We start from the raw sequence: 91,149 nt of genomic DNA, 5'->3' as shown, positions 1-91,149 counted from the left end.
GCGTTATCAATCGTGTCAAACGAACGGAACGCGTTCTTCGGATTGTGCTTCGACAGGACCTTCGTGATCGCTGCCGTCAGCGTCGTCTTACCGTGATCGATATGTCCAATCGTTCCCACGTTTACGTGCGGCTTCGACCGGTCAAATTTYTCCTTCGCCATCTTCTTCTCCGTCCTTAGCTTCTAAGAATCCTTGAATCTGTCTTTGACTTCAGGCTTACTGCTTGCCCTGTACCTTGGCGATAATCTCTTCCGATACCGAGCGCGGAGCCTCTTCATAGTGTGCAAACTGCATCGAGAAGTTGCCGCGTCCCTGTGTCGATCCACGCAGGTTGTTCGAGTAAGCGAACATGGTCGACAGCGGAACCGTCGCCTTGATCACCTGCTGGCCGCCCTGCATCTCCATGCCCTCGATACGTCCGCGGCGGGAGTTCAGGTCGCCGATCACGGTACCCATGTAGTCCTCGGGCACGGTTACTTCGACAGCCATCATCGGCTCCAGAAGTACCGGCTTGGCCTTCTTGGCGGCTTCCTTGAACGCCATGGAACCGGCGATCTTGAAGGCCATTTCGTTCGAGTCGACGTCGTGGTAGCTGCCGTCGTAGAGCGAGACCTTGATATCGACCATCTCGAAGCCGGCAAGCACACCGCCCTGCAGCGCTTCCTGGATTCCCTGGTCGATCGGCTTGATGTACTCCCTCGGAATCACGCCGCCCTTGATATCGTTGCTGAACTCGTAGCCCTTACCAGGCTCGTTCGGCTCGATACGGATCTTGGCGTGGCCGTAGTTACCCGAACCACCGGTCTGACGGATGTACTTACCTTCCGCCTCAGCCTGCTGACGGATCGTTTCACGATACGCAACCTGTGGCTTACCGACGTTCGCTTCGACCTTGTACTCACGCATCATGCGATCGACGATGATCTCGAGGTGAAGCTCGCCCATACCCGAGATGATGGTCTGACCCGAATCAGGATCCGTGTGCACCTTGAAGGTGGGATCTTCCTGCGCCAGCTTCGCCAGCGCCATACCCATCTTCTCCTGGTCGCTCTTGGTCTTCGGTTCTACCGCAACCGAGATAACCGGATCCGGGAAGTCGATGGACTCGAGAACGATCGGGCTCTTCTCTGTGCAGATAGTGTCGCCGGTGACGAGATTCTTCAGACCCACGGCGGCGCAGATATCGCCGGCCAGGATCTCCGTAATCTCTTCACGCTTGTTGGCGTGCATCTTCAGCAGGCGGCCGATACGCTCGGTCTTGCCGGTACGTGGATTCAGCACGGTATCGCCGGCCTTCAGAGCGCCCGAGTACACACGGACGAAGATCAACTGGCCGACAAACGGGTCGGTCATAATCTTGAAGCCCAGAGCAGCCAGCGGCTCGTTGTCATCCGACTTGCGGATCAGCTTCTTCTCTGGATTGTCGGGATCAATACCCTCAATCGGAGGAACGTCCAGCGGGCTCGGCAGGTAGTCCACCACAGCATCGAGCAGCGTCTGCACACCCTTGTTCTTGAAGGACGAACCCATCAGAACCGGGAAGATATGCATACCGATCGTTGCCTTACGGATGGCAGACTTCAGCTCGTCGACCGTCGGCTCCTGACCTTCCAGGAACTTCTCCAGAAGAACGTCATCACTCTCGGCAACTGTCTCGATGAGCTGATTGCGGAAGGCAGTCGCCTTCTCCTTCAGATTCTCGGGAATCTCTTCGACCGAGTACTTGGCGCCCATGGTCTCGTCGTGCCACAGAATGGCGCGCATCTCAACCAGGTCAACCACACCCTTGAAGTTCGCCTCGGCGCCGACGGCAATCTGCAGCATCACGGCCTTGGCTCCCAGACGGTCCTTGATGGTCTGGGTTGCGTGCTCGGCGTCGCCGCCGTTCTTGTCCATCTTATTGATGAAGCAAATACGCGGAACGCGGTACTTGGTAGCCTGACGCCACACCGTCTCCGACTGAGGCTGTACGCCGGCAACAGCATCGAAGCAGGCGACCGCGCCGTCCAGCACGCGCAGCGAACGCTCCACCTCAGCCGTAAAGTCCACGTGGCCCGGGGTATCGATGATATTGACGCGGTACTTATTCCAGAAGCAGGTCGTCGCGGCCGAGGTAATCGTGATGCCGCGCTCCTGCTCCTGCTCCATCCAGTCCATGGTCGCAGTGCCTTCGTGCACCTCACCGATGCGATGGTTCACACCCGTATAGAACAGGATGCGCTCCGTCGTTGTCGTTTTACCGGCGTCGATGTGGGCCATGATGCCGATGTTGCGGCATTTGTCCAGCGAGATCGTGCGTGCCACTTTAGTTCTTCTCTTCTGCGAGCTTTCGCCCGCGGTTGCTTCCTACTTGACTCCGGCACATTGCTGCACCGGTACGACTCTTATTTCTTGCCTGCGGCGGGTATTACCCGCCGCAGACGGAACTACCAGCGATAGTGAGCGAAGGCCTTGTTCGCCTCAGCCATGCGATGAACGTCTTCCTTCTTCTTCATCGCGGCGCCGCGACCGTTAGCCGCATCCAGCAGCTCGGCGGTCAGCTTATCGACCATGCCCTTTTCACCACGCGAACGGCTAAAGGTCACCAGCCAGCGGATTGCGAGCGAAGTACGACGCTCCGGGTTCACTTCGATCGGCACCTGATAGTTGGCGCCGCCCACGCGGCGGCTCTTCACTTCCAGCAGGGGCTTCACGTTCTCCACGGCCTTCTTGAACAGCTTGATTGCCTCATCGCCACCCTTGGCCTCGAGGTTCTTCATGCTCTCGTAGAAGATGTTCTGGGCAGTCGACTTCTTGCCGCCCCACATCATGCTGTTCACAAACTTCGTTACCAGGGTGGAGCTATACACCGGATCCGGAGCAACTTCCCGCTTCGAGATATGACCTTTACGTGGCATTCCTTCTCTTCCTCTTCTTCCCCTGGAGCCGTCAACTTCTCAAGCAACCAGGCTTTTTGCCTCAGGCCACATCCGTGACCCTCAGCAGCTAACACTCAACGACTACTTCGCAGCGGCCTTCGGGCGCTTGGCGCCGTACTTCGAACGGCTCTGCTTACGATTGGCGACGCCAACCGAATCCAGCGTGCCGCGTACGACGTGATAACGAACACCCGGCAGATCCTTCACACGGCCACCGCGGATCAGCACAATCGAGTGCTCCTGCAGGTTGTGGCCAATGCCCGGGATATACGTCGTCACTTCGATTCCGTTCGTCAGGCGGACACGAGCCACCTTACGCAGAGCCGAGTTCGGCTTCTTCGGGGTCTGGGTGTACACACGGGTGCAGACTCCACGACGCTGGGGCGAACCCTGCAGCGCAGGGCTGGCCGTCTTGTAGCGGGGCGCCGTGCGGCCCTTCTTTACGAGCTGATGAAACGTAGGCACTCTAAAACTCCTTGCAAATCGCTTCCAAACTACTTAACCGGCAAGTCCGGAGCCCGCAATAAGCCCCAGAACCGCCGTCCAACCAAACCTTGCGCGCTCGCGCAAAATCTCCAGACACCATTTCCAGGCACCTGGACGAAGCCACAGCTTCGCATTCCTTTTACCCACGGCCCAATACCGCAGCCACAGGGCACAACCAACCAACCAAGCGAATAACAGTCGACGGTGGCCAGGTCTCTCCGCCCGCAAACACACCCTGAGCTTTCACTCAAAGCAGCCTGCAGACCAGCCCGACTCCGTTTCGCTGTTCCGGCCCACATAGCCCATCCCGGGAGGAGGGTGTCGCAGGCTCGATCGAGGGGTTCGCATCCGCCAAGACCATTGGCCTCAACATTGCGATATCTCTATTCTATCCGGAATTTCGCACAGGGTTTTCCACCGGTTATTCCCAGTGATCCCTCCCGCACAGAGCTTTTCCTGCCCTACCCGCCGCCCGGAGCTCACTTCTGCCCACACGCGGACGAGTTCCGGAAATACGCGGAACCTCCAAACAATACCAAGAAGTGTAAAAAGAGTCAATTTTGTTGGCGCCGGACAGCCGACCGCCATCGCACCGTTTTTCAGTGGGAGTGAAAGAGCTTGTGGTTAACGTCCGGCCAGAACTCCTTAATCAGGTCACTCACTCCATCCAGCGCGACTGCAGTCACCCAGCGCTGGCCAGTTTTGGTCCAGGTCCGTTCCCGGCCGGGGTAATACAGATCGGCGATTCCCGCCGCGGCGCCATTGCCGACCACCTCCCCGAAGTTGAAGGTGCGGTGGTTATTATCGGTACGCGCCACAACCAGCCGTGAAAGCGAATAGCCTGTGCGCTTTACCAGCCCACCATGACCCAGTGTGTAGTAACGCGGGTCCTGCCGTGCAAGCGTCGGGACCACCGCCTCTGACATCAGGTTGCCGCCTACATTGTCGGCAAAGCTATGCCAGTAGTAGCGTCCGTATCCTGCAGCGCCCTGGTGAAGCTCCGGATAGGAGTTTTGCGCGAACCCAACCCCAGCCACAATGCCGACATAGGCGAATGCCGAGTAGTCGAAGCTGTCCTGCGCCGTCAGCTTGAACTTCTCTTTCGGCGAGAGCGGAGGCAGGACCTGATCCGCCGATACCGAGCGGAAGTTGGGCAGGATACCGAGAATCCGCTTGGTCTGCTGCCCATCGTCCGAATGCACCTTTGCCGGCTGTTGCGGTTGGGGGGAGTCCGGAAGAGACGAAGAAGAAGAAGGCACTTCTTCTGCATGTACCGCCGGTGAAAGGGTTAGACCGCCCGCAAGCACAATGGAACCGACGAATCGCGTACAACGTGCCAGAGTTGTTTTCAAAAAGGAGTTCCTCTTTCTCAAGAGACGCTCGGAGCGTCTAACTGATTCTCTTCCATAAACGGAATATGAACCATTCCCACTTCCGGTTCCCAACCACTATTCTGAGACGTATGCGTACGATCGCCGCCGCCATTCTGTTCTCTGCCGGATTTCTACCAGCGCAGCAGAGCTCCCGTATCCCGGAACTGCTTGCAGACCTCGCCCGGGTCCGGACGCCTTCAGCTTCCATCCTGTCCCCCGATGGCACCTATGTCGCCTGGGTGGCGCCTGGCACGGCCGGTGATCAGTTGCATCTCTCCACCTCCAATGGCGGAGCAGAAGACCGTATTCTCTCGCCCGGCGGCAATGAACTGAAGCCCGCCTGCGCCAGCAAGAGCCCAACCTGGGGTCCGGACTCAAAGACGCTCGCCTTTCTCTCAAATTGTTCGCCAGACGGAAAACGCCAGAAGCAGTGGGAGCTCTACCTCTGGACAGCGGCCGACAACCGCTTCCAGCAGCTCACCACACTAAAGGGAGCACTTACCAAACCGGCTTTCTCTCCCGACGGACACTCTGTCGCCTTTCTTTTTGTCGAAAACGCCACCCGTACTGCGGGAGCCACCTCGGCGATGAAGCCGCCAGCCGGTGTGATCGGCGAAGATGGCATCGAGATCCAGCGGGTCGAGAAGGTCGATCTTGTCGACCACAGGCTGCAGTACGCCGTCACACCTGCCAATCTGCATGTCTATGAGTTCTCCTGGTCTGCCGATTCGCAGAACATCGCCTTTATCGCGGCAAATCCTCCAGGAGAAAACAACTGGTGGGTCGCCAAACTCTATAACCTGTCTCTCAAAAAAACAGGAGAAGCCTGCGATGGGCAGGGATGCACCGCCTACTACGCTCCTCCTTCGGTCGTTGTCGACTCTCAAAAGGCTCCAGGGCCGCTCCATGGACTCCAGATCGCAGTTCCCCGCTTCTCGCCCGACGGTAAGACGATCGCCTTTATCGGCGGCCTCATGTCCGACGAGGGCTCGAACGGCGGCGATGTCTACCTCGTTCCCTCGACGGGTGGAGATGCCCGGAACATCACGGAAGGGCGCAAATCGACTCCTTCCTGGATCGACTGGGCTGACAACACCCACCTTGTGGTGAGCGAACACCAGCGCGGACAGGCTCACCTGGGGATCCTCTCCACCTCGGGCTCGGACATGCCGATCTATCACCTCACGCTGCCAGAGTCGATCGGCTCCGGCCAATCGGCCATGTCGGTCTCTGTTTCCATCCCGAGCAAAAAGATGGCGCTCATTCGCCAGTCTTTGAATATGGCGCCCGAGGTCTGGGCGGGCGAGATGAAGAACCTGAAGCAAATCTCGCACCTTAACGACACGTTGAAGCCCTTGAACGGTAAGGCTGAGTCCATCGAGTGGAAGAACGAGAGCTTCGATGTACAGGGCTGGCTGACCCTGCCTGCCAACTACGATGCGGGTAAGAAGTACCCCCTTATTGTCTCGGTCCACGGCGGCCCCTCCTCTGAGATCACTTCCCGATACGGGGGAGAGCCGGCGCTCTTCTCAGCCCTGGGCTACTTTGTCTTCCAACCCAATCCGCGCGGTTCCTATGGTCAGGGCGAGTCATTCACCCAGGCCAACCGCAAGGACTTCGGATATGGCGATCTGCGCGACATCCTCGCAGGCCTTGATGCCGTCGAGAAGCGATTTCCCGTCGACACGGATCGCGTCGGCGTAATGGGCTGGAGCTACGGCGGATTTATGACCATGTTCTCCATCACCCAGACCAATCGTTTCAAGGCGGCGGTCTCCGGGGCCGGCATCTCCAACTGGCAGAGCTACTATGGTGAAAATTCCATCGACCAGTGGATGATTCCCTTCTTTGGATCGTCGGTTTATGACAATCCGGCGGTGTATGCCAAGTCTTCGGCGATCAACTACATCAAGAATGTAAAGACCCCGACCCTGATCATCGTGGGAGATTCCGACGGGGAGTGCCCCATGCCGCAGTCGTTTGAGATGTGGCATGCGCTGCGCGACCTGGGAGTGACCACGCAGCTCATCGTCTACCCCGGCGAAGGTCATCATTTCGCCGATGCAGGACACAATACTGACCGGCTGGAGCGGACTCTGCGCTGGTTTGAAGAAAAGATGCCCGCAAAAACCGATTCAAGCAGCGCAATGCAATAGAGATCAGAGCGTTTTCCCTGTTGCTGGGTATTCGGGAAGAAACATTCAGCGGCGTTTTCACTGCGGAAAACGCCCATAGATCGGAAGCCCTGCATCACACCCACAGGAAAAATGCTCCAGGCGCAACACCAACACGGGTGCGAAGGATTTGGCGAAAGACTCATGGTGGCAATGTTTTCAAGAAGAAGACATGCTGCTTACTATTTGCCGCTCTACCCGTCACCTTTTACACTGAAGTTTAGGAATTCCAAGCAATGGCGGTATGGACCGTTCGGCGCAGATTCCTGCCGAACGGGGAGGTTGAATGCGGCGGTTTGTTCTTCTTGCTTTTCTGGTGATGTTCTTTATTCCTGTCAGTGTCTCGATCACGGGATGCTCGCGCAATAAGAGCAGTGCCGTCTACTGCAACGGCGGCGATTCCGGTATATTGACCGGCCAGATCACCACCATTAACCTTGAACCCCGCCTGACCGGCGTCTCTCTATCCAGTGGACAGATGGGCAGCGTTGGCACCGCCAGCGCCACTGATTGCAAAGGCAACAGTGTCAGCGTCAGCAACTTCACCTATGCGAGCTCGGATACGACGCACACGCTGGTCGACGTGAATCCGTCCACCGGACGCCTCTGTGCCGGAAGCTGGAATCGCAACAGCGCCGGCGGCATTGCAGACTACACCTACTGCAACAGCACCACCCTTACCGGAACCGCGACCGTTACGGCCAGCGCGGGTGGGGCTACCAGTAATACGGTTACTGTTTATGTGCATCCCATCATCGGCAGTGTGGCCCTGACGGGGGTATCGCAGACGGATTGCGTATCGCAAGGGAAAGCAATCACTCTCGCGGCTGATGCAAAAGATACGTCCGGCAATACCATTGACCCCAAGATTGTCGGCAAATTTACCTTTGCGGCACAGACTTCCGGCATCGTCACCATCGATGAAAATGGCGTAGCTACCGCCGCTCAGCCTGGATCGACCCTCATTACGGCCAGCATCTCGAATGCGACCTCGACGGCGGGCTACTTCTCCACCTGCCCGCCGACCAGCATCGCCCTGAACATCCCGGGCAGCAGCTCTACGAGCGTCAATGTCAACCCGAACACCACTCAGCCAATTACGGCAACGGTGCTCGACAAGAACAACACGACACTCACCAACCTGACGCTGACCTACGTCTCCACGACACCCCGTACGATTCCGGCGGCCACCGGTTCCGTGACCCCGACCTTCCCGGGCGCCGCGGCGATTACAGCATTCTGCTTGCCGCCGACGTGTAATCCCTCCCCGACGGACCGCGTGGGCCTCTTCGGCAATGGAAAGCCCGTCGCGTCGAATAACATCAATGTCACCACGACCGGCCTGAGCAGCAACTATCTCTACCTGGCCAGCACGCAGTCGCAATACGTCACCCAGATCGACATGACGACGGGCAACCTGGGCGCGACGCTTCGTCTGCCTTACGTGCCGAACTCGATGCAGCTCTCTACCGATGGCGCTGCTCTCTATCTGGGCACCAGCAACGAGATCATTACGCTGAATGCGACCTCGAACGCCATCACTAAGGAAGACACTTCCATCTCAGGCCGGGTGATCTCGGTCTCGCCGGACTCAGGTACGGTCGTCATCACGGATCCAAGCCGTAAGCTCATCTATCTGTACACTTCAGCGGGTGTGGTCGCCTCTAGCTACGGCGGCGTGGCAACTCGTGCTGCCTGGTCAACTGACAGCACAACCGTGTACATCACGACGGCGGATAACCAGCTCATCACGTATTCCACGCCTGCTGGCTGGCACGTTATCGACAACTCCGGTCTGACGGCCGTAAACGATGTCGCTGTTACCGTACCGTCGGTCGGCGCTTATTTCGCCGGCTCGACAGCCACTGTCGGCCACACGTACTGCCACAAGACCACTTACTCCGGCACCTCCGTCAGCTCCATCGAGTACTTCCCCATCGCAGGAGGCACTGCAAGCACGGTCGCAGCTCCTCTGGATCGCGTCGCCGCGACGAACGATGGCGCCCATATCCTTGGCGCACGGATGCTCTCTGGTGTTCCTCAGATCACCGACATCGGCGTCTCCATGCCGATCGGAGGCTCGACGCAAGGAGGAGCCTGCCCCACGACCAGTGGTGCTGTTCCCAACTTCACACAGAAAACCCTGAACACCTATGCCACAACCGCCAGCGGAACGGCAGTTACCAGCATCGTGCCAGCCTCGAACTCGTCGGTGGCCTTTGTAACCTACTCGGCCGGCGCCACTGGGTCGCCTGTCATTCCGGCCTACTTCCCTTCCACCAACACGGTCTCGAACATTGCACTGGCCACTACCTCCGGCAAGTCCGCGCCGACCGCCCCGGTAAGTGGTGTGTTCAGTGCGGATGACGCAACCTTCTTCGTCAGCACGGCAGGCGACAACCAGGTGCACCTCATCACCAAGGGAACGACGGCTTACAGCGATACCCGCCAGCTCGATCCCAAGCTTCCGGCCTTCAGCGGCAGCGGGTACTCTGTGCCTGACCTGATCGCTGCCAAGCCGCGTACCTTCCAATAACCAGGAGCATGCTCCCAAAGAGAAACGCCCGGAAGGTTCCGGGCGTTTCTTATTTGCGGTCGACTTTTCCACTCCTGTAGGACTACGTCTTTCTACTGCAACCGCTTCTCCAGAACCTCTTTTGCGATCGCGTCCAGCACACCGTTCAGGAAGTTAATACTCTCTGGAGCCGAGTACTTGCGTCCGATCTCGAGTGCCTCGTTGATGATGATCGCTGCAGGCGTTGCGCGAAAAGCCAGCAACTCGCCGGTAGCCATCCGCAGGAGATTACGATCGACAACGGCCATGCGTTCCAGCTTCCAGCGGGCTGAATGCCCCTCAATCAGCTTGTCGATCTCGTCCTGCCGTTCCGTGGCAACGCGAAAGAGATCTTCGGCGAATCCACGGGCCTCCTCATCGACTTCCTTTTCTTCCCGCGAGCTCCAGAAGACCTTGCGGACCTGTTCCGGAGTCTGCTTGCCCAGATCGCTCTGGTAGAGCATCTGCATCGCCATCTCGCGGCCCTTACGACGTGTTCCTGCTGCCATCAGGCACCCACTTTCTTGCGGATCGACGCCATCTCGATGGCAGCAATCGCTGCTTCAAATCCTTTATTGCCTGCCTTGACGCCGGCACGGTCCAGCGCCTGCTCAAGGGTCTCGCAGGTCAGCACACCAAAGGCGTGCGGAATCCCTGTCTCCTGCTGGCTCTGGCCGATTCCCCGCGCCACCTCGTTATAGATAGCCTCGTAGTGCGCGGTCTCGCCGCGCAACAGCAGCCCCAGCGTAATGATGCCGTCAAAACGCTTCTGTTCCGCGAGCGTACGTGATGCCGAAGGAATCTCCCAGCAGCCCGGAACGCGAACGATCTCAATATCCCCGCGGTTGACGCCGCTGCGCAATAGCCCATCGAGGGAGCCCTGCAGCAGGCGATCGGTAATTACGGCATTCCAGCGAGCCACCACAATGGCGAACTTCATCCCGGTAGCAATCAGGTCGCCTTCGATAGCAACCGGCTTGCCCTTCACCGGATCGTCCCACTCCCAAAAGCCGATTGTCATGCCACTGACGGGTTCTGCGGTAAACAGGCGCGACTTCCAGGGCTGTAGAGCGATCTCAGTCGGGGCGGGCGCTTCATTTGCCGCGGACCATGCCTTTACGGCCTCGTAGACACCATCAAGCTGGGTTACTTCAACCAGCAGCGGCGGCGCCTTCGGCTCTCTGCCAGTCACAAACTCGATATTTCCCAGCGGCGCCCGGAACGGAGCACCCTTGCCTCGGTCCAGCTCCCAGCCTTTTCCGGGCTCGAATCCAAGCCCCTCAAACAGGCTCGTCAACCGCTCAAAATCCTTGGCGGAAGGCACGCTCCGCACCAGCGTCAAACCCTTGATCATAAGGCTCTATTGTACGGCCTTGCTATGCTAGATACTGTGTTGAAGCCCTTCGTCGCCCTTCTTGCCGTTTCCCTCTCCCTGCCTCTTCTTAACGGCTGCCGCAGCAGTGCCTCGGCCGCCAGTCTTGGCATGGGCAGCACCCTCAACCGTCAGCAGATGGAAGAGATCCGTGTTGAGCTCGACCGCGAGATCCCACCTCCTTCGAAGAACCGCTACCTCACCATCCAGGACCTCTCCAACTGGGAGAACCCGGCGATCACCGTGCAGGAGAACATGGTCTCGCTTCACGTGCTGATGGCAGACGCAAACCCCTCTGAGTACGCTAAGGGCACGATGATCCGGCCCGTAGCCGCACGCAAGCAGGAGCTGACCATCCGCGTTGCCGATCTTCCCGCGGCGCTCAATGCCATCCCTCGCGATGCCTGGCCTTATGGCCGCGTCATCGCCATCGAAGAGGCACATGACGCCCCGCTCGCCGTGCGGCCGACCATTCGCCGCAATATGGAAAAGGCAATGCAAACGCTCAACGATCTTGGTATCGTGATCAACGAATGGAACACCCCGGGCGCCTCAACCCTGCGCTGACAACCATGACCAATCGATCTGCTCCTCCCTCTTCGGTGATTCCAGTACTTCGCTATTCGGACATCGTGGCAGTAGCATCGTGGCTGAAAACGGCATTTGGATTTCGCGAACGCCTGCGCGTCGGCGGGAACCATCGCATCCAGATGCATGCTTCGGACGGTCATATCATCTTGCATCAAGCTGAAGTCGAACCTGCGCGGAGCGTCTCGATCATGGTGCGTACTGACCGGATCGATGAACTCTTTGCAAACGCCGTCGCGCATGGAGCGGTTGCGCTAAGAGATCCTCAGACCCACATGTATGGCGAACGCCAATGTACATTGCAGGATCCCTTCGGCCAGGTCTGGGACTTCACCCAAACCATTGAGGATATCGATCCATCAAGCTGGGGTGGTGAAGCAATCGAGCTCGAGCGCATACCCTAAGCTTGCACCGCCGGGCATGCACCCTGTACCCTCACCCTGAACCCTGTACCCATGCCTGCGACTATCCATACGACCGCCCTGGCCGTCTTCTGCGCCTTCTTCGTCCTTGTCACGCTCGCTGGATTCTGGGCTGCCCGTTGGCGGCGTCCGGATGGCGGCATTCATTCGCTTGAAGAATGGGGCCTGGCCGGCCGCAGCTTCGGCACATGGATCACCTGGTTCCTCATCGGTGGCGACCTCTACACCGCCTACACCGTCATCGCCGTTCCTTCGGCGCTTTACGGTGGCGGCGCCATGGCCTTCTTCGCCGTGCCATACGCGATCATCGCTTATCCCTACATGATGATGGTCCTGCCCAGGCTGTGGGCTGTGAGCCATCGCCACGGCTATATCACCTTCGCCGACTTCGTCCGCGGACGCTTTGGGAACCGTGCGCTGACCATCGCCATCGGCGTCACCGGCATCCTGGCGCTGATGCCATATATCGCGCTGCAGCTGGTCGGTATGCAGGCGGTGATCGCCGCCATGGGCGTACATGGCGAATGGCCGCTGGTCGCGGCATTCATCATCCTTGCCGCCTATACCTACTCTTCGGGTCTGCGTGCGCCGGCTGTCATCGCCATCGTGAAAGACATCATGCTGTACGTGATGGTCTTTACTGCCATCATTGTTCTTCCGCTCAAGCTCGGCGGTTATGGACACATCTTTTCTACGGCCGCAGCAGCGCTTGCAACCCATAAGCCCGCAGGCTCTCTGCTGCTGAAGCCGCCGCAATACCTGGCGTACTCTTCGCTGGCCATCGGATCGGCCATTGCGCTGATGCTTTACCCGCACACTGCCACTGGTGTGCTTTCCGCGAAGAGCGCTAACGTCGTTCGCCGCAATGCCGCTCTGCTGCCTGCATACAGCTTCCTTCTCGGGCTGATCGCGCTGCTTGGCTATGTCGCACTGACCGCGGGCATTGCACCAAAGACCGCTGCCGGCACGCTGGATAGCAGCGCCGTTGTCCCGACGCTCTTTATTTCGATGTTTCCTGGCTGGTTCTCAGGTTTCTGCCTCGCTGCCATCGGCATCGGCGCCCTTGTACCTGCAGCCATCATGTCGATCGCTGCCGCCAATCTCTTTACCCGTAATCTGCTGGCGGAGGTCATTGGCCGTCATCTGACTCCTGCCCAGGAGTCCAATACGGCCAAGATCGTCTCTCTGGTCATCAAGTTCGGAGCGCTGATCTTCGTGCTTCTGGCCTCCTCTTCTTACGCGATCGAGATGCAGTTGCTTGGCGGTATCTGGATCGGACAGATCTTCCCTGCAGTGGTGCTCGGCTGCTTCACCCGCAAGCTGCATCCATGGGCCCTCTTCTCCGGGTGGGGAGCAGGCATGATCACGGGCACATGGATGGCATGGTCGCTGCAGCTGAAGAGCTCGGCGTATCCGCTACATCTCTTTGGACAGACGTATACGATCTATGCTGCGATTCCGGCGCTGCTGGTGAATCTTGCCCTCGCCCTGGCTCTTACACCCCTGTTCAATGCGTTGGGGCTGTGCAAGGGAACCGATCAGACGCAGCCGGAAGACTATATCGCGTAAAGTTTGCGTCGAGAAATAGCAAAAAGCGGCTCGCTTCGCTTGTTGCCCCATTCTTTCGCTAATGGCGAAAGAATGGGGCAACGGGTCCATACGCTTGTCTAGTATCCGGCGTCCCCCACAACGTTTTCCAGCGGCTCGCCCTTCAAATACCGTTCCATCTGCTTCCCGATAAAGCCGAATGCGCGTTCCATGAAGTTCGGTGTCAAGCCGGCGATATGTGGGGTAATCAGGCAGTTGGGAGCGCTCCATAGAGGGTGCCCGTCGGGCAGAGGCTCCGGATCGGTTACGTCCAGCGCGGCGCGGATCTTCCCTTCCGCCAGCACCGCCGTCAGGTCTTCAGTCACCACAATCGGTCCGCGGGCGGCGTTTACCAGCAGTGCCCCTTCCTGTAACCGTTCCAGGCGTTTCCGTCCGAACATCCCCTGAGTCTCCGCCGTGAGCGGCAACAACAGCACCACGACATCCGCCTGCGGCAGCAGAGCATCCAGCTCACTGATCGCGTGGACTTCGACCGGCTCCGTGCGTGCGGAACGAGCGACACGGATCACCTTCTTCACACCAAAGACCTTCAACTTTTCTTCGGTTGCCGCTCCGATCGATCCATAGCCGACGATCAATACCGTCCGGCCCCAAAGTTCTTCGCTGAGCACGCGATAGCGTCCACGCGTGTGGGTTCTCTCAGTAACGAAGGGGTTGCGCAACTTCCAATCGCCGACCCACTTCTTCTCCTCCTGAGCCTTGGCGTACACCGGGAGCCACTTCAGTGAGGCCAGAATGGCCGTCATCACCCACTCGCTGGTCGAGACATCATGGATGCCGCGTCCGTCGCACAGGATCATGCCATCGCGCCTCCAGGGAAGGACCCAATCGACGCCGGCCATGGCAGATTGCATCACCTTCACACCCTGCACAAACGGCATCTGGCCCTCGGCTTCGAAGCGATTGAAGGGGAGTACCCAGAATTCGACCTCAACCGTCTCCCGCAGGTCCTTCGGAAGCCTTACCAGCTCAATGCCATTCTTCGGAAAGAGCTTCAGCAACTCCTCCGGAAGATCCGCCTGCACCCCGACACGCACCATTTGCGATTCCCTCTCCCTCTAGGCGCCCGATAACACACCCTAATCCTTGCACCTTATATCAAATTCCCGTATTCTTAAACCTCGTAGGGAATGTGGCGCGTGAGTAGCCGCAGCCTCTCCCCAAATCCCCGACAACCGGGTTGAAAGAAAAGGTTTATCGATGGCGAATCACGTCTCCTCTCTCAAGCGCGCACGTCAGACGGAGCGCAAGACTGCGGTCAACCGCGCTAACAAATCCAAGCTGCGTGGTTCACTCCGCGAGCTTCGCGAGTCCCTCGCCACCGGCGATGCGACAGTGGCCGCTGAGCAATTCAAGGCCACCGTTTCGGTGCTCGACAAGTCTGTCCAGAAGGGCGTGCTGCACAAGAACACCGCTTCCCGTTACAAGAGCCGTCTGGCTGCCCGCCTGAAGACCGCGGCCACCACCACTCCCGGGGCTGCTACCGCCACCAAGGCCAAGCCGGCGAAGAAGGTTGTCAAGAAGGCCTAAGCCGTTTCGATCTCTCTGCAAGCCCGCTCTCCGGAGCGGGCTTTTGCGTTTCCCTATCTATCTCCATCACCACCGGTAAGGTGGATTCTCGCCTCTCCCGGGCGGGGCGCCACAGTCAGGGAGTGCTGAAGCTCCTTCTTCTCCTGTGCCGTCGGCTGCGGCAGGTTGAAGATCTCAATTGTCCGTCCCTCTGCGACGGCCAGGCGCGAGCCATCGGGCGACAGGTCAAAGTTGAGGCCCGCTTGCTGCGGAGGAACGGCAAGAATCTTCGCCAGAGGACGTCCGCTGCTGGTCTGGTAGACCTGAATCTCCTGCCCCTGCACCGTTTCGGGCGTGTTGGAGCTGGGACCGCTTCCCATAATGGTCAAAAGGCGGCTATAGGCAAAGCGGCCCGCCTGAGCTGCGGTTTTCATGGCCGGCGAATTGGATTCCCCAGCCAGCACCATTAACCACAAAGCCTTTCCTTCCAGATCAAAGGCCCCGATTTCGGAGTGCGCCACATCGCCGCGGCACCCTAACCCAATAAACTCGAAGCCGCTGACAAACGCCGCCACAGGAGGGCAACTGGTCTCCAGCCCCGCCAGGTCCACCACCTGCCCGCTACCATACGGCTTCCACTCAAATCCCCAGTGCTGACTGTCCTCTCGCACCAGATCCAAAAGCCCGGCAGAGAGCATGGGAACCGAAGCGGCGCCGGCGAAGTCTGCGTCTCCGCGAACCCGATAGACGATCGATCCATTTTTCTCTACCTGCTCCGCAAAGATGGCCTTCGTCTTCAGACGCTGTTTCAACTTGCCGGGATCGCCCTTCAGGGGATCAGCCTGCTCCTGCATCTCGATCTGGAGAAAGGTCCCATCCGGACTGATACCAATCCCTTTAAACGCCCCTTCTGCAATCAGGAGCTCGTTGTCCACGAACGGTCTGTCCACCTTCAGCGCTTCGAGAGGAGAGAAGGTTGAAAGCCGTCCACGGATTCGCAACAGAAACTGTCCCCGGCCCAGCCGCCAGAGATAGCGCCATCCGTCGTGCAGGCGCCACTTCGTCTCACCAACAACGGTTCCCGAGGGGAGCTCGATGAGCTGTGCCTTCACCACCCGGTCTTCATCGGTCTCCGGATCATCGACGATGCGCGGCAGCAGCTCCTTGACCGGAGAGGTTACCAACAGATGCCGCTCATCGACAAAGTCGATGGTCTGGTAGACGGTGCGATCCAGAAGGAATCTGGCCTGTGGCAGCATCACACCCGGCAAGTCGAAGCGGAGGTCTGCTTTTTGCGTCTTTGGGACCTGTAGCTGGTTTGGTGATGTCTTCTGCGGCCTTGGCGGCTGCAATGGAATCTGAACCTGCGCAAACAGAGCTGTATGCACACAGAGCACGGCTAGAACATTTTTCCTGTTGATGGGTATCCCGGAAGGGGCGTGCAGCGGCGTCTTCCTTGCGGAAAACGCCCATAGATGCCGAATCCCTACACTACACCTACGGGAAAAATGCTCTATTCCCGAGATCGCATTGGCCCATCGTATCTGCATCGTTGCGTGTGACTCCCACTCTTTCATAACGACGCTCTTACCCGCCACTCCCCTCCCGTGTGCGACATTGAAGAGATGGCCCCTTCACACAGCCGAGCCTCAGGATTCCTAGCCTGCGCCAGCGCAGGCACCTTCTGGGGCATGGGTTTTTACTTTGGCAAAATCGCCCTGGCCGAGATGGCCGTCGGGCACATGGTCTTTTATCGCTTCCTCTTCGCCACCCTGGCCATGGTTCCCGTCCTGCTGACACGGCGGCCAGGGCTCTCGCGCTCCGAATGGGGAACGCTGCTGCTCGGTACTTTTCTCGGGATTCCGCTGCAATTCCTCCTGCAGTTCAAGGGACTCTCGCTCACGACCGTCTCCCATGCCGCCCTGATGGTGGGCATGATGCCGGTCATCCTGGCCGTTGGGGCTACTCTCTTTGCACACGAGCGTCTTGACTGGATCGGATGGACCTCTCTGGCCGTCTCTACCACCGGTGCGGCACTGATCGCCACGGGAGGACGCCACAGTCATGCCGCAGGCGATCCGACGCTTGCCGGCGACCTGCTGGTGGTTCTTTCGCTGTTGATCGCTCTTTTCTGGGTTCTGTGTAACAAACGGCTCATGGGAAGCCATTCCGCACTAGTGGTCACCGCCTACGGCCTGATGAGCGGCATGCTGATGCTCTGCGTGATTGTTCCTGCCATGTATGGGTTGCCTCCGGTGCATGGCATCTCTCTGAAAGCCTGGCTCGCTCTCGCCGCCAGCGGTCTCTTATGCACGGCTGCCTCCACCTTCCTGTGGAACTACGGCATCGCCCATATTCCCGCATCGCAAGCCGGCGTCTTTCTCAACATGGAGCCGCTCATGGGCTCTATCCTCGGAGTTACTCTTTTGAGAGAGAGATTAGGGCCTACCGGCATTACAGGCGGCATGCTGATCCTCATGGCCGCCATCACCCTTACCACCAAGTCCAGGGCTCGCGTCAAAGAGCCGGACTGCATCCCTACCTAGAGAGTTCGCTTGCAGCAATCACCACTCCTCATCGCGATCGATATTGACGGCACCCTGCTTCCGCCGGAAGGCAAAGTCACGCAGCGCGCCATCGATGCGTTGCTTCGTGCCCAGGAAGCCGGCATTCACATCGCTATTGCTACCGGCCGGCGGCACTGCTACGCGCTGCGTGTGCTGCGTGAGATCGGCCTGGCGCCGCACAATACCCTTATCTCTTCCAACGGAGCCGTGCTGCGCAATTTCAACCACGAGTTGCTGCATCGCTCCACGCTTGCCCGCGATACGTCACTCTGGCTCGCACAGCATCTCGCCGATTTCCGCAACACGCTGGTTCTCACCTTCGACCTTGTCGGCCCCGATGGCGAAGATGCCCGCGGCGCCCTCGTGGTTGAACACCTCGATCATCTGCACCAGTCCATCAGTCGCTGGATGGTCGCCAACGAGCCTTATATCTCCCACGTCAACCCGATCGAAGATGCCCTTACCGGAGATTCGCCAATCCAGGCGATGCTCTGCGGCACCATCGAACACATGCAGCAGGCCGAAGCTCACCTGCTCGCACATGAGCATGTTTACTCCGCCAATCACGACGTTCACGAACGGCTGCACACAGCTCGCGTCGCCATCCATCGCACGGAGTATCCGGAGCGCGATCTCTGCATCGTCGACATTCTTCCCGCAGGATGCTCCAAAGGCATTGCCCTGGAGCGGCTCGCCCGCAGCCTGAATCTTCCCATGGGGCAGACGCTCGCGGTCGGAGATAACTGGAACGATCTTTCGATGCTGCAGACCGCGGGGAGCGCAGCTCTAATGTCCAACGCTCCACCGGATTTACTTGCTCTCGCGCGCCGGCACGGATGGCGCGTTCTGCCATCTCATGCGGAGGATGGCGTCGCGCAGTTGCTGGAAGATTTGCTCGGGACGGCAAAATAGAGTATGGACACGAATTCTCTCGACCTCCCAGCCGGAAACTTCAAAGCCTACCTTTTTGACATGGACGGCACCATCGCCGATACCATGCCGCTGCATTTCGTCTCCTGGACGCAGGCCGTGGAAGAGGCCGGCGGTACCTTTCCGGAAGATCTCTTCTATGCCTGGGGCGGCGTTCCCCTTATCGGGGTGGTGGAGAATCTGAATCGGCATTTCGGCTATAAGCTCGATCCGGCCGCGGTTGCCCATCGCAAGGAAGACCTGTATCTCAGCATGCTGGACCAGGTCACACCCGTAGCCTCGGTGCTCGAGCATGTCCATGCGCAGTTCGGCAAAATCCCGTTCGCCATCGTCTCCGGATCTCCGCGCGATTCCATTCGCCGTACACTCACCACGCTTAACCTGCTGAGTTACTTCCCTGTCATCGTCGGCGCTGAGGACTACAAGCAGGGCAAACCCAATCCCGAACCATTCCTGACCGCCGCTGCGAGGCTGAACGTCGCGCCAGTAGATTGTCTCGTGTTCGAGGATGCCGACGCCGGCATCCGGGCCGCCGAGGCTGCCGGAATGCAGTGGGTTCACGTCCCCAGCTAGAGCATTTTCCCTGTTGCTGGGTATCCCGGAAGAGGCGTGCCGCGGCGTTTTCATTGCGGAAAACGCCCATAGATGCCGAAGCCGACACTGCACCTACAGGGAAACGCTCTACCGTCCCACCCTGCAATCCTGAACCTGTTCAAAATTTTGCGACCCTAGCATTCCCTGGCCGCATCTATTAAACTGAACGCGTTCAGTAAGGCGCGCCGAAAGGAGAACCAAACCCATGTATCTCGTCGGTTGCTATATCGCCTATCTGCTGCTCAGCCTTGTCACTGTCGTCTGGGTCGCACGGACCCTTCATAAGAATGGCCGCGTCTTTCTACTCGACGCCTTTCACGGTAATACCGGGTTGGCCGATTCCGTAAATCATCTCCTCGTCGTCGGCTTCTATCTCATCAACATCGGCTATGTGACGCTGGCTCTTCGCGAAGGCAATCCGGTCACAAATGTGCAGCAGGCCATTGAGTTGATCAGCACCAAGATCGGAACCGTTCTGCTGATTCTGGGCCTGATGCACTTCTTCAACATCTTTCTCTTCAACCGCGCGCGGAAAGCCGCGCGTCACCCCAGGACACCCGCGGAGCAGGCATACTACACTCAACGCTTTGCGCCGCAGCAGGCAGAACCGCAGACTGACACACAATGATCACCAAGACGCAAAAATCCGAAGAGACGCGGGCGCTGATCCTCTCCACGGCGCTCGCCCTCTTTCGCGAACAGGGCTTTGAGAAAACCACCATGCGCGAGATCGCCGCTGGAGCTGGCGTCGCCCTGGGAGCAACGTATTACTACTTCGCTTCAAAGGACGCGCTTGTTCTTGCCTTCTATGCTCAATCACAGGCGGAGCTCGAGCCTCTGCTGACCGAGGTACTTGCTCGCAAACATAAAAATCTTCAAGCCCGCCTGCATGCCCTCATCACAACCAAGCTCGAGCACTTCCGGCCGAACCGTTCGCTGCTCTCAGCCCTGGCAGCCCATACCAACCCCGGCCATTCGCTCTCACCTTTCAGCGACGACTCTCGCGCTATCCGGGAGCGCGATATTCAAAGCTTCCAGCAGGCACTCGATGCCGATAAAGTGAAATACCCAGCCGACCTGGCGCACCACCTCCCGGCTGTGCTCTGGGTCTACCAGATGGGCATCATCCTTTACTGGGTCTACGATCAAAGCCCTTCGCAGCGGCGCACGTTCAAGCTCCTGGAAAAGTCGTTGCCTATTGTCACCAGACTCATTCAGGTCTCTACACTTCCGCTGATGAAACCACTCCGCAAACTCACGGTAGAGCTGCTTGAGACCATCTATGGCGCTGACTAGAGCATTTTCCCTGTAGGTGTAGAGGAGGGGCTTCCGCATCTATGGGCGTTTTTCGCAATGAAAACGCCGCTGCACACGCCTTCCGGGATATCCGGCAACAGGGAAAATCCTCTAGAGCGTGCCCTTAGCAACCCGGGACACGATTCTGTCCTCTCATCTCCCGCAGGAGATGGAATATGTCGAATCGACCTAATCTTGGCCGAGGGCTTCTGATTGGCGCCACTGCCGGTGTTGCCGCAACCCTTGTCATGGATCAGTTTCAGAAATTTGCGGCAGCCGGACAGAGAGCCATCGAGAAGCAAAAGAAACTTGCCGAAGGCGAGTCAGAGTGGGCAATCGCGCATGAGCGGGTAGCGCAGGAACAACAGGAACAGCAGCAGGAAGACTCCACGGAAAAAGTAGCCCGCCATATCTCCCGGGCCATAGGAACCCGGCTTCCGAACGATCAGAAAAGGCATGCTGGACAGGCGGTGCACTACGCCTTCGGCACGCTTATGGGAGCGGTATACGGTGTCGCAGCAGAGCTTGCTCCGGAGGTCACCACGGGCGGTGGAACGGCCTTTGGCACCCTGCTCTTTCTCGGTGCAGATGAGGTTGCCGTACCTGCCTTCAGGCTGTCTCCTCCTCCGAACATGACTCCAGCAGGAGCGCACCTGCAACACTGGGCTGCTCACGTTGTTTATGGAGGCACCCTGGAACTGACACGCAATCTGCTCCGCCGTCTTGCATGAAGCAAAATGGAAGGTATGGCACAGGACCTCGCTGGAACCTTCCTCTCCTTTTCAGAACGCCGCATAGGCCTTGCGGTGAAGAACATTCACGATTGCATTGCCCGGCTCACCGACGATCAGCTTTGGCAACGAGGCGGCGACTATGAGAACTCAGTTGCTAATCTCCTGCTGCATCTGGCCGGGAACATCCGCCAGTGGATCATGCATGGCGTCGCCGGAGACCCCGATATCCGTCAGCGTGACGAAGAGTTTTCGCTCGCCATTCGTCTGCCGCGCGAAACCGTGCTGCGCATCTTCGACACGACTCTGGAAGAAGCACGCAGTGTCATCGCCGGCCTGCCTCACGACGACCTGATGACGATGACCGACCCGCAACCAGGAGGCAGTTGGGGAGCCGTCTCCAAGTTAGAAGCCATCTACCTGGTCGTAGGTCATCTGCAGCAACACACCGGTCAGATCATTCTGCTCACCAAGCAGATGACCGCGACGGATCTGGATCTCACGATGCCGAGGAAGCGCTAAAAGGCGGTTGGATTGTTGAATAGTTGAATGCTTGAATAGTTATTCGCGTGCTGCACAATCGACTGTGGCAACTCGGTTTTTACTATTCAACTATTCAACTATTCAACTTCTCTCCGTGCCGTATAACCATCACGTGCAATGATGGAGTACTTGAGCTGCTTGCCCTTTTCGTCGACCATCTTCAGCGGCTGGCCCTCGTTATCGACCAGCGTCACCTTGATCTTGCGATAGCTGCCGTCCTGGTTGGGATTGGAGGGCTTATAGCTCAGCACGTACTGGTTGCGGATGGAATCGTTGATCGACGCGAAGATGTCCGGCAATGCTCCCTGGAACTGCGGGAAGAACGACAGGCCGCCCGTCATCGAGGCAAAGGTCTTCATCTGGTTGTCGGCCTGCAGATAGTCCAGCCTCTGAATACCACCCATACCGGGCTCTGCCATGGTACGCACTAACTGGCCAGTGCCGATGGCAAAGATGGTGACATTCGACGTTGCCTTGATCTTCTTCAGAATGGTGTCGAGGTTAATCTTGGAGAAGGTATCGCGTCCGCTGCCCACCAGGATGATGTACTTGCGGCCCTCGATACGGCTTACGCGGTCCAGCGTCTCGTACAGCGCGTCAAAGAGGTTGGTGTCGCTGAACCCTGGAATCGTCAGGGTTTGCAGCGCCTGTAGCGTCATCATCTTGTCTTTGGTGAAGTCAGTCAGGATGCGGGTACGGAGGTCGTAGGTGATGACGGCAATGTAGTCATCTTCTTTCAAGGAACGGAAGAAGGCCGCAGCCGTATTTTGCATGTCCTGGATGAAGTACCAGTTGTTCGAGGCAAACTCCAGCAGCATCACCGCCGTGATGGGAGCCTTCATCGTCCGTAGATCGTTGACCGGCTGCGGAACGCCGTCTTCGGTTATGCGGAAGTTCCCTGCCTTAAGCCCAGGAACAAACTGCCGGTTCTTGTCGAGCAGTACGCTTACATCCACGGTCACCACTGGCACATTGACGCGGATGACCGGAAGATCCAACCCTTTTGGATTCTTGATCTTCTCCTCTGCGGGAGCAGGGGGAGGAGGCGCCGAGTCATCTTTCGGCTGCTTCTTTTTCAGCACAATGCCGTCGTTCTGCTGTACCGGGCCGCTGTCATCTCCTGTGGGCGCCGGCGTTGTCGGCTGCTGTTGCGCCACGACTGTACCTGCAGACAAAACAATTCCCAAAACTGCAGCAACTGCCAAACGGATGAGATCTCGCATGTTCATCGATATCGACTTTACTCCACTCGCCACTCAAAGGTGTACCGCGGGCAGACGGAGTATTCCATCCATGTAGACGAGCTTTAAACAGAAATGTTCCGCGAGCGACAGGTGCAGTCGATGCAGCCATGCTCGGAGCAGGCGCCACAGGTCCTGGTCAACTGCTTCCGCAGCGACGCCCTTGCCCGATGAGCCCTAACCGCGGCATTGCCAGCCGAGATTCCCTGTTCTGCCGCAAACTGCTGCAAGGGCTGCTCCCCAAGATCGACCGATTTCAGTAGATCCGCGTAATTTGCTGGAAGCTGATCCAACACTTTGCTAAGGCACGCACAGATTTCATTTCGAAGCTCGGGAGCTGGAACCACCTCGGCTTCCATCTCTTTCCCCCATGCCGAAAGCGCCTTGCTCTCCGTCGTCTTACGACGGTACTGGTCAATGACAGCATTGCGTAGAATCCGATAAAACCATGCCACCACGGACTCCTCATCCTGCGGTGTTCCCTCGGACTTCAGGGCACGGAGGTAGGCGCCCTGCAGCAGGTCCTCGGCAAGCGCCTGGTCCTGGACGCGACGGCGCACAAACCCCAGGAATTGCTGTCTATGCGACAAAAGCGTATTCAGATTTGTATCAGTCATCACAAATATTGGATTAGAGCCTTTTTCCTGTTGCGAGGGTGTGTCATCAAACTCCTGCCGCCAGCGCCGGGACCGCGGAGGAACGAATCACGCCCCTCCGCGGACGGTTCCAGGTCTAACGGCGGCTGACACAGTTGCAAATCGGGCAGGTGCAGGTGCTGCCGCAGGGGCAATTGTCACATTTCAAACGCATTGGGCTCTCCTTTTCGCCAGGTCCATCCCGGTTTTCTGCCTGTACAGACGCACGGGAGCATTACCTATTACACTTCGTCGTCAAGTTACCTATGACACTTCTTCGCTAACTGGCTGAAAAACCATCCGTCGAATCTCGTACACTGCTCTTTAAGTTAAGCCGATGTTTCGTGCCGCTCTAGCTTTCGTCCTGGTCACCCTCCCGCTGACCGCAATTGGCCAATCAGCGGCCAGGGTCCCTCCTACGTCCGCGAGTTTCTATCCGCTCAAAGAGGTCCATCGGGGGCAGCATGCCACTGCATGGACGGTCTTCGAGGGGATCACGCCTGAGCCAATGGATGTTGAGATCCTCGGCCTGCTCCGCAACGCCATCGGCCCAGGACAGGACATGATCCTCGCGCGGCTGCATGGTGCAAAACCGGAGTACACCGGCGTAGTTGCCGGTATGTCCGGGTCGCCGGTATATATCGATGGCAAACTCCTGGGTGCGCTCAGCTACCGCATCGGTCAGTTCAGTAAGGAACCCATCGCCGGCATCACGCCCATTGAGCAGATGCTGCAGGTGCGCAACTCTGCTCTCCCCGTGATTCCTGCGACCCCGGCCACCACCTCAGGAGCCTCTGATCTTACGCCTCGGCCAACATCCACCTCAGGTGAGATTGTCCCGATGGAGACCTCACTCGTCTTCACTGGCTTCTCACAGGACACGGTGGCCCTGTTCCGGGATCGCTTTACCTCGCTGGGTCTGAACCCTGTGGCCGGCATCGGTTCGGCGTCGCCGGGAGAGAAACAGCCGGAGCCGATCGTGCCCGGTTCGGCCGTCTCCGCGATTCTGGTCGACGGAGATCTCTCGATCGCCGGCACATGCACGGTCACGTATGTCGACCCGAAGCAACTGCTCGCCTGTGGTCACCCGATCACCCAGTACGGCAACATCTCCATGCCGATGACCAAGGCCCAGGTGCTGGCCACTCTCTCGTCGCCTTTGAATTCCTTCAAGATCGTGAATACGACGGAGACCGTTGGCGCCTTCACCCAGGATCGTGCATCGGCCATCCTCGGTCAGTTCGGCCAGACCGCGGAGATGATTCCCGTCACGGTTGCACTCAATGGTGGCAAGGCAATGCACTTCCGGGTCCTCAATAACCGGGAGCTCACTCCGCAGGCTCTTCTGGCCTCGGTTTATCAGGCCATCCATGGAACCAATACCTACGCGTCGGAGCTCTCCTACCGGGTGAGTGGAACGATGAGCCTCGCAGGTTATCCTCCGGTAAGCTTCTCCACTGTTGCCGCGCAGACTGAGCTCGCTCCCGCTGCGATTGTTGCCGCTCTCGCCGTCAATGACCGCTTCCAACCCATCTACAACTCTCCGGCCGAACAGCCAACGATCACCGGTCTGAACCTGAAGGTCGAGACGCTTCCCGGTCGCCGCACGGCCCAGTTGGAAGCAGCCCGCCTCAGCGTCGTCGAAGCCTCCCCTGGCGATGAGATTACTGTCGAGACGACAGTCACCCCCTACCAGAGCGCCGCAAGAATCATTCGTATCCCGGTAAAGCTGCCATCGACGCTCGACCCCGGCCCGGTACGCATTCTGATCTCAGATGGAGCGACGCTCGATCGTCTGCTCGCCCAGCAACTCCCCTCATCGCTCTCGCTACGCGACACCATCACGCAGCTCAATGAGCGGCATCCGAACGACCGGGTTTACGTGACTGTGCTGGACCACGCAGCTCAAGCAGTCGTCAACGCGCAGGCGCTACCCCAGGTCCCACTCTCCATCGCCAACATCTACCAGCCGCTTCAGGACTCGCGGCGTATGAACCTCAACGGAGAAAGCCTGCGCGAAGCCGGCTCAGCCCCCACCGATAACGCCCTGACCGGTTCCCAGGTTCTGACCCTGAACATCCGCTAAATGAAGCTAAAGATTCTATCTCTCCTGCAAATTGCTGCTGTAACCACACTTAGCGCTCAAGGAACACGTCAGTGGACACAGTCCCGCTATGACGAATTCGAACGCGGCAAACCGAGCGGAGTCGCCATACGCTCTGACGGCAGCCTGTTGCCTGCGCCGTCTACTCGCCTCGTCTTTACCAGCGATGGCAACTACCTCTGGACCACAGCGGTAGATACCGCCGGTAATACCTATCTCGGAAGCGGGGCTCTCTCTGGCGGAACTGCGGCCGTCCTGAAAGTAGACGGTCAAGGAAACTCCGAAAAAATCTTCGAAACAAAAGAAATGGCTATCCAGGCGGTGCGCGTCGCCGCAAATGGAAAGCTCTATGCCGCGACCTCTCCGGATGGCAAAATCTATCGGATTGATGGCCCCGGCCAGTCGTCGGTGGTCCTCGATACGGCCGCTCTTCCCGAGAAACCTAAGTATCTGTGGGATATCGCGTTGTCCCCAAAGGGCGACATTTATGTCGCTACTGGGGCGCCGGCAACCATCTATAAGCTGACTCCCGGCGGGAAACCCGAGCTCCTGCTCAGGTCCGGCGACCAGCATATTCGTTGCCTGCTGCTGGGTCCTGACGGAACACTCTATGCGGGCTCCGATGGCGCGGGTGTGATCTACCGCATCAAGCCGGGTGAGAAGCCATTTGCAATTTATGACGCACCGCGGCACGAGATTACAGCCCTGGCTCTGGGGGCTGATGGCATGCTCTATGCCGCCGGTGTCGGCGACAAACGCAGCCCCAATCTTCCTCCCCTTCCCGTACAGGGGAATCAGGCCGTCTCGGTCACCATTCTTCCCGGCTCAGCCAACGCCGCCTCCTCCAACACTCTGATCCCCGAGGGATCAGAGATTTACCAGATCGCTCCGGATGGAACGCCGCGCCGGCTGCTCACGCTACGCGAAGATGTGATCTATGCCCTCACGGTGCGCAGCGGCCAGCTACTCATTGCCACCGGCAATCGTGGACGCATCTATGCCACGAATCCTGCAGTTCCAGGCGTCTTCACGGATATCGCCCACCTCGACGCCTCTCAGGCCATGTCGTTCGCTCCGACCGCGACAGGGGTCTACATCGCGACCAGTAACTCGGGTCGGCTGTTCCGCCTGGAAGACAAGCCGGCAGCGAGTAATACGTACCTATCCGATGTTTTTGACGCCGGCATCTTTGCGCAGTGGGGCCGGATCGAGCTGCGAGGCTCCCAGGCAGCGGAGCTCTACCTCCGCTCCGGGAATGTCGAGAACCCTGAAATCAACTGGACCGACTGGACAAAGATCACTCCAAATACCAAACCCTCCACTTCAACGAACGCTCGCTATGCCCAATGGAAGGCGGTACTTAGTCCTGATTCCAGAATCGACTCAGTGACATTGAACTACCTTCCCAAAAACCTGGCTCCAATGGTCGATGACCTGGTCGTGCAGACCGGAGCCCGGATGAACCCGCAGCCTGCGGGACAAGGGCAGACGGTGCAGATCACCTTCCCGCGCGCGAGTGCGAATCCCGGCTTCGTCATTCCTCAGGACCCGAACCCTCCTTTGATCGCACAGAAGGACAAGAACTCGATCACCGCCCGGTGGGTGTCCCATGACGATAACGGCGACGACCTGATGTATTCGATCTATTACCGGGGGGACAACGAGACTACCTGGAGATTGCTGAAAGACCGGGTCAACGAGAAGTATTACTCATGGGACGCGGCGCAGCTTCCGGATGGAGGCTATACGCTGCGGGTGGTCGCGTCCGACGCGCCTAGCCACAATCCCGGTGAGACGCTCATGGGAGAACGGGTCAGCGAGCGCTTCGAAGTCGACACCACGCCTCCGGTTCCCGGCCAGTTGACGGCAACGATGGCGAATAACCAGATTCACGCTTTACTGGAAGCAACCGACGCCACTTCAGCCATTGATCACGCCGAGTATTCCCTCGATGCGGGACCGTGGCAATATCTGGAACCTGCGGGCAAACTGTCGGACTCACCCACGGAGCACTACGACTTTACCTTGCCGGTAACCGGATCCGCGGCTGAACACACCCTTGCGGTGAGGGTGTATGACCGGTTTGAAAACGTAGCGACCGCGAAGACGGTTATTCAGTCCGCCGGTCGATAAGGTGAGCGCCTCGGCGCTCGCCTACGGCGATTGCACTGGCCGTCCAAACTCGTTCGCCAGAGATGACAAAGAGGAAGTCTGTGCCTTCATTGATGCCGGTGCGCACGATGGCGCCCGGCTCCAGGCCGACGATCTCCTGGGCGGTGACCTTGAAGGGGAGGGTTTCGAGCGCGCCCTCAATATTCATGTTGGAAAGGCGCGAACGCAGAATCTGTCGTGTCGCCGGATTTTGTACCCTCTTACTGTCCTGCCGCACCAGTTCGCGCAGCACTGTCTCGCTGACCGCAGTCGCCAGAGCGATCTGCATCACACCGCTCATGTTGCCGATGTGCATCCGGTAGGTGACGCAGAGCATATCTTCAGTACGGGGAAAAAGTCTGCCAAGGGTAGCGGGAAGAATGCGCTGACCATACTCGCTGCGCAAACCGCACTGGGCCCAGAGCTGATTCAACTCTCCACAGAGACGGGTCATCAGAATGTCCATGATGGCGACATCAATATCGGTCAGCTCGCGGGGCTCCTCAATCTCGTCCATGTCCACTCCTCCCAGTCCGAGATGAATCACGGGAGCAATCAACTTCAACTCCATTGAAATGATGGCTGCGCCTTCCACGGGGGAGAAATGGCAGAAGGAAAAGTAGGTATGGTCGACATCAATATTTTCGAGCAGCGTCGTAAAGACCTGGCGCTCGGCACCCATCATGCTGATCTGGACGTTGGCCCCCAGCCAGGCGGAGAGACTCAGGCTGAACGTTCGTGAAAACGCCTGGTTCAGCTCCTGAAGGGCCTGCATCTGCGCTTTCGTGATCGTCTTCCGGGTTGCCAGGTTAAGTGTTGTGGGGGAGTTTGTCGTGCCCATGCCCATACCGATACACATGAAGGGCCATGTCTGGACCGGGAAGTTGAGAGATCTCTTATTAAGGACACCTAAGACCTGAATCGGCGGAATGGCACCGCACATGCTCCGCTACCGGTATGGAAAGCGTAATCGAGACCGAACACCCCGGCTCCCCCGAACTTGGAGCAAGCGAGCAGAACCCGGCTCCGGAAGAGTGGACTTCCCTGGCGCACCTGTCAGTGCCACTCTCGGTCTCGATCCCTCTCCCTCATATCTCCCTTGGGGGGTTGATGGCACTGGCTCCAGGTCAGATCCTTGTGAGCCACTGGCCCACCAACCACGATGTTCCCCTGAGTGCCGGCGAGGTATTTGTGGCGATGGTCGACTTTGAACGGGTGGGAGACCAGCTTGGTGTTCGTCTGTCCGGTTTCCAGATGAAAGCGCAGACGACATGAGCGAAAAATTCCATGACCTGCGCCTGCCGTTGACCCTATGCTTCGGCACGCGAAACATGCCGTTGGGAGAGGTGCTGGAACTCACCCAGGGCGATGTATTTTCTCTGGAAAGGACGCTCGACGAACCTGTCCGCATCCTTGCCGGAGGAAAAGAGATCGCAAAAGCAGAAGTCGTGGCGGTGGACGGCAATTACGCCGTCCGCATCCTGTCCACTACTACTGCATCAGAGACTCTTCAGACGAGCGCGAACGAATAACCTGGTCCACGGCATACGGCGCGCGATGCTGCGTCGAATGGAAGTGGCGCACCTGCAGTTCGCCCAGCAGACCGATACCGATCATCTGAATACCGGCCAGGACGAGCACACCGGCGAATCCCATCGCCGGTCCATGTGCGGCCATGATGTGCTGGTGCAGAAAAAGCTTAAGCACGGCGAGCCAGAGCGCAATGGCTCCCCCGGTGACAAACCCCGCCAGACCGATGCGGCCAAAGAAGTGCAGTGGCCGGGTCATGTACTTCAACAGGAAACGGATCGTCAGCAGATCGAAGAAGACGCGGATCGTGCGTGAGATGCCGTAGTGACTCTTGCCATGCTCGCGATTGCTGATCTTAATCGGCAACTCACAGATGCTGGCGCCATACCAGCTTGCGAGTGCGGGGATAAAGCGGTGCATCTCGCCATAGAGCGGGATGGACTGAATCAACTCGCGGCGGTACGCCTTGAAGGTCGTGCCGAAATCGTGGATCTCTACACCGCTGAGGCGCGCCATCGCCCAGTTAGCGATACGTGACGGAATCTGGCGCATGACAACATTGTCGAGGCGGCGTGCGCGCCATCCGCTGACCACGTCGTATCCCTCTTCCAGCTTGGCGAGGAAGAGCGGAATCTCCGCGGGATCATGCTGCAGATCGCCGTCCATGGAGAGGATGAAGTCTCCCTGGGAATGATCAAACCCGGCAGCCAGCGCCGAGGTTTGGCCGAAGTTGCGTCGCAACTTGACCACAACGACCCGGCTGTCGACCGCAGCCACCTCGCGCAGCAGACGGTAAGTGCGGTCGCGCGAACCATCGTCCACGAAGACAAGCTCAAAGCTGTCACCGACCTGCTCCATCACCGCTTTCAGACGGTCATACAGCGCGGTGACGCTCTCTTCTTCATTGTGAAACGGCACGACGACGGAGTATTTAGGCACGTCGCTAGTTTACGCCTTTGGGGCCGCCTTTGCTGGAACCAGGCGTTTCATCAAGCACAGATTTTCCCGCGCCCTTTGTCTTTCGTCATTCCAGCAGCCGGCTACGATTCTCTCCTCGTTCCACTCTCCCCCAGCCTGAAGAAAAATCCGTTCCACGGTGCTGATTGGCGCTCACTTGATGACACACCCTGGCATAAGTGACAGAAAAGAGGTCCTCAAGTAGGTTCCACCCCGTGGACAAAGGCCACCTGCCCTCTGGCATGATGGAGACAGATATCCTATGGCTCGCAAATTTATCGCCGCCGCGGTCGCAATTCTTCTTCTGTGGTTTGGCTACGTCAGCTATACCAACTGGCGCAAATCCCATTCCATGGCGAACGGCGAAATTACTTCTGTCAACGACGGAAATACCCAGACAGCGACTCCTGCCGCAACTGAGCCTGAAAAACCGAAGACACCGACGACAACCTTTGCCGCGCCTTCCTCCTCAACGCAGCCAATCGCCATTCAGCCCTCTGCACCTCTGACGGACTCTCAGCAGCCCAATGCCGTAAACGGCTCACGATTTGCCGGCTCGGGCAAATACCAGGTTTATCGCCAGGGCAATATCACTTACCGCATCGACACGGAAACAGGCCAGGAGTGCATCCTGCTTGCCACCAACGAAGAGTGGAAGAAACCGCAGGTCTACCAGCGCGGCTGCAAGACAAGATAAGAAGCTACTCTTGTGCATTTTTCCTGTTACTGGGTATTCCGGGAGGGGCATGCAGCGGCGTTTTCATTGCGGAAAACGCCCATAGATGCGAACCCCTACATCACACCCACGGGAAAATGCTCTAGCCGGCCTACAGCCTTGAGCTCAGTGGAAACGGATTATCAGGCCACGTAATCGCCTGCCAACCGCTGGAAGCGGTGACCGAGGCGTGCAGCAGCGCACTTCCGATCCCTGCAGCACCAAACGAATATCCAGTCTCCCACGTATCGAACGGAGCAGGAACGTGGCTGTAGCTGTCATACCAACGGCTGCGGTGACCGTAGAAGTCCATCATCTGAACGGTCTCCTGCCCGATACGATCCACCGCTTCTCCGTATCGTGCATCCCGTGTCACCTTCCCCATCCCCAGCAGGAACTCCATTACGCCGGCCTTGCCCGAGTGCTGGCAGAGCGCATTCTCTTCCGGCGCCATCGTCGTCAACGGGCGCTGTAATGCGCTCAGGATGCCGTCGGCCAGCTTCTCCGACATCTGAAAGAAAGCGTTGTCGGCGGTAACTTTGTGCAGCTGATAAAACAGGCGCGCGGTTCCGGCCGCTCCCTGGCTGAAGCCGATTTGAAAAGTGCTCGACTGCGCAGGAAGACAATACGGAATCAGAACGCCTTCCTTCTGCCGGCAGGCGACGCGTTCAATACGAAGCGCACTTTCGCGAGCCGCCTGCAGATAGTCACCCTCTTCGGTATCCTCATACGCTCGAGCGAGCGTGTAGGCGATGCCTGCGGCGCCATACTCAAAATTGGGAACATACGTTCCGTCCGTTTGCTGGATTGGGCGGGACGGAAGTTCACTCAGATGGACGCCTTTACCCGAATCCTGCAAGGCGACTAATCTGTCGGCCCCCTGCGCTGCTACATGACGGTAGCCGGAGTCATCCAGCGTCTGCGCGGCATACAGCAGATAGAGGATCACACTGCTGTCGCCCGCGATGCTCGATGTCTCTGACCAGCTAACCCCATCACTGTCGCGGACGGCTGACTCACTCAGATGACCGGTGACGGCCTCTGCCGCATGTTTAATCGATGTCTCCTGACTGATCCGCCAGGTTTCCGTCAGCGCAAACCCCACGCCTGCCAGGCCATCGTAGAACGAGTGCCGCGTCCCAGGGGTCACCTCCGGAGCTCGCAGCATCTGTGGCCAGGTAGCGGAGAGAAAGCGAGCGCCACTTACCGCGTCATCGAGGTAAGTGGCGTCTCCGGTGGCTGTATACATTTCAAGAAGGAAGAGAAGAATGCCCGCGCTTCCCCGACGGATGTTTCTGCTCTGCGCCGCCGAGAGCTCGCGGCTGGGGTGAATCGGCTCGGGCAGCCAATACTTTCCCTGCGATGACTTCATCTCTCCGGCGCGGATCCATCGTGCAGCTTCCATGGCGCCGTGCAACAAATCGTTGCGCGCATGTGCGGACGACATCTTTGCCGGAACCGCCAGCGCCGGCAGCGAGCAGCCGGCAACCGCGGAAGCAAACGCGCCCTTGAGAAACGAACGCCTCGATCGATCCTGCTGCAGCAGATGTAACCGTGACACGGTTCTCTCCTTGCCTGCTACTTCCTTACTCGGCTTGTGCGCTTATTCCTTTACGACCTGACCGCGAATTTCGCCACTCGGATTCGCAGCGGTATGGAGGTTAAAGTACCACTTACCATCCAGCAGATCTTTCGTTTGTTCCTGCGATAAGGTTGCTGTACCTTCCAATGGACTCTCAATCGGGTTTGCCTTGACTGGAACCTGTGGCTTTGCATTGACGCCCTCGGCTGCCGGTCCATGGAAGTGTGCTGCGGTGACTGGTCCGGTCAGGTCCTTGAAGGTCACACGGTATTTCAGCTCGCCTGTGTCCGTATCGAGGGTTGCGGTGAGCGTGCCGGTACCGGCGACATCGTTTGCCGGCACTTCATGCGAACCTGCCAGATCTGCTTTCAGTGAGATCTGCGCTGCAAAAGCGCTCAACGAGCCAAGGGACAAAACGGCGGCTGCGACGATGAAACGCATCTGGGTACGAATCTGCGGAAAAGACATATGATTTTCCTCTCAAACAGCAATCAAGTTAGAGGGCCTGAACGGCCGGAATGATGCTTCCAGGCAGCGTGCGCACACGGCGTCGCCCCAGAGAAACAATTGATTCAGATGTCAGGAAGAAAGTGCCGCTCAAAAAACAACGTGCGTGCTCAACCTGCCGGAAGCCAAAAAGGGCTTAGCGGGAGCAACAACAACGTCGATCGGTGCGACGCATCATGATCGTGATAGTAGAGTCCAAACTGCTCGACGTCAAGCGAATGGATCTCTCTCGATAAAAAGGGCGGAGTTCGAACGAAGTAGGCTACTTTTCTTCTGGTCTCGAACTTTTGGTTAGACCTTAGATCGTCACCCGACACAACGCTGGTCATGCCTTTTCAAGTCTGAGAATAGTTGTCGCACATCCAGCATTTCTCTTCGCTGGGGACTGCTCGACCTCGATAAATTCAAGTATTTCGAAAAGCTTTCTTTTCTACGCGTTCCATCAAAGGAAAAAATCCAATAGAGGGACAAAATTTTCATTGACCCTCGTCCATTCAGCCCCCTATAGTTCCCTCCGAATTTTGGCAGCGATCAATCATGTTCCCTCCAATTGGTCTGACCAAAATATCGTCAAGGAGCTTTGTATGACTTTTGGCCAACGACGTAAGATAACGTGTATTTTTGCGTTCCTTCTTCTCTTCGTGACTACACTCACGCTCCCCGCACAGACCGGCGGTACCGCCAGTCTTCAGGGGGCCATTACCGATCCCACGGGCGCCGCCATCGCCGGTGCGAACGTAACAATTACCAACACCGATACCAAGGTCGCGCGTAACACCGTCACCGATACCGAAGGCCGCTATTCCCTTCCCAATATTCCTCCCGGCCCTTATAGCCTGACCGTCTCTGCGACGTCGTTCAAGGGCTACTCCCAGACAGGCCTCGTTCTTGAAGTTGGCAGCAGCATCACCATCAACCCGTCACTCAGTGTCGGTACCTCCACCGAAACGGTGGAAGTCGCAGCATCCGGCGTTGCTATCGAAACAGAATCGGCAACATACAAACAGGTCATCGACCAGAAGCGCATCACAGAGCTTCCGTTGAACGGCCGCCAGGCCACGCAGTTGGTTCTGCTCACAGGCGGATCCGTGGTTGCACCCAGCAGCGACATGGTCGGTTCGAAAAACTACATCACTTCGGTCGTGATCTCAGTCGCTGGATCGCAGGGTAACTACAACAACTACCTGCTCGATGGTGGTGGCTATACCGACAACTTCACCAATGTGAATCTGCCGTTCCCCTTCCCGGATGCGTTGCAGGAGTTCTCGGTCGAGTCGAACTCACTGCCGGCGCGTAACGGACTTCACCCAGGCGCCCTTATAAACGCCGTCACTCGCTCCGGCACCAATCAGTGGCACGGCTCGGCCTTTGAGTTCATTCGCAATAACATTGTGAATGCGACGAACTTCTTCTCCGGTATCAAAGACACAGTAAAACGCAATCAGTTTGGCGGTACCATCGGCGGCAAGGTCGTCACCGATAAGGCATTCTTCTTCTTCGGCTACCAAGGCACTCGCAATCGTCAGGTAAGCGCAGCCACGAACTCCTGCATCCCCACTGCGGCAGAGTTGGCGGGCGACTTCAGTCAGATGCCCGCCGTCGGCGCACAATGCGGTCGCGCCATCGCGGATAACGGCAATCTGTACGACCCAGCCACAAACTCGAAAATCAACACCAATCCCAATCTGGCGAACTACAGGAAGATCCCGACCAGCAGCCTGTCACAGACAGCGTTGAACCTGATTAAGTATCTTCCCACTTCACTGGCCAATCCGACCACTGGCGTCATCAGCGTCGCTATTCCGGCAAACTTCACCGAAGACCAGTACATCGGAAGATTCGATTACAACATCGGCAGCAACCACAATCTCTTCTTCCGCACGTTTGTCACCAATTACAACGCCCCGGCCTACTACTCGCCCACGAACCTGCTCATCACCACAACAGCAGGTAATAATCAGCGGGTAATGGCCTATACGCTGGGCGATACACTGACCCTCACGCCGCACCTGGTTAACAGCCTTCACGCCAGCTATACCCGCCGCCGTAATAACCGTGGACCGACAGCGGGAGGCATCAATGCGCGCACGATTGGCGTGAACATGTATGCCTACGTGCCCGCTGACCTGCGTCTATCGGTCACGAACCAGTTCTCTGTCGGCTGCGGCACCTGCTCGCCCGGATTCTTCAATGTCAACACCGAGACCTTCTCCGATGACATGGACTGGATCAAGGGCAAGCATCAGATCGCGTTGGGCGGTGAGTACATCCGGACCGGCGATAACACTAACGCCGGCTATCTGCAGAACGGAAACTTCTCGTTCAGCGGCGCGGCCAGCGGCGGACAGTATGTTCCCGGCATTACAGCAGCAAGCACCAGTGCCGGCGAACCGATGATGGACTTCCTGACAGGAAAGCAGAACAGCTTCGGTCAAAGCCGTCAGCAACAGACCACCTATCGTCAGAACATCTTTTCTCTATACGCACAGGATACCTTCCACTTCAATTCCCATCTGACACTCAGCCTCGGCGTGCGATACGAACCCATGCTCTACCAAACCGATAAGTTCGGGCGCGGTTCGACCTTCGATCAGGCAGCCTTCAATGCGAATACGCACAGCACCGTCTTTCCTAACGCGCCGGCCGGAATCTTCTTTTACGGCGATAACGGCGTTCCGAAGAGCTTCACGAACAACCGCTGGAACAACTTTTCGCCACGCTTCTCTATCAGCTACGACCCCATCGGCAACGGCAAGACGGTCTTTCGCGCGGGCTCAGCCATCATGTATGACTCCCCCAACCTGTTTACCTCGCAGCGCCTGACCTCCAGCCCGCCGTTCGTCAACGAAATTGCTGTCACCGGGCCGGTGGACTTCACTAACCCGTATGCGAACTACAAGGGCGGCAATCCATTCCCCGGAACCTTCCCGCCGGATGCCTCTGCAATCTTCCCGACCAACGCCTACTACGTTCTGCTTCCGAGGAACATCAGAACCCCAACCATCTACCAGTGGACTGCATCGGTCCAACAGGACCTTGGCCGCGGCTGGATGATGTCTCTCAGCTATCTCGGCAACCACAACGCACACCTCTGGCTGGGTCGAGCAATCAATCCTGCTGCCTACATTCCCGGGACCTGGACGGGGGCTGGCTCATGCGGAGCTCTGACAGTATCGCCCGGTACCGGCACCGCCTGCTCCACGACTGGCAACGCCGCTCAGCGTACCGTTCTGGCGCTCTCCAACCCGGCGCAGGGGGCGTACTTCAGTCCAACCATGACATTCATCAGTGATGGCTACGACTCTAACTACAACGGCGTCATTGCAGCCATTCAGCACCGTATGTCGAACAGCTTCAGTCTGTTGACCAACTACACCTGGTCGCACTGCATCTCGGTGGGAGACGCACCCGGTGACGTCGCAGGCATCGTCAATCAGAACCCCTACAATCCTCGTGGCGACCGTGCCAACTGCGGTTTCGATGTACGGCATATCTTCAACACGTCCATCGTCGCCTCCAGCAATTTCAAATCACTCAACCCAATTGCTCGCGCCGTTGTGAACGATTGGCAACTGTCTCCGATTATCCGCATTTTGAGTGGCGTTCCAATGGACATCATGAGCGGCATCGACAATTCACGAAATGGCCAATCGCGTGACCGCCCAAATTATGTCCCAGGCGTAGATGTCTATACCCACAACCACATTCAGCGCCAAGCAAACCTGGCTTATCTCAACAAGGCGGCGTTTACGCAGAATGCCGTCGGTACCTTCGGCAACGTTGGCCGCAACGCGTTCCGAGGGCCTAAGTATTACAACCTGGATCTTTCACTGAGCCGCAACTTCCAGCTATACGAACGTTTGAAGCTGCAGATGCGCCTCGAAGGCTTCAACGTTTTCAACCATCCATTCTTTGGGACGTCGGGCGGAAGTGGCTTCACCACTACTTTGAGCTCGGGTACATTCGGTAACGCCACCGCCGCTTACGATCCACGTATCTTCCAGGCGGCGGCGAAGTTCAACTTCTAACCGTACTGCTAAGCGAAAGGGCCCCCGCGATGCGGTGGCCCTTTCGCTTGTTACCTGTCATGAGAATGTTCGCCCCGCCCTCGACAACAAAATAATGCAGTCTGCCTACCAGGTATGAAAAGCCTCTACCGAGGGCGCTCCGGTCTTTCCGTCGATCACGCTGGTCTTCAGCACGACCTCGATATTCTTCTGGCCAAGTCCATCACCGATCCGCTCCTTGAGCCATTCCAGATAATCGGGATTGCTTACGAACTCGGTCGCGGCCTCCGTACCGTTTCGTCCCAGACCTGCGAGCACCACAACAATATTTCCGGTAGTCGGATTACGGAAGCGGGCGACCAAGGCATAGTCATCGGCGCTCGAATAGGAACGGGTACGGTCACGCTCCCAATGCTTTGAGGGATCCTGTGCGTCCAGAATCGTTCCCTCTGGTTCGGTGCTGAAGTGATAACGCAGATCGGACAGCAGCCGGATGCTCCAGTCGTTGTTGTATCCACCAAGCAGAACTACCGGACGGTCTCGCAGCTCGGTCAACGGCAGCGCGACTGACGACTGCACCTCGTACCGGACGCCCTCACGCTGCAGTAGACCGCCGAGCTGCCCTATCGACGTCGCGATCTGCATCGAGACGAACGGATACTGGATATCCTTGCCTGCGGTAGCCACTCCCGATGCTCGCTCGGGAGCGAAGACCACGCCTCCGGGACAGAGCAGGGTGCTGCGTCCTTCACTTGCCACCGGCCGCCAGAACTGATCGACCACATCTGCACGGTGCGGCCGGAAACGCCATATGCTGACCGCAGATGTTGCCAGCAGTAGCAGACTGACGCCTGCAATCCAGTTGCGACCGCGCCAACTGGACGACGACGGCGCAGACTCCTTAGTGATTACCGCGTCCGGTCCCGGAAGCAGGTCCACTGAAAGAGCTGTAGCTGGTCTCTCCTTTAATACAGGAGTGCCGGCCGGATCCTCTTCCAAAAGAAGAAACTCGGGTGTGTACGATCCCGTCGGCAGGACGATTTGCATACGGTCGTTTGGATGGTCGCGGTAGTAGAGCGACAGCCGCTTCCGAACCTCACCGGCCGTAAAGCGGACGATCGTATCGGCATTGGTATCGTAGTCCGCCGGACGTTGAAAAACCTCAATGCCCAGCGTCCGCTCTTTGAGGTCTCCCCTTCCGTTCAGCGAACTCTCCACCACATACCGCAGCAATGCCGGATACCGCTTGCTGTTGCAGAAGTGAGGGCTGGCGAGGATCGACTCCATCTCCCGCAGAACGGTCTCTCGATCCTGCGCGGTGACCGGCTGCCAAGCCGCCCAATCTGTCTTCATAGTGCTCATATTCCGGGGCAGAGTTCATCATACGGCAATCGCAGAGGGCGCGTCCCGACGTTTGAAACAAGCTGCAACAATATATCCATCCCGTTCCATACAAACCACTTACAAGCCAACACCTGGATACAAACCGTGAGTCACTTGCAAGTCGTTCTCATGGGAACCGAAGGTGGGCGCTGCTTTGCCCATACACCCTGACAAGAGGTGAGAAGGCGGGTTCCGCTGCGTGGCGGAGGGCTCTGGCACATGCACAGGTTCAAACGCCAGGCCGCTTTAGGAGGTACATATGAAGATGTTCGGCAGACTGCTGCTGCTTTTCCTGCTTGTCGCAGGGATCGCTCAGGCACAGCTCACCACGGCGACGATCGTCGGCAATATCCAGGACACATCCGGTGCGGTCATCCCGGGCGCCCAGGTCACAGCAATCAACCAGGAAACCAAATTCACCCGTCAGGTCACATCCGGCTCGGACGGAGCCTACCGTCTGGACTTCCTTCCAGTCGGCACCTATTCCCTCAAGGTTGAGGCAGCCGGCTTCCAGAGCAAGCAGCAGCAAGGGGTCGTACTGACGCTGAATGCCGAAGTACATTTCGACGCCAGCCTGAATATCGGCGAAGCGACACAGACCGTCGACGTCTCGTCCAACGAGCTTCCTCTGGTTGAGACCTCGAACGCGACCCTGGGCCGCACGGTCACCAACCAGGAAGTCGACAACCTGCCGATCGTCAACCGTAACGTCTATGACCTGCTCACCCTCACTCCGGGTGTCCAGTCGAGCTCCAACGTCAATACGCTGGGGTATCCCCAGCAGGTGGTTTACATGAACGGCGGAACCGATAACTTCGTCGGCTCTGTCAGCTACTACCTCGATGGCGGACTGAACATGACCTTCATCCGCAATACCGGTAACGTGCTGCCCAACCCGGATGCGTTGCGCGAGTTCAACGTCCAGACCAACAACTACAACGCCCTGTACGGCCGTATGTCCTCCGGTCTGGTCAATGTTGTCACCAAGAGCGGCACCAACAAGATCCACGGATCCATCTTCGAGTTCCACCGTGAGACCAACTTCGCCGCCGCTCCGGCCTTCAGCGCTCCTGGTCCGAAGGCTCCTCTACACCGCAACCAGTTCGGAGCAACGCTCGGCGGTCCTATCTGGAAGGACAAGACCTTCTTCTTCGGCTCCTACGCCGGTCTGCGCCAGATCACATCGAGCACCTACAACGGCGCCCTTGTCCCCACTGCTGCCCAGCGTGCCGGTGACTTCAGCGCTAACCTGCCAGCGAGCGGCACTCCGTCCAGCTGCCCCAGCAATAGCTCCAGTGTCGTCTTTGTTGTCTGCGATCCTGTCACGCGTACGCCCCGTCCGGGTAACAAGCTGGCATCCAGCCAACTTGATCCAACGGTACAGCGCCTTCTCGCCCGCATTCCTCTTCCCAACGCGACCGGCATCGACACTGCCTCGGGCCGTACGACCTATCGCTGGCAGGGCATCATTCCGAGCACGTTGAATACGGACGAGTTCCTGATCAAAGTCGACCATCAGATCGGCACTCATCGTTTGCAGGGGATGTATTTCAATACGGCGGGCAATCAGCAGCAGAGCCCCGGCGGCAATATCGACTGGTCACGCCAGAACTTTGTCTATCGCCAGCAGAACGGCAACCTCTCCGATACCTGGACGCCGTCGGCGAATGTCGTCAACCAGATATGGCTGAACTACACCCGCATGATCGGTGGCCGTATCAACACGCCGCAACTGTCGCTTACCGACTTCGGCTCCAGCTTCGGCATCCAGGGCGCGTCCATGCTGCCACAGCTTACTGTCAGCGGATACTTCACCGCCGCCCAGGCCATCAGCGGTCCGGTCACCGGTACCAACTTCTACTCGCTGCGTGATGTTGTCAGCATCACCCGCGGCAAACACACCTTCTCGTTCGGTGCTGAAACCTCGCTGAATAAGGATCTGCAGTACACCTACCTGAACAACTACGGCGTCTTCGCCTTCCAGCGCGCCACCGCACGCACCAATGCGGAGATCTCCGACTTCATCGCCGGTCTTCCGGCAACGATGAACCAGGACTCCCCTGTCCAGGCTGCCGATAGCTCCTGGTTCAGCGGCATCTTCGCCCAGGACGACTATCGCATCTTCCGCAACCTGACCGTCAACCTGGGTCTTCGTTGGGATGTACAGACCTCGCCGACCGATCCGAAGGACCGTCAGTCAACCTTCGTCGCCGGGCAGAAGTCCACGATCTATCCCACTGCTCCGACCGGTCTGCTGGTCGTCGGCGACAAGGGCGTCGATCGCGGCATCGTCGCGACACGCTGGCATCACGTCTCGCCTCGCGTGGGCTTTGCCTGGGATCCCTTCGGCAACAGCCGCACCGCTGTTCGTGGAGCCTTCGGCCTCTTCTTCGGCTCTGTCTCCGGCAACGAGTGGAACGGCGTCTCGAACTTCCAGCCCTTTGCTGTCCGCAATCGTTATAGCTTCATCAAGTCGATGACGGATATCTACGGCGATGCACGCTCCTTCCCCAATGGCAATCCGTATCCCTATGTCTATGACCCGAAGAATCCGCGTCCGTTCATCGCTCCGGCACAGGTTCAGGGCATCGATCTGGATTATCAGTGGCCGTACGTCTATCAGACCAACTTCTCCGTCCAGCAGCAGGTAACGAACTCGATCGCTGTCTCTGTCAGCTATGTCGGTTCGTTCAGCCATGATGTTCCCTTTGCTCCGGATATCAACTACCCGATCTACGCCACTGCCGCCAATCCAGTGAATGGCGTGACGACGAGCACTACAAGCAACTATGATTCCCGGCGTCCCATCCAGGGAGGTCTCGGCATCATCAATCTCATCCAGTCTAGACAGCGGGCCAACTATCACGGTTTGCAGATCACGGGCGAGAAACGTCTGAGCCATCAGTTCTCGGTCAAGGCCTTCTACACCTGGTCGAAGACGCTGTCGAGCGCCTCGGTGAACAATAGCGGCGCTGTCATCGGCACCGCGCAGGACTTCAACCGCATTCAGGACGAGTACGGCAGCAGCGATACCGATCTGCGTCATCAGGCCAATATCTCCGCAATCTGGAAGCCCGCCTTCTTCACCAGCTCGCCACGCTATGTGCGTGAAGTGGTGAACGGCTGGACGATCTCCGGCATTGCACAACTCAACGCCGGAACACCGTTCAGCGTGACCACTGGAGTGGATAACAACTTCGATGGCTACACCTCTGACCGTGCCAATCTCTCCGGCAATGCCGATGTAGGGATCACCCGCGGACGCTCGCGGGCCGACAAGATCAGTGCCTACTTCAACCCTGCTGCATTCTGCTCGTATACCGGCAGCACGGCTACGTGCCCCGCGGGTGTCGGTCCAGGCGGACTGGATGGCACAACCCGCCGCAACAACTTCTTCGGCCCTGGAAACCGTGTCATCAACGCCGCGCTCTTCCGCGACTTCGGCGTCTATGAAGCGGTGAAGTTCCAGCTCCGTGCCGAGGTCAACAACGTCTTCAACCTCGTCAATCTTAACAATCCGACCACCTCGCTCAACTCCGGTAACTTCGGCAAGATCACCGGCGCCTACGGCGTGCCCCGTCAGATTCAGATTGGCGGACGAATCCTCTTCTAACCACAGGAGCAATTACGTGCGAGACGCAATCATGGAAGTGTCACGCCGTGCCTTCTGCACCGGCGCTACGGCGGCAGCTCTACTTGAGCTGCCGCCGGCCCGGCTTTGGGCACAGCATCACGCTGCCGGTTACGACCTGGTGGCCAGCACCGACCGTCAGCGCATCATGACGGCCGCCCGCAACTACCTTGCTCTAAAACCTGCAACCATCACGTCCTTTCCTTCAGATAGAACTCCGGGTGGACTGCACGACTTCTTCTCGGAAGCGGACTACTTCTGGCCCAACCCGGCTAACCCGAACGGGCCGTACATCAACCGTGACGGCCAGAGTAATCCGAATAACTTCAACGACCACCGCAAGGCGATGATCGCGCTCTCCCTGCAGGTGCCGGCGCTCACAGCAGCATGGCTGCTCACACGCGAGCGCCGCTATGCCGATCATGCTGCAGCTCACCTGCGCGCCTGGTTCATCACGCCTGAGACGCGCATGAATACCAACCTCGAGTATTCGCAGGGTGTTCACGGCGTAACCACCGGCCGCAACTTCGGCATTATCGACACGCTGCACCTGGTCGAGGTCGCGCGGGCTGCATCGCATATTGCTCCCGCAGTCATGAGCTCTGCCGATCAGCAGGCACTACATACGTGGTTCCGCGATTACCTGCGCTGGCTGAAGACGAGTGAAAAAGGAATCGCCGAAAAGAAGACGTTGAACAATCACGCCGTCTGCTGGGCGCTGCAGGCTGCGGAGTTCGCTCGCCTGATCGACGATCAACAGACTCGTCAGGAAGTCGCCGAACAGTACAAGACGGTCTTTATGCTCGATCAGCTCGGCACCGATGGCAGCTTCCCGAAGGAGCTGGCGCGGACCAAGCCGTACAGCTACTCCATCTTCAACTTCGATGTGGCTGCGATGCTATGCCAGTCGCTGCGCGACAGCAGCGAAAACCTCTACGAGTTCAAGCTGGCCGACGGCCGCGGGATCTGCAAGGCTGCGGAGTTCCTTTATCCGTATCTCAAAGACAAGTCTTCCTGGCCATACAAGAAGGATGTCGAGCACTTCGATTCTCTGCCTGTGCGCTCTCCAGGACTTCTCTTCGCTGGGATCGAATGCAATCAGTCCCAATACCTTGCTCTCTGGAAGACCCTGAATCCAGACCCGTCTGACGCTGAGATCATCCGCAACTATCCCGTACGGCAACCGCTGCTCTGGTTTCCGTCGCAACAGCGTAAAAAAGCCTGATACGGCAAAAAGAACGAATGACGATTACGCGACGCTCCTTTCTCGCAGGCGCTGCCTGCCTCGGAGTCATAAAGACTCCTCTTCTGGCTTCGGCTCTGCAGGACAGTCACTCACAACAAGCAACGGCTCAGCGTCTGACCGACGGCTGGGAGTTTTATCGCGGCCCGCTCGATCCAAAATTTCAGGTATGGCATAGCGAAGAGCTGGTCACCTGGCAAAAGGTTACGCTTCCTCATTGCTTCAATGCCTATGATGGCTGCGACCCTGATACCCCCGCCTATCGTGGGCAAGGCTGGTATCGTAGAAAACTTGCCATCGATAACCCTTATCCCCAAGGGCGGACGCTGCTGCATATTGAAGGGGCCGGTCAAAGCTCCGCAGTCTATATAGGCATGGAGCGCGTTGGCGAACACGTCGGCGGCTATGACGAGTTCATGGTCGATATCACCGACGCCTGTGGACGCCAGAAAGACAGCAAGGCGGTCCAGCTCGCGATTCTTTGTGATAACGGACGCGATCTCGATCGCATGCCTTCTGACCTGAGCGACTTCACGCTCTATGGCGGTCTCTACCGCAATGTCTCGCTCCTCTACGTGCCGGCGGTCTCACTCGAGGCTGTCCATACCGCCGTGGCATTCGAGCCCGGCAAAGCAGCGCATGTCGCGGTGACGGCCCGCTTGTATGCACCGCAGCCGATCTCCGGCACGGTGGATATCAAACTCGCCATCGTCGATCCGGCCGGTAAGACAGTGCATCAGCAATCGCTGCAACGCACTCCTTGGAATGGCGAGACCGAGCTGGCTTCGTTTGAGCTGTCGTCACCACAGCCCTGGTCGCCGTCAACACCTCGCCTTTACCGCTGTGACGTCACACTGCAGTCTGCTTCGGGAACGACATCTGCCGGGCATCGCTTCGGAGTTCGTCATACACGCTTCGAGGAACATGGCCCCTTCTATCTGAATGGCGAGCGTCTGCTGCTGCGTGGAACGCAACGGCACGAGGACCACGCCGGCTATGCCGCGGCGACTCCGGAACCAGCGCTTCGTAAAGAGTTCGAGTTGATCAAGGGAATGGGAGCGAACTTCATCCGGCTGGCGCATTACCAACAGTCACGCCTTGTTCTCGATCTCTGCGACGAGCTAGGCATTTTGGTGTGGGAAGAGGTTCCCTGGTGCCGCAGTGGCATCACCAGTCCTCTGTTCCGCCAGCGTGGCCTTGATCTGATGCGAATCATGATCGACCAGCATCGGAACCATCCCTCTGTATTGCTCTGGGGATTGGGGAATGAAGATGACTGGCCAAGCGAACCCGGCGGAGAAGACCACGCTCAGATTCGCGCGTACATGACCGAGCTTCGTGACCTCGCGCATAAGCAGGATCCCTCACGTCTTACATCCTTCCGGCGCTGTGATTTCGCGAAGGACATTCCCGATGTCTACTCACCCTCGATCTGGGCAGGATGGTACAGCGGGAGCTACGTTGAGTATCGCGAAGCGCTGGAGAAGGCGCGGACTGCGACTCCGTTCTTCTTCCACGCCGAATGGGGCGCAGACAGCCATGCAGGACGCCATGCGGAAGATCCTGATCCCATGCTGGCGCACATCCTTACCGGCCGCGGCACCGCCGAAAAGGGATTCGACTACAAACTCACCGGCGGTGCTCCACGTATGTCGCGCGACGGCGAGTGGAGCGAGACTTACGCCTGCGACCTCTTCGACTGGTATCTGCAGACGCAGGAGTCTCTCCCTTGGCTCACTGGCACCGCGCAGTGGGTGTTCAAGGATTTCACGACGCCTCTGCGTGTCGATAATCCCGTGCCTCGTGTTAACCAGAAGGGCGTCATCACTCGCGACCTCACGCCCAAGGAAGGCTATTACGTCTTCCAGTCCTACTGGACGAAAGAGCCGATGGTCCGCATCTACGGACACAACTGGCCCGTACGCTGGGGTAAGGCGGGGCAGCAGCGCATGGTCCGCATCTACTCCAACTGCACCGAGGTGGAGCTGTGGCTCAACGGTAAGTCGGTCGGCGTCAAGAAGCGGGCACCGGAAGATTTTCCGTGCAGCGGACTGCGCTGGGATCTGGCCTTCCGCGAGGGAGAGAACGAACTTCGCGCCGTCGCGAAGAGCAACTCCTCCACGGTGAGCGACACCGTCCACTTCCAGTATCAGATCGCAGCATGGTCAAAGCCCGCGAAGCTGGCGCTGCGCACCGTACAAAGTGGGCCCGACCGCGTGACCATCGAGGCCCGTATGCTGGATGCCACCGGAGTTTCCTGCCTCGACTCTCGTGCTGTCGTTCGTTTTTCCCTTGCCGGTAATGGTGCCCTGATTGATAACCTTGGAACGCCCAACGGATCGCGTGTCGTGCAGCTTTATAACGGCCGCGCAGAGATCAGCCTGCGGCGTACCGGTCCGGTCGTCGCATCAGTTCACGCTGAAGGTATTGAACCCGCATTTCTCACACTGGAGAACACACATTGATGCATCTCAATAAAGCCGCTGCGGCTCTGCTCGCAGCCACATTGTGCACCTCGCTGACAGCGCAGGAGAAGCCCATGACCGGCCCTGCGATCTCTGCCGCTGCAGGCGATACGATTCCCGATGCCGGGCCTCTGGCAACGGATCTTTCCGGTGCGGTGACGCGGCCCGCAATTCAGAAGGCGATGCGCAAGGTTGCTGATTGGCAACTCTCGTACTCGGAGACAAAGTACAACCAGGACTGGACCTATGGGCCGCTCTACCTTGGCCTGCTCGCGACTACCGACATCATCGGCGATGCCAAATACCATGACCGCCTGGTAACGCTCTTCAACCAGTTTCAGTGGAAGCTCTGGGCCAACCGCCAGTTCCATGCTGACGACGAAGTCATCGCGCAATCGTATGAGCTGCTCTACCAGGAGCACGCGGATCCGAAGCGCATCGCCGATGCCCGCGCCACCTTCGATCGCCTGCTGCAGCGTCCTGCCGACCCGGCAAAGGATCTCTGGTGGTGGTGCGACGCTCTCTTCATGGCTCCGCCTGCCCTGGCCCGCATGTCTGCCATCACCGGAGACCATCGCTACATCGACAAGATGAACCAGGAGTGGAAGCTTACCGAAGAGCACCTCTACGATCGCGAAGAACGCCTCTTCTTCCGCGACGGCACCTTCCTGAACAAGAAGGAAGCCAATGGCAAGAAGCTCTTCTGGAGCCGCGGCAATGGCTGGGTGCTCGCAGGCACCGCCAATGTGCTGAAGGCGCTGCCGAAGAACGACCCTTCCCGGGCGCAGTACGTGAAGCTCTTCCAGGAGATGGCGGAGCGCATCGCCGGCCTGCAGCAGCCCAGCGGCCTGTGGCGCACGGGTTTGCTGGACCAGACAGCCTATGAGCAGGACGAGATCTCCGGCTCCGGCTTCTTCACCTACGCCATGACCTGGGGCATCAATGAAGGCATTCTTCCCCGCGCCAAGTACGCTCCTATCGTCGAGCGCGCCTGGGCCGCGATGGTGAAGCATGTCTTCGAGAGCGGCCGCCTGGGCGCGATTCAGCCCATCGGAGCAGCTCCCGGACAGTTCACTGCCACCTCCAGCTACGTCTACGGCGTAGGCGCCTTCCTCCTCGCCGGCTCTGAACTGGTGCGGTATGCACCGGCTGCCAAGACGCATGCTGTGCTCCAGATCAACAACCCCACCAGCGACGCTCGTCGTGATGAAGTTCTCGACCTACCGCTCACGGAGGTCAAGCGCCATATCGCGATCGATCCCGCGAAGCTCGTCGCACGCGACCGTCTCACCGGCAAGCGCCTTCTCACCCAGGTCTATGCTTCCCTTCCTGGCGGAGCACCCGATCGCTTTCTGATCCTTGACGACGTTGCTCCCGGAACCGCCACAGGCATCGATCTTGCTGTAGAAGAGGACGCCCCGGCAATGGCCTCCAGAGTGACGGCGCGTGATGTTCCCGAGCGTATGGATGACTTCGTGTGGGAGAACAACCTGGTCGCTCACCGCGTTTACGGCCCTGCGCTGCAGGCGACCGGAGAGATCACGTCAGGCATCGACGTCTGGTCCAAGCGCGTGCCGAACTTCGTCAGCACCGCCTGGTATGCCCGCGACAAGGAAGCCCAGCGCACGCACAACCCTGCCCTGTCCTATCACCACGATAACGGGGATGGTCTTGACTCCTATGAGGTTGGCCCCGCCCGCGGTTGCGGCGGCACTGGCATCTGGGTTGATGGCAAGCTGGAGAATTCGAAGAACTTCACCCATTCGAAGATTCTGGCCACCGGCCCCATCCGTGTCGACTTCATCCTGGAGTACGCTCCCTGGCCTGCGGGGACAAAGACCGTCAGCGAGAGTAAGCGGGTTACGCTCGACGCCGGCACGCGCCTGAACCATATGCGCTCGACCTTTACCTTCGACGGAGGTGGAACCATCACCGCAGCCGCAGGCCTGGGTACGCATAAGGACACCGAGATCAAGCAGCTGCCTGAAAGCGCCGCACTCTCTGTGTGGGATACACCTCAAACAGCATCAGCCGGACGTTTTGCTACAGGTATTATTCTTTCCGGCAAGCAGCCTTATCGCTACGAAAATGTACCCATGCAGGGCAAGACACCCGGCGATGCTCTTCTGCTCTTTACGGCCCGTTCCGGCGTTGCTATCGACTACTACGCAGGCTCCGGCTGGTCACAGGATGACATGCCTGACTTCGCTACCTGGAACAGCTATCTCGCAACCCAGTCCAAGCGGCTGCAGGCCCCTGTGAAGGTAAGCTGGCTCGCGCGCTAAAGCTTCCGCAACCAATAGAAAACGGCCCGCGAGATACTCGCGGGCCGTTTTCTATTGGCGCTGCACGAAGAAGCCACACTGTTTAGATGTGCGGCTCCCATCCCTTCTCGTACTCGCGCTTGCGCATCTTCGTCGCTTCTGCATCATCGACGAAGGCGCCGGTCTTGGTGTCGAGCTTCAGTTCGCGGTTGAGCTCCCACGCGATGTTCGACATCAGCAGAATCGCGACCGAGGTGCTGGCGTCCCAGATCGGCGAATTCAGTTTGGCTCCGGTACGGATACCGTCGATGAGGTTGGCAAAGTGCAGGTCCGTCATCGAGTCGCGTCCGACCAGGTCGGCGCTCGATGTCTTCTTGTCCTTGGGGATCTTGTACTCGTTCACAAGCTTGCCCTTCAGGTCATGCACCTCATAACCATCGCGGTCCAGGATGACGGTCCCTTCCGTGCCGTGAATGGCCGAGCCACGATCACGGTTATAGAGAGGCATCCCGTTCGTGCTCATGTTCTCCCAGGAGATCATCTTGTCGTCGTACTCGAAGCTGGTCACCAGGGTGTCGTAGAACTGCCAGTCGTCCTTGAAGTGATAGCGTCCACCGGATGCGGTGATGCGTTGCGGCCAGACGGTCTGCAGCGCCCAGCGGCAAACATCCACTTCGTGCGTACCGTTATTCAGGGTTTCGCCCGTGCCATAGATACGCAGCCAGTGCCAGTTGTAAGGATGAACGTTGTCCTTATACTGCTGGCGCGGAGCCGGYCCCTGCCACAGATCCCAATCCAGGGTCGCCGGCACCGGGGCCACCTTACCCGTCCCCATCGTCTTACGTGTATTGCAGTACCAGGCCTTGGCGTAATACGCGCGTCCAATGAGGCCGTTGTGAATCTTGTCGATGATCTCGATCGAGTGCGGCGATGAACGCTGCTGGTTGCCCATCTGCACCTGCTTGCCCATCTTCTTCTGCGCGGCAACCAGGAGCTCGACCTCGTGCGGATTGTGGCTGCAGGGCTTTTCAACGTAGACGTGCTTGTCGGCCTGCATGCCCAAAATAGCAATCGGTGTGTGCCAGTGGTCTGGGGTCGCAATAGTGATCGCGTCTACGTCTTTCGATTCCAGCAGCTTGCGGAAGTCCTTATCCGCCTTAGGAGCCGCTCCCATCGACTTCTCTGTCTCTCCGGCGTATTTCTGCAGGATCACCGAGTCCACGTCGGCCACGTGGGTAATGGCCGCGTTTGCCTTGTTGGTGGTCAGCGCCGACAGGTGGGCATAGGCACGGCTGTTCAGACCGATCACACCAAAGTTCACCCGCTCGTTCGCGCCGATCACGCGAGCATAGCTTTTTGCTGTGGAGCTCACCGCAACGCCCGCGGCGGCTGTAGTCACTAATTTTGAAAATTCACGACGTGTAAGCATAACTTCTCTCCTGCGCTGGAGCAGTTCTCCTGAAGGTGTAGAGCGGAGTGTTTGCAGTTTGCGCCGTTTTCCTTCGAAGAAAACGGCATTCACTGATTTATCCAACACTACAGTATTAGGAGAATTGCGCTAGGCGCTGTATCCCATCTCGTTCAAGGTCTTGCGCATAAACGCAAAGCTCTTCAGCACACCCGGGAGCGGATTATCGCCGTTGATCTCATACTCCAGATCCACATCACCCTGGTACTTCATCGCGATCAGGGTCTCGAAGATCTTACGCACCGGCATCACACCGTCGCCCACATCGCACTGGCTCTCCTTCTTCTTCCCATCGGCCAGATCCTTCATATGCATGTCGAGCAGTCTCGGGCCAACCTCACGCAAGGTTGCAGGAATATCGTCGCCAGCGCGCATGGCATGGCCCACGTCAACGCAGCAACCGACGCGCTTGTCCATCTTTCCAATCAGCTTCAGGATGTCGTGCGGCGACGGCCACTCCTTATCCTCAGGGCCATGATTGTGAATGGCGAGGCTGATGTCGTACTTCTTCACGAAGCTCTCGACACGTTCCAGAGCAGCGTGCGATGGCGAGCCAATAATCAGCTTGATACCGGCGGCCTTTACGTACTCGAACTTCTGCCGGATATCTTCATCCTCGTCCTTCGGGAAGTAGATCGTACCCGCGCCCGTAAGCTTGAGGCCTGCAGCACGATATGCTTCCGCCTGTTTGGCAGCGGCGCCTTCCGGCGTCATGGGAAGGTGGACGTCCTTCAGGTTCAGATACGGCGTCTTGATCTGCTTCATAAAGCCGATCAACTCTTCCGGCTTGAACTTACGGAAGGTATAGCTTGCAATTCCCAATTTCAGGGGGGCGGGGCCTGCTGCCATTGCCATTCCCGGAGCCATGAGACCCGCGGCCGCCAGACTGCCCATCTTCAAAACATCGCGACGTGTCGACTTCATTCTTATCCTTATCTCCTTAGGTCAGCTTGACCCATTTGGCCTGCATCTGCGCCTTGATCACGAGTTCAGCCGCCAGCAGCGCCTGTTCCTGGTCCTGCGCGATATGCGTCCGATTGACGATGTCTTCCACAAATTGGGGACCGAACGGCAGCGATACCTGGTTGCAATCGATATAGCGCTGCTGTTGTCCATCCACCAGGAATAGGTTGTTGCCGGTCTTGTTCACGCCGACATTGGTGTATTTACGCACCTCAATGTAGCCCTTGGTTCCCAGAAGGAACAAGCGGCCATCGCCCCAGGTGCCGAGGCCATCGGGGGTGAACCAATCCAAGCGAACATAGCCAAAACCCTTATTGCCGCGAAGCACCATGTCGCCGAAGTCCTGGAACTTCGGGTGCTCCGGATGAGCGATGTTGGAGATCTGAGACTCTACAATCTCCGCGCTGGTGCTGCCGGTGTAGTACAGGAACTGGTCAACCTGGTGCGAGCCAATGTCGCACAGAATGCCGCCGTACTGCTCCGGAACCCAGAACCAGTCAGGACGCGGATCAGCGCCACCATTGGCGCCGCCACCGCCCTGCACGATCTGATGGGGAGCGATATTGATCGTCTGGATCACCTGGCCGATGGCGCCTTGCCGCACCAGCTCTCCAGCCTTGATCGCTGACTTCACTTCCAGCAGTTCGCTGTACATGATGGCGTAGATCCGCTTGGTTTCCTTTACGGTCTTGCGAACAGCCGCAAGCTGCTCCAGGGTCGTAATGCCGGGCTTATCGGAAAGGAAATCCTTGCCTGCCTTCATCGCACGAACGCCCAGCGGAGCACGCTCGCTCGCAATGGCGGAGCTCATCACCAGCTGGATGGAAGGGTCGTGCAGGATTGCATCTTCCGATTCCACCTGCTTTGCATCCGGATACTGCTTCTTGAAGCGCGCTACCTTATTGGGCTCGGAGCCATAGAACGCTACCAGTTTGCCGCCGCCACGGGTAATGGCGTTCACCATGCCATAGATGTGGTCGTGGCTCATACCGCATACAGCGAAGTTGATGGAGTGCTTGGGTGCGTCGTTTTCCCAGGCAGCCGGAGCCGCTGTCTCGTGCACCATCGGTCTGGCACCGAGGGGCTCGGCCAGCCCCATCTCCGCGAGGCCGCCCATCATACCCATGGCGCCAGCGGTGCGAAAGAAATCCCTACGATTGAATCCGTTCATCGGAAAAACATCTCCATTGATTGCATTTCAGTATTGGGTCTTGATTGCTCTTTGGAAGAAGAAATCGGGTCGGCGGAATTGTAGCAAGTCACAACAATCTCTGGCCCGTATAAAGATTCCCGCCTGCCGTTGGACCTCACAGACAAAGACGCGCCAGCCCACACCTTGGTTGAATTGATTTTTATATAAATCAATAGCCGAAAAATAAAAGGGGTTACGCGCCGCCGAACCGTTTCAATAAAAAATCTACTTGCAAAGTATCTCGTATAGATGTTTCTATTCTCTCCGCAAAAAAAACTAACCCACTTGGGGGCACTTGCAGATGAACCTGTACCTCTTTCGGCCAGTTGATATATCAAGAAAATCTCTCCTCTTTCGCGGTAAACCAAACTCCCTATGGATCGCCCTGCTTTTGGCAGTGATCGTGGTCTTCTCCGGGACGACGGCTACCGCACAGGACACAACAGCTACGATCGTGGGCTCCGTCTCTGACCCTTCCGGAGCCGCCGTTGGAAATGCGGACGTCACCGTAACCAACACGCAGACCAACATCGCTGTCGACACCAAAACAACGGAGTCTGGCGCCTATACCGTTCCGAACCTCATCCCCGGCACCTACAACATCAGCATCAAGGTGCAAGGCTTCCAAACCATCAGCATCCAGAACGTCACAGTAGCCGCAGGTGATCGCCGGCGCGCTGACGCGGCGCTGGTTGTCGGCGCCGTCAATGAAACCGTGGAAATCACTACCGCCGCACCGATCCTGCAGACGGATGCGTCCTCTGTCGGAGGCAACGTGACAGAGCGCGCCGTACAGGATCTGCCTCTGAACGGCCGCAACTTCATCAACCTCGTACAAGTCATGCCAGGAGCGACCGAGGGCGCACCGAACAGCATCAACAGCGGCAATCGTCCGGATGACCGCCGCCCTTCGTCTTCGATCTCCATCAATGGTCAGTCTGAGGTTCTGAACGACCAGCTCGTCGACGGCCTCGACAACAACGAACGTGTCATCGGCACGATTGGCGTACGTCCGTCGATCGATTCCATTCAGGAAGTACGCATTCTGACCAACAGCTTTTCGTCTGACGGCGGCAGAGCAGGCGGCGGTTTGATCAACGTCATCACCAAGAGCGGCACCAACAACTTTCATGGCTCGCTGTATGAGTTCTTCCGCAATGACAAGCTGAACGCCTACGCTTATCAGTTCGGAGCTCAGGCTGCGAAGCCACGACTGCGGCAGAACCAGTTCGGCGGCAGCCTTGGTGGGCCGATCTTCAAAGACAAGGCCTTCTTCCATGGCGATGCGGAGTTCTTCCGTCTGATCAAGGGAGGCCTGCCGAGTAACCTGACGGTTCCTACCGCCTACGAACTCGCGCACCCTGGAGATTTCTCCGATGCAATCCCGGCGTCGGGATGCGCCACCATCGCGGCCACCGTGGTCGATCCGACGCAGTCGCACACCACTGGCTGCGTCTACGATCCAAACCCGGCGTCACCTGGTTATCTTCGCAGTCCTATCGCGGGCAACATTGTTCCGAGCAGCTACATTGACCCGGTTGGACTCGCTTATTTCAAACTTTATCCCTCACCGAACACGGGTAAAAACGGATACGTCGGAACGCGAAACCAGCAACAGTACTCTACGGTGTACGACGTTCGTGTCGACTATCACTTCGACACCAACAACCAGATCTTCGCTAAGTACATCGTCAACGACATCTTCACATTTTCACCTGGATCACTTCCCATCTCCAGCGTGAATGGATTCGCCATCGATCCACAGACCGGCAATGGATTCGGATCTGCTCCACAGATCGCACGCAACACCGCGGTGATCTACACGCATACCTTTACCTCAAACATGCTGATGAATGTCGGCGCGGCGTGGACCCATATCAACAACGCATCGTATCCGCTGAACTATGGCGTCAACCCGAACACCAAGCTCGGCCAGCCGAATGTCAATATCAGTCAACTGACCTCAGGCCTTGCGGTCGCGTTGCCTACGGGGCTAACAGGCCTTGGAGGCGGCAGCAACTTCGTGCCGCTGCAGAACAAGGACAACAGCTATCAGCTCAATGGAAATATCTTCTATAACCGCGGGAACCACAGCTTCCGTTTTGGCGCCGCGGGCATCCGCCGTATCGCGCTAAACCTGCAGGACAACCAGGGCGAAGGCAGTTGGACCTTCCGTATGGGCGCTCCTGGCTTGCTGATGGGTATCTTCTCGGCGGCTACACGCAACAACAACCTGTATCCGCCTACGTACCTGACCTGGGAGCCAAGCGTATATGTCCAGGATGACTGGCACGTACGTCAAAACCTTACCCTCAATCTCGGTGTTCGTTACGACATCTATACGCCCTTCACCGAAAAGAAAAATCACATCTCCAACTTCGATGAGACGACGGCAACCATCGTGCAGGCCGGCGTCAATGGTGTCAGCAACACGGCGAATGTCAAAACAGACTATTCCAACTTTGCGCCGCGCGTAGGCTTTGCATTGACGGCGGCTCCAAGCCTTGTCATCCGTGGCGGCTTTGGCCTCGCGTTCTTCCCCAGCAACTACATGTCTCCGGTAAACCTGAAAAACCCACCGAACATCGCGATCTATGGCAACTGCTCCTCCGTTCAGGCAGCGAACGGAACCAGCGGTTGCGGTACAGCCTTTACTCGGTTCAATCAAGGCATGCCATCGCCAAACCAGAACCCGAGCACCGCCCAATCGGCACTCGTCGGCTCTATCCCTGCAACTGTTGACTACAACTTCCGCTCCGGATACCTGGAACAGTTCAACCTCACGGCGCAGAAAGACTTCAAGGGCAATACCTTGACCGTCTCCTACGTCGGGCAGTTGGGCCGCCATCTTTCCACCGGATTCGACATCAACCGTGCACCGCTGGGAAACAAGAACGGCTCACAAACGTTGCGCCGTTACTACTCGGTATTGCCGGGAGTCACGACGATTACCCGTAGCTATGCCACGGGCGCTTCGTCCTACCACTCTCTGCAGGCTGTCATCGAGCGCCGCTTCCACAATGGCCTCGGCTTCAACGTCAACACGACCTGGGCTCATCTGCTCGATAACGCTCCAAACATCAATGGACAGAGCGGAAACGGCGTCGGCCAGGTGTTGGCGACACAGAAGTTCGATGACTATGGCAATGGCGATCTCGATGTGCGCAACCGCATTGTCGTTACGGGTAACTATGCATTGCCCTTCGGCAAAGGAGCGCACGGACTTCGTGGCGCGCTTCTCGGCGGATGGCGTACAAACGTCCTCTATCTCTGGTCAACTGGTATGACGTTCACCGTTCTTAACTCGACCAATGTCAGCGGCACCAGCCCCGGTGGTTCGGCTGACCGGCCGAATGTCAATGGAGACCCCTTCCAGAACATCACCCCCATCTTCTCGGGAGCCATGCAGTTCTTCCGGGCTTCCGCTTTCTCTGCCCAGAGCGCGGGCGACGTAGGCAATGAACGCCGTAACCCATATCACGGACCGCACTTCCGGCACTGGGATATGTCGCTGTTCAAAGAGTTCGCGGTCTATCGTGAAACTCACCTGCAGTTCCGTGCCGAGGCATTCAACATCGCCAACCAGGCCAACTTCAGCAACCCTGTTACCGGGCTCGGTTCCACAACGACCCTGGGAGCTCTCACCTCGACACTTCCCTCGTATCAGCCACGTCTGATTCAGTTCGCGGTCAAGTACGAGTTCTAAATACAAACACCACGCCATGACGGCCTGCGTCTCATCCGCGCAGGCCGTTCTTTTTAACCTCGCCGTATTGCCCAAATTGAGCGGCAGCGCGTCTGATGGAAGAGTGCGTATTTCGGGTCCATCTGCCGCGGTCTTCTTGATCTTTGGGACATTGCTCTCGTTCGCTCAAGCAGCGCCCGTACACCGGCACAAGGTCACACGGCAGAGGCCCCTCGTCGTCGGCTACTTTCCTCAGTGGCAGCTTTATGCCGATACACCTTATTCCGTAAAAGCCCTTGATCAGAGTGGCAGCGCCAGGCTGCTGGATCAGATCAATTATGCACAGGGCTTCGTCAAAGAGGGTCACTGCTCCGTCGCTGATCCCAATGCCGACCTGAATACGGTTTTCAACGCCGCAAACAGCGTCGATGGCATCGCTGATGATCCTGCATCGCATTTCCATGGCTACTTCCACCAGATACAGGAGTTGAAGCGGAAGTATCCGCACCTGAAGCTGCTCATCTCTCTGGAAGGCCGAGCTGCTGACTTCGCCGCGGATGCTCAACCCGCGGTCCGCAAACAATTTGTCCACTCCTGTATCGATACCTTCATCCGCGGCCATTTCGCGGAAGGCATCAATGTATCGGACCTCTTCGACGGCTTCGACATCGACTGGGAGTCACCTCACCAGGAAGACGCGGAAAACTTCCACGAGCTCCTACGAGAATTCCGGGAACAGATGAACGCCGTACGACCGGGATTGAGGCTTTCTATCGCGGTCGGTCCGTCGCCGCGCATGCTCGGCGGGGTCGATTTCCGATCCATCATTCCCTACCTCGACCAGGTGGGCGTCATGTACTATGACTATGCCGGTCCCTGGATGCAGCGCTCCGGCTTTATCGCACCGCTCTTCCGCGATCCGGCACATCCGGGCGGAAGCATCGACCGCGGCATGAACGACTACATCGCCGCCGGTGTCCCGGCACACATGTTGCTGATGGGCATGCCCTTCTACGGATACGGCTGGAAGGTTCCGGAGGGCGACAATCACGGTCTCTTTCAGGATGGACCAGGTATCCGCAGCGAAGACTATCCTTATCACCGCATCCGGAGCATGAAGGGCAAATACGTCCTCTACCGTGATCGCCTCTCGCACGCTCCCTGGCTGTACGACGGGGATACGTTTTTCACCTTTGAAGACACCGCCTCGCTCAGCTACAAGGCGGCGTACGCTGCGAAACATGGACTTGGCGGAGTGATGATCTGGGAGTTGAGCGGAGACACCTCCGATGGGGAGCTGTTGCATACCGTCCATCGCTCCCTGAACCGTCCTCCTGCCTGGTACACCTTTCCGCCAGATGGCTCTCCTGCAGGCGGTCCACAACAGACAGTACAAACTCGGTCAGCCGAAGCCCCCTAAGCTTTGCTACACTGGCGGCTCAAGCACAATGACCATGGCCGAGAGCACCTTTGTTCCCATGAAGATGCTGCTGGAAGATCGCAGCAACCGTGTTCCCCGCACATTGGACCATGTGCCCTTCACGATCGGGCGTCTCACCGACCGCTCGCTGGTGCTGGACCACCCGTTCATCTCGCGCTCGCACGCACAGATCAACTTCATTGACGGGCAGTACTTCCTCGAGGATCTGCGGAGCACCCACGGCACCTATCTGAACGGCCGCCGTCTGGATCCGATGGCCGGTCCACAGCAGCTCAACGCCGGAGACAAGCTTCGTTTTGGCTCCTCCGACGGCCCCCTGCTCCGCTTCGGCAAACCGGACCGCGATGTGGCCAGCCTGAAAGACCTGATGGGCCAGATGCAGTCCATCGCGATGCCGAGCGAAGGCTCAGACCTGGAGAAGCTGCGCTGGTTCCTGGAGGCTGCCCGGAAGCTGAACGCCGTCGGCGCCGTACAGGAGGTGCTGCAGTCGCTCGTCGAGATTACGCTCGACCTGACGCAGATGGAGCGCGGGTATGTCTACCTGCGCGACACGGGGACAGGCGAGATGTCGATGGCCGTCGGACTCACACTCGCCGGGGAGAAGCTTGCCGATGACCGCGGTGTGGCTCAGTCGGCCATCCAGCAGGCGACACGCACCGCCGCCGAATTCATCGTCACCGATACGCTCTCACTCGATGGCGGGATGTCTGACTCCATGGTTGCCGGCAGCATCCGCACCGTAATCTGCATTCCCCTTCGGAGCCGTCACGGTGATTTTGGCAGCGACGAAGACAGCAAGGCGGAGCTCGGCGGAGAGGTCCGCGGCATCCTCTATCTCGACAGTCGCCTGAAGGCGGGTGCTCTCAACGAGGTCGATAGCGGCCTGCTGGAGACGATCGCCGGCGAAGCAGCGTCCCTGATTGAAAACGCATCGCTCGCCCGCGCGGAAGAAGCTGCCCGCCGCTATCGTGAGGAGCTGAACATCGCGGCGCAGATCCAGCAGGGCCTGATGACCGTGCAGATTCCGGACATCCCGTACGCTCGCATCAATGCCCGCAACGTACCGTGCAAAGACGTGGGCGGAGACTTCTTCGATGTCGTGGTCGATGAAGACGGCGTCTCGCTCGTGATCACGGACGTCTCCGGGAAAGGCGTCTCCGCAGCGCTTCTCGCCTCTACCCTTCAGGGACTGGTGTACTCCCAGTTGGCTGCACGCCAGCCGCTGGAGCAGGTCGCACGCATGTGCAACCGCTTCATCTGCGCCAAGGACATCGGCAAATACGCTACCATGATCGTGCTGAAGCTCACCAGGAGCGGCAACCTGCAGTACATCAACTGCGGCCACGTCATGCCCCTCCTGGTGGGAGACGGAGTGGTTGAGAAGCTCACCGCGACCAATCTTCCCGTCGGCCTGCTTCCCGATGCCGAGTATGAGACCGCCTATCTGAAGATGCCGCAGAACAGCCGCCTGATCCTGGTGACGGACGGAGTGACTGAAGCCGAAAATCCCGAAGGTGAGTTCTTCGGTGATGACCGGCTTGAGGGCGCCGCATCTCAGTTTGAGTCCATGACAGAGATGTTCGACTCCGTGCAGCGCTTTATGAACGGAGCTCCACCGACGGACGACTGCACGATGATCGAGTTGCGGTACCACGATCGCCGCGCAGAAACTCGCGCTTAGGCGTCTAGAGCAATCGTTGAAGCGCCGAGTTCGGAACTGCGTCTGCGGGTTTGGCAACTCCCATCCGCAAGGATGGAGAGCGAGGCCGCGGAACAGGTGTCAGCACCGGCTGAATCGAGTAACACCTAGCGTGCATCGGGCATACATCAAGTCCATTTTCGAGTGCGGATGGAAGGGCGGCGACAGAGACTAGGGGACAAGAGCAAAAGGTCTAAGTAACTGTACCGTTTGCCAACTGCCCTTTCAGCCATACGCTATTGTCAATCATGGGAGACCCCTTGAAAAGAAACAATACGCTTGTTCAGTGGTAGTTCGTGTATGCGATACCGCGCGCTTGAAGTACCCTCTGCGGGCATGAGGGTGTAGCGCTCAATGACATACGGAATGCCCTCACCGGTGAGTGGTTTGGGAGATGTAGTGACCTCGAAGTGCAAATGAGGCTCGCGGGCATCTCCGGAGGCACCAATATGCGCGAGGACTTGCCCACGACGGACATGCTCCCCCACCTTTACTCGGATACTTCCTGGTTGGAGGTGGAAGTAATAAGCGTATTGTCCATGACCAAGATCCAAGGTGATGAAGTTGCCCGGGATCGTATCGAGTGTGATTGGTATGGCGGGATGGAATGCGTTTCCGTGCCCCGGGATGTTCTCCGGTAGACCATCTCTCGTGGCAATGACGCGGGCATCCGCAACCGCGAGTACAGGTTTCCCATAAGAAAAGTAAGAGTTTTTGTTCGTCGGATCTCCGGAAGATGTAGCCCCGTTCTGCACTCTTTGCCAATCGATCGCGTAGCGTTCGTCGATGACCGGCTGACCATTGAGGACGTGTACCCCACGACGATGGTGATTGTCGGGGTCGCTATCTGGAGCGTCATCCGCTATCCAGCTTGGCCCTTCCACAGGTGGCCCGAGTACTTGTAAAGGCGTGTGATGTGTCTCAACGATAGCGCCCTCTGCTGCTAACCCCGAAGCTACGACTCGATGAGCGAGCCGTTCCGGTACTTTTGCAGTTCCATCAAACTCAATAGACATGAAGACTATGACGGTCTGACCTCCCGCCACTTGCAGTGGTACAGCCGGCTTTCCAGAGGTCAGAAGCACCGTCATGGACTGAAGACGTTGACCTTCAAAGACCGCGATTGGTTGGGCTGGTAGGTCAGGATTGATAACCTCAATGCGGTCCAGGGACACAGAAGAAGGCATGAAGTTTGTGAGGTGCATCTCATAGAAAAGGTAGGTATGACCTTCACTGGGAAACGCAGTTGGAGCGAACGGAATGCGCGTTTCCATCTGAAGTGGAAAGGGAGCGGGCTTAGGTAACTGCTGGCATGGTGCCGCAATGCAAATGAGGGCAATCACCATGTGAAGAGGGAAACGGAATCGCATGCCCATGTGTTACGAAGCCGACATCAAAAAGTTCCAGGCTTCTTCACCTGATACTTGACGATGTACAGCCTTCTCATGGAAGGCGTGCAGCGGCGTTTTCATCAACGGAAAACGCCCATAGATACGGAAGCCCTACACTACGCCTACAGGGAAAATGCTCTACCGTCCTTTAGCCTTCGCTTCCATCAGCAGGGGTGAGCCCGCATCGGCGTCGTTCCAGAGCGTCGCAAACGCTTTATAGGCCGGCGCGGCGTTGTTGTGATCTCCCATGGCATCGTACGCATGGGCCAGGCCGATCTGTGCCGCTGGATAGACCGTACCGCCCGTGAGCAGCGACTGACCGCGATGTTGCAACTGAACCTGATGATCGATAAGCGCGACCTGAGGCTTACCGGTCGCAACCTGTGCCAGGCCACGCAGGTAGGCTCCGATGGTTATCGTGTCATAGGCCTTAGCCTTCGATAACAGATCAAGTGCAGCCGCGGGCTGGCCCGTCTTCAACTGAATCGCCGCGGTGACCACAGGCGCGAAGTACTCCTTTGCTGCCGTCCCCTGCTGGCTGTTCAATGCGCTGAGATGCTGTTGCGCTGCTGTCTCATCACCGCACATCGCAGCTGCCAGACCTGCATAGTACGCCGCTCTGGGAGCGGTCGACGTTGCGGAAGGAAGAAAGGCTTTTGCGCCGCCGCAGTCGGAGAGCAAGGCTCGATCCAACGCTGCCTGGCCTGCAAAGGTCGCCGCTACGGCAGCCAACTTCGGATTCTGGGATACGGAAGAAATCGCCTGCCGCCATACGGCTGCTCCGGCCTGCAATTTTCCAGTGTTATCCAGATAGGTTGCATAGGCTGGAGCCACAGTCAACGCATCGGGGTGCTGCCTGGCCAGTTCAATCTGTGCAGCAAGAAGATCATCCTTCCCTTGAAGATAGGCCGCCAGCAATTCCTGATCGCTGTGCTTCGAGCCCGCTTTCACGGCTTGGCGTTCCAGTTCCAGAGCCGCCTCATAGCGGTTCTGTGCCGTCATCGCGACTTCCGCCTCACGATACAGGCTGCCATCGCTCGGATTCAGTTTCAGACCCTCCTGAGCCGCTTGCCCGGCTTCTGCCCAGCGTCCCATCTTTCGATCCAAGACAGCTTGCAGCCGGAAGCCATCAGGGTCGCTCGCAAAGGCCGTCAGATACGTCTTTGCGAGTTCGGATGCCTTCGGCAGGTTGCCGGAGACGAACAGCTCCTGGGCCAGCGCTGACAGTGCAGCCAGGCGCTGCCCGCTCTTGGCCGCGTTAGCGCCGGCAGAACGTGCTGCCGCGGCGGCTGCGTCATGCGCACCGACAGCCTCATACAACAGCGCCAGCTTCAGCGCAGGCTGTACAAATGCCGGGTCGGCGGCGACAGCACGCTCATAGGCCTGCATGGCCAGCGCCGGCTGCCACAGGCTGAGGGCGATCTCGCCCTGAGCGTATTCCCGCAAGGCCTCCTGCGAGGAGCTGGACAGGCTATTGAACGAAACACTCGTCTTCTGGATGTCAGCGTTCGATTCTCCCAGGGCGGCGCGTAGCGGTTGGGCCAGGCGATCCAGGCTGACACCGATCTGCTCCTTGCTGACAGCCCTGTCGGTAAACGTTGCCAGCGTACGATTCGAAGCCGTTTCATGCAGCGTCAGCTCAATGTCATAGCCGGCTCCGCTGCTGGCGACCCTGCCAAACAGGAAGACCGGAACACCGGAGTCAGTCGCGACCTGCCGCGCTTTTGCCTCGTCCACGGGCTGACTCGCGGCGCCGTCTCCGCTCAGCTGAGCGCGAAAGGATTCAGGACCGCGATACGCGATCGACGGAGACTGCGACAGCTCCATCGCGACAGCCGATGCAACCCAGTCATCCAGAGTGCTATCACCGGTGTCGTTTTGAATGGCGGTCACCATCACCGCCTGTCCCGGCGTCATGACATCGGAGACCACGCTCTTATTGCGGAATCTGAAGAATGCAAACGCTCCGGCAGCGATCACCAGAACCGCGACAGCCACGAACAGCAGCGTCTTACTGCTCTTCTTCTCCGGCTCGGCCTCAACATCGCTCTCGTAAGAGGCACGCGGCCTTGCGGCTACAACCCCTGAGCCCGACGCTGCCCGCCGTTGTGCTGACCTCTGCCCCGAGGCCACAGCGACGGCTGCCGTCTTGTCTTCTGCATGATGGGCGGAGGTTTGTGACGAATGGGGAGCTGGAGGACGCCAGCCTGCCGCCGGAATATTGATCTCCGTTGCGTCGGTTGGACCAGAGGTACGTGCCTGCTCCGGCGACGCGGCCGGAACGCCTATCGTTGACGGAGGGATAAACGGCTGGGAAATGCGCTCCGGCAGATCGTTCTCCCGCCGGCCGCCTGGTACGGGTGGGCTCGATGTCCGGCGAATCCGCCGGTCGACCGACCGGGGATCGCCAGGATCGTTCACCGGTGGCTTGGATCGCTGCATCCACGGGGCTTTCTTGCCTCCGTCGCGAATCTCCTCAAGTGCCGCAGCGACATCCCCTGCACTCTGGTACCGGTTCTTACGGTCTTTCGCCAGCAGCTTCAGGATGACCTTTTCCAGGTCCTTGGGAACATTCGCTCCGAAGCTCTTCATCGCCGGCGGATCGTGGCTCAGGATGTTGACGAAGATCACGGCGCTGGTCGCCCCATCAAAGGGCACACATCCTGTCGCCATCTCATACAGGACCACGCCTAGCGAAAAGAGATCGGATCGCGTATCGAGCTGTTCCCCGCGCGCCTGTTCGGGTGACATATAGGCCACCGTGCCGACCGTTGATCCCGTGACCGTCAGATCCTGCGTGTGTTGTGAATGCCCTGTCATGCGCTCAATCTTTGCCAGGCCGAAGTCCAGAACTTTCGCCTGCCAGGCGCCGCTGGGACGAGGGACCAGGAAAACATTTGCCGGCTTAATATCGCGGTGGACGATATTTTTGGCATGCGCCGCAGCCAGAGCCTCGGCGACCTCAATCCCGTAGGCCAGCACCTCTGCCACCGGCATAGGGCCTCGATCGATGGAGTCGCGCAGCGTCTCGCCATCGAGCAGCTCCATCACCATGTAGGGATCGCCATTGTGGTCGCCGATGTCAAAGATGGTGCGGATATTCGGATGGTTCAACGCCGACACGGCACGTGCTTCGCGCAGGAAACGTTCATGCATCCCCGGCATGGAGAGATCTTCATGCAGTACCTTCAACGCGACTTCGCGATGAAGACGGGTATCCAGCGCACGGAATACCGAACCCATGCCGCCGCGTCCGAGGGACCCAAGTATCTGGTACGGGCCAACAAAACTTCCTGTCTCAAAACTCATATCCAGAACATCGCAATCCGCGGCACTTCGGCAGAAACCACCAAACTAACTTGTGTGAAAGTGCGTCCATCATACCCCGTCTGTGCCGGGCCGCGAATAGCTTTTCCTTCACTTTTGGTCGATACAATGAACGGTGTATGCCCGACACCTCCATACAACGCCTGCCACTGGGTCAGACGCTGCTGATCGATGCCGATGACACCCTTTGGGAGAACAACATCTACTTCGAACGGGCCATCGCAAGCTTCATCTCACTGCTGAACCACCACGCGTACAGCCCCGATGAGATACGCCATCACCTGAATGCATGTGAGCGCGAGACCATCCGTGAACGCGGCTATGGTCTGAAGAGCTTCCGGCAGTCCCTGGTGAACTGCTTTGAACAGCTTTCCACGGAACCCGTCTCTCCGCAGACGCACGCGCAGATCTCCAGCTTTGCCGATGCCATTGCAACCCAGGAGATTGAACTTCTACCCGGCGTTGCCGATACCCTGGCTGAGCTGACGACACGCCATCGCATCATTCTGGTCACCAAAGGCGACGACTGGGAACAGCGCGACAAGCTGGAACGCTCCGGCCTGAAGCCGTATTTTCATGAGATCGAAGTCTTGCCCGAAAAACACAGCGAAGCCTACTTGACTTTGCGCGATCGTCACGGCTGCGAAGCGGCTTCCACGTGGATGATCGGGAACTCACCCAAGAGCGATGTCAACCCGGCTCTTGATGCGGGATTAAATGCCATCTTCATTCCACACGACAACACCTGGATGCTGGAACATGAAGAGCTGCTTCTGCCTCCGTCGAGCCAGGCGTTTCTGCAGCTCACCGCCTTCCCCCATCTGGCGCACTACTTCTAGAGCCCAAGTAAACGCAAAGAAGGTCACGATTTAACGCAAAGAGCCCGCAGCTTAAAGCAGAAGAGCCCACCTCGGGGGCGGGCTCTTAGCAACCTTATTGAGAGTGGCTTATGCCAGGACCTTGGTCACGCTCTTGTCGATGGTGTCCTTCGGCACGTAACCGACAATCTGCTCGGCGACCTTGCCGTCCTTGAAGATCAGCAGTGCCGGAATGCCGCGAATGCCATAACGTGCAGGCGTTTGTGCGTTCTGGTCCACATTCATCTTCATTACCTTCAACTGTCCGTTGTAGGTAGTGGCCACTTCATCAACGATGGGCGCAAGCGCTCGACAAGGACCACACCATGCGGCCCAGAAATCAACCATTACGGGCTGCTGCGACTGCAGCACCTCGCTCTCAAATGTCGCGTCGCTTACATCTGTTACGTTTGCCATCGTTCCTCCCTTTTTTCTCTCCGCATTATAGGATGCTGGAACCAGCGCTGCGATTCACAGCCCCTCATCCGGCCCGGAAACTCTCTTATTTTCAGCTTAAAAGGAGAAGCGCCCGGATCTATAAAGATCAACGGGCGCCGGAGCAGCCCTCCCCCAGAACTGCCCACGAGATGACAGTATTGGTGGGATGAAAACTTGTAAAGCAATCTTCAGTAACTCCGGGTAACAGGTTACTTTAGAGAAACACTGGCGCCCTCAGCCACATGGGTAAGAACGACCTCGAGCTCGGGATCTTCGCTGCGCAGTCTGGCCCGCGCTATCACTTCTTCCGGATCGGTTTTCTTGTCCAGTACCAGCAGGACCGACGGCCCGGCGCCGCTGAGTGCGACACCCAATACCCCATTCACTCCAGACAGGGGCAGCAGGGCCTTGAGTAGGGGGCAGGCCTCCATACGGTACGGCTGGTGCATTCTGTCCTGCATGGCCAATCGCAGCAGATCGCCCCGGCCTGCTGCGAAGGCACCTATGAGAAGCGCACTACGCTGCACGTTGAAGATCGCGTCTGCCTTTGAGTACTCCGCCGGCAGCATGCCACGGGCTTTCGCCGTCGAGAGCGAGCTGCCTGGAATGGCCACCAGAAACTGCCAATCGGCAGGAGCGGCAATCTTAACCGCCGCGACTTCTCCATCCACCTGCATGGCCGATGCTACAACCCCGCCCAACAGCGCTGCTGCCACGTTGTCAGGATGTCCCTCAATCCGCGTGACTTCCCGCAGCAGGCGAGCTTCGTTCCAGCCCAATCCACCAATCTGATTGGCCAGCAGCACCGCGGCCACAATCGCGGCAGCGGAGGAACCGCAGCCACGCCCCAGCGGAATATCGTTCCGAAGCGTCAGCTTAAGGCCCGGAACAGGGCGACCTGACGCCCGCAAAAGATCGCCAATTGTCTCGAGGATCAGGTTATGTTCGAGCCGTCCGCACAGTTGCGCATCCCGGCCGGAAGCGGCGACGGAGGTCTGTTCGGAGACCTCCGCATCGACTTCCAGATACATGGCCAGCGCCATACCGAGGGCGTCGAATCCCGGCCCGAGGTTGGCAGAACTTGCAGGGACTCTTACAGATACGGTCATAACTGAATGCTGCTCTCAAGCGCCTTGAGAACCGCGTCGGTCTGAGCTTCCAGCACGATCGGCGGCTTTCGCAACGAAGAAGCTTCCTGGTCCGAAAACAGAGTTCCACGATGAAAATCGATGGTGTACTCCGGATCCTTCAGGGTGTGGCCGGTCAGCAGCAGGACAACCCGCTCCTCGCGTCCAACGCGCCCGTCCCGGGTAAGCTTCTTCAGGCCCGCCAGGGTCACGGCGGAGGCCGGCTCACAACCGATGCCTTCAGCACCAATCTCGGCCTTGGCCTGGGCGATCTCCTGTTCGGAGACCTCTTCCACCCATCCGCCGGTAGCGCGGATAATCCGCACAGCCTTCTTCCAGCTTGCCGGATTGCCGATGCGAATTGCGGTTGCCCGGGTATCGGCAACAACAGGCTCAAGCTGTTCTCCGCCACTCGCCTGCATGGCCCGATAGAGCGGATTTGCACCGTGCGCCWGGATCACTGAGATCTTCGGAACACGGCTGATGAGGCCCAGGCGCTTCATCTCTTCGAATCCCTTGCCGAGCGCGGAGCTATTGGCCAGGTTGCCGCCGGGGACGATCACGTGCTCCGGCACCTGCCAGTCCATCTGCTCCACCATCTCGAGAGCGGGCGTCTTCTGCCCCTCGAGCCGATAGGGATTCACCGAATTGAGCATGTAGATTGGCAAACGCTTCACCAGGTCATTCAGGATCCGGACGCAGCCATCGAAATCGCTCTTGAGTTGGATGGTCAATGCGCCATAGTCCATGGACTGCGACAGCTTGCCCCAGGCGATTTTGCCCTCGGGAATAAACACGATGCTGGTAAGGCCGGCGCGCGCGGCATAGGCGGCCATGGCGGCTGAGGTATTTCCGGTAGAAGCGCACGCGACCACCTTGAAGCCTCGCTCGGCAGCGACCGACAGAGCGGCGGTCATGCCGGTGTCTTTAAAGCTGCCCGTTGGATTCATGCCCTGGTGCTTGGCCAGCAGCCAGTCCACGCCGGCAATCTTCCCGCAGCGAGGCAGCTCATACAACGGTGTATTGCCCTCACGCAGGGTCACGGCATGGGATGGATCGTCAAGAATCGGCAACAGGTCGCGGAAACGCCAGACACCGCTCTGATCGATCGGGAGGGTGGAAGAGCGGCGTTCCTGCCACAGCCAGCGGAGCGCACCCGCATTAGGAAGGTTAGCGCCATCGGACGACCACGGGTAAACCACTTCGTACAGCTCACCGCACTGGGCACAGCGAAAGTTGGAGGTCGCATCCGTACCGGCAATGCGCGCACCGCACCCTGTGCATCTAAGCTCGTGTGACTTCTCTTTCATCGGTACCTCTAGGGTACCGTAAACTTTCTGCCATGCTCAAAGCGCTGCTCCTCTTGCTCCTGATTCCCCCAGTACTCGGGCAGACAAAACCGATAGAGTTGCGGATTGCAGCGGCAGCCGATCTGCAGCCGGTGCTTGAGGCCGTGGGGCCGGTCTATGAGAAGAAGGCCAACGTCCACCTGCTGGTCTCCTATGCAGCCTCTTCCATCCTGGCCAGCCAGATCATCTCCGCGGGCCCGGGAGGGCCCTTCGACGTCTTCATGGGGGCCGACTTCTACTTCCCGGAGAAGGTTGTCGCTGCCAACCTGGCAGATACCGGCAGCCCGATTGCTTACGCCAAGGGGACCCTGGTGTTATGGACGCGGAATGGTTCTCCCTTCAATCCTCTCCAACTGTCGGCACTGGAATCATCCAATCTCAAGTCCCTTGCGATCGCCGACCCGGAGCACGCCCCATATGGCCGTGCTGCAGTGGAGGCCTTGAAAGCTCTCAAGCTCCAGGACAAGGTCAAGGATCACCTTGTGCGCGCTGAAAACGTAGGTCAAGCCGGCCAGTTTGCTTTCACCGGGAATGCCGAACTTGCCATCATCTCGAAGACGCTGGCAGTCTCCCCGAAGTTCAAACAGTCCGGGACGTTCGTGCTCTTCCCTTTTGCCAGCTATAACCCCATCACGCAGACAGCAGTCGTGCTGCGCAGCTCAGCCCAGCGCGATGCGGCTCACGCGTTTCTGAACTGGTTTCTCTCGAGCGAAGTTCAGCCGCACCTCCCTGACCTGGGACTCACGCCGGTGAAGTGAGTCCGTCACAAAAGCCCCGGTACACTGTCCTTCACCGATGGATCTCGACGCTCTGTGGCTGACATTCCGCCTGGCTCTCACCACGACCGCCATTCTGCTGTGCCTTGGACTCCCGCTGGCGGCATGGCTGTCCCACGGACAAAGCCGTTTGCGTCCGCTGGTGCAAGCGCTGGTTGCTCTGCCATTGGTACTGCCGCCGACTGTGCTGGGCTTTTACCTCCTCGTGCTGCTTGGCCCCACGACCGCAGTCGGACGCGTCATCACAACGACTCTCGGACATCCACTCGCCTTCTCTTTTACGGGGCTGCTGATAGGTTCCCTGCTGTACAGCCTTCCCTTCGCCGTACAACCCCTGGTCAGCGGCATGATGGCGATCGCGCCAGAGTTGCGGGAGGCTGCAGCGACGCTGGGCGCCCGGCCCTCGGTTGTCTTTGTACGGGTGACCATGCCGCTGATACGTCCATCGTTGCTGACCGCCGGGATTCTGACCTTCACCCATACCGTCGGCGAATTCGGAGTCGTGCTGATGCTGGGCGGCAATATCCCGGGCGCAACGCGGACCCTCTCCATCGCGCTCTACGATCAGGTTGCCGACTTCAACTTTGCTGCAGCCAATCGCACGGCTCTTCTTCTGCTGGTCTTCTCGTTTGTTTCGTTGTTGCTCGTCCACTGGCGAGCCGGACAAAGGAGCACTCGCCTTGTCTGAGCCATTGCTGCACGAACATATCACCGCGACGCTGGACTCCATCACGATTGACGTCACTGTGGTGCTGCGCTCGCCGTGGACGGTACTCTTCGGACCGTCAGGCTCCGGGAAGTCGACCATCCTTCGCAGCATCGCCGGGTTGCGCGGAGGTGCACCAGCCTGGAAACGCCATATCCCCCTCGCCTCACAGCAGGCTGCGCTGTTTCCACATATGACGGTCAAAGGGAATCTCGAATTTGGCCGCGAACTCCCGACGGGAGATTTCAAGCGGGAACAGGAGCTCCATGCCGAGCGGTTTCAGGATCTGGTTCGCCTGTTCCGTATTGGCGATCTTCTGGAGCGCTATCCGGCACAACTTTCCGGTGGCCAGGCACAACGCGTCAGCGTAGCCCGTGCGCTGATGCCCAGGTACTCGCGCCTGGTGCTGCTGGATGAACCGTTTACCGGGCTGGAGCAGACGTTGCGCGATGAGCTTCTGCTCACGCTCAAGCAATGGACGCGCGAGCACAGGCTTCCCATCCTCTCCGTCACGCATGATGTCACGGAAGCGCTTCTTCTGGAGGCGGAAGTGATCAAGCTTCATGAGGGACGCATCGCAGCTCAGGGACCGGCGCAGGAGGTGCTCGCCGAGGAACGCCTTCAGCTCTTGCGCAGCCTCGATGGGTCACGAACCTTTACTCTGTAGTCTGTCCGTGCGTATCCAGCAGAACATTCCGCTCGCACCCTACACCACGTTGAAGGTCGGTGGCGCGGCTCGTCTCTTCGTCGAGGCAGGCGGCGAAACCGAGATCTTTGATGCGCTGCGTTTCGCACGGGAAGAGCGTATTCCAGTCTTTGTCCTGGGAGGCGGTTCCAATCTGCTTGTACATGACAGCGGCTTCGATGGGCTGGTGATTCGCATTGCGCTGAAAGGGATCGCGCAGCAGGGCCACACGTTGATAGCGGCGGCGGGCGAAGAGTGGGATGCACTGGTGCAGCTTGCCGCTGAGCGGAACCTACAAGGCATTGAGTGCCTCGCAGGCATTCCCGGCACGGTGGGTGGGACGCCAGTCCAGAATGTGGGCGCCTATGGGCAGGAGGTCTCGCAGACCATCACCCAGGTTCGCGCTATCGATCGGGCAACACTCACACCGCTCGTGTTCACCAATGCAGAATGTGGCTTTGCCTACCGTCGTTCTCGCTTCAATCACGAGGACATCGACCGGTATATCGTCACGGCGGTGAGCTTCCGGCTGTTACCCGGCGGTGCTCCATCGTTGGCCTACGCCGATCTGCAGCGCGCGTTTCTGCCGAGTGAAACGCCCTCGCTGATGGAGGTTGCGACCAAGGTCCGGAAGATTCGCGCAACCAAGGGCATGGTTCTGATTCCCGGCGATGCGGATACCCAGTCCGCCGGGTCTTTCTTCAAGAATCCCGTCGTTCCGGCCGAGGTCTACGAGTCCATCGCCACCGGCCATGCCACCGTACCCCACTGGCCCGCACCCGGAGGTGTGAAGCTGTCGGCAGCATGGCTTCTGGAGGCCAGCGGTTTCCACAAAGGCTTTACTCTCGGCCAGGCTGGACTCTCCACCAGACATGCGTTAGCCCTCACCAACCGCGGCGGAGCGACGGCGGGGGAGATTCTGGCCCTGCGCGACCATCTGCGGGCCGGTGTGGAAACCCGTTTCGGCATTCGTCTGGAGCAGGAACCGGTCGAGCTCTAGACCATTTACAATGGAATCTGGAGGAAATCCGAATAATGTACCCAGAGATCATGGTCATCCCCATGCGCGAAGAGTTGACCCGCGCAGGCATCGCAGAGGCTCGCACCGCGACCGAAGTGGACACAGCCCTGGCCAAGCCTGGCACCACTATGGTGATTGTGAATTCGATCTGTGGCTGCGCTGCCGGTAAGATGCGCCCCGGCGTTCGCATGGCCCTGTCGAACCCCACTCTCCCGGACCAGTCCATTACTGTCTTCGCCGGTCAGGACCGTGAGGCCACCGAAAAGGCGCGCGGTTACTTTGGCGGACATCCGCCGACCTCGCCGTCGATCGCCATTCTGCGTGATGGACAGTTGGTATACCTGATGCAGCGCTCGGCGATCGAGACATCGACTGCTCCCGCTATCGCCCAGGAGCTGCAGCGGGCTTTCGACACCTACTGCGCCAAAACCACAGCGTAAGTTTAGAAAACTCTTTTGTTACAGACATGGCTCACTTTTCCATTGGATTGGCCGATGGAGAAAGTGAGCCATGTCTGTTATGGAATACATTCCCCAGCCCCGGTTCTTCGAGATGCTTGGCAGCAGTCCAGCAATGGAGCGGTTGAGATTACAGCTCGAGCGCATTGGGCCACACTTCCGCACCATTTTGTTGACAGGTGAAACCGGCGCCGGCAAAGAGCTTGCTGCGCGTACCCTGCATCAACTCAGCCCTGCCGCGAACGAGCCTTTTCTGGTCTACGACCCTGCTGCAACCATTGAAGAGTCGTTGGAATCAGCCGCTCGTGGAACGCTGTTCCTGGATGAAGTCGGCGACACCTCGTCCGCCGTTCAGGCGAAGCTGCTGCGCCTGATGCGCATGGTCGACACCCGCATTATCGCGGCTACGTATCGTAATCTGCGGCATCAGGCCGCCATCGGTGAGTTCCGCTCAGACCTGTATTACCGTCTCTCGACAGTCGAGATCGAGGTGCCACCGCTGCGGCAGCGCATGGAAGATCTGCCATTACTTGTGGAGCACATCCTCTCCCGCGCTGGAGATCGATATCACAAGCCGGCTATGGAGATCTCGAGTGAGGCCATGGAAATACTCCGCAGCTATTCGTGGCCTGGCAACATTCGCGAACTAGAGAGCGTGCTGAACAACGCCGCCATGCAACAGGAAGGAATTGTCATTCATACGATCTCGCTTCCAGAGCCGGAATCGCCGGTGAAAGCAGATTCGCTGCCCGTCCGTCTGGATGACCTGATCTCTCGCCACGTGCGTGGGGTGCTGGCACAGTGCGAAGGCAACAAGGTACGCACAGCAGAGCTGCTCGGCATCAGCCGCTCGACACTGTACCGCATGCTGGAGGCATAGCTACGGGCCGCGGTCATTCTGGGCCTGCGTTTGCTATTTCTTCACGAGCACCACCATCGGCACCATGTTCTCAACAGGGGCCGGTTCGTCTTGCGTGTGATCTGTGCTATAGTCAATAAAGTGTTCAGCGCTGGCCAGCACATCGGCGAGGGCTGAGAACAACCCATCGGACGCGTAGCTCAATTGGCAGAGCATTCGACTCTTAATCGACAGGTTGAAGGTTCGATTCCTTCCGCGTCCACCATCTGCCCCATTCAGTATTCATAACTTTCCAAACGATGAGTTCCAGAACCTCCAGCTCCTGCGCTGCAGGCGGAGAAATCTTCGGCGGCATGTATTTTCTCCTTTAATTTTTTGGGGGGCGCATGGTAGCGTGGAAGCCCTCCCCGGAAAGCTGAGGCGAGTTGACAACGTGAGCGAGGTAGCCCCAAAGCCGAGCGTCATCTACTTCATAGCTCTGGCCGTGGTCGTCGTCGGTTCGCTTCTAAATTGGTCGATCTTAGCCACTTCATTGACTGGCAGCCATGCAGGAACCCACGACTTCATTTCATATTGGGCGAGCGGCAGGCAGTTGCTGGAACATCGTAATCCCTATGATCCGCAAACCATCTTTTCCCTTGAAGTCGATGCTGGCTATCCGCGCAACTACCCCGTGATGATGATGCGGAATGCCCCGAACGCTTTATTTCTGACACTGCCAATCGGGCTCATGCCTTCTCGTGTCGCGTACGTTTGCTGGCTTCTATTCCTAATCGGCTGCCTGGTTACGTCGGTAGAGCTTCTCGTCGATGGGGATTCTTATACGAGATTCCTCGGCTACAGCTTCGTCCCGTGCCTACTCTGCCTGGTTATGGGACAGACGGGGATCTTTCCTTTGCTGGGCATTGCGATGTTCCTGCGCTTCAACGAGCAGCGGCCTTACTTAGCAGGTTCGTTCCTCGCTCTTTGTCTTATTAAGCCTCATCTGGCTGCCCCACTGATGGTCGCCATAGTGGCCTGGGCCATATATCGAAGACGGTATCGCGTCCTTTACGCGATGATCTTTGCGGTGGTCGTGTGCTCTGTCGTGCCGATCTATTTCGATCACGCGGTGTGGTCAGACTATGCTCGAATGATTCGAAGCAATGGCATCGAAAATGAGTTTATTCCAGCCCTCGGGTCAGCGCTCCGCACCGCGTTGAAGCTTAAAGCAGTATGGCCCCAACTGATACCGACTGCGCTTGCTTCGATTTGGTCGTTATGCCATTTCATCAGGCATCGCGAACATTGGTCTTGGGAGCAACGCATTCCCCTGCTCGTGCTGGTTTCGTTGGCTGTTGCACCCTACTCTTGGCTCACCGACCAATCCATCGCTTTCGTCGCCATTGCCCTCATGAAGCCAAAGCTCGATTCACTCCTGCTTGTGATCATGAGCCTGTCTTATATTGCTTTGCTATCAAGCCTCCACTCGCACATTAACATGTGGCTGAGCATGGCATGGCTAGGCTGGTACTTTGCGAGACAAATCTACCAACGTCAGGCGATGAACGTATCTGAGCCGCCGGCGAAGGATGCAGCTATCGCGATCGAGAACGTCTGACTCCCCGAATAGCTCAACAAATCCGTGACCGTGATCGTAAAAGTAAATGTTCCGGTTGCTTTAGAGCAATTCTCCTAATACTGTAGCGTTGGATAAATCTGCGAATGCCGTTTTCTTCGAAGGAAAACGGCGCAAACAGTCAAAGCTTCGCTCTACACCTTTAGGAGAAATGCTTTAGCTTCTCCGATTATGTGGCTATCCGCTTGCTGGATGGCAATCTACCTCTCTGCGAGGGAGAGGTATTTGCTTCTCACCAACACGACCCTCACCAGCACGACCAGCAGGAAGAAACACTCGCCCCAAAGCGCGTGGTTATGAAAACGTGGGGTGCAGTACGCCCCGAGAACAGCTCCTAAGAAGAACATCCCACAGATTTGAGCAAAAACCTTTGCCTGTTGCAGGTCATCCGCGGATCGGCCGGCGACGAGCCACGCAAGCCAGCTCCTCATCATCGTGTGCAGATTTCCCGTCGTAAATGTCGAGCTATAACTCTGCTTGTTAACCTGCCGGAACGTGGCCACCTGGAGCGAAGCGGCAAATGCGATTGCCATGGATATCCCGAGAGACGCGCCGTAGCTTGTAGAAAAGCTCAGACACATCAGGATTGCGATCTCTAACACCAGCACTGCAGCTTCCGGAAGACGAATGGCGGGGGCAATGTACTCATGCCGCATCAGCCTTGCTGCTGCAATACCAAGCAGAAACATCACCAGCACCAGGAAGTGACGACCGGCATCCTGCCAGGCGACGGTCACCAGATCAATCGCGAGCAGGATGACATTCCCTGTCATTGCATTCGCGAAGACATGGCCATGCCCGATGTAGGTAAATGCGTCGAGGTAGCCACCGGCAAACGCCAGCAGAGCGTGTGTCGATACTCCCAGTCTCGTATCGGTTTCGGTGGCAGGGCTCGTTGTCACCAATCGATCCTTCCCTCCCGCACTGATCATACTGCGGCAGGCCGGCAATAGAACGGCCGCGGAGCAAGCTTGCTGTTCTGCCGCCGCACAGTCTAGTTGGATGGAGGCAGAGATATATGTCGGTGTCCGAGATTAAGTCACTGTCTCAAATCGAGACAACTCAAACTTGAGTGGGTACAAAAGGGATGAAGATGGAACAGGTCGTTCCATGATGAGCCGGCCGCATGCTGCTGCGTATAGTCAGCTCACCATGGTGCTTTGCCAGGAGCTCTGAAACAACCCACATGCCAAGTCCGGTACCTGTCTCTTCTTTCGTGGTGAAAAACGGTTCAAGCATATGCCGATAGACTTCAGCCGGCATACCGCAACCTGAGTCCGCAATCGTAATGCGAACTCCGCGAAGCGCCCGTTCCTTCCAATGACAAGATGGACGTACGCTGGCGCGAAGTCGTCCTCCTTGCGGCATTGCCTCAATAGAGTTGTTGATGAGATTTGTAAATACCTGTTGTAACTCACCAGGAGAACCAAGAACCTCCGCGTTCCCTTCAGTCTCAGTATCGAACGCGATCTTGGCGAGATGCAGCTTTGGGGAAAGCAAACGCACCGTCGCGTTCACAAGTTCCGCGGGTTTTATGGCAACAAACTTTGACGTGCTCCGCGACATCTGAAGGGTCTGCCGCGTGATCTCCACAACCCGTTCGAGCTGTTGCCCGGTCTCTTCAACATGGTGAGTCTGTTCCGGGCTTAACCCGCTGTCTTTCAGCAAAAACAACAACCCCATAGCGGCATTCAGCGGATTATTGATCTCATGCGCGATCGCGGCCGACAAGCGGCCGGCAACAGCTAGCTTCTCGGTTCTCAAAAGTGCTTGATCTGTCAGCCTTCGCCTGGTTACGTCTCCGCAGTATCCTGTGATTCCGCGCACCTCTCCGGCATCATCAAGCTGTGTGACTCCCTGACAAGCAATCCATCGGATAGTGCCGTCTGGAAGGACGACTCTGTATTCGGTATAGCAGGAATCTTTCCGCTGGACGGCAAGCTCGAGTTCCCGTTCGGCCTGCTCAACATCGTCAGGATGGACAATACGCCGCCAGAGTTCATTACCGGCCTGCAGCGATGGATCGATGCCATGTAGACGATAGAAACCAGTCGACCAGATCTCATGATTGGACTGGATATCCCATTCCCACACACCGGCATTCGCACCATCAAGCGCCATCTCGATGCGAACCTGATTCTCTCGGGCTAACTCGCTGGCGCGGGCGTGCTCCTGCGCAAGATAGCTTTCCGTCCGCGAGAGTGTCAGCTCATGTTCCAGCTTTACCGTCTTCGCTTCTTCACGCTCCCGCGCTGCAATACGTGTGAGGCTGCCCACGAAGATCGACCCAACGATAAAGACGCACTCCCGGAACAACCACCCACTCGAATCAGGAGTGAGATTGATGCGATGCGTCGCGAAGATAAAATACTCAATCCCGCATCCGGACACGACGGCGCAAGCTATCGCACCTGATAAACCAAGAACCCAGGCACTCAGAATCACTGCCGGATATGAGAGCAGGTAAGGCGACCGATGGTTGGGAGCCATTATCAGACTCAAGCCAAATGGGATGCACGCAACCAGAGCTCCGAGAGCCACTTCAGTCCAAAAAGACAACCGGAGGGGGAGGTTGCCAAGCGCGTTGAAGACCCTATGAAGCACCATCAATCCTGTCTATGGCTCTTGAGTATACCCCGCACTTGCTCGAAAAAAATGCCGACCGAATCATGCGATTCACTCTCAACTATGGAGGCGGCATCTTCGTTCCCGCGTGTGGACAAGAGCAACAGCACCTGGCGAAGAATGCACCCGGTCCTCTAGTGGGGTGAGTCTAAAGTTCGCAACATAAATCATGAACAGCTTTGCCATCCGAAAGCGTTGAAGAAGCAGCTCCTTCACTAATCACCCCAGCGAACAAGTTCACTGGGGACACCGAACGTTCAGGATGACAACATTCACGGCAAGGACTTCAGACTCAGGACACTAGAGCCTGTTGCCGTGTATCCCGGAAGGGCATGCAGCGGAGTCTTCATTGCGGAAAATGCCCATAGGATGTCGAAGCTCTGGACTACACCTACAGGAGACTCTACGGAATCACTCTCTCGTTGTTTGCCTTCGCTCGAAGCGTGCCACAACTGCAGCAGACCGCAGAACCATCGGAGGAGGAAGACTGCCATCTATGGCAGAGGCCGCAACCGGCTGCATTTGCGCCCACGACATTCAAGACCGCGGAATTGCAGGTGCCCTCCGATTTCGTTGCGCTTTGATAGGTGAGACTTGAAGAATCTGCCGAAGCAATTGATTGCCGACCACCTCATTGGCCAGCCAAGGAACGCTATACGGGACATCATGCATCTCGTGCGCCTCGATTCCCTGGCCGCGAGCCACGACATGAGTCTGCTGGAGCGGCGGATACTGGCCGCACTGATCGTGCTGCCCGAATCCACCGGCACGGTCTGTCTATTACCTGTCAGGCTGGCGATGGCTGCACGGCTTGTACTCGCTGGGCATCCTGTTGAGGCTGCTGCCCCTCTTAGGCAGGAAGCAGCAGTAAAAACATCGCAACAAGTAGACGAATACTCAGGTTCACTTGGGGATGCCTCCTCTAAGGGGTTCTTTGACTGAGACGCTAATCGCACCGGTGGGTTGTGGTATTTCTGATAAAAGCGCTTCGCAATCGATAACGCAATTCGTGAATATCCTTCTTTCATACACTTTTCGGCCAGAAATATTGCCTTTCGACTATGCTTGTATGCAATAACCATCCCCCGCACACAGAAGCGATCTGAAAGGGTTTTAGAAGAAATGTCTGAAGCAACATGCGATATCGGCCTGATTGGCCTTGCAGTCATGGGTCAGAACCTCGTTCTCAACATGAACGACCACGGCTTCAAGGTCGCTGTCTACAATCGCACCACGTCGAAGGTAGATGAGTTTCTGGCGAATGAAGCGAAGGGTACGCCCATTGAAGGCGCTCATTCCATCGAGGAGCTGGTCTCCAAGCTGAAGCGCCCCCGCCGCATCATGATCATGGTGAAGGCCGGCTCGGTTGTCGATCAGACCATCAATTCCATCGTCCCGTACCTGGAAAAGGGCGACATCATCATTGACGGTGGTAATTCTCTGTTTACGGACTCGAACCGCCGCACCAAGGAGCTCGCCGACAAGGGCATTCTGTACATCGGCACCGGTGTTTCCGGCGGTGAGGAAGGTGCACGCTTCGGCCCATCGATCATGCCTGGCGGCAACCCTGAAGCATGGCCGGCAGTAAAGCCGATCTTCCAGGGCATCGCGGCGAAGGTCGAAGATGGAACTCCCTGCTGCGACTGGGTGGGCGAAGGCGGCGCAGGCCACTACGTAAAGATGGTCCATAACGGCATCGAGTACGGCGACATGCAGCTGATCTGCGAAGCCTACCAGTTGCTTAAGGATGGTCTGGGACTCACTGCGGATGAACTCCACGAAGTCTTTGCCGAGTGGAACAAGGGCGAGCTCGACAGCTTCCTGATCGAGATCTCCGCTGAGATCTTCGCCAAGAAAGACGATGACGGCCAGGCTCTGCTCGACAAGATTCTGGATACCGCCGGCCAGAAGGGCACGGGCAAGTGGACCGCGATCGACGCTCTGGACAACGGCATGCCGGTCACGCTCATCGGCGAAAGCGTCTTCGCACGCTGTCTCTCCGCGCTGAAGGAAGAGCGCGTCGCCGCATCGAAGGTGCTGCAGGGCCCTGCGAAGGCAGACAACAGCTCTGATAAGAAGGCCTTTATTGAGAACGTTCGCCGCGCACTCTTCTGCTCGAAGCTCATCAGCTATGCGCAGGGCTACATGCTGCTGCGTGAGGCTGCAAAGGTACAGGGCTGGAACCTGAACATGGGCGGCATCGCACTGATGTGGCGCGGTGGTTGCATCATCCGTTCGGTCTTCCTGGGCAACATCAAGGCCGCCTACGACAAGAATCCGAAGCTCGAGAACTTGCTTCTGGACGACTTCTTCTCGAAGATTCTGAACGAGTATCACGCGTCGTGGCGTAAGGCTCTGGTTCACGCTATCGAGAGCGGCGTTCCGACTCCGGCATTCTCCACGGCGTTGGCCTTCTACGATGGCTACCGGACCGAACGTCTGCCGGCAAACCTGCTGCAGGCCCAGCGTGACTTCTTCGGTGCGCATACCTATGAGCGGGTCGACAAGCCCCGTGGCGAGTTCTTCCACACCAACTGGACCGGCCGCGGCGGCCGTGTCTCGTCGAGCACCTACAACGCCTGATCTTCAGGTACCGATACACGAAGGGCGAGGCCACTGGCCTCGCCCTTTATCTTTTGTGAACAGCAAACTTGAAAATGACGAGAACTTTAGATTCTGGAGATTAGAAGGTAAACGCGAGCCCGGCCTGAAGCATGCGCGGCGACTGCGCCAGATAGAGGGTTCTGCCGTCGGAGGAGAGATACGGCTGATAGCCCTGCTCCAGCAGGTTGGTAACGTCGAGGAACGCCTCCATATTCTCGAGCCGGAGGCGGCGAATGCGAAGCGGCTGCCGTACAGACAAGCTCAGGTAGGGCTGACGGCTCATGGCTGAGAAGAGGTTCACAGGGGTGACCGTCTGCTCATTCTGCCAGCGATAGCTCGTACGAAGCTGTGTCCCCGAAGCTGGCAGCAGCGCCTTAATTCCCATTGCGGCCGATTTCGTGCGGCCGGCACGGAATCTGGTGACCGTCTGAGACGACGTTTGAGGTGCATTGACCACCGACAAGGCATCGCCGGTATTCACCTCGACTGTCGTCCAGATGCTCTGGCCTAGCTGTTCGCTGGCAAAAACACTCCAACCGACGGAGGTATACGGATCTCCCATCATCCGGGCGGTGCCGGTCGTTGCATCCGCCAGCATGGTTCCATGCGCCAGCTGAGAACCGGTAACAGGCCCAATACCGGCCACCATGGGCCGATCGATCGAATCCCGGTAGTAAGCCGTACGGATACTTCCTTTACCATTCCGGAGCGTCGCGGCAAATTGCTGGTGAGTACCGCGCTCCTGTAGCATGCGGTCTCCCTGTAGTACCGCAACCGGAAGAGGAGCATCGGCGGCATCGATATCGTCCGCGCTCTGCGTCTCGCGAGAGCGAGCCATGCGATAGCTCAGCACCAGCATGTCGCTGGGATGCATCGCCAGCTTTACGAAGGGACGGGCCTCAACGGAGGCTGCCCCCATACGTACAGCGCGGAGAGAGCTACCGACTTCCAGGGAAAGCATGTCGCCGAAGTTCATCACTTCAGCGGAGTCAACCGTGTATGCCTGGTATCCGCTTGCGCCCCCTTGTCCCATCATTTCAGGGTGGTCCTGGAATGAGACCCGGGTACGGGTATAGCCGAACATGCCGGCCGGCTGCTGATAAACCACCGAACCTTCTGTAGCCGCCCCCATCGCGTAGGGTCCACTCACAGCGCTGCTGCCGGCCCGGACGAGAGTGCCGTGTCCGTCGCTGCTGGCAGCGCCGTACGTGACGGCATTCTTAACTCCGCCGCGGCCAAAACCGTCTCCACTGGCTGCTTCAACCCGCGTATGGCTGACACGCCGCGGGGCCTCAGGTCCAGGAGAGATCAACACCACGTCCTGATCGCCTGCCAGGCGCAGAATCGGCCTGTTTGCCGCCGTACGCAGCGACCAGGTCCACTCATCGGCTGGTTCGTCCGGCTGGCGACGCTCAGCAGGAAGCCACCGGCTCTCCTCGAAGAGAGTCGTCAGCGTCAGGTTAACGATGGCCTGAGCACCGGCGCGAAGACGAAGATCGCCTCGCATCGACGGCAGAAACAAAACCGCACTTGCGCGTACCTGATATTTTCCAGGAGTGAGATTCCGGATAACGTAATGACCCTTTAGGTCTGTCACCGCCATTCCGGCAGGAGTGGCGTCCGGCAGAAGTGCCTGTACGAGGGCGCCCATCTGGGGAATCCCCTGGGCATCACGCACGATACCTGACACATCGGCCCCTTTGGGCTGCGCGACGGCAACGCCAATCGCCACTGGCATCAATACCAGAAGCAACGATACGGATTGGAGTCGGACTCGCTTCACTGCGCTTACACACGAAACACTGCGCCAGCCAATTCCAGAAAATCCGCGTCCCTGCTTAACACAGCCTGGACAGCGTTTTCAGGTTGCCTCTGCCGCCGATGCTCCTTGGGCCCAGCTATGCAGCTTTCCGGCTTCCTGACCTGCAATATTACTCCACAACAAACGGCGCTGACTCAGCAATTTGCTGCTTTGAGACGCCGTCATCCACCTTGATGGTTACCTGGTACTTGCCAGGCTGCAGGCTGGCAAGCGGGACACTTTTCTCCAACGTTACCTGGTCGGCATGCGGATTCAGCTTCGCTGTCTCCTCTGTCGCATCCAGAAGTGCTTTGTTATTCGATAGATCGGTGATCTGGTACTCGATCTTGGCGCTGTTGACCTTGCTCTTTTCGTCGATGCCAAGGTTGTAGACCTGCATCCAGAAATTCAGGCTCTGGTCGCGCTTGAAGGTAACCGGAACTCCGGAACCAGCCGAGACACGCGGGCGGATACGGGTATTCCCGATTACAAAGTTGCCGGTGCTGATCTCGTGAGTACTGACCCGCTCCATCTTGTCAGCCAGAATCAGGCTGGAGGCCGCCAGGCGGTCGTCGTCGAACTTCGGCACGTTTACGCTGCGCTTCCAGGTGCCGATGTGGTCAGGATTATTGACATCCTTGATCGCGATGTCCACCTTATATAGTCCCGGCTTCAGCGGCAGCGACTTCCAATACACCGAAACGTTGTCCTGGGTCTTCGGCAGCAGTTCGCTCGGAACCTGGATGCTGACCGTATCTTCGAAGGTCTGCACAACCTTGTGATTCAGGTTGGTTACGCGGCCAAGAATATTGACCGTACCCGTCGACACGCCATCCTTGTTGGAGAAGGTTACGTCGCGGTTCTTCACCTGAAGCGTCAGGGGAACAAGCACTGTCTCGTTCGTCACCTTCACGTAGTCCGTACGGACATCAAAGAGGAACGGAGGTCCGTTCAGAATGGTCGACTTGGTTAGATACTGTTCCAGATCCTTGAATTTGATCTGCGGAGCCGCCATCAGCTTCGCATACGTATTCAGACGGTCGAACTGCTTGGACTGGTTCATGGAGCTGCGGGGTCCGAGACCAAGCTGCTCCATACCGCCCTGCGTAAAGCGGTCGGTCTTGCTTCCCTGCCCCCACTGCTCATACAGCGTGAGACCGGCGCCGGGAACCATCTTCAGGGCGTCCTTTTCAGAACGGTCGATGGTCATGTGATAGTCGCCGCACATGCAGGTATCGACAAATTCGATATCGATGTTGTCGCCGACACCCTCAAGATAGCGGTAGTGCCAGGTCTCAAACGGGTAGGTCGAGGTGGAACCGCCGCCCTCATCGATGGGACGTTCATACTGTCCGCCCGATGGGTGCGAATCGATGCTGTCCGGTTTGCCGTAGGCAATATAGATATGGCCACGGTCGGTCTTCCAGCCAGGCTTACCGGCGGCGAAGTGCTCATTCGCGTAAGCGATGCGCTGGTAGTGCTCTTCGCGATATTCGTTGTCGGGCGAATCCGGGTTCGGATTACGGCGCTGCCAGAAGGCTTCGATGAATGCGTCGCGCTCTTCGTCATTCGAGAGCTGCTTGAACGCCTGCAGTTCCTCGTCCGTGATGATCCAGACGACGTCCTGATCGAGCCACTTCTTGTATTCGCCCTTGATTTCTTTCTTGAGGTCCTTCTGCTGCTGAAGGCGCTCGCGGTCAGAGAGACGACGCTTCAATGGGTCGGGATGCTCCACGACCTGCGGCTTGGCAGCAGGGCTATTGCTGTCACCGGACTGAGCGTCCTGTCCATAGGCGACTGCTCCTCCGACTGTCGCAGAAAAAACTAAACTTGCGCCGAGCAGAAGGAAACCACAGGTCTTCATAACGATGACAACACTCCGATGAGTTGTACGCCCCATTTTAGTGCGGTTTTCGACCGAACTCAACCTGCAAGGAGTACATCCGTTTGACGCCCCGCTGGTATGATGGTCACCATCCTTACCGGTAATGCGATTTGTGCATGGAGCTTTTTTCGAAACCATGAAACCAATCCGCATCCGGTTGCGTACTGAAGCTCTGCAGAGGTTCCCGCGAAAATCGCCCATGAGCGCAAAAAAAATCGTTGCCATTCTTGCTGTTGTCCTTGTTCTTGCGACTGTCGTCGTCGCTTCCATTGCGAAAAGCCGTTCCGGCGTTACACCGGTAGCCACAGCGAAGGTCACCCGCCAGGAGCTTGTCTCCATCGTGAGCGGTACCGGCCAGATCAAACCAAAGACCTATGTAAATGTCGGCGCCACCGCCTTCGGCCGCATTACGCACCTCTACGTGAAGGAAGGCGATCACGTGAAGAGGGGCCAGACGCTGGCGTCCATCGAGAGCGTTCAGCCTGAGTCGGCCGTTGCTGCCCAGACCGCGAACATCGCTGCGGCTAAAACCGATCTCAGCTCTTCGCAGGCCGCAATTAAGACCGCCGAGGCAAACGTCATCCAGGCAAAGGCTGATCTGACTCAGAAACGTTTTGATTACAACCGTTTTGAGCAGCTCTACCAGGAAAAACTCATCTCCAAGCAGGACTACGACGCCAAAAAGGCTGCCTACGAGGTAGCTGTTGCGACCGTGGCGCAGCGCGAGGCCTCACTGAACCAGTCGAAGGCACAGGCAGACTCCTCCGCCAGCAAGATTCAGCAGGCGGTCGCCAATCAGCGCGCCAACTTCGACACGCTGGATAAGACCGTCTCCCGTGCGCCCTTTGACGCCCTTGTCACCAACGTTCCCGTCCGTGAGGGCGAGACCATGGTTACCGGCATTCAGAACGCCCTCGGTTCCACCCTGATGACTCTGGCTGACATGTCGGTCATCACCGCGGAGGTTAAGGTCGATGAGACCGACATCGTGAACGTGAAGATGGACCAGACCGTGAACGTGACGATCGATGCGATGCCCGGCCGCAGCTTTAAAGGTCACGTTACCGAGGTAGGCGACCAGGCGCTGCTGCGCACCACCGGCATTGCTACCTCGCAGTCGACCACCGGCACCGAAGAAGCCAAGGACTTCAAGGTGGTCGTCACCCTCGACGAAGTCTCCGACGATCTGAAGCCCGGTCTCTCCTGCACCGCCAAGATCACAACGGCGAAGGTGGAGAACGCCCTCAGCCTGCCGATCCAGGCCCTGGTACAGCGCGACCCGGCCATTGAGAGCATCTACGCCGCCACAAAGAAGACCACCGAGGCGGCAACCAAAGCAGCAGGCCTCAAAGCCAACCCGATCCAGGGGGTCTACCTTCTGGAGCCCAAGAACGGCAAGCCGGCTGTGCGCTTTGTCCCAGTCGCTACCGGAGTTACCGGCGCAACCGAGATTCAGGTACTCTCTGGCCTCAAGGAAGGGCAGGAGATTGTAATCGGGCGCTTCAAAGTACTGCGAACTCTTAAGTCAGGCATGACCGTAAAGAGAGACAATACTCCGGAGACGCCCGCCGAGAGCGCCTCGTAGGTAACTCGTAGGTAGATTGGGGGAACCATTCCCCTCTTGCCAGCGTACAAGCACGCATACGACGATTGGAGAGTAACCACATGCTGACGGAGACCCAAGTGGAACCCACCCTGACCCCGAACGCCGAAGGTCCGCACGACGGAGAAGTCATCGTTACTGACGACCTGTGGAAGACCTACGTCATGGGTGAGCAGGAAGTTCATGCCCTCCGCGGCGTCAACCTCCGCATCCGTCACAACGAATACGTTGCGATTATGGGTCCCTCCGGTTCCGGCAAGTCGACCTTCATGAATCTGATCGGCTGCCTGGACTCGCCAACGCAAGGCCGATACTGGTTGAACGGACATGATGTCTCCCAGCTCGACGATGATGAGTTGGCTCGCATCCGCAACAAAGAGATTGGGTTCGTCTTTCAAACCTTCAACCTGCTGGCCCGCGCGACGGCACTCCACAATGTCGAGCTGCCGCTGATCTATAACGGCACGCCGGCTGCGGAACGCATCGAACGCGCCAAGCAGGTGCTGGAGTCTGTCGGCCTGGGGACCCGTATGGAGCATAAGCCGAACGAGATGTCCGGCGGTCAGCGTCAGCGCGTCGCCATCGCACGAGCTTTGGTCAATTCACCTTCCATCATCCTGGCCGACGAGCCGACCGGTAACCTCGACTCCAAGACCGGCGATGAGATCATGGCGCTGCTCGATGAGTTGCATGCCCGCGGCAATACGATCGTCCTGGTCACGCATGAACCGGATATCGCCGACTTCGCGCATCGTATCGTCACCATCCGCGACGGTCAGATCGCCAGCGACAATGAGAGCAGCCGGGTTCGCTAAGACGCAGGCATTTTCAGGACAAAGGGTGGGCCGATGGCTCACCCCTTTGTTCTGCTCCCTGCGATGACCCCACATGAGCTTCGCGTATGTGGGGCACCGGCTATGGCTGCTGAGAATTTAGACCGTCACCGCAGCCGCTGCCGCAGGTCATCCGTGATCGGAACCACCGCCAGAAGCACCAGAACAAATGCCAGCGGAAGTGTCGAGATATACCCCACCTGCTGAAACGAGATCGCTCCCGCCAATCCGCCCAGGAAAAATAGACCCACCAGGCCGATAAGAATCCGCAGCTTGGCTATGTCTCCGGTAACGGGATCGTCTTTATGCCGGCTCCAGTAGAGGAACTTCCCCAGCTCGATGCCGGCATCGGTCACCATGCCGGTGACATGCGTCGTGCGGATCTCTGCCCGCGAGAGCTTGGTGATGATCGCATTTTGCAGTCCCATGATGAAGCACAGCAGCACGACCGTTCCGGAGACAAAGAACCATTCATGCCGTACCAGGCGATTGCCCATGATGCCGAAGCACAGCAGCAGCATGGCTTCAAGCATGAGGGGAAAGGCATATTGGCTGTGCAGATTGCGCCGCCGTCCCCAGTTGACCAGCAACGCCGTGCAAGCCGCGCCCATAAGGAACGAGGCCAACGATCCCAATCCGGCTAACGCCAGTCGCACTTGATGGATGGCGAGGTTGTCGGCGATCGACGAAACGATGCCCGACATGTGGGAGGTGTACTGACCTACCGCAAAGAGGCCACCGGCATTGGTGGCGCCGGCGACAAATGCCAATAGAAAAGCGAGCCTGAGATTGAAGATCCGGTCTCGGTCCTTCCCTGTCAGCCGCCTGAGAAATGGTATTGGCACCGTGCGATCTTCCCCGCATCCATTAGAGCATTTTCCCTATTTGGCAGGCCCGGAAGGAGTGTGCAGCGGCGTTTTCATCGCGGAAAACGCCATAGATACGGAAGCCCTGCTCTACACCTACAGGGAAACGCTCTATCCAACCTTTCGCCTAACTTCTACAATTTCCAGCATGAAACTCTTAGCCATTGCAGAGGCGCTTAACGCCACGCTTGTCGGCGATGGTGATGTCGAGATCACCGGTCTGGCAGGAATCGAAGAAGCAGGCCCTGGCGATCTGACCTTTGTCGCCAACCCGAAGTATGCGTCCGCCGCCCGCACAACCAGCGCCTCTGCCGTGCTGGTGGATCCTAAGTTTCCAGAGATCGAAGCGGCAACATTGCGGACCGCAAATCCGTATTACGCCTTCGCCCGCGCAATCGAGCTCTTTTACACCCCTCCTCGGTATGCGCCGGGAGTTCACCCTACAGCCGTCATCGATCCAACCGCAACCATCGGCGAAGGAGCGCATATCGGCGCCTACGTGGTCGTCTCTGCCGATGTGACCATCGGCGACCACGCCACGCTGCTGCCTCATACGGTGATCTATCCGGGGGTGACGATCGGTGACCATTTTTTCGCACATGCCCATGCCGTCGTACGGGAGGATTGTGTCCTGGGTGACCACGTGACCCTGCAAAACGGCGTCGTTCTGGGAGCCGACGGCTTTGGATTCGCGAAAGACAGCGCCGGGAACTGGCACAAAATTCTGCAGTCGGGCCCGGCAGTCGTGGAGGACTACGTCGAAATCCAGGCAAATGCGACGGTGGACCGCGCCTCGATCGGTGAAACCCGCATTAAAACCGGGGCAAAAATCGACAACCTGGTACAGGTAGGCCACGGTTCCTCGGTCGGAGAACACACATTGTTGTGTGCGCAGGTTGGCCTTGCGGGATCCACCAGAGTTGGGAAAAATGTCATCCTTGCCGGACAAGTAGGTGTTGCAGGTCACCTCCATGTGGGCGACAATGTCATCGCTACAGCACAGACCGGTATTCCGAGCGATGTGCCGGCGGGTAAAGTGGTCTCCGGATATCCAGCCATCGATAACCGACAATGGTTGAAATCTGCCGCGATCTTCAACAAGCTCCCCGAAATTATTCGAGAACTAAGAGGAAAGAAAGAACTTTCCGATACCTCCGGCAACCAGTAAGCAACACCGGGTCTCTAAGGAAGGGAGACACCGATGGCCAACGACACAATGGACGAACTCCAGCAGGAAGTTTCCGCGCCCACGCTGGTACGCGTGCTTTTGCTGGATGACGAACCGGCAAACCTGCTGCTGCGTACCGCTATCCTTCGCAAGAATGGGTACCACTGCCTTCCTGCCTCAACGGTAGAGGAGGCCAACGAACTCCTGGACCAGATTGACGTCGCGGTACTGGACTACCACCTCGGCCATGGCAAGTTTGGCACCGAGGTCGCCATTGAGCTGCGGCGCCGCCGGCCGGAGGTCCCAATTGTCATCCTCTCGGCCACTCTGGAACACCGCTTTGGCGGACCGGAAGATATGCACCTGCTCAAGGGCTACTCCTCTGTCGACGATCTTCTACATGCTCTTGCATCCTTTTCAGCAAAGCGCCGGGGAAAGCCGGTCGTGGTCGATGCGCGTGACTTCTTTTACGAACGCATCTCCATGGCGCTGGGCGATGACATTCTGGTGCAGATTCTGGATACCGACGGGACCTGGCAGTACGTCAACGAAGCCGCGGCGGACTATCTAGCCCATCCGCGAGAATGGTTTCCAGGCCGCAACATGTTTGTCGAGATGCCCAATCTACTGCGCGACTGGCGCAGAGTGATTGCGACCGTCTCGACCACACGCGAGACATATATCGACCGTACCCGCCGGGGGCTGCTCTCGGTTCCAAAACCTGATGAACGGCCGGGGACCTGGTCCATTCTCGCGTTCCCGATGACCCTCCACTCGGGAGAGACCGGTGTGGTTCTAACGGCGCGAGTTCTTGAACGAAGCACGATGTCGAACGGCGCCGCTTGAGCGAGGGCGTGTCATCCAACTCCTGTCGTCAGAGCATTTCCCCTGTTGCTGGGTATCCCGGCAGTGTCGTGCAGCGGCGTTTTCATTGCGGAAAACGCCCATAGATGCGGAAGCCCTATATGACACCTACAGGAAAAATGCTCCAGCGTTGCGAGCGCAAATTTGTCCATACGAGGCGGAGGCCGAAGGCTGTGGCGGGTCCTCAGTCGAGGCCGACAACGAAGTATGGGCAAATTTGCGCCGCAACCCGAAGGGCCGGGGCAGATTTTCTTCACCCCAGCCAGCAAAGCTGACTGGGGACCCCGATTTCCCGATCTCTTCGTCACTCGTCGTTCCAGCAGGCCGGCTACAGTTCCCTCCTCGCCCCTCGATCTCGTAAAAATCTGCTCCCGGCGCTGACTGACACGAGTTGGATGACACGCCTGGAAACCATCTGAGACCAAGCTGTATGCTCGCGCATCCCATGGGCATGAAGGCATGGCGACTGACCGGGTTTGGACTCGATTCTCTCAAGCTGCAGGACGTACCCGATCCTTCACCCGGTGAGGGCGAAGTCCTGGTGCAGGTCCATGCGGTTGCACTGAATTACCGCGACAAACTGCTTGTGGATGGCAACTATAACCCTCGCCTTGAGTTCCCCATCACCCAGGGAGCTGACGCCTGCGGCACGGTGGTTGGGCTTGGACATGGGATCTCCCGGCTTCGCCTTGGAGATCGCGTCCTCACGCAGTATGCAACTCACTGGGTTGACGGTCCTGCCCAGGGCAAGGAATCACTCTACAGCCTGGGCAACGTCTACCAGGGAGCTTTGGCGAAGTATCTTGTTCTGCGGGAACAGGCTTTGGTCAACGCGCCTGCCCATCTATCCAACGAAGAAGCGGCGACACTGCCCTGCGCCGGCGTAACAGCATGGCAGGCACTGGTCGAAAAAGGGAACCTGCAGCCAAACGATACGGTGTTGCTGCAGGGAACGGGCGGAGTCTCTCTCTTCGGCCTGCAGATCGCCCACGCCATGGGGGCAACGACCATTGTCACCTCCAGCTCAGAGCTCAAACTCCAGGGCGCCCAGAGCCTTGGAGCCGATTTCACCATCAACTACCGACGCACGCCCGACTGGGAAAAAGAGGTTCTTGCACTCACGCAGAAACGCGGCGTCGACCAGATCCTCGAAGTCGTCGGCGGGGAAAATCTTGCTCGCTCTCTGCGCGCTCTGCGGCCAGAGGGACAGATCTCTATCATCGGTGTTCTGGAGGCTGCCGACGCTCGTCTTCCGTTATTCACCACGATTCAAAAGCTTGCTGTCATTCGCGGCATCTCCACTGGCCCCCGCGTTGCCCTGGAGCGATTTATCCGCCACTACGAAGACTGGGGACTGCATCCGGTCGTTGATGCTGTCTACGAGTTCAATGACACGGTTGCGGCCTATCGTCATCTCGAACAGGGTCCCCTCGGGAAAGTCGTCATCCGCATACCGTAAAACCCGTCTTAAGAGGCATGAAGCTTTCGCATCGCCTCTGGAGCCGCCGGCGACTACTCTCCACCGCAGCCGCCACCTCTGCCGCAAGGCTCTTGCGCCCCAGCCGTCTTCTCGCAACAGAGAACACTGCCTGCCATCTCACTCCTGAATTGACGGTCGGCCCTTACTATGTCGACTACGAACTGCTCCGCAGTGACATTCGGGAAAACAGGCCCGGCCTGCCGCTCCATCTCTCCATCGTTCTTCTGAACGCGCGCACCTGTGAACCGCTTTCCAACGCCGCAGCGGACATCTGGCACTGCGACGCAGCCGGGATTTACTCCGGCTACACCAAAATGAATCCTGACAAGATGGACTTTGGTCCGGGTCGACCTGGCGGGTTTGATGGGCCGCCGCCAACGGGAACCTTACCGCAAGGCCCGCCGAAAGATGGGGACCATCGCGCCCCACCGCCGATGCACACGACGGACCACCAAACATTCCTGCGCGGTGTACAGATCACCGGTAAGGACGGAACGGTGAAGTTTCTCACCATCTATCCCGGATGGTACGTAAGCCGGGATACACACATCCATTTGAAGGTCCACACCGGCGGCCACGGCGATCATGGGAAGTACACCTCAGGGCACGTCCGCCACATCGGGCAGATCGCCTTTTCCGATGCACTCTCAGATCAGGTCGCGCTGCTGGAGCCGTACGTCAGCCATAAAGTTCCACGCACGCATCTCGCAGACGATACGGTCTTCCATGGAGATCTCTCCGGGATCATGCTGCACACCACCCAGGTCAACCCGGCACGTCTGGCCGATGGCCTGCATGGAACAATTACTTTTACAGTCGATCCGGAAGTTGAACCCGGGCCTGAGGGCTTTGGAGATCGGCCGCCGTCACAGTAGAGCCCTGTGGGTGTGACGTATGGCTGCTGCATCTATGGACGTTTTCCGCAATGAAAACGCCGCTGCACGCCTTTCCGGAATCCCCAGCAGCAGGAGAAATGGCTCTAATAGCTATACTCAACCCATGCAGTTTCAGAAAGCCGCAGCCCTTTTCCTTCTTCTCATCGCCCTCGCAGGCTGCCGCTCTCGCTACATCGCAACCACCATTACGAATGACACAGCGAGTCCCGTCAGTGTCGTACAGGTCGATTATCCTTCGGCCAGCTTCGGTACGCAGTCGCTCGCTCCGGGACAGACTTTCAGTTATCGCTTCAAGATTCAGGGTTCCGGTCTGGTGAAGATGACTTGGCTGACTGCCGACCGGCAGGAGATGCACGCCAACGGCCCCACACTGTCGGAAGGTCAGGAGGGTCAGCTCGCCATCCATCTTCGGACGAATGCCGACCCTACCTTTGCCTTTACCTCTCTTAACGGACGATAACTAGCCCTTAGTCCGGACTAGACCTTGTGTCCAAAGACCTTGTGTCCACTAGACTTCGCGTCCATGTGCCCGCGGCTGCCGTCTCCGCTGATGGATTCCCGCACTCCCACTCATCTTCGGATGATCGCTCTGCTTACTCATGAACACGTACAGCAGGAAGAGCACCACTAACAGCGGCAGCAGCATAAAGAAGCCATAAAAAATCATGGCGACACCTCCCTAACTCATCCCTGTTTATAAGACTCGCCTCACCCCGCCGTCGTTGCTCTCTGAAAAGTCATCCTCTTGTCCAGCGGTTGTACTCCAGCCTCGATGATTCGCGGTCTTACTGTGTACCTCGCTGTAAAGGACACACGCGTATCTTGTTGAAGCTCTACCGTCTTGCTCTTTGTCTCTTTCTCGCCGGCACGGCACTCACGACGTCTTCTTCAGCGCAGGCAACCGCCACGGCGTCCGCAACCTCAAACCGCCGAACTCTTCGGCGGGGTTTCGAAGGTGTACACCGGCATACAAGGCCAGAACACAAGCTTCACCGCCGGTGGAGATTTCATTCTTCGGCGTTTCGCCGGGTTGGTGCCATCGGCCGAAATCCGCGGCACGTACGCCTTCCGGAAAGGCAACGTTGCCGCCGAGAAGAATATCCTCGGCGGCATCAGACTCACGCGGCAGTTCAGTTCCGTTCATCCTTACGTTGATTTCCTCGCCGGACGCGGCTCCATCAACTTTCCCAATAACTACACCTACGGCAGTACCACGTATGAATATGTTTCCGGTACCGTTCTGTCTCCCGGAGCCGGTATCGACTTCTCCGTCAATTCCCACTGGTCGGCCAAACTTGATTTCCAGTACCAGCGTTGGAGTGTACCCGTCACCGGTTCCGGATCGATCTACTCCAGGTCCGCCACGGCCGGCGTAGCGTATCGT

At 58.0% G+C, this 91,149-nt stretch carries 73 protein-coding genes, 1 tRNA gene and 1 pseudogene (1 of these 75 only partly in view); 45 read left to right on the top strand and 30 right to left on the bottom strand.

Features of this window, described 5'->3' with window-relative positions:
* The 5 genes from AB4Y89_RS13060 to AB4Y89_RS13040 all read right to left on the bottom strand — a co-directional run.
* Positions 1–161: GTP-binding protein (locus AB4Y89_RS13060; protein WP_442301373.1), on the bottom strand; the 161-nt coding region annotated here is incomplete at its 3' end.
* A gap of 55 nt (positions 162–216) precedes the next feature.
* Positions 217–2,304 (bottom strand): elongation factor G, encoded by a 2,088-nt coding sequence (fusA, locus tag AB4Y89_RS13055; protein WP_442301365.1) that lies wholly within the window; start codon positions 2,302–2,304, stop codon positions 217–219.
* Between the two features lie 122 nt (positions 2,305–2,426).
* The gene (gene rpsG, locus AB4Y89_RS13050) at positions 2,427–2,897 is read right to left on the bottom strand and encodes a 30S ribosomal protein S7 (protein ID WP_442301364.1); all 471 of its coding nucleotides are present in this window, start codon (positions 2,895–2,897) and stop codon (positions 2,427–2,429) included.
* A gap of 102 nt (positions 2,898–2,999) precedes the next feature.
* Positions 3,000–3,383: a 30S ribosomal protein S12 gene (gene rpsL, locus AB4Y89_RS13045; protein WP_147648595.1), complete on the bottom strand. Its 384-nt coding sequence runs from the start codon at positions 3,381–3,383 to the stop codon at positions 3,000–3,002.
* Between the two features lie 620 nt (positions 3,384–4,003).
* Positions 4,004–4,756, bottom strand: coding sequence for a hypothetical protein (locus tag AB4Y89_RS13040; RefSeq protein ID WP_442301363.1), 753 nt, complete (start codon positions 4,754–4,756; stop codon positions 4,004–4,006).
* A 110-nt stretch (positions 4,757–4,866) separates the two neighbouring features.
* On the opposite strand from AB4Y89_RS13040, the gene AB4Y89_RS13035 reads away from it, so the two are divergent.
* Both AB4Y89_RS13035 and AB4Y89_RS13030 read left to right on the top strand, forming a co-directional pair.
* A complete protein-coding gene (locus AB4Y89_RS13035; RefSeq protein ID WP_442301362.1) occupies positions 4,867–6,933 on the top strand; it encodes a S9 family peptidase in 2,067 nt (688 codons plus the stop codon).
* A 304-nt stretch (positions 6,934–7,237) separates the two neighbouring features.
* Positions 7,238–9,487 (top strand): YncE family protein, encoded by a 2,250-nt coding sequence (locus AB4Y89_RS13030; protein WP_442301361.1) that lies wholly within the window; start codon positions 7,238–7,240, stop codon positions 9,485–9,487.
* A 92-nt stretch (positions 9,488–9,579) separates the two neighbouring features.
* On the opposite strand, the gene nusB is transcribed toward AB4Y89_RS13030, so the two are convergent.
* Together nusB and ribH are read right to left on the bottom strand one after the other, a co-directional pair.
* Positions 9,580–10,014: a transcription antitermination factor NusB gene (gene nusB / locus AB4Y89_RS13025; RefSeq protein ID WP_442301360.1), complete on the bottom strand. Its 435-nt coding sequence runs from the start codon at positions 10,012–10,014 to the stop codon at positions 9,580–9,582.
* The gene (gene ribH, locus AB4Y89_RS13020) at positions 10,014–10,859 is read right to left on the bottom strand and encodes a 6,7-dimethyl-8-ribityllumazine synthase (RefSeq protein WP_442301359.1); all 846 of its coding nucleotides are present in this window, start codon (positions 10,857–10,859) and stop codon (positions 10,014–10,016) included. The genes nusB and ribH overlap by 1 nt, the downstream gene beginning before the upstream one ends.
* Before the next feature lie 39 nt (positions 10,860–10,898).
* Between ribH and AB4Y89_RS13015 the strand changes: the two genes are divergently transcribed.
* Genes AB4Y89_RS13015 through mctP form a run of 3 tightly spaced genes read left to right on the top strand, consistent with a single transcriptional unit; the run spans position 10,899 to position 13,456 of the window.
* On the top strand, positions 10,899–11,444 hold the full coding sequence (locus tag AB4Y89_RS13015) for a hypothetical protein (protein WP_442301358.1): 546 nt from the start codon (positions 10,899–10,901) through the stop codon (positions 11,442–11,444).
* Positions 11,445–11,449: 5 nt separating this feature from the next.
* Positions 11,450–11,869 (top strand): VOC family protein, encoded by a 420-nt coding sequence (locus tag AB4Y89_RS13010; protein ID WP_442301357.1) that lies wholly within the window; start codon positions 11,450–11,452, stop codon positions 11,867–11,869.
* Positions 11,870–11,920: 51 nt separating this feature from the next.
* Complete coding sequence (gene mctP / locus AB4Y89_RS13005) at positions 11,921–13,456, top strand: monocarboxylate uptake permease MctP (protein WP_442301356.1); 1,536 nt, start codon at positions 11,921–11,923, stop codon at positions 13,454–13,456.
* A gap of 98 nt (positions 13,457–13,554) precedes the next feature.
* Here the strand turns inward: mctP and AB4Y89_RS13000 are convergent, their stop codons facing one another.
* A complete protein-coding gene (locus tag AB4Y89_RS13000) occupies positions 13,555–14,535 on the bottom strand; it encodes a 2-hydroxyacid dehydrogenase (protein ID WP_442301355.1) in 981 nt (326 codons plus the stop codon).
* 160 nt (positions 14,536–14,695) lie between these two features.
* On the opposite strand from AB4Y89_RS13000, the gene rpsT reads away from it, so the two are divergent.
* Positions 14,696–15,025 carry a 30S ribosomal protein S20 gene (gene rpsT / locus AB4Y89_RS12995; RefSeq protein WP_442301354.1) on the top strand — a complete coding sequence of 110 codons (330 nt, stop codon included), beginning with the start codon at positions 14,696–14,698 and terminating at the stop codon, positions 15,023–15,025.
* Between the two features lie 53 nt (positions 15,026–15,078).
* On the opposite strand, the gene AB4Y89_RS12990 is transcribed toward rpsT, so the two are convergent.
* Positions 15,079–16,401, bottom strand: coding sequence for a hypothetical protein (locus AB4Y89_RS12990; protein WP_442301353.1), 1,323 nt, complete (start codon positions 16,399–16,401; stop codon positions 15,079–15,081).
* 228 nt (positions 16,402–16,629) lie between these two features.
* On the opposite strand from AB4Y89_RS12990, the gene AB4Y89_RS12985 reads away from it, so the two are divergent.
* The 7 genes from AB4Y89_RS12985 to AB4Y89_RS12955 all read left to right on the top strand — a co-directional run bounded on the left by AB4Y89_RS12985 (position 16,630) and on the right by AB4Y89_RS12955 (position 21,644).
* Positions 16,630–17,550: a DMT family transporter gene (locus AB4Y89_RS12985; RefSeq protein WP_442301352.1), complete on the top strand. Its 921-nt coding sequence runs from the start codon at positions 16,630–16,632 to the stop codon at positions 17,548–17,550.
* Between the two features lie 9 nt (positions 17,551–17,559).
* A complete protein-coding gene (locus tag AB4Y89_RS12980; protein WP_442301351.1) occupies positions 17,560–18,483 on the top strand; it encodes an HAD-IIB family hydrolase in 924 nt (307 codons plus the stop codon).
* A gap of 3 nt (positions 18,484–18,486) precedes the next feature.
* Positions 18,487–19,074, top strand: coding sequence for an HAD family hydrolase (locus tag AB4Y89_RS12975; RefSeq protein ID WP_442301350.1), 588 nt, complete (start codon positions 18,487–18,489; stop codon positions 19,072–19,074).
* A gap of 226 nt (positions 19,075–19,300) precedes the next feature.
* Positions 19,301–19,723 (top strand): hypothetical protein, encoded by a 423-nt coding sequence (locus tag AB4Y89_RS12970; protein ID WP_442301349.1) that lies wholly within the window; start codon positions 19,301–19,303, stop codon positions 19,721–19,723.
* Complete coding sequence (locus AB4Y89_RS12965) at positions 19,720–20,391, top strand: TetR family transcriptional regulator (protein ID WP_442301348.1); 672 nt, start codon at positions 19,720–19,722, stop codon at positions 20,389–20,391. Before AB4Y89_RS12970 ends, AB4Y89_RS12965 begins: the two co-directional genes overlap by 4 nt.
* A gap of 176 nt (positions 20,392–20,567) precedes the next feature.
* Entirely contained in the window at positions 20,568–21,122 is a 555-nt protein-coding gene (locus tag AB4Y89_RS12960) for a DUF1440 domain-containing protein (RefSeq protein ID WP_442301347.1), read from the top strand.
* A gap of 15 nt (positions 21,123–21,137) precedes the next feature.
* A complete protein-coding gene (locus AB4Y89_RS12955) occupies positions 21,138–21,644 on the top strand; it encodes a DinB family protein (RefSeq protein ID WP_442301346.1) in 507 nt (168 codons plus the stop codon).
* A 98-nt stretch (positions 21,645–21,742) separates the two neighbouring features.
* Here the strand turns inward: AB4Y89_RS12955 and AB4Y89_RS12950 are convergent, their stop codons facing one another.
* Both AB4Y89_RS12950 and AB4Y89_RS12945 read right to left on the bottom strand, forming a co-directional pair.
* Positions 21,743–22,840: a VWA domain-containing protein gene (locus AB4Y89_RS12950; protein WP_442301345.1), complete on the bottom strand. Its 1,098-nt coding sequence runs from the start codon at positions 22,838–22,840 to the stop codon at positions 21,743–21,745.
* A 131-nt stretch (positions 22,841–22,971) separates the two neighbouring features.
* Positions 22,972–23,523: a sigma-70 family RNA polymerase sigma factor gene (locus tag AB4Y89_RS12945; RefSeq protein ID WP_442301344.1), complete on the bottom strand. Its 552-nt coding sequence runs from the start codon at positions 23,521–23,523 to the stop codon at positions 22,972–22,974.
* A gap of 355 nt (positions 23,524–23,878) precedes the next feature.
* On the opposite strand from AB4Y89_RS12945, the gene AB4Y89_RS12940 reads away from it, so the two are divergent.
* Together AB4Y89_RS12940 and AB4Y89_RS12935 are read left to right on the top strand one after the other, a co-directional pair.
* Positions 23,879–25,627: a SpoIVB peptidase S55 gene (locus tag AB4Y89_RS12940; protein WP_442301343.1), complete on the top strand. Its 1,749-nt coding sequence runs from the start codon at positions 23,879–23,881 to the stop codon at positions 25,625–25,627.
* On the top strand, positions 25,628–27,778 hold the full coding sequence (locus AB4Y89_RS12935; protein WP_442301342.1) for a hypothetical protein: 2,151 nt from the start codon (positions 25,628–25,630) through the stop codon (positions 27,776–27,778).
* Here AB4Y89_RS12935 and AB4Y89_RS12930 read toward each other — a convergent pair.
* The gene (locus tag AB4Y89_RS12930) at positions 27,756–28,739 is read right to left on the bottom strand and encodes a hypothetical protein (protein ID WP_442301341.1); all 984 of its coding nucleotides are present in this window, start codon (positions 28,737–28,739) and stop codon (positions 27,756–27,758) included. The genes AB4Y89_RS12935 and AB4Y89_RS12930 overlap by 23 nt on opposite strands.
* A 14-nt stretch (positions 28,740–28,753) precedes the next feature.
* On the opposite strand from AB4Y89_RS12930, the gene AB4Y89_RS12925 reads away from it, so the two are divergent.
* Positions 28,754–29,071, top strand: a complete 318-nt coding sequence (locus tag AB4Y89_RS12925) for a FliM/FliN family flagellar motor C-terminal domain-containing protein (protein WP_442301340.1) — start codon at positions 28,754–28,756, stop codon at positions 29,069–29,071.
* Positions 29,068–29,328, top strand: a complete 261-nt coding sequence (locus AB4Y89_RS12920; protein WP_147648618.1) for a FliM/FliN family flagellar motor switch protein — start codon at positions 29,068–29,070, stop codon at positions 29,326–29,328. Before AB4Y89_RS12925 ends, AB4Y89_RS12920 begins: the two co-directional genes overlap by 4 nt.
* On the opposite strand, the gene AB4Y89_RS12915 is transcribed toward AB4Y89_RS12920, so the two are convergent.
* A complete protein-coding gene (locus AB4Y89_RS12915; protein ID WP_442301339.1) occupies positions 29,288–30,265 on the bottom strand; it encodes a glycosyltransferase family 2 protein in 978 nt (325 codons plus the stop codon). The two genes, AB4Y89_RS12920 and AB4Y89_RS12915, sit on opposite strands and share 41 nt — an antisense overlap.
* 280 nt (positions 30,266–30,545) lie before the next feature.
* On the opposite strand from AB4Y89_RS12915, the gene AB4Y89_RS12910 reads away from it, so the two are divergent.
* A complete protein-coding gene (locus tag AB4Y89_RS12910; RefSeq protein WP_442301338.1) occupies positions 30,546–30,980 on the top strand; it encodes a hypothetical protein in 435 nt (144 codons plus the stop codon).
* Between the two features lie 130 nt (positions 30,981–31,110).
* Here AB4Y89_RS12910 and AB4Y89_RS12905 read toward each other — a convergent pair whose 3' ends face one another.
* Both AB4Y89_RS12905 and AB4Y89_RS12900 read right to left on the bottom strand, forming a co-directional pair.
* Positions 31,111–32,559, bottom strand: coding sequence for a lanthionine synthetase LanC family protein (locus AB4Y89_RS12905; protein WP_442301337.1), 1,449 nt, complete (start codon positions 32,557–32,559; stop codon positions 31,111–31,113).
* A gap of 42 nt (positions 32,560–32,601) precedes the next feature.
* Complete coding sequence (locus AB4Y89_RS12900) at positions 32,602–33,048, bottom strand: CHRD domain-containing protein (RefSeq protein WP_442301336.1); 447 nt, start codon at positions 33,046–33,048, stop codon at positions 32,602–32,604.
* Positions 33,049–33,728: 680 nt separating this feature from the next.
* Between AB4Y89_RS12900 and AB4Y89_RS12895 the strand changes: the two genes are divergently transcribed.
* Positions 33,729–37,115: a carboxypeptidase regulatory-like domain-containing protein gene (locus AB4Y89_RS12895; protein WP_442301335.1), complete on the top strand. Its 3,387-nt coding sequence runs from the start codon at positions 33,729–33,731 to the stop codon at positions 37,113–37,115.
* Positions 37,116–37,220: 105 nt separating this feature from the next.
* On the opposite strand, the gene AB4Y89_RS12890 is transcribed toward AB4Y89_RS12895, so the two are convergent.
* Positions 37,221–38,447 (bottom strand): hypothetical protein, encoded by a 1,227-nt coding sequence (locus tag AB4Y89_RS12890; RefSeq protein WP_442301334.1) that lies wholly within the window; start codon positions 38,445–38,447, stop codon positions 37,221–37,223.
* A 289-nt stretch (positions 38,448–38,736) separates the two neighbouring features.
* Between AB4Y89_RS12890 and AB4Y89_RS12885 the strand changes: the two genes are divergently transcribed.
* The 4 genes from AB4Y89_RS12885 to AB4Y89_RS12870 are packed head-to-tail and all read left to right on the top strand — an operon-like array spanning position 38,737 to position 48,101.
* Positions 38,737–42,090, top strand: a complete 3,354-nt coding sequence (locus AB4Y89_RS12885) for a carboxypeptidase regulatory-like domain-containing protein (RefSeq protein ID WP_442301333.1) — start codon at positions 38,737–38,739, stop codon at positions 42,088–42,090.
* A 16-nt stretch (positions 42,091–42,106) separates the two neighbouring features.
* Entirely contained in the window at positions 42,107–43,333 is a 1,227-nt protein-coding gene (locus tag AB4Y89_RS12880; protein WP_442301332.1) for an alginate lyase family protein, read from the top strand.
* A gap of 17 nt (positions 43,334–43,350) precedes the next feature.
* Entirely contained in the window at positions 43,351–45,816 is a 2,466-nt protein-coding gene (locus AB4Y89_RS12875) for a glycoside hydrolase family 2 TIM barrel-domain containing protein (protein WP_442301331.1), read from the top strand.
* A complete protein-coding gene (locus AB4Y89_RS12870; protein ID WP_442301330.1) occupies positions 45,816–48,101 on the top strand; it encodes a glycoside hydrolase family 88 protein in 2,286 nt (761 codons plus the stop codon). Before AB4Y89_RS12875 ends, AB4Y89_RS12870 begins: the two co-directional genes overlap by 1 nt.
* A gap of 82 nt (positions 48,102–48,183) precedes the next feature.
* On the opposite strand, the gene AB4Y89_RS12865 is transcribed toward AB4Y89_RS12870, so the two are convergent.
* The 3 genes from AB4Y89_RS12865 to AB4Y89_RS12855 all read right to left on the bottom strand — a co-directional run bounded on the left by AB4Y89_RS12865 (position 48,184) and on the right by AB4Y89_RS12855 (position 51,682).
* Positions 48,184–49,509, bottom strand: coding sequence for a Gfo/Idh/MocA family protein (locus AB4Y89_RS12865; RefSeq protein WP_442301329.1), 1,326 nt, complete (start codon positions 49,507–49,509; stop codon positions 48,184–48,186).
* 129 nt (positions 49,510–49,638) lie between these two features.
* Positions 49,639–50,472 (bottom strand): sugar phosphate isomerase/epimerase family protein, encoded by an 834-nt coding sequence (locus tag AB4Y89_RS12860; protein WP_442301328.1) that lies wholly within the window; start codon positions 50,470–50,472, stop codon positions 49,639–49,641.
* A 16-nt stretch (positions 50,473–50,488) separates the two neighbouring features.
* Positions 50,489–51,682 (bottom strand): Gfo/Idh/MocA family protein, encoded by a 1,194-nt coding sequence (locus AB4Y89_RS12855; protein ID WP_442301327.1) that lies wholly within the window; start codon positions 51,680–51,682, stop codon positions 50,489–50,491.
* 418 nt (positions 51,683–52,100) lie between these two features.
* Here AB4Y89_RS12855 and AB4Y89_RS12850 point away from each other — a divergent pair, with 418 nt between their 5' ends.
* The 3 genes from AB4Y89_RS12850 (at position 52,101) to AB4Y89_RS12840 (ending at position 58,510) form a co-directional block, all read left to right on the top strand.
* Positions 52,101–55,409 carry a TonB-dependent receptor domain-containing protein gene (locus AB4Y89_RS12850; RefSeq protein WP_442301372.1) on the top strand — a complete coding sequence of 1,103 codons (3,309 nt, stop codon included), beginning with the start codon at positions 52,101–52,103 and terminating at the stop codon, positions 55,407–55,409.
* Between the two features lie 103 nt (positions 55,410–55,512).
* Positions 55,513–56,808, top strand: a complete 1,296-nt coding sequence (locus AB4Y89_RS12845; RefSeq protein WP_442301326.1) for a glycoside hydrolase family 18 protein — start codon at positions 55,513–55,515, stop codon at positions 56,806–56,808.
* A gap of 34 nt (positions 56,809–56,842) precedes the next feature.
* Positions 56,843–58,510, top strand: a complete 1,668-nt coding sequence (locus AB4Y89_RS12840) for a SpoIIE family protein phosphatase (RefSeq protein WP_442301325.1) — start codon at positions 56,843–56,845, stop codon at positions 58,508–58,510.
* A 260-nt stretch (positions 58,511–58,770) separates the two neighbouring features.
* Here AB4Y89_RS12840 and AB4Y89_RS12835 read toward each other — a convergent pair whose 3' ends face one another.
* Together AB4Y89_RS12835 and AB4Y89_RS12830 are read right to left on the bottom strand one after the other, a co-directional pair.
* On the bottom strand, positions 58,771–59,898 hold the full coding sequence (locus AB4Y89_RS12835) for a M23 family metallopeptidase (protein ID WP_442301324.1): 1,128 nt from the start codon (positions 59,896–59,898) through the stop codon (positions 58,771–58,773).
* Between the two features lie 159 nt (positions 59,899–60,057).
* Positions 60,058–63,228 (bottom strand): protein kinase domain-containing protein, encoded by a 3,171-nt coding sequence (locus tag AB4Y89_RS12830; RefSeq protein ID WP_442301323.1) that lies wholly within the window; start codon positions 63,226–63,228, stop codon positions 60,058–60,060.
* Between the two features lie 137 nt (positions 63,229–63,365).
* On the opposite strand from AB4Y89_RS12830, the gene AB4Y89_RS12825 reads away from it, so the two are divergent.
* Positions 63,366–64,085 (top strand): HAD family hydrolase, encoded by a 720-nt coding sequence (locus AB4Y89_RS12825; protein WP_442301322.1) that lies wholly within the window; start codon positions 63,366–63,368, stop codon positions 64,083–64,085.
* Between the two features lie 108 nt (positions 64,086–64,193).
* Here the strand turns inward: AB4Y89_RS12825 and trxA are convergent, their stop codons facing one another.
* From trxA to thrC, 3 genes are all read right to left on the bottom strand, one after another.
* Positions 64,194–64,520, bottom strand: a complete 327-nt coding sequence (trxA, locus tag AB4Y89_RS12820) for a thioredoxin (RefSeq protein WP_147648642.1) — start codon at positions 64,518–64,520, stop codon at positions 64,194–64,196.
* Positions 64,521–64,750: 230 nt separating this feature from the next.
* Positions 64,751–65,650, bottom strand: a complete 900-nt coding sequence (gene thrB / locus AB4Y89_RS12815) for a homoserine kinase (RefSeq protein ID WP_442301321.1) — start codon at positions 65,648–65,650, stop codon at positions 64,751–64,753.
* A complete protein-coding gene (thrC, locus tag AB4Y89_RS12810) occupies positions 65,647–66,978 on the bottom strand; it encodes a threonine synthase (RefSeq protein WP_442301320.1) in 1,332 nt (443 codons plus the stop codon). Before thrC ends, thrB begins: the two co-directional genes overlap by 4 nt.
* Positions 66,979–67,010: 32 nt before the next feature.
* Between thrC and modA the strand changes: the two genes are divergently transcribed.
* The 8 genes from modA to AB4Y89_RS12770 all read left to right on the top strand — a co-directional run bounded on the left by modA (position 67,011) and on the right by AB4Y89_RS12770 (position 73,122).
* A complete protein-coding gene (gene modA / locus AB4Y89_RS12805) occupies positions 67,011–67,775 on the top strand; it encodes a molybdate ABC transporter substrate-binding protein (RefSeq protein WP_442301319.1) in 765 nt (254 codons plus the stop codon).
* A gap of 37 nt (positions 67,776–67,812) precedes the next feature.
* Positions 67,813–68,481 carry a molybdate ABC transporter permease subunit gene (modB, locus tag AB4Y89_RS12800; protein ID WP_442301318.1) on the top strand — a complete coding sequence of 223 codons (669 nt, stop codon included), beginning with the start codon at positions 67,813–67,815 and terminating at the stop codon, positions 68,479–68,481.
* Positions 68,474–69,166, top strand: a complete 693-nt coding sequence (locus AB4Y89_RS12795) for an ATP-binding cassette domain-containing protein (RefSeq protein WP_442301317.1) — start codon at positions 68,474–68,476, stop codon at positions 69,164–69,166. The genes modB and AB4Y89_RS12795 overlap by 8 nt, the downstream gene beginning before the upstream one ends.
* Before the next feature lie 7 nt (positions 69,167–69,173).
* A complete protein-coding gene (locus AB4Y89_RS12790; protein WP_442301316.1) occupies positions 69,174–70,184 on the top strand; it encodes a UDP-N-acetylmuramate dehydrogenase in 1,011 nt (336 codons plus the stop codon).
* A gap of 35 nt (positions 70,185–70,219) precedes the next feature.
* Positions 70,220–70,645 carry a BrxA/BrxB family bacilliredoxin gene (locus tag AB4Y89_RS12785; protein WP_442301315.1) on the top strand — a complete coding sequence of 142 codons (426 nt, stop codon included), beginning with the start codon at positions 70,220–70,222 and terminating at the stop codon, positions 70,643–70,645.
* Positions 70,646–70,715: 70 nt separating this feature from the next.
* On the top strand, positions 70,716–71,543 hold the full coding sequence (locus AB4Y89_RS12780) for a sigma 54-interacting transcriptional regulator (protein ID WP_442301314.1): 828 nt from the start codon (positions 70,716–70,718) through the stop codon (positions 71,541–71,543).
* Between the two features lie 168 nt (positions 71,544–71,711).
* A tRNA-Lys gene (locus AB4Y89_RS12775) sits at positions 71,712–71,787 on the top strand.
* A 168-nt stretch (positions 71,788–71,955) separates the two neighbouring features.
* Positions 71,956–73,122, top strand: a complete 1,167-nt coding sequence (locus AB4Y89_RS12770) for a glycosyltransferase family 87 protein (protein WP_442301313.1) — start codon at positions 71,956–71,958, stop codon at positions 73,120–73,122.
* A gap of 218 nt (positions 73,123–73,340) precedes the next feature.
* Here the strand turns inward: AB4Y89_RS12770 and AB4Y89_RS12765 are convergent, their stop codons facing one another.
* Together AB4Y89_RS12765 and AB4Y89_RS12760 are read right to left on the bottom strand one after the other, a co-directional pair.
* Entirely contained in the window at positions 73,341–74,042 is a 702-nt protein-coding gene (locus tag AB4Y89_RS12765) for a YoaK family protein (protein WP_442301312.1), read from the bottom strand.
* Positions 74,043–74,202: 160 nt separating this feature from the next.
* On the bottom strand, positions 74,203–75,747 hold the full coding sequence (locus AB4Y89_RS12760) for an ATP-binding protein (protein ID WP_442301311.1): 1,545 nt from the start codon (positions 75,745–75,747) through the stop codon (positions 74,203–74,205).
* A 612-nt stretch (positions 75,748–76,359) separates the two neighbouring features.
* Between AB4Y89_RS12760 and AB4Y89_RS12755 the strand changes: the two genes are divergently transcribed.
* Together AB4Y89_RS12755 and gnd are read left to right on the top strand one after the other, a co-directional pair.
* Complete coding sequence (locus tag AB4Y89_RS12755) at positions 76,360–76,707, top strand: hypothetical protein (protein WP_442301310.1); 348 nt, start codon at positions 76,360–76,362, stop codon at positions 76,705–76,707.
* 180 nt (positions 76,708–76,887) lie between these two features.
* The gene (gene gnd / locus AB4Y89_RS12750) at positions 76,888–78,348 is read left to right on the top strand and encodes a decarboxylating NADP(+)-dependent phosphogluconate dehydrogenase (protein WP_442301309.1); all 1,461 of its coding nucleotides are present in this window, start codon (positions 76,888–76,890) and stop codon (positions 78,346–78,348) included.
* A 100-nt stretch (positions 78,349–78,448) separates the two neighbouring features.
* Here the strand turns inward: gnd and AB4Y89_RS12745 are convergent, their stop codons facing one another.
* Both AB4Y89_RS12745 and AB4Y89_RS12740 read right to left on the bottom strand, forming a co-directional pair.
* Positions 78,449–80,152 (bottom strand): carboxypeptidase-like regulatory domain-containing protein, encoded by a 1,704-nt coding sequence (locus tag AB4Y89_RS12745; RefSeq protein ID WP_442301308.1) that lies wholly within the window; start codon positions 80,150–80,152, stop codon positions 78,449–78,451.
* Between the two features lie 148 nt (positions 80,153–80,300).
* Entirely contained in the window at positions 80,301–82,034 is a 1,734-nt protein-coding gene (locus AB4Y89_RS12740; protein WP_442301307.1) for a GWxTD domain-containing protein, read from the bottom strand.
* Between the two features lie 220 nt (positions 82,035–82,254).
* Between AB4Y89_RS12740 and AB4Y89_RS12735 the strand changes: the two genes are divergently transcribed.
* On the top strand, positions 82,255–83,640 hold the full coding sequence (locus tag AB4Y89_RS12735) for an efflux RND transporter periplasmic adaptor subunit (RefSeq protein ID WP_442301306.1): 1,386 nt from the start codon (positions 82,255–82,257) through the stop codon (positions 83,638–83,640).
* A gap of 80 nt (positions 83,641–83,720) precedes the next feature.
* Positions 83,721–84,473 (top strand): ABC transporter ATP-binding protein, encoded by a 753-nt coding sequence (locus AB4Y89_RS12730; RefSeq protein WP_442301305.1) that lies wholly within the window; start codon positions 83,721–83,723, stop codon positions 84,471–84,473.
* A gap of 131 nt (positions 84,474–84,604) precedes the next feature.
* Here the strand turns inward: AB4Y89_RS12730 and AB4Y89_RS12725 are convergent.
* Positions 84,605–85,336, bottom strand: a pseudogene (locus AB4Y89_RS12725) (YoaK family protein); the annotation flags it as partial.
* 169 nt (positions 85,337–85,505) lie between these two features.
* Here AB4Y89_RS12725 and lpxD point away from each other — a divergent pair.
* The 5 genes from lpxD (at position 85,506) to AB4Y89_RS12700 (ending at position 90,225) form a co-directional block, all read left to right on the top strand.
* Positions 85,506–86,525: a UDP-3-O-(3-hydroxymyristoyl)glucosamine N-acyltransferase gene (gene lpxD, locus AB4Y89_RS12720; RefSeq protein WP_442301304.1), complete on the top strand. Its 1,020-nt coding sequence runs from the start codon at positions 85,506–85,508 to the stop codon at positions 86,523–86,525.
* A gap of 33 nt (positions 86,526–86,558) precedes the next feature.
* Positions 86,559–87,371 (top strand): response regulator, encoded by an 813-nt coding sequence (locus tag AB4Y89_RS12715; RefSeq protein WP_442301303.1) that lies wholly within the window; start codon positions 86,559–86,561, stop codon positions 87,369–87,371.
* A 448-nt stretch (positions 87,372–87,819) separates the two neighbouring features.
* Positions 87,820–88,848, top strand: a complete 1,029-nt coding sequence (locus AB4Y89_RS12710) for a zinc-dependent alcohol dehydrogenase family protein (RefSeq protein ID WP_442301302.1) — start codon at positions 87,820–87,822, stop codon at positions 88,846–88,848.
* Positions 88,849–88,865: 17 nt separating this feature from the next.
* Positions 88,866–89,744 carry an intradiol ring-cleavage dioxygenase gene (locus tag AB4Y89_RS12705; RefSeq protein ID WP_442301301.1) on the top strand — a complete coding sequence of 293 codons (879 nt, stop codon included), beginning with the start codon at positions 88,866–88,868 and terminating at the stop codon, positions 89,742–89,744.
* 124 nt (positions 89,745–89,868) lie between these two features.
* Positions 89,869–90,225 (top strand): cupredoxin domain-containing protein, encoded by a 357-nt coding sequence (locus AB4Y89_RS12700; RefSeq protein WP_442301300.1) that lies wholly within the window; start codon positions 89,869–89,871, stop codon positions 90,223–90,225.
* A 48-nt stretch (positions 90,226–90,273) separates the two neighbouring features.
* Here the strand turns inward: AB4Y89_RS12700 and AB4Y89_RS12695 are convergent, their stop codons facing one another.
* Positions 90,274–90,432, bottom strand: a complete 159-nt coding sequence (locus tag AB4Y89_RS12695) for a hypothetical protein (RefSeq protein ID WP_442301299.1) — start codon at positions 90,430–90,432, stop codon at positions 90,274–90,276.
* Between the two features lie 174 nt (positions 90,433–90,606).
* On the opposite strand from AB4Y89_RS12695, the gene AB4Y89_RS12690 reads away from it, so the two are divergent.
* Positions 90,607–91,149, top strand: the 5' portion of a protein-coding gene (locus AB4Y89_RS12690) for a hypothetical protein (protein WP_442301298.1). The gene runs 93 nt beyond the window's last position; 543 of the gene's 636 nt are visible here — the first part of the coding sequence; its start codon is at positions 90,607–90,609; its stop codon lies off the right edge, out of view.

The organism is Terriglobus sp. 2YAB30_2, assembly GCF_052114765.1.
GTDB lineage: Bacteria > Acidobacteriota > Terriglobia > Terriglobales > Acidobacteriaceae > Terriglobus.
Note: the sequence above shows the minus strand (reverse complement) of the source record. Positions and strands in the feature narration are given on the sequence as shown.

Excerpts from the sequence above, each read along its gene's own strand:
- AB4Y89_RS13000 (WP_442301355.1), bottom strand. The coding sequence starts at position 14,535 with ATGGTGCGTGTCGGGGTGCAGGCGGATCTTCCGGAGGAGTTGCTGAAG.
- AB4Y89_RS12715 (WP_442301303.1), top strand. The coding sequence starts at position 86,559 with ATGGCCAACGACACAATGGACGAACTCCAGCAGGAAGTTTCCGCGCCC.
- nusB (WP_442301360.1), bottom strand. The coding sequence starts at position 10,014 with ATGGCAGCAGGAACACGTCGTAAGGGCCGCGAGATGGCGATGCAGATG.
- AB4Y89_RS12945 (WP_442301344.1), bottom strand. The coding sequence starts at position 23,523 with ATGACTGATACAAATCTGAATACGCTTTTGTCGCATAGACAGCAATTC.
- AB4Y89_RS12975 (WP_442301350.1), top strand. The coding sequence starts at position 18,487 with ATGGACACGAATTCTCTCGACCTCCCAGCCGGAAACTTCAAAGCCTAC.
- AB4Y89_RS12925 (WP_442301340.1), top strand. The coding sequence starts at position 28,754 with ATGGAAAGCGTAATCGAGACCGAACACCCCGGCTCCCCCGAACTTGGA.
- gnd (WP_442301309.1), top strand. The coding sequence starts at position 76,888 with ATGTCTGAAGCAACATGCGATATCGGCCTGATTGGCCTTGCAGTCATG.
- AB4Y89_RS12835 (WP_442301324.1), bottom strand. The coding sequence starts at position 59,898 with ATGCGATTCCGTTTCCCTCTTCACATGGTGATTGCCCTCATTTGCATT.
- modB (WP_442301318.1), top strand. The coding sequence starts at position 67,813 with ATGGATCTCGACGCTCTGTGGCTGACATTCCGCCTGGCTCTCACCACG.
- AB4Y89_RS12870 (WP_442301330.1), top strand. The coding sequence starts at position 45,816 with ATGCATCTCAATAAAGCCGCTGCGGCTCTGCTCGCAGCCACATTGTGC.
- mctP (WP_442301356.1), top strand. The coding sequence starts at position 11,921 with ATGCCTGCGACTATCCATACGACCGCCCTGGCCGTCTTCTGCGCCTTC.
- AB4Y89_RS12705 (WP_442301301.1), top strand. The coding sequence starts at position 88,866 with ATGAAGCTTTCGCATCGCCTCTGGAGCCGCCGGCGACTACTCTCCACC.
- AB4Y89_RS12760 (WP_442301311.1), bottom strand. The coding sequence starts at position 75,747 with ATGGTGCTTCATAGGGTCTTCAACGCGCTTGGCAACCTCCCCCTCCGG.
- AB4Y89_RS12930 (WP_442301341.1), bottom strand. The coding sequence starts at position 28,739 with ATGTGCGGTGCCATTCCGCCGATTCAGGTCTTAGGTGTCCTTAATAAG.
- thrB (WP_442301321.1), bottom strand. The coding sequence starts at position 65,650 with ATGACCGTATCTGTAAGAGTCCCTGCAAGTTCTGCCAACCTCGGGCCG.
- AB4Y89_RS12785 (WP_442301315.1), top strand. The coding sequence starts at position 70,220 with ATGTACCCAGAGATCATGGTCATCCCCATGCGCGAAGAGTTGACCCGC.
- AB4Y89_RS12955 (WP_442301346.1), top strand. The coding sequence starts at position 21,138 with ATGGCACAGGACCTCGCTGGAACCTTCCTCTCCTTTTCAGAACGCCGC.
- AB4Y89_RS12860 (WP_442301328.1), bottom strand. The coding sequence starts at position 50,472 with ATGAAGTCGACACGTCGCGATGTTTTGAAGATGGGCAGTCTGGCGGCC.
- AB4Y89_RS12695 (WP_442301299.1), bottom strand. The coding sequence starts at position 90,432 with ATGATTTTTTATGGCTTCTTTATGCTGCTGCCGCTGTTAGTGGTGCTC.
- AB4Y89_RS12920 (WP_147648618.1), top strand. The coding sequence starts at position 29,068 with ATGAGCGAAAAATTCCATGACCTGCGCCTGCCGTTGACCCTATGCTTC.
- rpsG (WP_442301364.1), bottom strand. The coding sequence starts at position 2,897 with ATGCCACGTAAAGGTCATATCTCGAAGCGGGAAGTTGCTCCGGATCCG.
- rpsT (WP_442301354.1), top strand. The coding sequence starts at position 14,696 with ATGGCGAATCACGTCTCCTCTCTCAAGCGCGCACGTCAGACGGAGCGC.
- AB4Y89_RS12840 (WP_442301325.1), top strand. The coding sequence starts at position 56,843 with ATGGCCGAGAGCACCTTTGTTCCCATGAAGATGCTGCTGGAAGATCGC.
- AB4Y89_RS12910 (WP_442301338.1), top strand. The coding sequence starts at position 30,546 with ATGGCTCGCAAATTTATCGCCGCCGCGGTCGCAATTCTTCTTCTGTGG.
- AB4Y89_RS12875 (WP_442301331.1), top strand. The coding sequence starts at position 43,351 with ATGACGATTACGCGACGCTCCTTTCTCGCAGGCGCTGCCTGCCTCGGA.
- ribH (WP_442301359.1), bottom strand. The coding sequence starts at position 10,859 with ATGATCAAGGGTTTGACGCTGGTGCGGAGCGTGCCTTCCGCCAAGGAT.
- AB4Y89_RS12900 (WP_442301336.1), bottom strand. The coding sequence starts at position 33,048 with ATGTCTTTTCCGCAGATTCGTACCCAGATGCGTTTCATCGTCGCAGCC.
- AB4Y89_RS13010 (WP_442301357.1), top strand. The coding sequence starts at position 11,450 with ATGACCAATCGATCTGCTCCTCCCTCTTCGGTGATTCCAGTACTTCGC.
- AB4Y89_RS12970 (WP_442301349.1), top strand. The coding sequence starts at position 19,301 with ATGTATCTCGTCGGTTGCTATATCGCCTATCTGCTGCTCAGCCTTGTC.
- AB4Y89_RS12830 (WP_442301323.1), bottom strand. The coding sequence starts at position 63,228 with ATGAGTTTTGAGACAGGAAGTTTTGTTGGCCCGTACCAGATACTTGGG.
- AB4Y89_RS12855 (WP_442301327.1), bottom strand. The coding sequence starts at position 51,682 with ATGAACGGATTCAATCGTAGGGATTTCTTTCGCACCGCTGGCGCCATG.
- modA (WP_442301319.1), top strand. The coding sequence starts at position 67,011 with ATGCTCAAAGCGCTGCTCCTCTTGCTCCTGATTCCCCCAGTACTCGGG.
- AB4Y89_RS12885 (WP_442301333.1), top strand. The coding sequence starts at position 38,737 with ATGAAGATGTTCGGCAGACTGCTGCTGCTTTTCCTGCTTGTCGCAGGG.
- lpxD (WP_442301304.1), top strand. The coding sequence starts at position 85,506 with ATGAAACTCTTAGCCATTGCAGAGGCGCTTAACGCCACGCTTGTCGGC.
- AB4Y89_RS12710 (WP_442301302.1), top strand. The coding sequence starts at position 87,820 with ATGCTCGCGCATCCCATGGGCATGAAGGCATGGCGACTGACCGGGTTT.
- AB4Y89_RS12780 (WP_442301314.1), top strand. The coding sequence starts at position 70,716 with ATGTCTGTTATGGAATACATTCCCCAGCCCCGGTTCTTCGAGATGCTT.
- AB4Y89_RS12700 (WP_442301300.1), top strand. The coding sequence starts at position 89,869 with ATGCAGTTTCAGAAAGCCGCAGCCCTTTTCCTTCTTCTCATCGCCCTC.
- trxA (WP_147648642.1), bottom strand. The coding sequence starts at position 64,520 with ATGGCAAACGTAACAGATGTAAGCGACGCGACATTTGAGAGCGAGGTG.
- AB4Y89_RS12935 (WP_442301342.1), top strand. The coding sequence starts at position 25,628 with ATGAAGCTAAAGATTCTATCTCTCCTGCAAATTGCTGCTGTAACCACA.
- AB4Y89_RS12985 (WP_442301352.1), top strand. The coding sequence starts at position 16,630 with ATGGCCCCTTCACACAGCCGAGCCTCAGGATTCCTAGCCTGCGCCAGC.
- AB4Y89_RS12825 (WP_442301322.1), top strand. The coding sequence starts at position 63,366 with ATGCCCGACACCTCCATACAACGCCTGCCACTGGGTCAGACGCTGCTG.
- AB4Y89_RS12960 (WP_442301347.1), top strand. The coding sequence starts at position 20,568 with ATGTCGAATCGACCTAATCTTGGCCGAGGGCTTCTGATTGGCGCCACT.
- AB4Y89_RS13035 (WP_442301362.1), top strand. The coding sequence starts at position 4,867 with ATGCGTACGATCGCCGCCGCCATTCTGTTCTCTGCCGGATTTCTACCA.
- AB4Y89_RS12735 (WP_442301306.1), top strand. The coding sequence starts at position 82,255 with ATGAGCGCAAAAAAAATCGTTGCCATTCTTGCTGTTGTCCTTGTTCTT.
- AB4Y89_RS12740 (WP_442301307.1), bottom strand. The coding sequence starts at position 82,034 with ATGAAGACCTGTGGTTTCCTTCTGCTCGGCGCAAGTTTAGTTTTTTCT.
- AB4Y89_RS12940 (WP_442301343.1), top strand. The coding sequence starts at position 23,879 with ATGTTTCGTGCCGCTCTAGCTTTCGTCCTGGTCACCCTCCCGCTGACC.
- AB4Y89_RS12730 (WP_442301305.1), top strand. The coding sequence starts at position 83,721 with ATGCTGACGGAGACCCAAGTGGAACCCACCCTGACCCCGAACGCCGAA.
- AB4Y89_RS12890 (WP_442301334.1), bottom strand. The coding sequence starts at position 38,447 with ATGAAGACAGATTGGGCGGCTTGGCAGCCGGTCACCGCGCAGGATCGA.
- AB4Y89_RS12965 (WP_442301348.1), top strand. The coding sequence starts at position 19,720 with ATGATCACCAAGACGCAAAAATCCGAAGAGACGCGGGCGCTGATCCTC.
- AB4Y89_RS13030 (WP_442301361.1), top strand. The coding sequence starts at position 7,238 with ATGCGGCGGTTTGTTCTTCTTGCTTTTCTGGTGATGTTCTTTATTCCT.